This window comes from Paraburkholderia sp. RL17-373-BIF-A (genome assembly GCF_046030175.1).
GTDB lineage: Bacteria > Pseudomonadota > Gammaproteobacteria > Burkholderiales > Burkholderiaceae > Paraburkholderia.
In genome coordinates this window covers 1-114,688 of the sequence record NZ_JARESO010000009.1, presented here as the reverse complement: position 1 = coordinate 114,688, position 114,688 = coordinate 1, and the positions used below count along the sequence as shown (strand labels likewise).

The 114,688-nt window shown below is 62.4% G+C and carries 102 protein-coding genes and 2 tRNA genes; 54 read left to right on the top strand and 50 right to left on the bottom strand.

The features are described from left to right. Positions 1-23 precede the first annotated feature (23 nt). The 3 genes from eat to eutC are packed head-to-tail and all read left to right on the top strand — an operon-like array spanning position 24 to position 3,659. Positions 24-1,427 carry an ethanolamine permease gene (gene eat / locus P0D80_RS13720; RefSeq protein WP_132376443.1) on the top strand — a complete coding sequence of 468 codons (1,404 nt, stop codon included), beginning with the start codon at positions 24-26 and terminating at the stop codon, positions 1,425-1,427. A gap of 43 nt (positions 1,428-1,470) precedes the next feature. Then, a complete protein-coding gene (locus P0D80_RS13715) occupies positions 1,471-2,865 on the top strand; it encodes an ethanolamine ammonia-lyase subunit EutB (protein ID WP_132376442.1) in 1,395 nt (464 codons plus the stop codon). Next, positions 2,862-3,659, top strand: coding sequence for an ethanolamine ammonia-lyase subunit EutC (eutC, locus tag P0D80_RS13710; protein ID WP_408284508.1), 798 nt, complete (start codon positions 2,862-2,864; stop codon positions 3,657-3,659). Before P0D80_RS13715 ends, eutC begins: the two co-directional genes overlap by 4 nt. Positions 3,660-3,663: 4 nt before the next feature. Here the strand turns inward: eutC and P0D80_RS13705 are convergent, their stop codons facing one another. Then, positions 3,664-4,059, bottom strand: a complete 396-nt coding sequence (locus P0D80_RS13705) for a DUF779 domain-containing protein (RefSeq protein WP_408176270.1) — start codon at positions 4,057-4,059, stop codon at positions 3,664-3,666. 65 nt (positions 4,060-4,124) lie between these two features. Then, positions 4,125-5,645 carry an aldehyde dehydrogenase gene (gene adh / locus P0D80_RS13700; protein WP_132376439.1) on the bottom strand — a complete coding sequence of 507 codons (1,521 nt, stop codon included), beginning with the start codon at positions 5,643-5,645 and terminating at the stop codon, positions 4,125-4,127. A 334-nt stretch (positions 5,646-5,979) separates the two neighbouring features. Here adh and P0D80_RS13695 point away from each other — a divergent pair, with 334 nt between their 5' ends. Further along, a complete protein-coding gene (locus P0D80_RS13695) occupies positions 5,980-7,035 on the top strand; it encodes a helix-turn-helix domain-containing protein (protein WP_408176268.1) in 1,056 nt (351 codons plus the stop codon). A gap of 124 nt (positions 7,036-7,159) precedes the next feature. On the opposite strand, the gene P0D80_RS13690 is transcribed toward P0D80_RS13695, so the two are convergent. Next, on the bottom strand, positions 7,160-9,523 hold the full coding sequence (locus P0D80_RS13690; RefSeq protein WP_408284505.1) for a heavy metal translocating P-type ATPase: 2,364 nt from the start codon (positions 9,521-9,523) through the stop codon (positions 7,160-7,162). Positions 9,524-9,602: 79 nt separating this feature from the next. On the opposite strand from P0D80_RS13690, the gene cadR reads away from it, so the two are divergent. From cadR to P0D80_RS13660, 6 genes are all read left to right on the top strand, one after another. After that, positions 9,603-10,034, top strand: coding sequence for a Cd(II)/Pb(II)-responsive transcriptional regulator (cadR, locus tag P0D80_RS13685; protein WP_132376438.1), 432 nt, complete (start codon positions 9,603-9,605; stop codon positions 10,032-10,034). A gap of 102 nt (positions 10,035-10,136) precedes the next feature. Next, entirely contained in the window at positions 10,137-10,337 is a 201-nt protein-coding gene (locus P0D80_RS13680) for a hypothetical protein (protein WP_132376437.1), read from the top strand. A gap of 55 nt (positions 10,338-10,392) precedes the next feature. Beyond that, positions 10,393-11,796 carry an ATP-dependent RNA helicase DbpA gene (gene dbpA, locus P0D80_RS13675; RefSeq protein WP_132376436.1) on the top strand — a complete coding sequence of 468 codons (1,404 nt, stop codon included), beginning with the start codon at positions 10,393-10,395 and terminating at the stop codon, positions 11,794-11,796. Positions 11,797-12,097: 301 nt separating this feature from the next. Next, entirely contained in the window at positions 12,098-13,252 is a 1,155-nt protein-coding gene (locus P0D80_RS13670) for a pyridoxal phosphate-dependent aminotransferase (protein WP_408284501.1), read from the top strand. 122 nt (positions 13,253-13,374) lie between these two features. After that, a complete protein-coding gene (locus tag P0D80_RS13665; protein WP_408176264.1) occupies positions 13,375-14,163 on the top strand; it encodes an ABC transporter substrate-binding protein in 789 nt (262 codons plus the stop codon). A 132-nt stretch (positions 14,164-14,295) separates the two neighbouring features. Continuing rightward, on the top strand, positions 14,296-15,141 hold the full coding sequence (locus P0D80_RS13660) for an AraC family transcriptional regulator (protein WP_408176262.1): 846 nt from the start codon (positions 14,296-14,298) through the stop codon (positions 15,139-15,141). 22 nt (positions 15,142-15,163) lie between these two features. Here P0D80_RS13660 and P0D80_RS13655 read toward each other — a convergent pair whose 3' ends face one another. Both P0D80_RS13655 and P0D80_RS13650 read right to left on the bottom strand, forming a co-directional pair. Beyond that, entirely contained in the window at positions 15,164-15,751 is a 588-nt protein-coding gene (locus tag P0D80_RS13655; protein WP_408284496.1) for a LysE family translocator, read from the bottom strand. A 125-nt stretch (positions 15,752-15,876) separates the two neighbouring features. Continuing rightward, positions 15,877-17,742 carry a hypothetical protein gene (locus P0D80_RS13650; RefSeq protein ID WP_408284493.1) on the bottom strand — a complete coding sequence of 622 codons (1,866 nt, stop codon included), beginning with the start codon at positions 17,740-17,742 and terminating at the stop codon, positions 15,877-15,879. A gap of 446 nt (positions 17,743-18,188) precedes the next feature. On the opposite strand from P0D80_RS13650, the gene P0D80_RS13645 reads away from it, so the two are divergent. Then, positions 18,189-18,692 (top strand): hypothetical protein, encoded by a 504-nt coding sequence (locus tag P0D80_RS13645; protein WP_408284490.1) that lies wholly within the window; start codon positions 18,189-18,191, stop codon positions 18,690-18,692. 71 nt (positions 18,693-18,763) lie between these two features. Further along, complete coding sequence (locus P0D80_RS13640) at positions 18,764-19,009, top strand: antitoxin VbhA family protein (RefSeq protein ID WP_408284488.1); 246 nt, start codon at positions 18,764-18,766, stop codon at positions 19,007-19,009. Positions 19,010-19,063: 54 nt separating this feature from the next. On the opposite strand, the gene P0D80_RS13635 is transcribed toward P0D80_RS13640, so the two are convergent. Next, positions 19,064-19,717, bottom strand: a complete 654-nt coding sequence (locus P0D80_RS13635) for a hypothetical protein (RefSeq protein ID WP_408284486.1) — start codon at positions 19,715-19,717, stop codon at positions 19,064-19,066. Positions 19,718-19,878: 161 nt separating this feature from the next. Between P0D80_RS13635 and P0D80_RS13630 the strand changes: the two genes are divergently transcribed. The 10 genes from P0D80_RS13630 (at position 19,879) to P0D80_RS13585 (ending at position 28,211) form a co-directional block, all read left to right on the top strand. Continuing rightward, positions 19,879-20,196: a cellulose synthase gene (locus tag P0D80_RS13630; protein ID WP_408284483.1), complete on the top strand. Its 318-nt coding sequence runs from the start codon at positions 19,879-19,881 to the stop codon at positions 20,194-20,196. Between the two features lie 342 nt (positions 20,197-20,538). Further along, complete coding sequence (locus P0D80_RS13625; protein WP_408284481.1) at positions 20,539-20,772, top strand: hypothetical protein; 234 nt, start codon at positions 20,539-20,541, stop codon at positions 20,770-20,772. A 111-nt stretch (positions 20,773-20,883) separates the two neighbouring features. Then, positions 20,884-22,497 carry a hypothetical protein gene (locus P0D80_RS13620; RefSeq protein WP_408284478.1) on the top strand — a complete coding sequence of 538 codons (1,614 nt, stop codon included), beginning with the start codon at positions 20,884-20,886 and terminating at the stop codon, positions 22,495-22,497. A gap of 8 nt (positions 22,498-22,505) precedes the next feature. Next, complete coding sequence (locus P0D80_RS13615; RefSeq protein ID WP_408284476.1) at positions 22,506-22,832, top strand: DUF2523 domain-containing protein; 327 nt, start codon at positions 22,506-22,508, stop codon at positions 22,830-22,832. Then, positions 22,805-23,926 (top strand): zonular occludens toxin domain-containing protein, encoded by a 1,122-nt coding sequence (locus P0D80_RS13610; protein WP_408284475.1) that lies wholly within the window; start codon positions 22,805-22,807, stop codon positions 23,924-23,926. Before P0D80_RS13615 ends, P0D80_RS13610 begins: the two co-directional genes overlap by 28 nt. Further along, the gene (locus P0D80_RS13605) at positions 23,923-25,269 is read left to right on the top strand and encodes a type II secretion system protein GspD (RefSeq protein WP_408284472.1); all 1,347 of its coding nucleotides are present in this window, start codon (positions 23,923-23,925) and stop codon (positions 25,267-25,269) included. Before P0D80_RS13610 ends, P0D80_RS13605 begins: the two co-directional genes overlap by 4 nt. 453 nt (positions 25,270-25,722) lie before the next feature. Beyond that, complete coding sequence (locus P0D80_RS13600) at positions 25,723-26,061, top strand: hypothetical protein (protein ID WP_408284471.1); 339 nt, start codon at positions 25,723-25,725, stop codon at positions 26,059-26,061. A gap of 70 nt (positions 26,062-26,131) precedes the next feature. After that, positions 26,132-26,911: a rolling circle replication-associated protein gene (locus P0D80_RS13595; protein WP_408284468.1), complete on the top strand. Its 780-nt coding sequence runs from the start codon at positions 26,132-26,134 to the stop codon at positions 26,909-26,911. Positions 26,912-26,920: 9 nt separating this feature from the next. Continuing rightward, positions 26,921-27,130: a DUF4224 domain-containing protein gene (locus tag P0D80_RS13590; protein ID WP_408284466.1), complete on the top strand. Its 210-nt coding sequence runs from the start codon at positions 26,921-26,923 to the stop codon at positions 27,128-27,130. Position 27,131: 1 nt separating this feature from the next. Then, positions 27,132-28,211 (top strand): tyrosine-type recombinase/integrase, encoded by a 1,080-nt coding sequence (locus P0D80_RS13585; protein WP_408284463.1) that lies wholly within the window; start codon positions 27,132-27,134, stop codon positions 28,209-28,211. 124 nt (positions 28,212-28,335) lie between these two features. Here the strand turns inward: P0D80_RS13585 and P0D80_RS13580 are convergent, their stop codons facing one another. The 3 genes from P0D80_RS13580 to P0D80_RS13570 all read right to left on the bottom strand — a co-directional run bounded on the left by P0D80_RS13580 (position 28,336) and on the right by P0D80_RS13570 (position 30,275). Then, on the bottom strand, positions 28,336-28,851 hold the full coding sequence (locus tag P0D80_RS13580) for a hypothetical protein (RefSeq protein WP_408284461.1): 516 nt from the start codon (positions 28,849-28,851) through the stop codon (positions 28,336-28,338). A gap of 1 nt (position 28,852) precedes the next feature. Further along, complete coding sequence (locus tag P0D80_RS13575; RefSeq protein WP_408284460.1) at positions 28,853-29,905, bottom strand: hypothetical protein; 1,053 nt, start codon at positions 29,903-29,905, stop codon at positions 28,853-28,855. A 294-nt stretch (positions 29,906-30,199) separates the two neighbouring features. Next, a tRNA-Lys gene (locus tag P0D80_RS13570) sits at positions 30,200-30,275 on the bottom strand. A gap of 203 nt (positions 30,276-30,478) precedes the next feature. Between P0D80_RS13570 and P0D80_RS13565 the strand changes: the two genes are divergently transcribed. Beyond that, a complete protein-coding gene (locus P0D80_RS13565; protein ID WP_310813407.1) occupies positions 30,479-30,883 on the top strand; it encodes a PaaI family thioesterase in 405 nt (134 codons plus the stop codon). Between the two features lie 36 nt (positions 30,884-30,919). Next, complete coding sequence (locus P0D80_RS13560; protein WP_408176259.1) at positions 30,920-31,798, top strand: patatin-like phospholipase family protein; 879 nt, start codon at positions 30,920-30,922, stop codon at positions 31,796-31,798. Positions 31,799-31,887: 89 nt separating this feature from the next. Here the strand turns inward: P0D80_RS13560 and P0D80_RS13555 are convergent, their stop codons facing one another. Then, entirely contained in the window at positions 31,888-32,901 is a 1,014-nt protein-coding gene (locus P0D80_RS13555; protein ID WP_132376428.1) for a D-2-hydroxyacid dehydrogenase family protein, read from the bottom strand. 377 nt (positions 32,902-33,278) lie between these two features. On the opposite strand from P0D80_RS13555, the gene P0D80_RS13550 reads away from it, so the two are divergent. Next, positions 33,279-35,135 (top strand): phosphoenolpyruvate carboxykinase (GTP), encoded by a 1,857-nt coding sequence (locus tag P0D80_RS13550; protein WP_408284456.1) that lies wholly within the window; start codon positions 33,279-33,281, stop codon positions 35,133-35,135. Positions 35,136-35,477: 342 nt separating this feature from the next. Continuing rightward, positions 35,478-36,581: a transcriptional regulator GvmR gene (gvmR, locus tag P0D80_RS13545; RefSeq protein WP_408176254.1), complete on the top strand. Its 1,104-nt coding sequence runs from the start codon at positions 35,478-35,480 to the stop codon at positions 36,579-36,581. Positions 36,582-36,734: 153 nt separating this feature from the next. Here the strand turns inward: gvmR and P0D80_RS13540 are convergent, their stop codons facing one another. The 3 genes from P0D80_RS13540 to dprA form a co-directional block, all read right to left on the bottom strand. Further along, complete coding sequence (locus P0D80_RS13540) at positions 36,735-39,389, bottom strand: DNA topoisomerase III (RefSeq protein WP_408176253.1); 2,655 nt, start codon at positions 39,387-39,389, stop codon at positions 36,735-36,737. A 249-nt stretch (positions 39,390-39,638) separates the two neighbouring features. Continuing rightward, positions 39,639-40,016, bottom strand: coding sequence for a thioredoxin family protein (locus P0D80_RS13535; RefSeq protein ID WP_132377009.1), 378 nt, complete (start codon positions 40,014-40,016; stop codon positions 39,639-39,641). 89 nt (positions 40,017-40,105) lie between these two features. Next, on the bottom strand, positions 40,106-41,383 hold the full coding sequence (gene dprA / locus P0D80_RS13530; RefSeq protein ID WP_408284448.1) for a DNA-processing protein DprA: 1,278 nt from the start codon (positions 41,381-41,383) through the stop codon (positions 40,106-40,108). 244 nt (positions 41,384-41,627) lie between these two features. On the opposite strand from dprA, the gene def reads away from it, so the two are divergent. The 14 genes from def to P0D80_RS13460 all read left to right on the top strand — a co-directional run bounded on the left by def (position 41,628) and on the right by P0D80_RS13460 (position 54,598). Beyond that, a complete protein-coding gene (gene def / locus P0D80_RS13525; RefSeq protein WP_132376423.1) occupies positions 41,628-42,131 on the top strand; it encodes a peptide deformylase in 504 nt (167 codons plus the stop codon). A 31-nt stretch (positions 42,132-42,162) separates the two neighbouring features. Next, positions 42,163-43,149, top strand: coding sequence for a methionyl-tRNA formyltransferase (gene fmt, locus P0D80_RS13520; RefSeq protein ID WP_408284445.1), 987 nt, complete (start codon positions 42,163-42,165; stop codon positions 43,147-43,149). Positions 43,150-43,263: 114 nt separating this feature from the next. Then, positions 43,264-43,905, top strand: coding sequence for a LysE family translocator (locus P0D80_RS13515; RefSeq protein ID WP_408284442.1), 642 nt, complete (start codon positions 43,264-43,266; stop codon positions 43,903-43,905). Positions 43,906-44,009: 104 nt separating this feature from the next. Then, on the top strand, positions 44,010-44,867 hold the full coding sequence (gene htpX / locus P0D80_RS13510) for a zinc metalloprotease HtpX (RefSeq protein ID WP_132376420.1): 858 nt from the start codon (positions 44,010-44,012) through the stop codon (positions 44,865-44,867). A 416-nt stretch (positions 44,868-45,283) separates the two neighbouring features. Beyond that, positions 45,284-46,723 (top strand): 16S rRNA (cytosine(967)-C(5))-methyltransferase RsmB, encoded by a 1,440-nt coding sequence (gene rsmB, locus P0D80_RS13505; protein ID WP_408284440.1) that lies wholly within the window; start codon positions 45,284-45,286, stop codon positions 46,721-46,723. Further along, a complete protein-coding gene (locus P0D80_RS13500; RefSeq protein WP_408176246.1) occupies positions 46,720-47,319 on the top strand; it encodes a DUF4390 domain-containing protein in 600 nt (199 codons plus the stop codon). The genes rsmB and P0D80_RS13500 overlap by 4 nt, the downstream gene beginning before the upstream one ends. Next, positions 47,309-49,723: a sensor histidine kinase gene (locus P0D80_RS13495; protein WP_408176245.1), complete on the top strand. Its 2,415-nt coding sequence runs from the start codon at positions 47,309-47,311 to the stop codon at positions 49,721-49,723. The genes P0D80_RS13500 and P0D80_RS13495 overlap by 11 nt, the downstream gene beginning before the upstream one ends. Then, on the top strand, positions 49,724-50,413 hold the full coding sequence (gene esaR / locus P0D80_RS13490) for a response regulator transcription factor EsaR (RefSeq protein WP_132376416.1): 690 nt from the start codon (positions 49,724-49,726) through the stop codon (positions 50,411-50,413). A gap of 118 nt (positions 50,414-50,531) precedes the next feature. After that, positions 50,532-50,607, top strand: a tRNA-Phe gene (locus P0D80_RS13485). 389 nt (positions 50,608-50,996) lie between these two features. Continuing rightward, the gene (gene queC, locus P0D80_RS13480; protein ID WP_132376415.1) at positions 50,997-51,731 is read left to right on the top strand and encodes a 7-cyano-7-deazaguanine synthase QueC; all 735 of its coding nucleotides are present in this window, start codon (positions 50,997-50,999) and stop codon (positions 51,729-51,731) included. Between the two features lie 63 nt (positions 51,732-51,794). Next, positions 51,795-52,427, top strand: coding sequence for a 7-carboxy-7-deazaguanine synthase (gene queE / locus P0D80_RS13475; RefSeq protein WP_408284437.1), 633 nt, complete (start codon positions 51,795-51,797; stop codon positions 52,425-52,427). Between the two features lie 9 nt (positions 52,428-52,436). After that, on the top strand, positions 52,437-52,880 hold the full coding sequence (gene queD, locus P0D80_RS13470; RefSeq protein WP_090518804.1) for a 6-carboxytetrahydropterin synthase QueD: 444 nt from the start codon (positions 52,437-52,439) through the stop codon (positions 52,878-52,880). Positions 52,881-53,114: 234 nt separating this feature from the next. Continuing rightward, positions 53,115-53,897, top strand: a complete 783-nt coding sequence (locus tag P0D80_RS13465; RefSeq protein WP_408176242.1) for an HpcH/HpaI aldolase family protein — start codon at positions 53,115-53,117, stop codon at positions 53,895-53,897. Continuing rightward, the gene (locus P0D80_RS13460; RefSeq protein ID WP_408284435.1) at positions 53,894-54,598 is read left to right on the top strand and encodes a tetratricopeptide repeat protein; all 705 of its coding nucleotides are present in this window, start codon (positions 53,894-53,896) and stop codon (positions 54,596-54,598) included. Before P0D80_RS13465 ends, P0D80_RS13460 begins: the two co-directional genes overlap by 4 nt. 109 nt (positions 54,599-54,707) lie before the next feature. On the opposite strand, the gene rodA is transcribed toward P0D80_RS13460, so the two are convergent. The 5 genes from rodA to P0D80_RS13435 form a co-directional block, all read right to left on the bottom strand. Then, positions 54,708-55,856 (bottom strand): rod shape-determining protein RodA, encoded by a 1,149-nt coding sequence (gene rodA / locus P0D80_RS13455; protein WP_132376411.1) that lies wholly within the window; start codon positions 55,854-55,856, stop codon positions 54,708-54,710. 10 nt (positions 55,857-55,866) lie between these two features. After that, a complete protein-coding gene (mrdA, locus tag P0D80_RS13450; protein ID WP_408284431.1) occupies positions 55,867-58,176 on the bottom strand; it encodes a penicillin-binding protein 2 in 2,310 nt (769 codons plus the stop codon). A 141-nt stretch (positions 58,177-58,317) separates the two neighbouring features. After that, positions 58,318-58,830: a rod shape-determining protein MreD gene (gene mreD / locus P0D80_RS13445; protein WP_132376409.1), complete on the bottom strand. Its 513-nt coding sequence runs from the start codon at positions 58,828-58,830 to the stop codon at positions 58,318-58,320. Further along, entirely contained in the window at positions 58,827-59,939 is a 1,113-nt protein-coding gene (gene mreC, locus P0D80_RS13440; protein WP_408176241.1) for a rod shape-determining protein MreC, read from the bottom strand. Before mreC ends, mreD begins: the two co-directional genes overlap by 4 nt. Positions 59,940-60,092: 153 nt before the next feature. Continuing rightward, a complete protein-coding gene (locus P0D80_RS13435; RefSeq protein WP_004189550.1) occupies positions 60,093-61,136 on the bottom strand; it encodes a rod shape-determining protein in 1,044 nt (347 codons plus the stop codon). Between the two features lie 379 nt (positions 61,137-61,515). Between P0D80_RS13435 and gatC the strand changes: the two genes are divergently transcribed. The 5 genes from gatC (at position 61,516) to P0D80_RS13410 (ending at position 66,775) form a co-directional block, all read left to right on the top strand. After that, positions 61,516-61,815 carry an Asp-tRNA(Asn)/Glu-tRNA(Gln) amidotransferase subunit GatC gene (gene gatC, locus P0D80_RS13430; RefSeq protein ID WP_132376407.1) on the top strand — a complete coding sequence of 100 codons (300 nt, stop codon included), beginning with the start codon at positions 61,516-61,518 and terminating at the stop codon, positions 61,813-61,815. 192 nt (positions 61,816-62,007) lie between these two features. Then, the gene (gene gatA / locus P0D80_RS13425; protein ID WP_408176240.1) at positions 62,008-63,495 is read left to right on the top strand and encodes an Asp-tRNA(Asn)/Glu-tRNA(Gln) amidotransferase subunit GatA; all 1,488 of its coding nucleotides are present in this window, start codon (positions 62,008-62,010) and stop codon (positions 63,493-63,495) included. Positions 63,496-63,500: 5 nt separating this feature from the next. Next, the gene (gene gatB / locus P0D80_RS13420; RefSeq protein ID WP_408284427.1) at positions 63,501-64,976 is read left to right on the top strand and encodes an Asp-tRNA(Asn)/Glu-tRNA(Gln) amidotransferase subunit GatB; all 1,476 of its coding nucleotides are present in this window, start codon (positions 63,501-63,503) and stop codon (positions 64,974-64,976) included. A 133-nt stretch (positions 64,977-65,109) separates the two neighbouring features. Then, positions 65,110-65,949 carry a PPK2 family polyphosphate kinase gene (locus tag P0D80_RS13415; RefSeq protein WP_408284424.1) on the top strand — a complete coding sequence of 280 codons (840 nt, stop codon included), beginning with the start codon at positions 65,110-65,112 and terminating at the stop codon, positions 65,947-65,949. A gap of 46 nt (positions 65,950-65,995) precedes the next feature. Further along, the gene (locus tag P0D80_RS13410; RefSeq protein WP_012431400.1) at positions 65,996-66,775 is read left to right on the top strand and encodes an exodeoxyribonuclease III; all 780 of its coding nucleotides are present in this window, start codon (positions 65,996-65,998) and stop codon (positions 66,773-66,775) included. Between the two features lie 90 nt (positions 66,776-66,865). Here the strand turns inward: P0D80_RS13410 and P0D80_RS13405 are convergent, their stop codons facing one another. The 7 genes from P0D80_RS13405 to argB all read right to left on the bottom strand — a co-directional run bounded on the left by P0D80_RS13405 (position 66,866) and on the right by argB (position 74,201). After that, positions 66,866-68,170 carry a M48 family metallopeptidase gene (locus tag P0D80_RS13405; RefSeq protein ID WP_408284422.1) on the bottom strand — a complete coding sequence of 435 codons (1,305 nt, stop codon included), beginning with the start codon at positions 68,168-68,170 and terminating at the stop codon, positions 66,866-66,868. Next, positions 68,167-69,561 (bottom strand): AmpG family muropeptide MFS transporter, encoded by a 1,395-nt coding sequence (locus P0D80_RS13400; RefSeq protein WP_132376402.1) that lies wholly within the window; start codon positions 69,559-69,561, stop codon positions 68,167-68,169. Before P0D80_RS13400 ends, P0D80_RS13405 begins: the two co-directional genes overlap by 4 nt. Positions 69,562-69,575: 14 nt before the next feature. Next, positions 69,576-70,184: a methionine biosynthesis protein MetW gene (gene metW / locus P0D80_RS13395; RefSeq protein ID WP_132376401.1), complete on the bottom strand. Its 609-nt coding sequence runs from the start codon at positions 70,182-70,184 to the stop codon at positions 69,576-69,578. Beyond that, positions 70,181-71,326: a homoserine O-succinyltransferase MetX gene (gene metX / locus P0D80_RS13390; protein WP_408176233.1), complete on the bottom strand. Its 1,146-nt coding sequence runs from the start codon at positions 71,324-71,326 to the stop codon at positions 70,181-70,183. Before metX ends, metW begins: the two co-directional genes overlap by 4 nt. A gap of 309 nt (positions 71,327-71,635) precedes the next feature. Then, positions 71,636-72,307: a nucleoid occlusion factor SlmA gene (gene slmA, locus P0D80_RS13385; protein WP_408284419.1), complete on the bottom strand. Its 672-nt coding sequence runs from the start codon at positions 72,305-72,307 to the stop codon at positions 71,636-71,638. After that, on the bottom strand, positions 72,274-73,077 hold the full coding sequence (locus tag P0D80_RS13380) for a pyrimidine 5'-nucleotidase (RefSeq protein ID WP_408284416.1): 804 nt from the start codon (positions 73,075-73,077) through the stop codon (positions 72,274-72,276). Before P0D80_RS13380 ends, slmA begins: the two co-directional genes overlap by 34 nt. A 224-nt stretch (positions 73,078-73,301) precedes the next feature. Continuing rightward, a complete protein-coding gene (gene argB / locus P0D80_RS13375; protein ID WP_007179687.1) occupies positions 73,302-74,201 on the bottom strand; it encodes an acetylglutamate kinase in 900 nt (299 codons plus the stop codon). A 266-nt stretch (positions 74,202-74,467) separates the two neighbouring features. Between argB and P0D80_RS13370 the strand changes: the two genes are divergently transcribed. Continuing rightward, positions 74,468-74,686: a cysteine-rich CWC family protein gene (locus tag P0D80_RS13370; protein WP_408176229.1), complete on the top strand. Its 219-nt coding sequence runs from the start codon at positions 74,468-74,470 to the stop codon at positions 74,684-74,686. A gap of 244 nt (positions 74,687-74,930) precedes the next feature. Here P0D80_RS13370 and P0D80_RS13365 read toward each other — a convergent pair whose 3' ends face one another. Then, positions 74,931-76,565: a tetratricopeptide repeat protein gene (locus P0D80_RS13365; protein ID WP_408284413.1), complete on the bottom strand. Its 1,635-nt coding sequence runs from the start codon at positions 76,563-76,565 to the stop codon at positions 74,931-74,933. 127 nt (positions 76,566-76,692) lie between these two features. On the opposite strand from P0D80_RS13365, the gene P0D80_RS13360 reads away from it, so the two are divergent. Together P0D80_RS13360 and P0D80_RS13355 are read left to right on the top strand one after the other, a co-directional pair. Next, positions 76,693-78,003, top strand: a complete 1,311-nt coding sequence (locus tag P0D80_RS13360; protein ID WP_408284410.1) for an ATP-binding protein — start codon at positions 76,693-76,695, stop codon at positions 78,001-78,003. Next, positions 78,000-78,542: a response regulator transcription factor gene (locus tag P0D80_RS13355; protein ID WP_012431409.1), complete on the top strand. Its 543-nt coding sequence runs from the start codon at positions 78,000-78,002 to the stop codon at positions 78,540-78,542. Before P0D80_RS13360 ends, P0D80_RS13355 begins: the two co-directional genes overlap by 4 nt. 140 nt (positions 78,543-78,682) lie before the next feature. On the opposite strand, the gene hslU is transcribed toward P0D80_RS13355, so the two are convergent. From hslU to P0D80_RS13310, 9 genes are all read right to left on the bottom strand, one after another. Continuing rightward, positions 78,683-80,029 carry an ATP-dependent protease ATPase subunit HslU gene (gene hslU, locus P0D80_RS13350; protein ID WP_132376394.1) on the bottom strand — a complete coding sequence of 449 codons (1,347 nt, stop codon included), beginning with the start codon at positions 80,027-80,029 and terminating at the stop codon, positions 78,683-78,685. Positions 80,030-80,038: 9 nt separating this feature from the next. After that, positions 80,039-80,575, bottom strand: coding sequence for an ATP-dependent protease subunit HslV (gene hslV, locus P0D80_RS13345; RefSeq protein WP_132376393.1), 537 nt, complete (start codon positions 80,573-80,575; stop codon positions 80,039-80,041). 416 nt (positions 80,576-80,991) lie between these two features. After that, positions 80,992-81,411 carry an RNA polymerase-binding protein DksA gene (dksA, locus tag P0D80_RS13340; protein WP_012431412.1) on the bottom strand — a complete coding sequence of 140 codons (420 nt, stop codon included), beginning with the start codon at positions 81,409-81,411 and terminating at the stop codon, positions 80,992-80,994. Positions 81,412-82,101: 690 nt separating this feature from the next. Next, complete coding sequence (locus P0D80_RS13335) at positions 82,102-83,190, bottom strand: CobW family GTP-binding protein (protein WP_132376392.1); 1,089 nt, start codon at positions 83,188-83,190, stop codon at positions 82,102-82,104. A gap of 202 nt (positions 83,191-83,392) precedes the next feature. Next, positions 83,393-84,595: a class I SAM-dependent rRNA methyltransferase gene (locus tag P0D80_RS13330; protein ID WP_408284407.1), complete on the bottom strand. Its 1,203-nt coding sequence runs from the start codon at positions 84,593-84,595 to the stop codon at positions 83,393-83,395. Between the two features lie 89 nt (positions 84,596-84,684). Beyond that, positions 84,685-85,608: a tyrosine recombinase XerC gene (gene xerC, locus P0D80_RS13325; protein ID WP_132376390.1), complete on the bottom strand. Its 924-nt coding sequence runs from the start codon at positions 85,606-85,608 to the stop codon at positions 84,685-84,687. A 40-nt stretch (positions 85,609-85,648) separates the two neighbouring features. Next, positions 85,649-86,371 (bottom strand): DUF484 family protein, encoded by a 723-nt coding sequence (locus P0D80_RS13320; RefSeq protein WP_132376389.1) that lies wholly within the window; start codon positions 86,369-86,371, stop codon positions 85,649-85,651. 57 nt (positions 86,372-86,428) lie between these two features. Beyond that, complete coding sequence (gene dapF / locus P0D80_RS13315) at positions 86,429-87,316, bottom strand: diaminopimelate epimerase (protein WP_408284404.1); 888 nt, start codon at positions 87,314-87,316, stop codon at positions 86,429-86,431. A 94-nt stretch (positions 87,317-87,410) separates the two neighbouring features. Further along, complete coding sequence (locus P0D80_RS13310) at positions 87,411-88,295, bottom strand: lipid A biosynthesis lauroyl acyltransferase (RefSeq protein ID WP_408284401.1); 885 nt, start codon at positions 88,293-88,295, stop codon at positions 87,411-87,413. 277 nt (positions 88,296-88,572) lie between these two features. Between P0D80_RS13310 and metK the strand changes: the two genes are divergently transcribed. Beyond that, positions 88,573-89,763 carry a methionine adenosyltransferase gene (metK, locus tag P0D80_RS13305; protein WP_408284398.1) on the top strand — a complete coding sequence of 397 codons (1,191 nt, stop codon included), beginning with the start codon at positions 88,573-88,575 and terminating at the stop codon, positions 89,761-89,763. A gap of 179 nt (positions 89,764-89,942) precedes the next feature. Here the strand turns inward: metK and P0D80_RS13300 are convergent, their stop codons facing one another. Further along, on the bottom strand, positions 89,943-90,308 hold the full coding sequence (locus tag P0D80_RS13300) for a hypothetical protein (protein ID WP_132376385.1): 366 nt from the start codon (positions 90,306-90,308) through the stop codon (positions 89,943-89,945). Positions 90,309-90,768: 460 nt separating this feature from the next. Here P0D80_RS13300 and P0D80_RS13295 point away from each other — a divergent pair, with 460 nt between their 5' ends. After that, on the top strand, positions 90,769-91,530 hold the full coding sequence (locus P0D80_RS13295; RefSeq protein WP_408284396.1) for a phytanoyl-CoA dioxygenase family protein: 762 nt from the start codon (positions 90,769-90,771) through the stop codon (positions 91,528-91,530). 74 nt (positions 91,531-91,604) lie between these two features. Here P0D80_RS13295 and P0D80_RS13290 read toward each other — a convergent pair whose 3' ends face one another. After that, positions 91,605-91,811 (bottom strand): DUF3185 family protein, encoded by a 207-nt coding sequence (locus P0D80_RS13290; RefSeq protein WP_132376382.1) that lies wholly within the window; start codon positions 91,809-91,811, stop codon positions 91,605-91,607. A gap of 217 nt (positions 91,812-92,028) precedes the next feature. On the opposite strand from P0D80_RS13290, the gene mgrA reads away from it, so the two are divergent. After that, positions 92,029-93,072 (top strand): L-glyceraldehyde 3-phosphate reductase, encoded by a 1,044-nt coding sequence (gene mgrA, locus P0D80_RS13285; RefSeq protein ID WP_408176215.1) that lies wholly within the window; start codon positions 92,029-92,031, stop codon positions 93,070-93,072. Between the two features lie 65 nt (positions 93,073-93,137). On the opposite strand, the gene P0D80_RS13280 is transcribed toward mgrA, so the two are convergent. From P0D80_RS13280 to P0D80_RS13260, 5 genes are all read right to left on the bottom strand, one after another. After that, entirely contained in the window at positions 93,138-93,323 is a 186-nt protein-coding gene (locus tag P0D80_RS13280) for a hypothetical protein (protein ID WP_007179669.1), read from the bottom strand. 272 nt (positions 93,324-93,595) lie between these two features. Then, positions 93,596-94,876 (bottom strand): MFS transporter, encoded by a 1,281-nt coding sequence (locus P0D80_RS13275; RefSeq protein WP_408284392.1) that lies wholly within the window; start codon positions 94,874-94,876, stop codon positions 93,596-93,598. 151 nt (positions 94,877-95,027) lie between these two features. Further along, positions 95,028-96,557 carry an efflux transporter outer membrane subunit gene (locus P0D80_RS13270; protein ID WP_408284389.1) on the bottom strand — a complete coding sequence of 510 codons (1,530 nt, stop codon included), beginning with the start codon at positions 96,555-96,557 and terminating at the stop codon, positions 95,028-95,030. Next, entirely contained in the window at positions 96,554-98,017 is a 1,464-nt protein-coding gene (locus P0D80_RS13265; protein WP_408284386.1) for an efflux RND transporter periplasmic adaptor subunit, read from the bottom strand. The genes P0D80_RS13270 and P0D80_RS13265 overlap by 4 nt, the downstream gene beginning before the upstream one ends. An 88-nt stretch (positions 98,018-98,105) precedes the next feature. Beyond that, positions 98,106-101,288 (bottom strand): efflux RND transporter permease subunit, encoded by a 3,183-nt coding sequence (locus tag P0D80_RS13260; RefSeq protein WP_408284380.1) that lies wholly within the window; start codon positions 101,286-101,288, stop codon positions 98,106-98,108. A gap of 427 nt (positions 101,289-101,715) precedes the next feature. Here P0D80_RS13260 and P0D80_RS13255 point away from each other — a divergent pair, with 427 nt between their 5' ends. Together P0D80_RS13255 and P0D80_RS13250 are read left to right on the top strand one after the other, a co-directional pair. Continuing rightward, on the top strand, positions 101,716-101,928 hold the full coding sequence (locus P0D80_RS13255; RefSeq protein ID WP_042327325.1) for a hypothetical protein: 213 nt from the start codon (positions 101,716-101,718) through the stop codon (positions 101,926-101,928). A 104-nt stretch (positions 101,929-102,032) separates the two neighbouring features. After that, positions 102,033-103,061 carry a serine/threonine protein kinase gene (locus tag P0D80_RS13250; protein WP_408284378.1) on the top strand — a complete coding sequence of 343 codons (1,029 nt, stop codon included), beginning with the start codon at positions 102,033-102,035 and terminating at the stop codon, positions 103,059-103,061. 47 nt (positions 103,062-103,108) lie between these two features. Here the strand turns inward: P0D80_RS13250 and P0D80_RS13245 are convergent, their stop codons facing one another. After that, positions 103,109-105,010: a DUF3857 domain-containing transglutaminase family protein gene (locus P0D80_RS13245; protein ID WP_408284376.1), complete on the bottom strand. Its 1,902-nt coding sequence runs from the start codon at positions 105,008-105,010 to the stop codon at positions 103,109-103,111. 331 nt (positions 105,011-105,341) lie between these two features. Between P0D80_RS13245 and P0D80_RS13240 the strand changes: the two genes are divergently transcribed. Beyond that, entirely contained in the window at positions 105,342-106,082 is a 741-nt protein-coding gene (locus P0D80_RS13240; protein WP_408284373.1) for a PepSY-associated TM helix domain-containing protein, read from the top strand. Between the two features lie 64 nt (positions 106,083-106,146). Here P0D80_RS13240 and P0D80_RS13235 read toward each other — a convergent pair whose 3' ends face one another. The 7 genes from P0D80_RS13235 to P0D80_RS13205 form a co-directional block, all read right to left on the bottom strand. Beyond that, complete coding sequence (locus tag P0D80_RS13235; RefSeq protein WP_408176202.1) at positions 106,147-107,169, bottom strand: XdhC family protein; 1,023 nt, start codon at positions 107,167-107,169, stop codon at positions 106,147-106,149. Next, positions 107,142-107,738, bottom strand: a complete 597-nt coding sequence (locus P0D80_RS13230) for an SRPBCC family protein (RefSeq protein ID WP_132376371.1) — start codon at positions 107,736-107,738, stop codon at positions 107,142-107,144. The genes P0D80_RS13235 and P0D80_RS13230 overlap by 28 nt, the downstream gene beginning before the upstream one ends. Then, positions 107,729-109,042, bottom strand: a complete 1,314-nt coding sequence (locus tag P0D80_RS13225) for a vWA domain-containing protein (protein WP_408284370.1) — start codon at positions 109,040-109,042, stop codon at positions 107,729-107,731. The genes P0D80_RS13230 and P0D80_RS13225 overlap by 10 nt, the downstream gene beginning before the upstream one ends. Positions 109,043-109,047: 5 nt before the next feature. Next, on the bottom strand, positions 109,048-109,935 hold the full coding sequence (locus tag P0D80_RS13220) for an AAA family ATPase (protein WP_408284367.1): 888 nt from the start codon (positions 109,933-109,935) through the stop codon (positions 109,048-109,050). A gap of 129 nt (positions 109,936-110,064) precedes the next feature. Further along, positions 110,065-110,862: an FAD binding domain-containing protein gene (locus tag P0D80_RS13215; RefSeq protein ID WP_132376369.1), complete on the bottom strand. Its 798-nt coding sequence runs from the start codon at positions 110,860-110,862 to the stop codon at positions 110,065-110,067. A gap of 22 nt (positions 110,863-110,884) precedes the next feature. After that, positions 110,885-113,266: a xanthine dehydrogenase family protein molybdopterin-binding subunit gene (locus tag P0D80_RS13210; protein ID WP_408176199.1), complete on the bottom strand. Its 2,382-nt coding sequence runs from the start codon at positions 113,264-113,266 to the stop codon at positions 110,885-110,887. A 10-nt stretch (positions 113,267-113,276) separates the two neighbouring features. Further along, positions 113,277-113,795, bottom strand: coding sequence for a (2Fe-2S)-binding protein (locus P0D80_RS13205; RefSeq protein ID WP_408176198.1), 519 nt, complete (start codon positions 113,793-113,795; stop codon positions 113,277-113,279). Positions 113,796-114,688 lie beyond the last annotated feature (893 nt).

Sequence of the window (114,688 nt, the reverse complement as noted above, 5' to 3'; positions counted from 1 at the left end):
GCGGCACCATCAGGGAGCTCCCGATGAAATCAGAGTCCAAGAATCAGCACGTCGGCAAAGTCACGCATCACGAGTTGAAGCAGACGCTCGGCACGTGGCAACTGTGGGGCATCGCGGTCGGTCTCGTCATTTCCGGCGAGTATTTCGGCTGGAGTTATGGGTGGGCGAGCGCCGGCACGCTCGGCTTCGTCATCACGGCGATTTTCATTGCCGCGATGTATACGACGTTCATTTTCAGTTTCACGGAACTCACCACCTCGATTCCGCACGCGGGCGGCCCGTTCGCCTACGCTCGCCACGCGTTCGGCCCAACCGGCGGTTATCTGGCCGGCGCGGCAACGCTTGTCGAATTCGTGTTTGCACCGCCGGCCATTGCGCTCGCGATCGGTGCGTACCTGCACGTGCAGTTTCCGGGTCTCGAACCGAAACACGCGGCGATGGGCGCGTATCTCATCTTTATGGCGCTGAATATCGTCGGTGTGCAGATTGCCGCGGCGTTCGAGTTGTGTGTGACGCTGCTCGCGATTTTCGAACTGCTGGTTTTCATGGGCGTCGTGTCGCCGGGTTTTCAGTGGTCGAACTTCACCAAAGGCGGCTGGTCCGGTGCCGACACCTTCAGCATGGGCTCGTTTCACGGGATGTTCGCGGCAATTCCGTTCGCAATCTGGTTTTTCCTCGCGATCGAAGGCGTGGCCATGGCCGCCGAAGAAGCCAAAAACCCGAAGCGCTCGATTCCGATTGCCTACGTCGCAGGCATTCTGACGCTGGTGGTGCTCGCCATTGGCGTGATGGTGTTTGCCGGCGCGGCAGGCGACTGGACCAAGCTGTCGAACATCAACGATCCGCTGCCGCAGGCGATGAAATTCATCGTCGGCGAACATAGCGGCTGGATGCATATGCTGGTGTGGCTGGGTCTCTTCGGACTCGTCGCGTCGTTTCACGGCATCATCCTCGGCTATTCGCGGCAAATCTTCGCGCTGGCGCGCGCCGGCTATCTGCCGGAGTGGCTCTCGAAGGTGCACCCGCGCTTCAAGACGCCGCATCGCGCGATCATTGCGGGCGGCGTGGTCGGCATCGCGGCGATCTACAGCGACGAGCTGATCCAGTTCGGCGGCCAGACGCTGACGGCGAACATCGTGACGATGTCCGTATTTGGGGCTATCGTGATGTATATCATCAGCATGTTGTCGCTGTTCAAGCTGCGCCGCACCGAGCCGAACATGGAGCGACCGTTCCGCGCGCCGCTGTTTCCGGTCTTTCCGGCGTTCGCGCTGGTGGCCGCGGTCATCTGTCTGGCGACGATGGTCTACTTCAATTTTCTGGTGGCGATCGTGTTCGCAATCTTTCTCGCGCTGGGCTACGTCTACTTCCTGATGACGCGCCATCAACGCGAAGCCGCGCCGGCGGACGCCTTGCTCGAGGAATGACGGATCGAGCCGCTGCGCGAGCAGCGGCGATGGAGTCGTAAAGATGAGCTACACCGAGACGATCGGCAGCCGCACGTATCGCTTTGCCGATCTGAAAACCCTGATGGCGAAGGCCAGCCCGCAACGCTCCGGCGACCAGCTCGCGGGCGTGGCGGCAGCGAGTGAGGAAGAACGCGTCGCGGCCAAGATGGCGCTCGCGCAAGTGCCGCTGCGCACCTTCCTCAACGAAGCGCTGATTCCCTATGAAAGCGACGAAGTCACGCGTCTCGTGATCGACGATCATTCGCCGCAGGCATTCGCTGAGATATCTCACCTCACAGTCGGTGACTTTCGCAACTGGCTGTTGAGCAGCACGACCGATGCCGACGCGCTCACGCGTATCACCGCGGGCCTCACGCCGGAGATGGTCGCCGCGGTGTCCAAACTGATGCGCAATCAGGATCTGATCGCGGCGGCGCGCAAACGTCCGGTGATCACGCGCTTTCGCAACACGGTCGGTTTACCGGGGCACATGTCGGTGCGTTTGCAACCGAATCATCCGACCGACGACGTCAAAGGCATCGCCGCCTCGATGCTCGACGGCCTGATGTACGGTTGCGGCGACGCGATGATCGGCATCAACCCGGCCAGCGACAATCTCGCCGCGATCACCAAGTTGTTGCTGATGATCGACGACTTCCGCCAACGCTATCAGGTGCCGACGCAATCGTGCGTGCTGACCCACGTCACCAATACGATTGCCGCAATTGAAAAAGGTGCGCCGGTCGATCTGGTGTTTCAGTCGATTGCGGGCACGGAGAAAGCGAACGCGGGCTTCGGCATTTCGCTCGCGCTGCTGCAAGAAGCGTATGAAGCGGGACTCTCGTTAAAGCGTGGTACGGTCGGCAATAACCTGATGTACTTCGAAACCGGCCAGGGCAGCGCGTTGTCGGCGGATGCGCATTTCGGCGTGGACCAGCAGACGTGCGAAGTGCGCGCCTACGCAGTTGCACGCAAGTTCAATCCGTTCCTGGTGAACACGGTGGTCGGCTTCATCGGGCCGGAGTATCTGTACGACGGTAAGCAGATCACACGCGCCGGTCTCGAAGATCACTTCTGCGGCAAACTGCTCGGTGTGCCGATGGGTTGCGACATCTGCTACACGAACCATGCCGAAGCCGATCAGGACGACATGGACAACCTGCTCACGCTGCTCGGCGTGGCGGGCATCAACTTCATCATGGGCATTCCCGGCGCCGACGACGTCATGCTCAACTATCAAAGCACGTCCTTCCATGACGCGCTTTACGTGCGGGATGTACTCGGTTTGCGCCGCGCGCCGGAATTCGAAGAATGGCTGGAGTCGATGCAGATCACCGACGCCCGCGGCGCGTTGCTCAGCGCATCGACGCAACAACCCTTGCTGGAAGGGGCGCGCGACTGGATGGGCATCGCATGAGCGACTTCCTCGAAAAGAATCCGTGGAACGCGCTGCGGCAGTTCACCAACGCGCGCATCGCGTTGGGCCGCGCGGGCAATAGCTTGCCGACCGCGCCGCTGCTCGCGTTCAACCTGTCGCACGCGCAGGCGCGCGACGCTGTGCATCATCCGCTGGACACGGACGTGTTGCACGAGCAATTGCGCGCGCAAAACTTCAAGACGCTCGACGTACATAGCGCCGCGCCGGATCGCGAGCACTATTTGCGGCGTCCCGATCTTGGGCGTCGTTTATCGGAAGAGAGTCGCGTGGCGCTGGCAGCGGTTCCGAACGATTCGCCGGAAGTGGTCTTCGTGATCGGCGATGGTCTTTCGGCGTTCGCCGCATCGAAGCAATCGATCCCGCTGCTGCAAGCCGTCGTTCCCCGTCTCGCGGATTGGAAGATCGGCCCGGTCGTGGTCGCGCGTCAGGCGCGCGTCGCGTTGGGTGACGAGATTGGCGAGTTGCTGAATGCGAAACTGGTGGTGATGCTGATCGGTGAGCGGCCGGGTTTGAGTTCGCCCGATAGCCTCGGAATTTATCTTACGTACGCGCCGAAAGTGGGCTGTAGCGACGCGCAACGCAACTGTATTTCGAATGTGCGTCCCGAAGGACTCGACTATCCGTTAGCCGCGCACAAGCTGCACTATCTGCTGACGCATGCAAGGCTTCTGGGTCTGACCGGCGTCGGCCTGAAAGACGACAGCGATGCGCTGCTGGCAGGTACACCATCGGCACCCGCCGTCAGCGACGATTCAAACTTGAGCGGAACGTAAACGATCAGGCATCGACACGCTCGACCGGATGCGTTTCCAGCCACGCATTCTCTTCATCCTCGAAAAGACGGGAGCGCGTCAAGAACCGCAATCCGCTGGGCCGCTCCAAAGAAAACATTCCGCCATTTCCCGGCACAGCGTCGATGATCAACTGCGTGTGTTGCCAGTACTCGAACTGCGATTCGCTCATGTAGAACGGCACGCTCGCAATCGTGCCGAGTTTGACATCGGACGAGCCGACCATGAACTCACCCTGAGGAAACATCATTGGTGCGCTGCCGTCGCAGCATCCACCGGATTGATGGAACAGCACCTCGCCATGCTCGGCGCGCAACTTGTCGATCAACTCGACAGCGGCAGGCGTTGCGATCACGCGGGCGACTTCTTTCTCATCGGCCATCACATGCCCTCGCAGAAAAAAGAGCGAGCCGCGCAATGCGGCCCGCTCGAACACGAACGCGACGCTTAGAAGAAACCGAGCGGCTTGTCGCTATAGCTGACCAGCAGGTTCTTGGTCTGCTGATAGTGGTCGAGCATCATCTTGTGATTTTCACGCCCGATGCCCGACTGCTTGTAGCCGCCGAACGCCGCATGTGCCGGATAAGCGTGATAGCAGTTGGTCCACACGCGGCCTGCCTGAATCTGCCGGCCGAAGCGATAGGCGCGCGTGCCGTCGCGCGTCCACACGCCGGCGCCGAGACCGTAGAGCGTGTCGTTGGCGATTTCGAGCGCTTCTTCTTCGGTTTTGAACGTCGTGACCGATACCACCGGTCCGAAGATCTCTTCCTGGAAGATGCGCATCTTGTTGTGGCCGCGGAACACGGTCGGCTTCACGTAATAGCCTTTGCTCAATTCACCGTCGAGCGCATTGCGTTCGCCGCCGATCAGACATTCGGCGCCTTCCTGCTTGCCGAGGTCGACATACGAGAGGATTTTTTCCAGCTGTTCCTGCGAGGCCTGCGCGCCGATCATCGTCTTGGTGTCGAGCGGATGCCCTTGCGTAATCGCCGCGACCCGTTTTAGCGCACGTTCCATGAAGCGGTCGTAGATCTTTTCATCGATCAATACACGCGACGGACACGTGCACACTTCGCCCTGATTGAGCGCGAACATCGTGAAGCCTTCGAGCGCCTTGTCGAAATAGCTGTCGTCGGCGTTCATCACGTCGTCGAAGAAGATGTTCGGGCTCTTGCCGCCGAGTTCGAGCGTGACAGGAATGATGTTCTGGCTCGCGTACTGCATGATCAGACGACCAGTCGTGGTCTCGCCGGTAAACGCGATCTTGGCGATGCGCTTGCTGGAAGCGAGCGGCTTGCCGGCTTCGAGGCCGAAACCGTTCACCACGTTCAGCACGCCTGCGGGCAGCAAGTCCTGAATCAGTTCGGCGAGCACGAGAATCGAAGCGGGCGTTTGCTCGGCCGGCTTGAGCACCACACAGTTGCCGGCGGCGAGTGCTGGCGCGAGCTTCCATACGGCCATCAGGATCGGGAAATTCCACGGAATGATCTGGCCGACCACGCCGAGCGGCTCATGGAAATGATACGCAACGGTGTCGTGGTCGATCTCGGAGATCGAGCCTTCCTGCGCGCGCACGGCGCCGGCAAAATAGCGGAAGTGATCGATAGCGAGCGGAATGTCGGCGGCCATGGTTTCGCGCAAAGGCTTGCCGTTGTCGATCGTCTCGGCCACGGCGAGACGTTGCAGGTTCGCTTCCATCCGGTCGGCAATGCGGTTCAGGATGTTCGCGCGATCGCCGACGGAGGTTTTTCCCCACGCTGCTTTCGCACGATGCGCGGCGTCGAGTGCGAGTTCGATGTCGGCTTCGCGCGAACGCGGAATCGACGTAAACGCTTCGCCGGTGATCGGCGACACGTTATCGAAGTACTCGCCGCCCGCAGGCTTCACCCATTCGCCGCCGATAAAATTCGCATACTGCTTCTTGTACGGGAATTCGGTGGTCAGAAATTGCATCTCTGCGTGATTCATCTGTGTGCTCCTCACATGTTTGAATGGGCTATATTCGGCTCGATATATCGCTTGGCCGCGTGAGGCTAGAGCCAGAAGTGTGCCAATGCACCGCGCTGGTGACCCTTGCACGCGTAGCAGGCACTCGCGCACGGCATGGGGCGTCGCGCTGTTCAACCAGCGTAAGCTGAGCGTTTCGTTTCTGAGCAGTGTGTGCAGCGCTGTTCACCAATTGAACACAGGGTTTGATGTCTGCCGATGCAAAGGCGTGAGCAGGCATCAGATCCGTTCGGCATGGGAATTGCCTTCTCCTTGCCTTCGATCCTCCTCGATATTCCGTTTGGGCAGATCCGGTATGACGATTGACACTCTCAGCGACACCCTGTCCAGTCCGACGCTCACGCCGCAGCCGAGCTTCCGCGTGCAGACCTGCGTCGCGCACGATGCCGACGAGCAGGCGCGCAATCTCCATGGCTGGAGCCAGACCTACGACCAACTGACGGCAGGGAGTTTTGTCGGCGGCTTGACGGAGTTGTGCCTCGACCACATGCAGGTGTTCGTCGAAACGACCAGCCACACGTTGCGGCAAACCTGCGAAGTGCAGAAGGACGCGTACTGGTTCGGCATTCCGACGTGCCCGGCGGGTTCGGGGCGCATCGACGCGCAGGTGATTGCCGGCGATGCGCTCGCGTTTCGTCCGGGCGGCATCGAATTTGAACTGCTGACGTCGGCGGGTTATGAGATTTTTGGCGTAGTGGTCAAAGGAGAAGTGCTGCGCCGTTACGCGGCGGAAGTGGAGCGCGTCGGTCTGGCCGATCATGTGCCAAACACGCAAGTCGTGCCGATCGGCATGGCTCGCAAGCAGCAGTTGTGTGCCACGCTGCGCCAATTGCTCGACGATGGCGCGGCGCGCGGCACGCCGCTGTCTTCGGTCGCGCGCAACAATCTGCAGGCGTCGGTGCTGGCTTTGCTCTTCGACGTCGGCGCGTTGCCAGCCTCGGAGCCGGTTGCGATGCCGGCGCGTCCGCGCCGTCAGTCGATCGTGTCGGAAGCGCGCGACTATGTGCTGGCCAATCGCGAGCGGGCGGTGAGCGTGCCGGAGCTGTGCGAGCAACTGCATGTGAGCCGGCGCACGCTGCAATACTGCTTTCAGGACGTGCTGGGCATGGCGCCCGCCACGTATCTGCGCGCAATTCGCCTGAATGGGGCGCGGCGCGATCTGTCGAACGCGTCGCGTGAATCACGATCGGTGCAGGATGTTGCGGCGGCGTGGGGCTTCTGGCATCTGAGCCAGTTCGCAACCGATTACCGGAAGCTGTTCGGCATGCGGCCTTCGGATACGTTGAAGGCGGCAATCGGCGCTCGCGTGGACATGGGCAGCGCGGTTAACGCCGTTGCGTTGGCGCACTAGTCTGACCGGACTTTCTCAACCACAGGCGCGGGTCATCTTCGCTGCTTCAAACCTGTGTCGCAGTTCCGCACTGCCGGCAGAACTTCGCGTCTCCCTTCGTCAAACCACAACACCTGCCACGCCGTCACTGGCGCAACAACCGCAGCCCGTTCGCGACCACCAGCAGACTCGCGCCCACATCGGCGAACACGGCCATCCACATCGTGCCGAGACCGGTCACGGCCAGCACGAGGAAGACGCTCTTGATGCCGAGCGCGAGCGTGATGTTCTGCACCAGCACCGAATGCGTCGCCTTTGACAGGCGAATGAACGACGGAATCTTGCGCAGGTCGTCGTCCATCAACGCGACGTCGGCGGTTTCGATTGCCGTGTCGGTGCCCATCGCGCCCATCGCGAAGCCGATGTTGGCGCGCGCCAGCGCGGGCGCGTCGTTGATGCCGTCGCCGACCATGCCGACCGTCGCGCCGTCGTTCGACCATTGCGCGACCGCGTTCAGCTTGTCTTCCGGCAGCTGATTGCCACGCGCTTCGTCGATACCGACCTGCTGCGCAATTGCGGCGGCGGTGTGCGGGTTGTCGCCGGTGAGCATGGCCGTGCTCACGCCGAGCCGCTGCAATTCGGCGATGGCGGCGCGGCTCGTCTCCTTCACCGTATCGGCGACCGCGAATAGGGCGAGCACGCGTTCGGCGTCCACCAGCATCACGACGGTCTTGCCCTGGCTTTCGAGCGCGTCCAGCCGCACCTCGAGCGACGCGGAACAGCGCCCGAGTTCTTCGACGAGCCGGTGATTGCCGAGCCAGTACGGCGCGCCGTCGATCTCGCCGCGCACGCCGCGTCCCGTGAGTGCCTCGAAGGCGTCGACGGTGACGTTGGCCAGGCCGTCGGCCTTCGCCGCCGCCGCGAGTGCCATCGATACGGGATGATCGGAGCGCCCCGCGAGGCTCGCCGCCAACGTGCGGCAACGCACGGCGTCGATCTCGGCGAGTATTTCGAACTCGGTTTGCACGGGCTTGCCGTGAGTGATCGTGCCGGTTTTGTCGAGCGCGAGCCGGGTCAGTTTGCGGCCCTGCTCGAGATAAGCGCCTCCCTTGATCAGAATGCCTTTGCGGGCCGCCGCGGCAAGACCGCTGACGATGGTCACCGGCGTCGAGATGACGAGCGCGCACGGGCACGCGATCACCAGCATCACCAGCGCCTTGTAGACCCACGCCTGCCACGACCCGTCGAACAGCAGCGGCGGCACGACGGCCACGGCGAGCGCGATGGCGAACACGATCGGCGTATACACGCGCGCGAACTGATCGACGAAACGCTGGGTCGGCGCTTTGGTGCCCTGCGCTTCCTCGACTGCGTGGATGATGCGCGCGAGTGTCGTGTTGCTGGCCGCGGCGGTGACGCGATAGTCGAACGAGCCGGTCTGGTTGATCGTGCCGGCGAATACCGCGTCGCCGACCGCCTTGTCGACCGGCAGGCTTTCGCCGGTGATCGGCGCTTGGTCCACACTCGAGCGGCCCGTTACGATCTCGCCGTCGAGCGCGATCCGCTCGCCCGGTTTCACGCGAACCACGGCGCCGAGCGCGATCGCCTTGAGGTCCATTGACCGCCAGCTGCCGTCGGGCTGCTGCACGCTCGCCTGTTCGGGCGTAAGTTGCATCAAACCCTGGATCGCATTGCGGGCACGGTCGAGCGATTTCGCCTCGATCAGTTCGGCGATGGTGAAGAGCACCATCACCATCGCGGCTTCCGGCCATTGGCGCAGGATCAGCGCGCCGGTCACGGCGATGCTCATCAGCGCGTTGATGTTCAGATTGCCGTTGCGGATGGCGAGCCAGCCCTTCTTGTACGTCGTGAGGCCGCAGGAGAGGATGGCGAGGATCGCGAGACCCGCCGGCAGCCAGGCAGGCGCGCCGAGCCAGCCAGCGGCCTCTGAGCCTGCGGCAGCCATACCGGCGAGCGCCAGCGGCCACCACGGCTTGGGCGGCGCGTGCGGCACGGGCGTGGGCGCGGCGTCCGGGCCGGCGTCCGCGAGTTCGGGCGTGAAGTCGAGCGAACGCAGCGCGGCGAGGATCGAGTCGAGCGCCTCCGGCGCGTGGACGATCGTCAAGACGCGCTGCATCAGGTTGAAGTCCATGCTGCGCACGTGCGGCATGCGGCTGAATTTCTTGCGGATCAGCGCTTCTTCGGTCGGGCAATCCATCTGCATGATGCGGATGGCGGTGCGCACGTTGCTGCCGATGGCTTCGGAAGGCGCCAGCGGGATCGACGCAGCTACGGTTGCGGGTGTGCCTGTTCCGCAGCACGCCGAGCCTGCATCACCGTGGGCGTGCGCGTGGCTGTGGCCCCGGCCGTCATGAGCATGGTCGTGATCATGCGCATCGTGACTATGACCGCAGCTCGCGTCGTGGGCATGGGCATGCCCTTCGTGCCCGTCCGCATGGACTTTCACCCGTTCGAGGCGGTCGGCATCGGCGTGGTCGGTTTGAGGCATGGTGGCTTCCTGGTTCGATTTGTGGTCTAGTAAACACCCTGAAGCCACTACAAGGTCAAGGCCGCCATCCGGAGGGTCCATGAAAATCGGCGAATTGGCGAAAATCGCCCATTGCACGACCGAAACCATCCGTTTCTACGAAAAAGAGGGCTTGTTGCCCGAAGCGGAGCGCACCGAGGCCAATTATCGCAGTTACACGGCGAAGCACGTCGAACGGCTGCGTTTCATCCGTAATTGCCGCGCGCTCGACATGACCCACGACGAAATCCGTGCGCTGCTGCGTCTAACCGACGCACCGGCGGACGGCTGCGGCGGCATCAATGCCTTGATCGACGAGCACATTGCGCACGTCGACACGCGCATCGACGAACTGAAGCAGTTGAAAGCGCAATTGACCACCTTGCGCGAGCAATGCCACGGCGAACAGGCCGTGGAAGACTGCGGCATCGTGCAGGGTCTCACCGACATGGATGTGAGCGCGCCGCGTGCGCGGCATACGCATCTGGGTTGACGTGCTCTAGCCGTCGCCAGCTTGGCAGCAACCGTCCCATTCACGGCCGGGCCGTTCGTGCGGCTCGCCGGATAAGCAATCGAATCCAGTTGGAGAATCAACGTGTTTACCTGTAGAAACCAGTCCTGCCAGGCGCAGTGGGAGCAATCGGACGTCGTCATCAAGAACGAAGGACAGGGCCTCCTGTTCCGTTGCCCGATGTGTGGCGCGCGCAATTATGTCGAGCGTTTTGACGGCGACGATGGCTCGGTGCTGTACGAGCAGATGGAAGGCCGTCCTGACACCGGCCCCATAGCCGAATAAGTCTCTTGCCCTTTGCCGCCTTAGCCGCTTTATCCGATTGCGAGCCATCACCCTTATGAACAGTCCCACTACCGCCGGCGCGCCGTTCAGCCAGCTAGCGCTGCCGCCCGCAACGCTCGCCAACCTGACGCAGCTCGGCTACGTCGAGATGACGCCGATTCAGGCCGCGAGTTTGCCGATCGCGCTCGCCGGCCACGATCTGATTGCCCAGGCGAAAACCGGCAGCGGCAAGACCGCGGCGTTTTCGCTGGCGCTGCTGGCGCGCCTCGACGTGCGCAACTTCGCCGTGCAGGCGATGGTGCTCTGCCCCACGCGCGAACTCGCCGACCAGGTCACGCAGGAAATCCGCCGTCTCGCGCGCGCCGAAGAAAACATCAAGGTGCTGACGCTGTGCGGCGGCACGCCGATGCGTCCGCAAACTGCGAGTCTCGAACACGGTGCGCACATCGTGGTCGGCACGCCGGGCCGCATCATGGATCACCTCGAGCGCGGCAGCCTGCCGCTGCAGTCGCTCAACACGCTGGTGCTCGACGAAGCGGACCGCATGCTCGACATGGGTTTCTTCGACGATATCGCCACCGTCGTGAAGCAATGCCCGAAAGAACGTCAGACCCTGCTGTTTTCGGCGACGTATCCCGAAGGCATCGTCAAACTGAGCCAGCAGTTCCTGCGCAATCCGAAGGAAGTGAAGCTCGCCGAGCGGCACGACAACACCAAGATTCGTCAGCGCTTCTATGAAGTGACCGAAGACGGACGGCTGCATGCCGTCGGTCTGCTCCTGAACCACTATCGTCCGGTGAGTACGCTGGCGTTCTGCAACACCAAGCAGCAATGCCGCGATCTGCTCGACGTGCTGCGCGCACAGGGTTTCCATGCGCTCGCGCTGCATGGCGAACTCGACCAGCGTGAACGCGATCAGGTGCTGATCCAATTCGCCAACCGCAGCTGCTCGGTGCTGGTGGCCACCGACGTCGCCGCGCGCGGTCTCGACATCGCGCAACTCGAAGCCGTGATCAACGTCGACGTGACGCCGGATCCGGAAGTGCACGTCCACCGGATCGGCCGCACGGGCCGCGCCGATCAGGACGGCTGGGCGCTGAGTCTGGCAAGCATGAACGAGATGGGCCGTGTCGGCAGTCTCGAACAGGCGCAAAAGCGCGAGGTCGAATGGCACAAGCTGTCCGAACTCACGGCGGCGAGCAATGAGCGACTGTTGCCGCCCATGGAAACGCTGCAGATTCTCGGCGGCCGCAAGGAAAAGATCCGTCCCGGTGACGTGCTCGGCGCGCTGACCGGCGAGGCGGGTTTCGCCGGCTCGCAGATCGGCAAGATCAACGTGACGGAAATGTCCACTTATGTGGCGGTGGAGCGCAGTGTCGCGCGTGAAGCGTTGCGCAAGCTCAGCGCCGGCAAGGTGAAGGGCAAGAAGGTCAAAGTTCGCCTGATGGACGAGGCCTGAGAGACGGCAAGGTCGGTCACGAGCGCCCGCTCGTGACCGGTCGCATCACATTACGTCATACCTCAGCAGTTTTCCGCGTTCTTTACGCAACCTCGTTTCTTCCCCGAAAGTGCCGATCTGACCGGCTTTGCCCGTGGCGGCGCGCCTTCGCGTGAGCCATGACGTAAATGCATGCCGCGCATGACAAAGTTTCGATTGTGACGGTTCTTTGGCTGATGCCTAATCACCAAACCGGAAGGGACCGCCGCGCAGCTGGCCGTTCCATGAATCCGCTGCCGGATGGAGAAAGGGAGAAAGCCTTATGCAGAGCGCCACGCAAGCCCGCTCGAAGTTGCCTGACGTAGGCACGACGATTTTTACCGTGATCGGCCAGCTGGCCGCTCAGCACGATGCGCTGAATCTGTCGCAAGGCGCGCCGAATTTCGCGCCGGACGCCAAACTGATCGATGGCGTCGCTCAAGCCATGCGCGCCGGTCATAATCAGTACGCGCCGATGGCCGGCATCGCCGCCTTGCGCGAAGCGCTCGCCGACAAGGTCGCCACGCTGTACGGCGTGCGCTACGACCCGGCCAGCGAAGTCACCGTGATCGCTAGCGCGAGCGAAGGGCTGTATTCGACGATCAGCGCGCTGGTGCATCCCGGCGACGAGGTGATCTACTTCGAGCCCTCATTCGACAGCTACGGTCCGATCGTGCGGCTGCAAGGCGCCACGCCCGTTGCCATCAAGCTGTCCTTGAGCGACTTCCGCGTGAACTGGGACGAGGTCGCTGCCGCGATCACGCCGAAGACCCGCATGATCATCATCAACACCCCGCACAATCCGACTGCGACCGTGTTCAGCGAAGCCGACGTCGAGCGCCTGAGGGCCATTACGCGCAACACCGATATCGTGATTCTCGCCGATGAGGTGTACGAGCACGTGGTGTTCGACGGCGCAAAGCATCAAAGCATGGCGTGTCATTCCGAACTCGCGGAACGCAGCGTGATCGTCTCGTCGTTCGGCAAGTCGTATCACGTAACCGGCTGGCGCGTCGGCTATTGCCTCGCGCCCGCAGCGTTGATGGACGAGATTCGCAAAGTCCATCAGTTCATGGTGTTTTCCGCCGATACGCCGATGCAATACGCGTTCGTCGACGCATTGGCCAATCGCGAAAGCTATCTCGGCTTGTCCGCGTTCTATCAGAAGAAGCGCGATCTGCTCACGGAGGCACTGCGCGATTCGCGCTTCGAGTTGTTGCCGAGCGAAGGCAGCTTCTTCATGCTCGCGCGTTTTCGTGGTTTCTCCGAAGAAAGCGACAGCGATTTCGTGCTGCGGTTGATTCGCGATGCACGGGTTGCGACCATTCCGCTGTCGGCGTTTTATACCGATGGTACGGACTCCGGCTTGATCCGCCTGAGCTTCTCGAAGGATGATGCGACCTTGATCGAAGGCGCGCGGCGTCTGTGCGAGATCTGATCGGATAGGCAACGGCAACACGCGACGGCTGCATTTTTGAACGCAGTATGATCGTCGCGCGGGCACGCATCAGCGCGCCGCGGGACGGCGTGACAACAAATTCGAAGGGACAGGGATCTGCTATGAAATTGCTCAAGCCTCTTTTGGCGCTGGCCTGTGCATTCGCGTCGCTCGCGGCGTCGTCGGGTGCAAACGCTGCCGATACGTTGCGTTTCGGCCTCGAAGCGCAATATCCGCCGTTCGAATCGAAAGGCCCGAACGGTGAGTTGCAGGGTCTGGATATCGACGTCGGCAACGCGGTTTGCGTCGCCGCGAAGATGACGTGCAAATGGGTCGAGACCTCGTTCGACGGGCTGATTCCCGCGCTGCAAGGCCGCAAGTTCGACGCGATCAATTCGGCGATGAACGCGACCGAACAACGCCGTCAGGCGATCGATTTCACCACCGTCGTGTATCGCGTGCCGACGCAGTTGATCGCCAAACGCGACAGCGGTCTGCTGCCGACGCCGGCCTCGCTGAAGGGCAAGCGCGTGGGTGTATTGCAGGCGTCGATTCAGGAAACCTTCGCGAAGACGCATTGGGAATCGGCGGGCGTGAGCGTCGTGCCGTATCAGGACCAGAACCAGGTTTATACGGATCTCGTGGCGGGCCGTCTCGACGCGACGCTCGTGCTGGCGCCGGCCGGCCAGACAGGTTTTCTATCGAAGCCGAGCGGCAGTGGTTACGCCTTCGTGGGTGAACCGGTACGCGACGACAAGATCCTCGGCAGCGGCATTGCATACGGGATTCGCAAGGGTGATACGGCGCTGCGCGACCGCCTGAATGCGGCGATCGCGAAGGTGCAGGCCGATGGCACGGTGAAGACGCTGGCCACGAAATATCTTGGCAATATCGACGTGACGGCGAAGTAATTTGTCGCGCGTGTCCGCACGCGCCGCGATATCCAAGTTGCTCGTGAGTCTGCTTGTTGATGGTGCGTTTGACGGCTACGATACGTAGGCCTTGCTGCGGCGAGGTCTACGCAACCATCGGAGAACGCGCGGATGAACGAGATCACGGAGGCGGCACTTCGAGCGAAAAGCGCTTCTGCGCCGCGGTTCTGGCGCGATGATGCGTTGCCGTTTATCGAGGTGCGCTCCATTGAAGACGGTCGCGACGTCTGCTACGCCAAACACTCGCACGAAACGTTTTCGATCGGCGCCGTCACGGGTGGACGTAGCGAGTATCTGAACCGCCACGCGCGTGAATGGATCGGCGCAGGCGCAGTCGTCATGATGAACCCCGACGACGTGCATGCGTGCAATCCCGTTGCTGACGAGCGCTGGTCATATCGCATGATGCATGTCGACGTGGCATGGCTCACGGGCCTGCAACACGAGTTGGGTTTCGGCGAGAACCACGCGTTTCGCGCGTTTTCGCAGACCATGTCCACGGACGCGGAATTGTTCGACGGATTAAACCGGCTGCATGCGATTCTCGTCGACAATGACGTCGACACGCTGCGCAAGCAAAGCGCGGCCATCACCTTTTTCTCCGAAGTACAAAACAAGCTGAATCCGGCGGTCTTGCCGGATCACGACGCGAGCCGCCAGCTCACGCGCGCAGCCGAATTCATCGCTGAAAACTGCACGCGGTCGCTGAAGCTGGAGGATATTTGCGAGGCGGCCGATCTGTCCGCGTCGCATCTGATTCGCGCTTTCAAGCAACGCTACGGCATGACGCCGCACGCTTACCTGATCAACCGGCGTATTCAGTACAGCCGCGCGCAACTCAGGCGCGGGCGCGTGATCGCGGATGTTGCGCTCGACGCCGGTTTTGCCGACCAGGCGCATTTGCAGAGGATCTTCAAGCGACTGGTCGCGGCGACGCCGGGGCAGTATCGCAGTTGAATCCGTGGGCTGCGCGGCGTCCTCACGCTACAAGCAGATAAAGCGCACTCGCCGCGAGCAATGCTGCCATCACACGATTGAAAAACCTCACGCGCCCCGCTTGCTGCAAGTATTTGCGCAGGAACGTGCCGGCATACGCCCAACTGGCGATCGACACGTAACAGATCACGAAGTACACGACGGTGAATTGCCAGACGAGCCTGCCGTCGCCGTCGGCTGCATAGGCGCCCATGCCGGCCAGCGACGCGAGCCAGGCTTTCGGATTGAGCCATTGCATCGCCGCGCCATAAGCGAACGACGGTCCACGAGCCGGTTTGTCCGCGCCGAGTTGGCCGTCGTCGACGGCGAGTTTGTAGGCCATATAGAGCAGGAAGCCCACGCCCGCCCATTTGACGACGATGATCAGGTTGGGGAAGTGGGCGAGCAGTTCATGCAGTCCCAGGCCGATCAGCAGAAGCAGGACGGTGAAACCGACGGTCGCGCCGGTGACATGTCGCATGCTCGCGACAAGCCCGTGCTGGGCGCCGGCGCTGAGCGCGACGATGTTCACCGGGCCCGGAGAAATCGAGCTGGCCAGCGCAAAGGCGGCCATGGAGAGTAAAGCGGTCATCGGATGCCTCGATACGGATGCGCGCAGGATTTGCGACGGTCAACGGTATCGGGCGAAGGGGCGTGGTGTATTGAAGGAAATTGCTATGGCGGGCCCGTATCGTTGCGATTCCGGGCCTCGTCGCCTTAGCGATGGGTGATGCGGCACCACTGATAAGGGAAGACGCCTTGGCCGACATAGGCTCTGTAAGTGGTGCAGGAGCCGGCGTCGATGGCGAAACCATGCCGCTCTAACGCGGGTCGCGCCTGTTCGATCAATTGGGCATTCTCGCCGGCCACATCGCGCACATCATCCTGCCGGATGTCGAGCCGGCACACGCGCTTGTCGGTAGCGTTGGGCGTCCATCGCAGGCTCGCGTGAAGGTGCAGGCGATCAAGCGCAGCTTGCATCGCGTTGCAGCCCTTCACGCCTTCCGTTAGGCCGAGAGCGTCTGCGATCTGATCCATCTTCGCTACGTTGTCGACGCGCCAGTTGTAGCGGCCTTCGATGATCGCGTATGTAGGACCAGCGCGAGAACGCACGATGTCCGCTATGTGCTGATCGAACTGAGGAGAGAACGGAAAGCTGCCGTCGATCTGCGTGAACGCGACCGACGCGGGAAAGAACTGCACGATCCAACCCCAAGGCGGATTCCCGCCGACGATAACCGCCGTCGTGTTCTGCGGACTGTCGAGCGCGGGCACGTCGGCACGGTAGCCCGCCCTTGCCCAGTGTTCGTGCCCCCATGTCTCGACACCGCCGGCCACGACAGCCAACGTCGTGACACTAAGCAACCATGCGGCCGCCCGCCGCGCGGTCAGATACGGCAAGAGCCGATTGAGCAGCAGATACGCGACGAGCGGAGTCAGCGTTTCGATCGGAACGACGTAGCGGTAGATGCTGAAAACGATCATCCACAGGAAGTAGCCCAACGCCACGAAGGTGATGACGTAGACCGCTCGCAGATTCAATCGGCGCGATGGGACCCGTCTGCGCACCAGTTCCGCGAACCGGGTAGCGGCAAGCATCCAGAACAGCACGTACACGATCGGCCAGATGATCTGATGCAGGCGCGCTTGTCCGACGCGCTTCGAATCGAGCGCAAATATGAACGGCCAAAGAACGTATTCGAGCGCGCTTTTCGGCAGCCACGATTGGTCTGCGACGCCGCTTGGCGGAGTGAGCGGATTGGGGAAGATCGAGCTGAACTGCGGAAAGAACGGGTTGCCGAACGTGTGCCACATCACGGCCATCCAGTAACCGCTCGCAGCAAGCAAGCCGGCGAGCGCGCCAACACCGAACAGGAACGCGGCGCGCACGCGTGCGAACGGACTTTCCGGTAACAGCAGCAGCCCTGCGCACAGGGCGAGAGCAAACGGCGCATTGGTCAGCTTGAGTCCCATGCCCAGGCCGACGATGAGCCCCGCGCCGACCAGAGCCGCGGCGGCCGCAGCCGACCACGTCGTCAACCTGTCCCACAGATGCAGGATGAGCAACAGTGAGGCGAGCACGAATAGCGTGGTCGTGTCGTCGCCCATGGAATTGCCCAAACCGGAGAGAAAGTTCGCCGTCAGGATGCCCGCCGCGGCAAGCAGCAAAGGCGTGCGGTTCGCATCTTCGGGCGCGAGCTCCGGCAGCGTTCGCCGGATGATCGACAGCAGCAGCACGAAATTGAGGCCGTGCAGCGCGCCCATGATGAAGCCCGCCAGCAGCGCGGGAAAAGCCCGATTCAACGCGTAGTAGAAGACATCGAGCATCGGATTGAAGTAGGTCTGCATACCGGCCGCCGCGAAGTCGGTATGCAGCTTGTCGTTCAGGAACGCGAAGCCGTTGTACTGGTGGTAGTTGAAGCCGTCCCAATTGCGGTCCTGGCCGAGAAAAAGCGACCACAGGCCGAATAGGATCGGCACCCACACGCGCGCGGCGGCTGTCAGGCGAGGGTCGTTGAGATTCCATGACAAAGCCCGCCGCCAGAGTGAGCGGGAGCGGGCAGGACGGTCGGTTGTGTTCATGTTTTTATCGTTGCTTGAGAAGCCAAAGCGCTGCGCCGATCGAGTTGATGGCGATGCCAGCCGACACGATATCGGAAGCCGGCTGCGTAAGGGGCGGCCTAAACAGTGCCTGCTTGGCGCCCAGAACGCAAAAAGCCCGGTCACAAGGACCGGGCTTTTTGCTTTGAATCTTTGGTGGGGCGTGAGTGACTCGAACACTCGACCTACGGATTAAGAGTCCGGGTCAATAGCCTGTAAGATCAAGATACTAGTACCGATTTCTGCACCGCAAAACTCGGCCCAAGTGACAGAAGAATGTCTTGATGAGCGCGGCGGTGGCGAGTTTTGCGGAGCAAGTTTTTGCTGGGTGACGCAGCCTAAAGGTTCACGGCTGGAGGCCGATAAGTGACTAGCCGATCTGTTTGTGCGGTGATTGCTTAAAAGTCAACTTGGCTAAGGACCTGAAAATGAACTTGAATTTGATTGTGGGTGGTGCGTTGTTGGCAGTTTCAGGCGCCGCCTCATGCGCAACTATTGCTGAGGGCGTATCGGCGCAGTTTGTTTCGCAAGACGGAGCGATCGCCCTGAGCGTTCGCAATACGCGTGCTGATGCTCCGGTTCGCATTGGTCGGGTTTCGCTGTTGTTGCCGCAGCACGCGGGGGAGAAGACGAGTGACGTTGCCTATCAAACCGTTTTCGATGTCGACGTCGCGCCGGGCAAGTCGGCGGTTGTTCGGCTGTTGCCGGTCTCGCAGCTGGTGACTTCGATGCAGGGTCACGGGGATGCGCCGGCTAAAGGCTACGCGCAGGTTTTCGTGGACAACGCGCCTGGCAACTGTGATGCATGCGCTGGGTTGAAGTCATATGCATACGATTCGGTCGGATTTGGGGCACAAACGGTCGTTGGTCTCAACGGAAATCAAACGACTGCGACCACGTTGTTTGGTGGTTATCTTGTTTTTGTGAAGTAATAGAGCGAGGCCGAGCCCCTTCTATTAGCGGGGTTTCGCCTATAGGCTATGAGGCCTCGCAGGAGGGTTGAATGAACGGTGATGTCTTGCACCCTGGTCCGACGGGGAGCGCTAACGGTTCTGCGGGTCCAGCTGAGGAGAGGGCGGGAGAAGATCGTCTTCGAAGGGAGAGGGCCGTAACTTTCGCGCGTGCGTCGGTCGAGCTGGAGGGGTTTTCTATTGGAGCCGAGGCTGAGCAAGATGCTGCCCTATTCATTAGCGGCGAGATTGACCTGGGCGAATTCATAAGGCGTGGCAAGGCACGGGCTGCGTTTTAGCTTGGTCGCGAGTTTGCTAAGTTCGGACGCGGCTTCCGCCGCGTCCGCCCACGTTTATCCAATCGTCATAGCTCTTCGCTTGCGTAGCGCGCTGACTGTCTTGGCGATCTGCGTCGAGCGTTCTTTCTGTTCCTGTTGATTCTTCATATGCTGTTGTGCGCGCAGCTCTTCTTCAGCGCGTGCGAACGCAACTTTCCATTGTTTGCTGACCGGCCGATCCAGTTCGGAAAGGTCGACGAGATCCGTTGGTTTGTTATGGCGGGTGGTCTTCAATAGCCCCTTTTCCCGCATATAGTCTTCTACCTGTTGTTGCCATGTGAATTCCTCCAGCGCGGAGAGGTCGAGTGTCGCGTGGCTGTGCCTTTTCAGTTTGGTTGCTTCGATCTGATATTGAAAATATTCGGTCGCGACCTTTCTTTCGACGCTCTCATCTTCCATCAAGCGTGGTCCGGCTTCCGGCGGCGCCACGTGTCCACTGTCGGGATCTGTAATTCCGGTGACCAGCCAAAATGCGTATTGCGGCCACTGTCGTGACAGGGCCTCGAGCATCTGCGCAGACGGATAGGTGTTACGCGTCCAAAAAGTCCGCCAAGTGCCTGCGGAAATCCCGCCAATCTGCTCCAAATCCTTAAAGCGTCGCGACGGCGGCACTGCATGTTCTATCAGTGCCCGCGTTCGTGCCTGAATGTCCAAATTGTCAGTTGACATGAAGCCTCTCGGGTCGGTATATTCATTTGGCGCGTGTCAAATGACGCGCGTAGAGTCGGTTCAAATGACACTATACGTTAGCGAGCGTCAGTTGAAGCGATTCTACAACCGAGTTCCGTGATTGCCGCTACTTGCGGTTCCTTGTCGCCCTAGGAGGCTGTATGTCTAAGCAAAAGCTCACAATCATCGCAATCAATGTCCGTACCGGTACGTCGCAGAAGACTGGTCGCGCGTACACGCTTCACGAAGCTCAATGCATTCTTGAGCAGTCGAAAGAAGGCGTCTCGAATGTGGTGGTCGGTGTCATCAATCTTCCAGACGCTCTGGCTAAGGAAGCATCGCCTGGGGATTTCCTCGCGGAATTCGCGCTAGAGCAGGGATACGGGCAAGACGCGGGGCGGCTTGTTCCCCGCATCACGTCGTTGGTTCCGCACGGTAACCTCCGAGCTCAGCCTAAAGCAGACGCAAAGGCGGCGTAGTTGCCATGTCTGCAGGCGTCGTAGCGAACGTCGTCGTCTGTTATCCCGTTTCATCGACGGAGCAAGCGACTAGCGTTGATCAGCAGGTGTGTCCTGCAACGAATGGGCAGACCTTCCGACTTCAAATTCAACAGGCTTACGTACTTGCACCTGAAAGTGCGGGGTACATCGACTCGATAGCTCAGCCGTTTGACTACACGGCGGCGGCTGGGTTTTGGGGGTTGGCATTCACCACCATCATTTCTCTTTGGTTGGTGAGCCATGGCGCAGGCGCGATAGTTAATTTCTTAAGACGCGCCTGATTTCGTTCGCGGGTGAGACCGCTTTAAAAGGCAATCCAATATGAAAGCAAAACTGCAACAACTCAAGAAGGTCGCGGTGCGTTCGGCGCTGATGGGCGTTGGTGCTGCCGCTACGCAGGCGCACGCTGCGGGCACGGACTTTTCGACGCTGACGAGCGGTATCGACTTCTCGACGGTCACGACCGGCATTCTGGCGGTTGCGGCCACGCTCATCACGGTCTATGTCGCCATCAAGGGCGCGAAGATTCTGATGGGCATGGTGCGCGGGGGCTAAGCGGCTCGCCGGGGCGTTGCGTGCGGGGGCTGCGGCCCCCGTTTTGGTTTACGGAGGGCGTGTGGACGCGAATAGCGCTTGGTATCTCGTGATGTTCATTTTCGGCATGGTGTGCGCGTGGTCCGTGATTGTCGGTTTCAAGGAGTCGTGATGCGGATCAGGAATGCGGTCTTGTTTGTTGCGTTGAGCTGTGTGCTCGGCGTGCAGGTCGCTCATGCGCAGGCGTTGCTTGCGCCGGTCGAGAACCTTGTGATCAATCGGGCGGAGGCGGCCATCATCACGCGCGTGGCGATAGCGCGAGGATTCGCGGCCAATGATCCGCGTATTGCTGCGACCTTGACCGGCATGGGTCAAGTCTCGACGGCGTTGAATGTCGTTTCGACGGGGGCTGCTGTGGGGCTTGGATTCGCTGGTGCGCCGGTGTGGCTGACGATTGCTGCAGGTGTGGGAATTCTGGCTGCGGGGTCGGCGTTGTATGCAGGTGGCGTGTCGCTTTCGCGGTCGGCCGATGGCAAGACGATTACTGCCAGTCAACCCGCGCCGGCGCTGCCGATCTATACGGGCACGCCGTATCAGGCGACGCCTCCGGCTGCGGGCAACATGCAGTTGCCGGTGAATTACGGCGCGACGGCGTTGGGCATGCAGGCGTATCGCACGAGCTCGTGTCTGTCCACGGATGCAACGTGTGCCAATTTGCCTTCGCTGCCCGATCTGACAACTAGCGGCCTGAATTTCGTGCGCAATTTTGGCTCCACGGCGCTGGTCGCTGGGACGTTGGCCGCGGTGCAGTCCTACGATCTGTATGAGCAGCAGTACAACTGTAATGGCGGGAGTACGGCTGGGCCGTCGATGATTAGTTCCTGTTCCGCTGTTAGAAGTGTGACTGTAGCGTTTGTTCCTAACGCCGACGGCACGTCACAGACTTTAATGGAGACGCGGTCGATAACACACATGGAGTATGACTCTGCGACCGGAAATTACGATACGCCGGTGACGCTGACGGGGAGTCAGCCCGTGACGTGGTGGTCGGTCGGTCCGGGGATGACGCCGGTAACTGGCACTGACCTGTCGCAGATTTACCCGAAGCTTTCCGCGGCGTCACTTAAGCAGCCCGTTGATCCGATGACGTTGGCTCAGCTTGCTAACCAGACGTGGCAGCAGGCCGCTAACCAACCCGGGTATCAGGGCCTGCCCTATTCGGTAACGCAGCCTATCGGATACGGTGACGTGCAGCCGTGGGCTTCCGCGAATCCTTCTTCTATGCCTAATGTTGGAGACCTGTTCACGCCAGCGAGCGATCCGGGTACATCGACGGTGTCGATTGATCCTGTGGTGCAGCCGGGGCAGACGTCCAGTACGAATCCGGCGAGTAGTACAACGGCGACAGGTAACGATGTGAACGTGGTGAACACGCCGAATGTGAACGTGGTGAACAAGGTGTCGGTTGATCTCGGTTTAGATCCCGGCGTGGGTTCCCCGTCGCTTGAAGCGACACCGACTATTTCGATGATTCTTACGCCTCTGGTGAACCTGCTGCCCGATCTGAAGCACTGGGCTGTGCCAGCTCACGGCGCGGCGTGTCCGGAGCCGTCGTTCTCGGTGCTGGGGCATTCGTTCACGCTGACGGCGCAGTGCGACCTTGCCGAGTCCAACCGTACGGCCATCTACTCCGCGTTCGCTGCCGTGTTCACGATCGCGGCGCTGTTCATTGTGTTGCGCGCTTAAGAGGCATCATGTTTGCGATTCTCGTCTCTGCGGCCAATGTCGCGCTTGGCTTTCTGCTGCGCTCGGTGGTCGCGAAGTTCTTCCTGTATTTCGCGCTGTATTTCTTCGTTACTGAGGCGGTGTCGTTCCTGCAGTCGTCCGGCGTGCTTCCTTCTGCCGCTTCGCTGGCCGGGGCGTTTGGTGCGATCGGCAACGACGTTTGGTATTTCCTCGACCTCTGTGCGTTCAGCTACGGCAGCGCCGCTGCTGGTGTCGGCCTATGTGACGCGTTTCATCATCCGGCGACTGCCGATCATTGGGTGACGCGATGGCGATCAATGCGTATTGCGGCGTGATGGGCTCGGGCAAGTCGTATGAGGTCGTGCAGGGTCCGCTGCTCGACGCGATTGCCAGCGGGCGGCGGGTCGTGACGAACGTGGACGGCATCAACGAGGAGCGGATCCACGAGTTTTTGATCGGCAAGGGGCGCGGCGACGGCTCGCATTTCGGCGCGGTGGTGCACGTGCGTACCGACGACATCAACGAGCCTGCATTTTTTCCAATTGAGCATGAGTCGGCGGAAGGGGCGACCGTGACGCCGGGGTTTGTTCGGCCGGGCGATTTGCTGGTGGTCGATGAGGCGTGGAAGCTGTGGGCATCGGACAAGAAAATTTCCGGCGAGCATATGGCGTTCTTTCGCATGCACCGACATTTCACGCACGCCGAGACCGGCGTGGCTTGCGACGTGGTGCTGATGGTGCAGGACATTGGCGACCTGCACCGCAAGGTCAAGCCGGTCGTGGAGCTGTCGTTCCGGATGCACAAGCTCAAGTCTCTGGGGCTGTCGTCCGGTTACCGCGTCGAGCAGTACGAGGGCTGGAAGCAGAACGGCAAGACGCGAGTCGGCACCTACGTGCGCAAGTACAGCAAGGAGATTTTCCCGCTGTACAAGAGCTATGCGGGTGTCGGCGGCAAGGAGGCCGTGGTCGACAAGCGGCAGAACATCTTGCGCAACAAGCGTTTGTGGCTGATCGCGACGTTGCTGGTGGTGATGCCGGTGGTGTCGGTGCGGTTCCTGTGGTCGTTCTTTCATCGGCCCGCGCATGGCACCACGGCGGCGGCTGCGGCACCTCAGGCGGCTTCGTCGGCTGCGCCGGGTGCAGTGGGGGCGGCGGTGGTTTCCGGGGGCGTTGGGGGCGGTTCTAAGCCGTCGTTTTCGGAAAATTGGCGCATCGTTGGGAGCTACAGTGGTCCGGGCCGTGCGTGGGTGGTGGTGGCCGATAGCGCGGGGCGGTTGCGTATGGAAAGCCCGTCGATGTTCCAGAACACTGGCGTGGTGCGGGTTGGCACGATCGACGGCGAGCCGGTTTCGACCTTCTCCGGCGCGAAGCCTGCGGTCGGTGGCGGCGGTGGGGCGGCTGGTGCCGGTCTTGGTACGGTGGCGAAATGAGGCGGCTTGCGGTTGTGCTGGTGCTCGCGGCCGGCGTCGCGATGGGGGCTGAGCCTGCGCCGGTGTCGATGCCACCGATCCCGCCGTTGCCGTCCGTCGTTGGTATGCCGAGCGGTATTGGTCCGGGTCCGCTGGCTGCGCCGCCGATGGTGCCGTTGAAGATGGGCAATGCAAAATCGGTCGATCTGCGCTTCGTCAACGTCGCGCAGGTGATCGACCTGGTGTATGCGGACATGCTCCAGTCGCAGTACGTGATTGCGCCGGAGGTGCTGGCCGACACGCGCACGGTGTCCTTCCGCTTCGACCGTGCCAAGGGCGACATCCGCGACTTGCTGGGGGAATTTCTGTCGTCGCTGGGGTTCGGCGTGGTGACGAAGAAGGGCGTCGATTACGTGTTCAAGCGCAAGGACGACGACAAGGCTGAGCCGGACAAGCAGGCGTTCGTGTATACACCCAGGTATCGGACCGCTGATTATCTGGCGCGGTTGGTGCAACCGCTGTTTAACGGTCAGTTCACGATGAACCGTACCGTGCCTGCTGGGGCGGGGTCCCGTGCGCGTGCCGATGCGCCGCCTACTTCGGCGGCGGCGGTGGTCGATCAGTCGTCGGACACGATGGTGTTTCTCGGGTCGGCCAAGGAGATTTCGATGCTCAAGTCGGTTCTGCCGCAGGTGGACACGAAGACGGGCGAGGTGGCGATCCGGGCGTGGGTGTATGAGGTGTCGACGGAGGACGACCGGACGACGGGTTTCCAGCTCGCGGCGAGCATTCTGGGCGGGAGGCTAGGGATCTCGCTTGGCGCTGGCACGGTGGACGATAACGCGAACGCTCTGCGCCTGCATACGGGTTTCCTTGACGCTGCGATTGCAGCGCTCGACTCGGACAGCCGCTTTCACGTCGTCACGTCGCCCAACCTGAGGGTGGCATCCGGCAAGCATGGGCGGCTCAACGTCGGTCAGTCGGTGCCGGTGATCGACTCGGTGTCGTATCCGAACTCGAGCGCGGCCCCGGTGCAGTCGGTGACATACCAAGATGCCGGGGTGATTTTCGACGTGCAGCCGACCGTCAAGGAAGACGTGATCGACACCGATGTGACGGTCGAGATTTCAGACTTCCAGAAGACCAGCACGGGCGTGAATAACTCGCCGACGAAGAACACGCGCAAGTCGGAGACCAGCATGACGCTGCGCGACGGTGAGGTGGTGGTGATGGGTGGTTTGAGTCAGGGCAAGGATTCGTTGGTGACGAGTGGAATTCGATGGTTGCCGTCGTTTATGGATGGAGTCTTAAAGGGCGCCACCAGGTCGGACATTGTGTTGGTGTTGCAGGTTCAGAAGATCTGATAGAGAGCGACCGCTGGCGCCGGGGTCAAGGCTCGCGAGAGCGACCCGAAGGGCTTGGCCTTGACGTCGGCTACACCACCCAACGCTCAGTCATGGGCCGAACCGTCCACAGGACGGCTCGGCCCATGACGACCGCAAAGCGGATTGCATGGAGGTCTGAATGTACCTGACGAAGCGATTAAGGAGTGGGCGCCGGATACGGGTAATGGTCGGGCGCGTGCCGGCTCGGCTGTCGCACTCGGGTGGGCTTTTGCTGTTCACGCCACGACTGGCACGTGCGATGGGTTTTGGGAGCCGAGTGCGCATTGGTCTTTCGGCGTCCGGCGAGGTATGGGTAGCCGGTTGGAGGGAGTCGCGGGCGCGCGGCCGACTGCCCGCAGCGGGAGCGAGGACAGCCGGGCGCGCGAAGCGCGCCTAGATTTATATCAGGGACACTTAACGTACGGGGTTGATATGGGTCTGGAAATGGATGGCGATATTGAGGCGTTGTTCCGGCAATTCAGCACTGTTGCACACGCTCGCCGCTGCGTGTCAGTTGCGACGCTGAGCGTTGATTCGGAGGTGGTAGGCGCGGTTGAGTTCGAAGATTGCGTGCGGCGATTTCTTTCTCGCGTTGGTTTCGATGTCAAACGGGAAGCGTTCACGGTTTGTGCACAGTCGAGTGGAGAGCGGTTCGTGTGGGTCGCGCTGACGGGAGTGCCTCGCAAACGATGGGTGAGCGAAGTTCGTCAGTGGCTACCGCTGGAAAATAACTATCGTGTCGCCGAGTTCGGGCTTCCGTTGGGAATTTGAGACGTAAAAAAAGCCTCGACCGCTGCAACGGTTCGAGGCTTGTACAACAGCATTACAAGGGCTATTTGCAATGCACGAAGAAATTGTAGGCGATTTTTCGGCCTTTCGGCGCGAATGGATAGTGCGTGGTCGGAATTTCGGTGATGGACAAGTCGAAGTCACGGCCACCCGATCTGATCGTTACATGGGGGCGCAACGACTGAGCACCCTGCCGCGGGCAAAACGTGGTGAGTCCGAAAACACCGAGGACAATTTGATGGATGCAGCGCGTCGCGCGAAACAGCAGGTTCGCCTCCGCTGTAAAGCAATTGCCGCTGATCGGATGATCACGTTGACGTATCGGGAGAACATGATCGACAAAGCGCGGTTGAAGAAGGATTTTGACGCGCTGCGTCGTCGGCTCGGGAGGGTTCAAGACTTTCAATATGTTGCAGTAGCAGAACGTCAGAAGCGTGGCGCTTGGCATCTTCATGTAGCGGTGAATGGTCGTCAAAACTATCGCGTGCTTCGATCAATTTGGCGAAGCATCGTAGGCGAGAACAACGGGAATATCGACGTTCGCAATCCCTTTCGTGAAAGAGGACTGCGTCACAAGCTTGCCGCATATCTAGCTAAGTACATTACAAAGGATTTCGCAGAACATGCCTTGAATGAAAAGCGCTACTGGACCAGTCGAGGGGTAAGTGTGCCGGACCTGCACCCAATTGCGCATCTGCTTCACAACGATCCGGTCGGGGCCATCAAGCAGGCGTTCGACGCGGCGCTCAAAGTAGGAGCAACCCTTGAGCGCTGCCAGACATATTGGAACGAAGAGCTCGGATGTTTTTGGCTGTCAACGCGTGAAAACTGAGATCGTCAAATGTTTCTTTCCACACAAGAATTAGTACAACTTACGGGCAGAAAGGTGAAGAAAAAACAGATTGAGGCATTGCGTCGTATGGGGCTGCCGTTTTTTGTGAACGCTTTGGGGCGTCCCGTCGTGGCGCGGGCGGCGGTTGAGGGTAGCAGGCAGGGTACCAGCGAGCGAGTGGTGCGCGCTTCATGGCAACCGCGTGTCGTGGCGAATTGATATGGGGCGGCGTCCTTGGAAGAACGCAAATTTGCCGCCGGGTATGCGCGCGAGGAAGCAGCGGAGCGGTGTTGTTTACTACTACGCCGACGTAGGCGGCACACCACGACGCGAGGTGCCTCTGGGGTCAGATTTTGTGGAGGCTGTCCGGAAGTGGGGTGATCTGGAAGCGCAGACACATAATCGACACGTGGAGTTGGTTACATTCCGCTATGTCGCGGAGCGTTATGTTCGTCAAGTGTTACCGACAAAGGCCCGGCGTACGCAGCGGGACAATTTGACAGAACTTGAGAGCCTTTATAAGTTTTTTGATGATCCGCCGGCACAACTTAGCGAGATTAGACCGGTGCACGTAAAGCAATATCTCGCGTGGCGTGCGGAGGTGGCAAGGCAGTGGTTTGTGGAGCGCGGTAGAGCGGTACCTTTGCGCCCAGGGCACGTTCGTGCAAATCGCGAAATTGCCTTGTTTTCACATATCTTCAACTTTGCCCGTGAACATGGCATTACCGATGCCGTGAATCCGTGTGTTGGCGTGAAGCGGAATAAGGAAACGGGTCGATCTGTCTATGTTGAGGATGATCTGTTCAGACGTGTTTGGGACGCGGCAGACCAGCCAACGCGTGATGCGATGGATCTGGCGTATCTCACAGGTCAACGACCAGCGGATACGCTGAAGTTTGCGGAGAGTGACATTAGAGGCGGTGAGCTTTGGGTAGAACAGGGTAAGCGTGGTAAAAGGCTTCGAATCTCAGTGATAGGTGAGCTGGCAAAGGTAATCGAGCGAATTCGTAAGCGTAAGGCGACCTGTGGTTCGGGGACTGATGCGTTAGTTGTCAATGAAAGCGGCGGGCGTCTTATGCGCGATGCCCTTAGATTCAGATTCGACCGGGCGCGGGTCGCGGCTGGCGTACAAAAGGACTTGTTTCAGTTTCGTGATCTGCGGGCTAAAGCCGGGACCGATAAGACAGAATCGACCGGAGACATTCGAGCTGCGCAGAGGCAGTTGGGTCACAGGTCGCTGAACATGACCGAGCATTACGTTCGTGAGCGCAAAGGGGACAAGGTTGAGCCGACGCGCTGAAGCTTAGATATTTTCACGCATGCACTGACGCCGAATCCATGATTTGGGCTCACCGTAGCGGGCTGCGGTGATATTGACTGGCGAAAAAGCATAATGCTCGTTTCGCCAGCCGGGGCTCATTGCGTTAAATTTCACTGTCCATCTGCCGGTCTTCTCGCTTTTTGTGCAAGTCGTTTATAAACATGATATTTGCGACTACAACAGAAAATATTGACTCTACCTGTATCCAAGACATCAAAGTAATCCCAGCTAACGCAGTGGCCTTGAAGATTGGCGCATGGACGGTATAAAACTGTGTATGAGAAAAAATTACTTTTGCCAGGTAAAGCGACAGCACAAATATAATAGTGAGCCCGGATTTCAGTACGCTTGCCACTATCTGCTCGAGACGTTTCGTCTCGGAAAGAGTCTCAGAGAAATCGGCGACCTTGACCGTTTCTTGATCGACAATTCTCTTCAGGGCATTTGGATACAAGAACGCAATCCAAATGCCCATAATGGTAAAAACCATTCCCGCAGCGGCCAACAAGGAGTCGGTGTAATTTTTAAGATCGGATAAACTATACGAAACGTTAAAATAAAGATAGGTGCATTCAAACACGACTAAAAGCACTGCGTAAATCAGTAGCCTCATCGTCATGTTAGGTTCCGGTCCTCGTCGTTGCCACGATGGCATGCCCCCCAATCTGTGGCGCTAGAAAGTTGGTCCGTTTCTTTGCAATGGCCTCGCACAAATCAACCGCCGTTACAATCTGATCCTTCGGGATATCGTAGGCGATGGAATTAGTCAGTCTGTATCGATCGACCCAAATTGTTTTATTATCTGAAGTGAGAAATCCGACGTTATCCCATTCCGCTGGGCTTCGATTTTCGCGGGCGTAACCTTCGATGATTTTTTTGACTTCGGCTGCGGTGGGGCGTGCTTGTGCCTTTATTTCGATTTCGCGAGTCTTGGAGTTGGGGGCCGGTTTGAGGTGAGGAAAAGTGTTGAACAATTTAACCCACATCGCGCGTTCATCAGCTGTCTTGAGCGTGATCGTTTCTCGCTTAATAACATGAGTGATATTGGATGCCAACGCCGTCATCGCGGCATTTGCAGTATTCTCAGTCTTGAGCGACACGTCGAACAGATATCGGTATCGGAAATCACCGCCTACCGTGCCGTCAGCAAAGGAGAGACGAGTCTGGCCACTGGCAGTGTATTCTTTTTTCTTATTGCCGTGATCAACGCGATTTGTGACCGCCTCGGTGATCCAGTCCTGGAACAGCTGGGAGTCACACACTGAGTTTTCAAACTTAATTGAAACAACCAACTCTTCCGACGGAACAATCCAGTAGTACATCGGATGCCCCCAGATCACCTTCTTGCCCTTGAACTTGGCATCTTGCGTAACAACATTGCCTTCGCCGGTTTTTGCATCCTCGGGAGCGCCAAGGAGATTTCCGCTGCCCGAGGATTCAGACTTCCATAGAACAACCAGAATGTCGCCGGTGATTTCGGAAGTGTAGATGTCTTTGCAATAGCACTTCGGCTTACCGGATCGTGCATTTGCGTTCCACGGCAGCGTATCGCTAAGCGGTTTGCCCCGAACCCAGTTGGTGATCGCCTCGAAAGTTTCCGCGAGGTCGAGGCCTTGGGGCTTCGGGGATGTCTGACGGTACAGCCCGCACTTGTTCACGGTGAAGTAGTTCATGTGGCCCGTAATGATCATATCTGCCTTCGTTTGGTATCGTTCGTCGGAGGTCGGCTAATTTTGAGATAGAAATCTCGTGTGAAGAATAACCGACGAATGCACTTTTTCCGAGAACTGTCCGCGGTTGCGGTGCAACGGAACGATTGAGCGAAGAGCACGACTGGTCAGTCGCAGGAGGGGGTGTGTAGTCTGATCGCCGCTGTCTCGCGACGCCGCAAAGAAAGCTTTGCGGAGCAACCGCTTATTTGCGGTGCAAGAAAAAAGGCTTAGCGTGCGCTAAGCCTTTGAATTCTTTGGTGGGGCGTGAGTGACTCGAACACTCGACCTACGGATTAAGAGTCCGCTGCTCTACCAACTGAGCTAACGCCCCCAACAGAAGCGAAATTATGCAGTAACTTTTTTGGCTTGCCAAGTCCCTTTAGCAGATTTCTTAAAAATATTTGCATCCGCGGCCCCGAGGCATTCCTCGACGGACGCGTTGTCGTGAAAAAGGCGCTGCCTGCATCGTGCCGGTATCATGTCGCGGACACCTTGCCGCACGAAGCCTCGCGCGGCTTTCGACCGGGGATTGCCATGGATGACAAAGAGATTATCGAGTTGCTCGACCGCATCCTCGCACCATGGGTCCGTGCGCTCACGCTGACGCCGGTCAAGGTCGATGAGGAGGGCGCCACGCTGCGTCTGCCGTTCTCGGGCGGGCTGCGTCATGCGGGCGGTGTGATCTGCGGCCAGGTATTCATGGCCGCGGCGGACACGGCCATGATCGTCGCCATTTCAGCCGCGCTCGGCGGTTTCAAACCGATGACCACCGTCTCGCTCAACATCAATTTCATGCGCGCGGTGCGCAAGGGCGACGTGCTGATCACCGCCCGCGTGTTGCGCATGGGCCGCAATCTGGTGTTCGGCGAAGTCGAATTATTCGACGAATCCGGCAACATGGCCGTCCACGCCACCACCACCTACGCACTGCTCGACTAAAACCGGCCAAAGAGCCGCATTAGAGGGAAAACCAGGATGTTCGATCAGGTCGTATTCGCCGGCGGTGGCAATCGCTGCTGGTGGCAGGCGGGTTTCTGGGACGTGATCCAGCCGGAATTGCGGATCCGGCCGCGCGTCATCACCGGCATTTCGGCCGGCGCCGCCACCGCGTGCATGCTCTACACGCGCGATTCCGACTGGGTCATGCGCTATTACGAAGACGCGCTGCGCCACAACACCCGCAACGCCTACTGGGGCAATTTGCTGCGCGGCGAGTCGGTGTTTCCGCATTACCGCATCTACCGTCAGGCGCTGCTCGACATCTACGGCGAGAAGTTTTCGACGCTCGCCGACGCGCCGGAAATCCGCATCGGCGTATCGCATCTGCCGCGCTGGCTCGGCGCGCGTAGCGCGGTTGCCGCTGGCTTGATCGCGTACAACATCGAAAAATACGTGCGCAAGACGCTGCATCCGACGCTCGGTCAGACGCTCGGCTTTCACCCGGAATTCGTGCGCGCGCAGGATTGCGCGAGCGTCGAGGATCTGGCGGATCTGATCCTGCAATCATCGAGTACGCCGCCTTTCACGCCGGTTCTGCGGCGCAACGGCCGGCCGGTGCTGGATGGCGGAATGGTCGATAACGTGCCGGTCGGCGCGCTCGATGCCGAGGCGCCGGGCAACGTGCTGGTGATGGTCACGCGCCTCTATCCGCGGCCGCAGATGTTCGTCGTGCCGCACGGCGTACAGCAACGGCTCTATGTGCAGCCGTCGCGCAAAGTGCCGATTTCGAGTTGGGATTACACGAGCCCTTCGCAGATGGTGCACGCGTACAACCTCGGCCGCGCCGATGGCGAGACTTTCCTGGAACGCATGCCCGATCTGCTTGAAGCCGGCGCGCACGAAGCAGCGCGATGAGTTGAGTGGCGGCGGCGCGGATCCAAACGGCGACAACTGCGCCGCACGAATCCGCTCGGCGCTCCGCGCGCCGCGAAGCCCTGGCGTTTTTAACGCCGGCGGCCGCCCTGCAAGGCTTCCGGATTTGCCACACTAGCCGTTTCGCCAGCGTCGAAAGCGAGGATGTTCTTGAATGCCGCGGTGAAGTACTGCTCGTAGCTTTCGCGTTCCACATAGCCGATGTGCGGCGTGCAGATCACGTTTTCCATGCGCAACAGGCTGTAGCCCTGCAGAATCGGCTCGCTTTCGTAGACGTCGATCGCGACCATGCCCGGGCGGTTGTGCGACAGCGCATTCACCAGCGCGTTCTCGTCGAGCAGTTCGGCCCGGCTCGTGTTCACGAGCAGCGCGGTCGGCTTCATCCGCATCAGGTCTTCCTGTTTGACGATGCCGCGCGTGTCGTCGTGCATGCGCAAGTGCAGCGACAGCACGTCGCTCTGCTCGAACAGTGCCTCGCGGCTCTCGGCCACACCGAAACCATCTGCGCGAGCGGCTTCGCGCGAATGCTCGCGGCCCCAGATCAGGACGTTCATGCCGAACGCCTTGCCATAACCGGCCACCAGCCGGCCGATCTTGCCGTAACCCCAGATCCCCAGCGTCTGGCCACGCAATACCTGACCCAAGCCGAAGTTCGGCGGCAGCGCCGATGTCTTCAAGCCGGACTGCTGCCAGGCTCCTTGCTTAAGGTTTGCTACGTATTGCGGAATCCGCCGTTGGGCAGCCATGATGAGAGCCCACGTCAACTCGGCAGGCGCGAACGGTGAGCCGGTGCCTTCCAGCACGGCAATGCCGCGCTCGGTACACGCGTTCAGATCGATGTGGCTCGAGACCTTGCCGGTCTGGCTGATCATGCGCAAACGCGGCAATTTATCGAGGAGTTGTGAGCTGATGCGGGTGCGTTCGCGAATCAGGACGAGGGCGTCGACTTCGGAAAGACGGCTTGCCAACTGGCCGAGACCGCGGACGGTGTTGTTGAAAACCTTGACCTCATGGTCGGCCAGCAATTGAAAGCAGTCGAGCTTGCGAACGGCGTCCTGGTAATCGTCGAGGATGGCAATCTTCATGGTATGTGTCTTGCGACGCACCTTGGCGGTGCGGAACGGAGTGTTATGCTGACTGTCCCACCATGTGACCTAGGTCACATGCCGGTCTGGCTGAATGCCTTACCGTAGTAGCTACCGCACAGAATGGCAGCGCCACGGCAAGGCGGATTGACATCGTTTTTAACAGTTTGTTGCGTGTTGAGGCAAGCCGCTTTACAGACGGTTGCAGAAGCCCGTCGGCTGGCGTCTCCGCTCAACAGGCTGTGTAGCCCGGAACGACCTGCACAATTGTGCGTCGGGTAGCAGGAACCTGGCGTGAAGAATTGAATGCCTCTCGCATGCAGCGTCTCTGGGCTTGTACCGTTTTTCTATTGCTTTTTCAAAACGGAGACAAGTCGATGAACCACCCCTCATTCGAAGGACAGCCCACTATCGAGGCGCCCGCGTGGGTCAAACACCGAAAGCTGCTCGACTGGGTCCAGCGCGTTGCCGCGAAGACCAAGCCGGACAGGATCGTCTGGTGCGACGGTTCGCAGGAGGAATACGACCGGCTTTGCGCGCAGATGGTCGAAGCCGGCACGCTCAAGAAACTCAATCCCGCGAAACGTCCCAATTCTTATCTCGCATGGTCCGATCCGTCCGATGTGGCGCGCGTCGAAGACCGCACCTTCATCTGTTCGCAGCGTCGCGAAGACGCGGGTCCCACCAATAACTGGATCGCTCCGGCCGAAATGCGCTCGACGCTCGACGGCCTGTTCGAAGGCGCGATGCGCGGCCGCACCATGTACGTGGTGCCGTTTTCGATGGGCCCGCTCGGTTCACCGATCGCGCATATCGGCGTCGAATTGAGCGACAGCCCGTACGTGGTCACCAACATGCGCATCATGACGCGCATGGGCCGCAAGGTTTACGACGTGCTCGGCGAAGACGGCGAGTTCGTGCCGTGCGTCCATTCGGTCGGCGCGCCGCTCGCGGCCGGCGCGAAAGACGTGCCGTGGCCGTGCAACGAAACCAAATACATCGTCCACTTCCCTGAATCGCGGGAAATCTGGAGCTACGGCTCGGGGTACGGCGGCAATGCGCTGCTGGGCAAAAAGTGCTTCGCGCTGCGCATCGCGTCGACCATGGGCCGCGACGAAGGCTGGCTCGCCGAGCACATGCTGATTCTCGGCGTGACCTCGCCGGAAGGGCGCAAGCATCATGTCGCGGCGGCGTTTCCGTCGGCGTGCGGCAAGACCAACTTCGCAATGCTGATCCCGCCGGAAGGCCTGAACGGCTGGAAAATCTCCACGATCGGCGACGATATCGCGTGGATCAAACCGGGCAAGGACGGGCGCCTGTACGCGATCAACCCGGAAGCCGGCTACTTCGGCGTGGCGCCGGGCACTAGCGAAAAGACCAACTTCAACGCGATGGCCACGTTGAAGGAAAACGTGATCTTCACAAACGTCGCGCTCACCGACGACGGCGACGTCTGGTGGGAAGGCATGACCGACGAAGCGCCCGCGCACCTGATCGACTGGCAAGGCAAGGACTGGACGCCGGCCGGCGCGAAGGAAAGCGGCCGCAAGGCGGCGCACCCGAACGCGCGCTTTACGGCGCCGGCCTCGCAATGCCCGTCCATCGACCCCGACTGGGAAAATCCGGCGGGCGTCGCGATCGACGCGTTCATCTTCGGCGGGCGCCGCTCCACCACCGTGCCGCTCGTCACCGAGGCGCGCAACTGGGTGGAAGGCGTCTACATGGCGGCGACCATGGGTTCCGAAACGACTGCCGCCGCGGCCGGCCAGCAGGGCGTGGTGCGCCGCGATCCGTTCGCGATGCTGCCGTTCTGCGGCTACAACATGAGCGACTATTTCGGTCACTGGCTGAAGACCGGCAAGCGTCTGGAGGAACTGAACGCGAAGCTGCCGAAAATCTTCTGCGTCAACTGGTTCCGCAAAGGCGCGGACGGCAAATTCGTCTGGCCGGGCTTCGGCGAGAACATGCGGGTGTTGAGCTGGATGGTCGGCCGGATCGAAGGCTCAGCTCAAGGTGAGGAACATGCTTTCGGCGTGTCGCCGCACTACGAGGACATCGACTGGAGCGGGCTGAATTTCAGCCGCGAGCAGTTCGAGCAGGTCATTTCCGTCGACGACGCAGCCTGGCGCGCAGAACTCGCGCTCCACGCCGAGCTGTTTGACACATTGCAGCAAGGCCTGCCGCCGGCGCTAACGGAGGCCAAACGCGCGCTCGAAGGGAAACTCGCCGCGTGATCAGGTGAGTATTCACTTCGCACGAAAACCGCCTTCGGGCGGTTTTTTCTTTGCGGTCCACCGTCGCACTGCGATTTTTTCTGATTTCGCAATGCCGGAGCGGCCGTTGCGTCTGTTCGAACAAAAATGACAGTTCAAGCTGCACTGCAGCAGATTGTTTTGCTTCAAGGAACAATCGATGGTCACGCCCCACATTGGTGAACACAGTCGCACAAATATCGACAATATTTCCGCTTTCGCGGGCAACTTCTGCACGATTTCGCGAGTCGTAGGAGAATTCCAAGTTCGCTTCACTGGTTTTCACTAATTGTCAGGAAGCAGCAACACGGCAGGAGTTGTCTTATGGATCATTTGCAGTCGATGCGAGTTTTCGTCAGAGTGGCGGATCTCGGCAGTTTTGCCCGCGCTGCGAGCGCGATGGATATTTCCAACGCAGTTGCCACCCGTCACGTTGCCGACCTCGAAGGCCGTCTAGGTACGCGGCTGCTCAATCGCACCACCCGCAGCTTGTCTCTGACCGAATCAGGCCAGGTTTATCTCGAGCGCGCGCGCCAGATTCTCGACGAACTGGAAGACGTCGAGCAGATGGTGGTCGCGCGCAATCACGAGCCCGTCGGCACGTTGCGGATCGTCGCACCGGTGGTGTTCGGGCTGCACAATCTGGCACCCGTGCTCCAGACGTACGCGGAGCGCTATCCGAAAGTCATCCCCGACGTCACGCTGGTCGACCGCCAGGTCGATCTGGTCGAAGAAGGCTTCGACGTGGGCGTGGTGATCGCGCGGCAAATGCGCAGCGCGAGCATTGTCACGCGGCGTCTCACCACGGGTTGCATGACGGTGTGCGCCACGCCGGCGTATCTGGAGAAGCACGGCATGCCCACGCGTCCGGAGCATCTGCTCGAGCATCCGTGCCTGAGCCTGCCCTCCGAATATTGGGGCGACGAGCGCGTGTTCACCGGGCCGGAAGGCGAAGTGCGCGTGCGTCCGTCGAACGTGATCGTTGCGAACAACACGGAAATGCTGCGTCAGTTTGCGCTGCTCGGCATGGGCATTGCGATTCTGCCGAGCTATCTGATCGGCCGTGACATGACGCGCGGCAGGCTCGTACGCCTGCTCGGCGATTACCGGTTGCCGCAGGTCGAGATCAACATCGCGTATCCGAGCCGCCGTCACTTGCCGGCGAAAGTGCGCACGTTCATCGACCATCTGGTCGAGCATTTCAGCCAGACGCCGAACAGCCTGCTGGGTGAACAGTGGATCAAGGAGGACGGCCTCGGCCGGGCCGCCACGACGACGGCGCTCGATTCCGCGGAATCCATGCCGCCGGAAGCATTTGACGGCGCTGAGCCGCTCTCACGCCTGCTGGACAGCGAGTTATCGCCGCTGCCGAAGACGCTGGCCAAGACGACGCCTCGTACACGGCCCACGGCTTTGTCGCCGCTGTAAGTATTGGATCGATCAAGCCGGGAAAGCCGCCGCTAGGCGCTTGCCGGCGGACAAACAAAAAGGCGCGGTCACGTTATGTGATCGCGCCTTTTTTCATGGCAAGTCCAGATGAAGCAAGCCGGAAGAGAATCTTCTTCCGGCAGCCGGTTCGAATTACGAGCCGGTTTTACGCGCCACCGCCTTCTTGGCAGGGGCTTTCTTGGCCGCCGGTGCTTTTTTCGCTGCGGCCTTTTTGGCTGCTGGCGCGGCCTTTACCGCCACCGGCGTTTCACCGTCCTCGGATTCCGATTCCGACGCTGCGTTGGCCGCCGCCTTGGCCGCCGCGGTCTTCGCGGCAGTCTTTGCCGACGGCTCCTTCTTCTCGAACTCGAAGCCGATCTTGCCGTCGTTCTGCTTGACGAGGAAGGCCTTGAAGTTACGGCCGGTACGCGACGACTTGAAGTTCGTCAGCAGATCCGTGCGGCCTTCTTCGAGCAGCTTGGCCATCTGTTCGCGGGCGATTTCCTGCTGCAGGATCACCTTGCCAGAGCGGAAATCGCAAGTCTTCGGATTGGCGACCGAGTTCTCGCAGACGTAGCTCATGCCGTGCTCGAACACGCGGCCCTTGCACTTCGGGCACGCGCCCACCGGTTGCTGATCGGAGAAGTCAGGCGGTTCGCCGTCTTCGCCGCCCGCATCCTGGCCGAAGTCGAATTCGAGTTTGTAGTTCTTAATTTCGTCGTCGAGCGAGAGTTTCAAGATCGCCGAGAACGGTCGGCCCATCTTGCTGCGGAAGCCCGACAGCGGCCCGATCGTCTTGTTCTGCAGCAGCTCTTCGACTTCCGGGATTTCGAACTGACGTCCACCCGGAATTTTCGAGATCGAGAACTCGCATTTCGAGCAGGCGAAGCGCCGGTAGTTTTCCTTCACCTGACCGCCGCAATTCGGACATGGCGTCTGCAACGTCGCGTAATCACCCGGGATCGTGTCGGAATCGTACTCTTTCGCGCGCTTGACGATGGTCTGCGTCATGCGGGCGATTTCCTGCATGAACGCGTCACGTGGCAGGTTGCCACGTTCCATTTGCGACAGCTTATATTCCCACTCGCCGGTCAATTCCGGCGCCGTCAGTTCCTTCACACCGAGGCCGCGCAAGAGCGTCATGAGCTGGAAAGCCTTGGCGGTCGGAATCAGATCGCGGCCTTCGCGAATCAGATATTTTTCACCCAGCAACCCTTCGATGATCGCCGCACGCGTGGCCGGCGTGCCGAGCCCCTTGGCCGCCATCGCTTCGCGCAGTTCGTCGTCTTCGACGAGCTTGCCCGCGCCTTCCATGGCCGACAGCAAGGTGGCTTCGTTGTAGCGTGCGGGCGGTTTCGTCACCAGTTGCTGGGCGGCGATCTTGTCCGTCTTGACCTTCTCGTCTTTTTGCACCGGCACGAGGTTGGCGTCTTCGCCGCTGATCTCGCGGCCATAAACCTGCAACCAGCCCGGCTCGACCAGCACCTTGCCTTCGGTCTTGAAGTGATGCCCGACCACTTCCGTGATGCGTGTCGTCACCTTGAATTCGGCAGCCGGGAAAAACACCGCGAGGAAGCGCTTCACGACGAGGTCGTAGAGCTTTTGTTCCGGTTCGGACAGATTCTTCGGTGCTTGCAGCGTCGGGATGATTGCAAAGTGGTCGCTGATCTTCGAGTTATCGAAGATGCGCTTGTTCGGCTTCACCCAGCCCTTGTCGAGCACCTGCTTGGCGAACGGCAGATAGTTGTTGCTCTCCTTGAGCATGCCGAGCGTCTCTTTGACCGTATCCATATAGTCTTCCGGCAGCGCGCGCGCGTCGGTACGGGGATAGGTCAGCACCTTGTGCTTTTCGTACAGCGCCTGGGCGAGGCCCAAAGTGTTCTTCGCCGAGAAGCCGAAGCGGCCGTTGGCCTCGCGCTGCAAGCTGGTCAGGTCGAACAGGGCCGGCGAGAGCTGCGTGGACGGCTTCGATTCCTCGGTCACCGTGCCGATCTGGCCACGGCAGGCGGCGACGATCGTCTCAGCCGCGGGCAGCGCCCACAGACGCGAATCGCGTTTTTCCGGATCGAACTCGTCGCGCTTGAATTTCGGATCGAACCAGCGGCCTTCGTAGAAGCCGGCCGAGCAGACGAACTCCGCTTTCACTTCCCAATAATCGCGCGGCACGAAGCGGCGAATCTTCTCTTCGCGCTCGACCACGATCGACAGCGTCGGCGTTTGCACCCGCCCGACCGTAGTCAGGAAAAAGCCGCCGCCCTTGCTGTTGAACGCGGTCATTGCGCGCGTGCCGTTGATGCCGACCAGCCAGTCCGCTTCCGAGCGGCAGCGCGCCGCATCCGCGAGCGGCTGCATCTCTTCGTCGCTGCGCAGACGGGCGAAGCCGTCGCGGATTGCGCCCGCCGTCATGGATTGCAGCCACAGGCGCTGCACCGGCTGCTTGGCTTTCGCGTGCTGCGCGATCAGTCGGAAGATCAGTTCGCCCTCGCGCCCCGCGTCACATGCGTTGATCAGGCGGTCGACATCTTTGCGCTTGAGCAGCTTGGTCAGCACCTTCAGGCGCGACTCGCTTTTGGCGATCGGGTTGAGATCGAAGTGCGGCGGAATGACGGGCAGATTGGCGAAACTCCACTTGCCGCGTTTGACTTCATAGTCTTCGGGCGCGGCAATTTCCAGCAGATGGCCGACTGCCGAGGAAAGGACGTAGTCGTCGCTCTCGTAGTATTCGTCATGCTTGGTAAAGCCGCCCAAAGCGCGCGCGATGTCGTTCGCGACGGAAGGCTTTTCGGCGATGATCAGTGCTTTGGACATGACTCGATGTGAGGTTGGTAGATCAGGGTTGATGGCCGTGAGTGCGCTTCTGTTAGCGCGACCCTCGTTTGCGACCTTTGCGACCCATTAACGACCGCTTTATAGCACACGGCGCGAGACCGGCGTGTCAAGTGCGATAAAAGCGCGAAATCATAATTGCGTGCTCAGGCATCAGGCAAGCTGCGACAAACACCTTGTGCACCGCTCGCAACGCCCGGGCCGCTGGGCTCGCAAACCGGCGAGCCTGAATCAGGCGACAGCCAGCGCGGGCCGCAGTTTCGGCGCGCCGCTGACGCCGGGCACGGCCGTCAAATCAGACAACATCCGTTCCACAATCGCCGCCTGCGGCAAAACGGTGCCGAAGAATCGTGTCGTTACCGAGTCTTCGATCAGGATGGTCGGAAAATTCTCCACATCCAGATCCTCGAAACGGTCCGCATGGGTCTCTATATCGATCCATGCGAAACAGATTTCCGGGTGCCGGTCGGCCAGCTTGTCGAAAGCGTCTCGATACTCCCGGCAGGTTCCGCACCATTCCGCGCACAGGCAGGCAACGAACAGCGTCTCGGATTCGTTGACGCGCTCGGCGATCCGGTCTTGGTCGGTGTCGAGGTTTAGCGCGGGCATGGTGGTTCCTTGCGTACTTTTGTCAGGTGCTTTGGCGCGAATGTAGCATGGCCGATCCCGAATGGTGGTCAACTCTGATCAATGCGAGGTCAGCCGTGGCTCGTCCGCATGAAGCGGCCGCCGGGCAGCACGCTCACCTGGCCGGCGAGTTCGAGTTGCAGCAAGGTGGTTTGCAGTGCCGCGTCCTCCATCTCGGTGCGGGTGGCGAGAATTTCAAGCGTGGTGGGCGAATGACCGAGCGCGGCGAGGAGGCGCTGTGCTTCCGGGGCGACCGGTGGGCAAGGCGGCGCGGCGACCGGCGTCGCAGAACCTGCCGCTGCTGCTTCGGTCGGAGATGGTTCTGCCGTCTGTGCTCCAGCCGACTTGGGCTCGCCTGCTACCGTCCCGCTGACCGCTGATGTATTCGGTGAATCGACACCGCCCCAAAGAACGGCATGCGCCGACCCCGACGCCACCCGCGGCGCTGCCCGCCGCGCAAAGCCCAGCTCCTCCAGCACTTCATCCGGCGTTTCCACCAGCTTCGCGCCCTGCTTGATGATTCGATGACACCCGCGCGAGAGCGGTGCGTGAATCGAGCCGGGCAGCGCGAAGATATCGCGTCCCATCTCATTGGCGAGCCGCGCCGTGATCAGCGAACCGGAGCGCATCGCCGCTTCGACGATCACCACGCCGCTGACGAGCCCGGCGATCAGACGGCTACGCTGCGGGAAATTGGCGGCGCGCGCGGGCGTGCCGAGCGGCCATTCGGAGAGAATCGCGCCCTGTACCGCGATCTGGCGCGCCAGCGCGTGATGCGCCGCCGGATACACGAGGTCCGCGCCGGTACCGATCACGGCGACGGTGCCGCCGACGCCCTCTAACCCGCCCCGATGCGCGGCGCCGTCGATGCCGAGCGCGAGCCCCGAGACGACGGTGACACCGGCCACCGACAGTTCGCGCGCGAACCGCTCCGCGTCTTCGACGCCTTGCGGTGTAGCGCTGCGGCTTCCCACGAGGGCGACTGCTCGCGTATGCAACAGTTTCAACCGGCCCTTTATATATAGCAGCGGTGGCGGATCGGGCATGGTCAGCAGCGCCGGCGGGTAAGCGGGGTCGTCGAGCGTCACGACCTGATTACCGGGTTGCTCGCGCCACGCGATCACCGCGTCCAGCTGGGCCTCGAATCCGGGGCCCGTCGGCGCCAGCGCCGCGCGTGCCGCGGCTTCACCAGCAATCTCGGCGAGCGCCTCGGGCGTTTGATCGAAAATCGCTTTCGGCAATCCAAACGCGCCCAGCAGTAGGCGCAGCGCAGCCGGTTTTAGCCCCGGCGCGAGTGCAAGCCGCAGCCATGCGGCGAGTTCAATTTCGGTTGCGGGCAAGGTGTGCATTACGTGTCGATCCTCGTGCAGGGCCAGCGGGCAGGCGGGCGCCATGCTAAAATTTTCATCATCCGAAATAACTGCGGCGCCGCGCCCACCCGCGCGGGCTCGTCGTTTGGCGCACGAGGCGCGTTGAATCGAACCGGTTCGACACCATCTATCCTGTGCGTAACGCGACGGGCTCACAACCTGGCCGAAAGGCCAACGCGGGCCTTCCCAAGGTCAGCGGCGCCCGAAAATCACACTCGAGATCATGGCTTTACTGAATATCCTCAACTACCCGGACAAACGGCTGCACAAGATCGCGAAGCCGGTCGCGGAGGTCAACGACCGCATCCGCCGCCTCGTCAAGGACATGGCCGAAACCATGTACGGCGCGCCCGGCGTCGGCCTGGCCGCGACCCAGGTGGACGTGCACGAGCGCGTGATCGTGATCGACGTGTCGGACGACCACAACGAACTGCTCGCCTTCATCAACCCCGAAATTATCTGGTCGAGCGACGAAAGGAAGCTGTCGGAAGAGGGCTGTCTCTCGGTGCCGGGCATTTACGACAATGTCGAGCGCGCCGAAAAAGTGCGCGTGCGGGCGCTCAACGAGAAGGGCGAAACCTTCGAGATGGACTGTGAAGGCCTGCTCGCGGTGTGCATCCAGCACGAAATGGATCACCTGATGGGCCGCGTTTTCGTCGAGTACCTGTCGTCGCTGAAGCAGACGCGCATCAAGAGCAAGATGAAGAAGCTCGCCCACGCAATGTAATTCGCGTTCACCTCGCCTACCACTCCCGTTCATGAGTCATTCGTTGCGCGTTATCTTTGCCGGTACGCCGGAGTTCGCCGCGGCCGCGCTGGCCGCGATTCACAGCGCCGGTTTTCCGGTGCCGCTCGTGCTGACCCAGCCGGATCGGCCCGCCGGACGCGGAATGAAATTGCAGGCGAGTCCGGTCAAGCGCTATGCGCAGGAGCATGGTTTGACCGTCGCCCAGCCGCCTTCGCTGCGCCGCGCCGGCAAATATCCAGCCGAAGCCGCCGCCGCGATCGATCAATTGCGCGCCACGCCGCACGACGTCATGGTGGTGGCCGCTTACGGCCTGATCCTGCCGCAGGAAGTGCTCGATATTGCGCCGCTTGGCTGCATCAACATTCACGCATCGTTGTTGCCGCGCTGGCGCGGCGCAGCGCCGATTCATCGCGCGATCGAAGCGGGCGACGCCGAAACCGGCATTACGCTGATGCAGATGGATGTCGGCCTCGACACCGGCGCGATGATCTCCGAAGCGCGCACCGCGATTTCCGTCGACGACACGACGGCCACCTTGCACGACCGTCTCGCGCAAGACGGCGCGAAGCTGATCGTCGAGGCGCTGATCGAACTCGAGCGCACAGGCAAACTGGCGGCGACCCCGCAGCCCGCGGACGGCGTGACCTACGCGGAAAAGATCGGCAAGCAGGAAGCCGCGCTCGACTGGCGCCGCCCGGCGGCCGTGCTCGCGCGCCAGGTGCGCGCGTTCGACCCGTTCCCTGGCGGTGTCGGCACGCTTGAAGACGGCACGTCGATCAAGCTCTGGGCTGCGGTTCCCAGCGACGCGCAAGCCAGGAGCGCACCGGGCACGATCACCGACATCTCTCCCGACGGCGTGGTCGTAGCCTGCGGCGAAGGTGCGCTGCGTCTCACGCAATTGCAGAAACCCGGCGGCAAACGCCTGCCGGTGCGCGAATTCCTGGCCGGCTCGACGCTGGCTGTGGGGCAGCGCTTTCAACTTCCCGAAGCAAAGTAACACCGTCGCGCACGACCTGAACATCGTCCATTCGGACGATGTTCAAGACCCCGCTGGACAGGCCTGCCGCGCGTTAGAATCCTCCATGCAATAGCCCGGATTTCGAGGATTTCCATGTTCGGCATCACCCATTTCGAGTTTTTCGTCGCCGCGGTCTTTCTCCTGAACGTGACGCCCGGTCCCGATACGGCTTATATCGTCGGGCGCAGTGTCGCTCAAGGCCGTGGCGCGGGTCTCATGTCGGCGCTTGGCATTTCCGCCGGCTGCTGCGTTCACTCGCTCGCCTGCGCGTTCGGCTTGACCGCGCTGCTGGCCGCGTTGGCCACCGCATTCACGGTCATCAAGTTCGTCGGCGCTATTTATCTGATGTATCTCGGCGTGCGCCTGCTCTTCGCCAAGCCAGCCGCCAACCAGGCTGCGGGCGAAGCGCGCGCGGCCGGCGCGCCCAAATCGCTGCACCAGCTTTTCCTGCAAGGCTTCTGGACCAACGTGCTGAACCCCAAGGTGGTACTGTTTTTCGTGTCGTTCTTCCCGCAGTTCGTGACGACCGGCAGCGACCACAAAGCGCTTGCCTTCCTCACGCTCGGAGCGGTGTTCGTCGTGATGAGCATGCTCTGGAACAGTTTTGTCGCGTGGATCGCGGGCAGTGTGACGCGGCGCTTTTCGGGCCGGCCGTCGGTGAAGAAGTGGCTGGATCGCGGTGTCGGCAGCGCTTTCGTCGGCCTGGGCCTCAAGCTCGCCACCGCATCAAGATGATTGAATTTTCCCTGCGCGCCCATATCTAACATTTCGCTTACAATCGAGCGCCGCGATCACGCGGTGCAGATTTGAACCCCGCGTTAGGGCAAGGAGTTGCAGACATGTTCAATTGGGTCAAAACCGCGATGTTGATGGCCGCGATCACGGCCCTTTTCATCGTGATCGGCGGGATGATCGGCGGGTCGCGCGGCATGACGATCGCGCTCGTGATCGCCCTTGGGATGAATTTCTTTTCGTACTGGTTCTCCGACAAGATGGTCTTGCGCATGTACAACGCGCAGGAAGTCGACGAAACCAGTGCGCCGCAGTTCTATCGCATGGTGCGCGAGCTCTCCACGCGCGCCGGACTGCCCATGCCGCGCGTCTACCTGATCAATGAAGACGCGCCGAACGCGTTCGCCACAGGCCGCAATCCGGAGCATGCGGCGGTCGCTGCCACAACCGGCATTCTGCGCGTGCTGTCCGAGCGCGAAATGCGCGGGGTCATGGCGCACGAACTCGCGCACGTGAAGCATCGCGACATTCTGATCTCGACCGTTTCGGCCACCATGGCCGGCGCCATTTCCGCGCTGGCGAACTTCGCGATGTTCTTCGGCAGCCGCGACGAAAACGGCCGTTCCACGAACCCGATCGCGGGCATCGCCGTAGCGCTGCTGGCGCCGATCGCCGGTGCGTTGATCCAGATGGCGATTTCGCGGGCACGTGAATTCGAAGCGGATCGTGCCGGCGCGCAGATTTCCGGCGACCCGCAAGCGCTCGCTTCGGCGCTCGACAAGATCCATCGTTACGCGAGCGGGATTCCGTTCCCCACGGCCGAGCAGCATCCGGCCACCGCGCAAATGATGATCATGAATCCGCTGTCGGGCGGCGGCATCGCGAATCTGTTCTCCACGCACCCGGCCACCGAAGAGCGCATCGCGCGTTTGATGGAAATGGCGCGTACGGGGCGCTTCGAATAACGCCGCGCGGCACTCGCGCGGTGTGAGGAAGGGCGAGTCGGCTGACTCGCCTTTTTTATTCCGGCGCGACGGAGCGTGAGCTAGTGATGGCGCTGCGGATCACGTGAACATCATTCCCGTCACCGGCGTCTGAAGGTCCGCACCGGATCTTTGACCCTGCGCTTCAAATGCCGGTCTTCCCGCCTGCCGTGGATTTGCAATCGCTACGCTTATGGACTGCCCGCGGGCCGGTGCGTCGCGCCATCCCAAGTTCGCACCAAATCGCAGAACCCGCCCTCCAGCCCCACACTTTCCCGTTCGTCGCAGATCCGCGGTCGGCTCGCTCATAGACCGCCCGCCGGCCCGCTCCCCGCGCCACGCTACAATGTGTGCTGATTGTGTCGCGCGCTCCCGCGCGGCCCGCTTTAGCCTTCTTCATGACCACAAAGCCTTCTTCGCGTACTGCTTCCTCATCGGCTCGTCCGCGCGAATCACGTTTGTCGATGCTGCATCTCGCGCCCGAATCGCTCGGTTTCGCGCTCGACTGCGCGGGCCAGGCGGTCGGAGCCGTGCGTCTCGGCGCAGCCTTGCCGGCCGCGCTGCAATCCGTCTTCGTGTCCGCGCCCGAGGGCAGCGCCGCCGCCGCGCGTGGCGCGGTGCAGGACATCGCGTACCGCACCATGCGGCGTCTCGCGACCGCCGAGTGGCTGATCGCGAAGCTGGTGAAAAAGGCGCCTCCGCCGCACGTCGGCCATGTGCTCGCCTGCTCGCTGGCCCTGCTCGTCGACGACGAAGCAAACGCTGCCTACGCGCCGTTCACGGTGGTCGATCAGGCGGTGAACGCGATCGGCGCACGTCGTGAATTCGCCTTTGCGAAGGGCCTCGTCAACGCCGTCCTGCGCAATTTTCTGCGCGAGCGCGAAACGCTTTTGAACGCCGCACAGGCCGATGAAGTGGCGCGCTGGAACTACCCGGCATGGTGGATCGACGCGGTCAAACGCGCATGGCCCGACGCATGGCAGTCGGTGCTCGCCGCCGGCAACACGCAAGGCCCGCTGACGCTGCGGGTGAACGCGCGTCATTCGACAGTCGACGCCTATCTGCAAGTGCTGCAAAACCATCACATTGCCGCGAGCAAGGCCGGCGACTACGCCGTCAAGCTCGTCACGCCGATGCCGGTCGACCGCATTCCGGGTTTCAACGACGGCGTCGTCTCGGTGCAGGACGCCGGCGCGCAACTCGCCGCACAATTGCTCGGCGTGCGCGACGGCATGCGCGTGCTCGACGCCTGCGCGGCGCCCGGCGGCAAGACGGGCCATCTGCTCGAACTCGCCAAACTACAGCTCGTCGCGCTCGAAAGCGATGCGTCGCGCGCGCGCCGTATCGGTGAAAATCTGCAGCGCCTCAAGCTCGAAGCGGAAGTGCGGATCGGCGACGCGGGCGCACCGGCGAAATGGCACGACGACATCGACCAGCCGTTCGACCGCATTCTGGCCGACGTGCCGTGCTCGGCGTCGGGCATCGTGCGGCGCCATCCGGATATCCGCTGGCTGCGCCGCGCGTCGGACATTCCCGCGCTGGTCGCCGAGCAGCGCCGCATTCTCGACGCCCTGTGGCCGCTCGTGAAGCCAGGCGGCGAGTTGCTCTACGTTACGTGTTCGATCTTTCCGGAAGAAGGCGAGTTGCAGGCGCAGTGGTTTGGAAACAAGTATCAGGATGCGGTACGATTGGACGCGCCGGGGCAACTGTTGCCTTCAGTCGCTCGCGCGCCCGCCGACACATCGGCCGGTTCTCATGCCGGACAACCCGCTGAAGACAGCGCCGGCGCGAACTCAGACCACGACGGATTTTTCTACGCGCGCTTTCAGAAACGGTGACCATCAAACGCTTCTTCCCGCTTCGGCTCGCTGCCGTGCTCTGGATCGCGCTGGCCGTATGGCTGGCGGCGCCGGGCGTGGCGCACGCTGACTCGATCGCGGTCCAGCGTGCGTCGCTGCAATCCGACAACACCGGCTGGAATCTCGACGCGCGTTTCGACTTCGATCTGAACAGCAACCTCGAAGACGCGGTCAATAAAGGCATTCCGCTTTATTTCACGACCGACTTCGAACTGAGCCGGCCGCGCTGGTACTGGTTCGACGAGCAGCCGGTGAGTGTGTCGCAAAGCATTCGCCTGTCGTTCCAGCCGCTCACGCGCGAATATCGCGTGTCGAGCGTGTCGTCCGGCGGTTTACAGCTCGGCTTCACTACGCTCAAGGATGCGCTCGCAGTGATCAAGCACATCACGTCGTGGCACGTGATCGACCGGAGTGAGGTGCGTGTCGGCGAGACTTATAACGCGTCGGTGCGTATGCAACTCGACATCGCGCTGATGCCCAAGCCGTTCCAGATCGACGCGGTGAACAACCGCGACTGGAACCTCGCGTCCGAATGGAAGCGCTTTACCTTCACGGTGACCGAACGTGCTAAATAAAGTGCGCTCCGCTACCAGTGTCAGCAGCATCGTCGTGCGCGTGCTGGTGTCGACGGTCGCCGTCACGGCCGTGTTGCTGCTCGTGCTGCTGGCCGCGGCCAGCGCGAACACCGAATTCTTCGACCGCTATTACCAGTGGCTCTACGCGGCCAACCTCGTGGTCGCGATGATCTTTTTGCTGGTGGTGGCGACGCTCGTCATCATCATCATCGCGCGGCTGAGGAAGGGTAAGTTCGGCACGCGGTTGTTGGCCAAACTTGCGTTCTTCATGGCGCTGGTCGGCGTGGTGCCCGGCGGGATCATCTACGTCGTGTCGTATCAGTTCGTGTCGCGCAGTATCGAGTCGTGGTTCGATGTGAACGTCGAAACAGCGCTCACGTCCGGTTTGAATCTCGGGCGCGGCATGCTCGACGCGTCACTGTCCGATCTGCAGACCAAGGGCCGGCTGATGTCGGAACAGTTGGCGAGCGCGGATGCCGCCGGCACCACGCTTACGCTGCTGCGTCTGCGCGATCAGTTCGGCGTGCAGGATGCGACGATCGTCGAACCCACGCGCAGCATGTCCGGTGCGACGCCCGAAATGCACGTGGTCGCGCAGGCATCGGGCAACTACGCGACGCTTGTGCCGAACGATTTGCCCACGCCGCTGATGATCGATCAGGCGCGCGGCCGCGGCTATGCGGCGATCGAAGGCGAAGTGGACGGCGATCCTCACGCGCATGGCAGCAAGGGCGTGTTGCGCCTGCGCGTGGTGCAACGTATCCCTGATGCGAATGCCTCGCTGCTGCAGCCCACCGAACGCTTCCTGCAACTCACGCAGCCGGTGTCGCCCACGCTCGCGCGTAATGCCGACGCGGTGCAGCGCGCCTATCGCGAGTACCAGGAGAAGGCGCTCGGCCGCACGGGTCTGCGCAAGATGTATATCGGCACGCTGACGCTCGCGCTGTTCCTCGCCACCTTCATCGCAATGATGCTGGCGCTTGCGCTCGGCAACCAGCTCGCGCGGCCGTTGTTCCTGCTGGCGCAAGGCACCAAGGAAATCACCGAAGGCGATTACACGCCGAAGCGCGAAATCAAATCGCGCGACGAACTGGGCTTTCTCACGCAGTCGTTCAACGCGATGACGCGGCAGTTGTCCGAAGCGCGCGCGGCGGTCGAGAACAATCGCATTGCGCTCGAACATTCGAAGGCGTATCTGGAAAGCATTCTCGCGAACCTGACCGCCGGCGTGTTCGTGTTCGACCGCCAGTTCAGGCTGACCACAGCGAATCGCGGTGCCGAGCGGATATTCCGTCAGCCGTTCCAGGCGGTGATGGGTTCGGCGCTGGATCAGATCGGCGTGCTGAGCGAATTCGGCGGTATGGTCCGTAAAGCGTTTGCCGATCGCGAAGCCGCGAGCGGCGATGGTCACGACGATCGCGGCCACTGGCAGCAGCAGTTCTCGGTGCAGGTGCCGGGCGAAACCGAGCCGCTCACCTTGCTCGTGCGCGGCGCGCGGCTCGTCTCCGCGACGGACCGCGACGCGGAAGACATGCAGACCTCCGGCTACGTCGTGGTGTTCGACGATATCTCGGACGTGATCTCCGCGCAGCGTTCGATCGCGTGGGGTGAAGTCGCGCGGCGGCTCGCACACGAGATCAAGAATCCGCTCACGCCGATCCAGCTCTCGGCCGAACGTTTGCAGATGAAGCTCGCCGACAAGCTGTCGCCATCCGATGCCGACGTGTTGAAGCGCGGCGCGACCACGATCGTGAACCAGGTCGCCGCGATGAAGCAGATGGTCGACAACTTCCGCGACTACGCGCGTACGCCGCCAGCGGTGCTCGCGCATTTGCAACTGAACGATCTGGTCAGCGAAGTGCTCACGCTGTACGGTATCGAAGAGGGCAAGGGCGCTATTCAAGTGGAGCTCGCTGCGTTGCCGGCGATCCGTGGCGACGCGACGCAATTGCGTCAGGTGATTCACAACCTGCTGCAGAACGCGCAGGATGCGGTTGCGGACCTCGAGCATCCACATGTGTTGCTCGAGACGAGGACAGTAGAATACGGAGACCCCGACGCGGAAGGCAAAGTACACGTCGCGGTACGTCTGACGGTGTCGGATAACGGAGCGGGCTTTCCCGCGCGTATCCTCACACGTGCATTCGAGCCTTACGTGACGACCAAGGCCAAAGGTACGGGCCTGGGTCTTGCGATGGTCAAGAAGATCGTCGATGAACATGGCGCGCGCATCGACATCCGCAATCGTATGAAAGCGGGCGATGTCATCGAGGGCGCGCAGATTTCGATTCTCTTCCTTCAACTGGCAGACGATGCCGCGGCACCCGGAACAGGGCCGCGTCCGGCGCACGGCGGTGCGTCGCAGGGAAAGACAAAAGCAACAGTGCAGACAAAGGCAGCGTAAATGGCAACCATCCTGGTGGTAGATGATGAAATGGGCATCCGGGAATTGCTCTCGGAGATCCTGAGCGACGAAGGGCATGTCGTGGAGGCCGCGGAAAACGCGCAGGAAGCGCGCGAGTTCCGTTTGCGCCAGGCGCCTGACCTGGTGCTGCTCGACATCTGGATGCCCGACACCGACGGCGTGACCTTGCTCAAGGAATGGGCCGCGCAAGGGCAGCTGACCATGCCGGTAATCATGATGTCCGGGCACGCGACCATCGACACGGCGGTCGAAGCAACCAAGATCGGCGCACTCAATTTCCTCGAGAAGCCGATTGCGCTGCAGAAGCTGCTGAAGGCCGTCGAGCAGGGGCTCGCGCGCGGAACTGCGGTGGGTGCGCCCGGCGGCGCGGCAGCCAAGCCGGTGTTGCCGGTGAGTGCCTCGGCCGTGGCTTCGGCGGCGGCCTTGCCGATGCTCTCGACCGATGGCATGGGCAGCGGCGCGCTGGCTGCGCAAACGGCCTCGATCTCGTTCGACATCCCGCTGCGCGACGCACGCGATGCGTTCGAGCGCGCGTACTTCGAATATCACCTCGCGCGTGAGAACGGCAGCATGACGCGCGTGGCGGAGAAGACCGGGCTGGAGCGCACGCACTTGTATCGCAAGCTCAAGCAACTCGGCGTCGATCTCGGCAAAAACAAAGGCGAGTGAAGGTGAGTACCAAGCGGAAGTGAAGCCGGCGTTCCGCGCGCGGTTGTCACTTCCGCAGATTTTTTCGACGAGGGGCTTGCCCTGCTGCTGACCCTTTGATATTATTTCGTTCTTCGTTGGCCCGGTAGCTCAGTTGGTAGAGCAGCGGATTGAAAATCCGCGTGTCGATGGTTCGATTCCGTCCCAGGCCACCAGGATTCAGCCCCAGGAAATCGCAAGATTCCTGGGGCTTTTCCTTTTTGTGCCCCTATTGTGACGGGCGTGACGGGCATCCGTTGCTTCGGTTTTCGCGCGCCACGCGGCAGGGCGCGCTCGGCGGTATTCGGCGTCGCGTGATAAAATCGCGCCAGTTCAAGGACTTGCACGTGAGTGCGTCGCCTGAGTGCCGCGCGGCAACGCCGCCACCAGCACCGAACCCTTCGCCCGACGATTAACGGTATAAGCGCCCAGCGACTCTGCATGCGGAAGGCGCGGCCTATACTGCTTTGGGCCGGCAGCAGTGCCGGCACGCGTCGCGCCGCGTTGCTTGCATGGCGCACCTCGCGCAGCGCGACGTGGCACTCTTCATTCACGGAGTTTCACGGTGATCCGCAACGACGCTAAACGTAGCGCTCTGGTGCTGTTTTCCGGCGGCCAGGATTCCGCCACGTGCCTCGCCTGGGCGCTCGAACGTTATGAAACGGTTGAGACGCTGGGCTTCGATTACGGTCAGCGGCACCGCGTCGAACTGGAATGCCGCGAGGGGTTTCGCAACGCCGTCGCGCGCGCATTCCCCGCGTGGGCCGACCGCCTCGGCGACGACCATATGATCGATCTGTCGGTGCTCGGCGCGATCAGCGATACCGCCATGACGCGTGAGATCGAGATCGAAGCCACGGCCAACGGTTTGCCGAATACGTTCGTGCCGGGCCGCAATCTGATGTTCATGACCATCGCGGCGGCAATTGCATATCGGCGTGGTTTGCAGGTGCTGGTCGGCGGCATGTGCGAGACGGATTTCTCGGGCTATCCAGATTGCCGCGACGACACGATGAAGGCGTTGCAGGTAGCGTTGAACCTCGGCATGGACACGCGCATCCTGCTCGAGACACCGTTGATGTGGCTCGACAAAGCCGACACGTGGCGCCTTGCGCACGAGCTCGGCGGCGACGAACTGGTCGAGCTGGTGCGCGTCGAGACGCATACTTGCTATGTCGGCGAACGCGCCGAATTGCATGCATGGGGCTTCGGTTGTGGCGAGTGCCCGGCGTGCCGCTTGCGCAAGCGCGGCTACGAAGCGTATCTCTCGGGTGAGAAGGTCACCGAGGCGCCGGTCTGATGACGCTCGGCGCAGCAGCGCAACTCAGGCAATAATTTTCAGGAACACAGGGCAGAAAGCAGCATGACTTACGCGGTCAAGGAAATCTTCTACACGTTGCAGGGCGAGGGCGCGAATGCCGGGCGTCCGGCTGTCTTCTGCCGGTTCGCCGGCTGCAACCTGTGGTCGGGCCGCGAAGAAGATCGTGCCGAGGCGGTGTGCCGCTTCTGCGATACCGATTTCGTCGGCACCGACGGCGAGAACGGCGGAAAGTACCGCACGGCTGACGATCTGGTGCAGATGATCGCGTCGCAATGGCCGGCAGGCGAGGGCGAGCGTTTCGTGGTGTGCACGGGCGGCGAGCCGATGCTGCAGATCGACCCGCCGTTGGTCGACACGCTGCATGCCGCCGGCTTCGAAATCGCCATCGAAACCAACGGCTCGCTGCCGGTGCTCGAAACGATCGACTGGATCTGTGTGAGCCCGAAGGCCGACGCGCCGCTCGTTGTGACCAAGGGCAACGAATTGAAGGTCGTGATTCCGCAGGACAACCAGCGTTTGTCCGAGTATGCGAAGCTCGACTTCGAGTATTTCCTCGTCCAGCCCATGGACGGTCCGTCGCGCGACATCAACACCAAGCTCGCGATCGACTGGTGCAAACGCCATCCGCAATGGCGCCTGTCGATGCAGACCCACAAGTATCTGAACATTCCCTGATTTGCCGTGCTGACGATTACACGAAAACTCGAATTCGACGCGGGTCACCGCATTCCTGATCACCGCAGCCAGTGCCGTAATCTGCACGGTCATCGCTATGTGCTCGAAATCACGCTGCAAGGCGATCTGGTCGACACCGAAGGCGCGCCCGATCGCGGCATGGTGATGGACTTCGCCGACGTGAAGTCGCTCGCCGTCGAGCATCTCGTCGACAAGTGGGACCATGCGTTTCTCGTCTATGAAGGCGACACGCAGGTGCGCGGTTTCCTGGAAACGATGGCCGGCCACAAGACGGTCGTGCTCGATCGCATTCCTACCGTCGAAAATCTTGCCGCTGTCGCGTTCGACATTCTCGCGAATGTCTACGACGCGCACTACGGCGTGAATCTGCGTCTGCACAAGCTGCGCCTGTACGAGACGCCGAATTGCTGGGCCGACGTGGTCCGCGACTAAACCCGGCGGCGCCTCGTCCCCCGAAGGAAGACTCCGCGGGGGAACGCCAACCCCCGCGTTATTGTCACGGTATGATCGCTCCGACAACCACACGGAGCGAGACATGCCGGTCACCGCATTGCGTCGCAGCAAGCAGCCGGGCCGCCACGGCCCGCGCGCTCATCTGGCCCACGAGGCCAGCATGCTTACCCGCAGTTCAGGCGAAGCGCCGCTTCATCGTCACGGAGCGCGGCGATGAGCACCTTCACCAATCCCCTCAAGTTACGCCTTAAAGAAACCGATCCGCTGTTCGGGCTATGGCTCTCGCTCGGCAGCGACGCCGCCGCCGAAGCGCTCGCGCACGCCGGTTACGACTGGCTGCTGATCGACATGGAGCACTCGCCGAACGATAGCGGCGACGTCGCCTCGCAATTGCGCGCGATCGCTGCCGCGCATCTGCCGAGCGAGCCGGTGGTGCGCGTGCCGTCCAGCGAGGCGTGGCTCGTCAAGCGCGTGCTGGATGCCGGCGCGCGCACGCTGATGTTCCCGAATATCGAATCCGCGGACGAGGCGGCACGTGCCGTGCGTCTCACGCAATATCCGACCGCCGGAGCGCTCGATGGTGAGCGCGGCGTCGCCGGCGCGGTGCGAGCCGCGGGGTACGGCATGCGGCGCGACTACGTGCAGACGGCCAACGCGCAGATCGCGACCATCGTGCAGATCGAGTCGGCGCGCGGCTTGCAGGAGGTGGAAAAGATCGCGGCGACGCCGGGCGTCGATTGCCTGTTCGTCGGACCGGCCGACCTCGCCGCGAGCCTCGGTCATCTCGGCGATTCGAAGCACGCCGACGTGCAGGCCGCGATGGCGCGCATCGTCAGCGCCGCGGACAAGGCGGGCATTGCCGCCGGTATTTTTGCCATGGACGTCGCGGGTGCCAAGCAGCATCGCGATGCCGGTTTTCGTTTCATCGCTCTGGCCGCGGACGTCATGTGGATGTTGCGCGCGACTCGCCAGGCGCTGCAGGAGGTGAGGTCATGAAGGGGATGGTGCAGTGCGTCGTGGTGCGTCTGGCAGTCACAGCGGCATTGATGGCGAATGTGGTGGCCTATGCGCAAGACAGCCGCGTTGCGAAGTCGAACGATCCGGAGACGCAAACCGCGGTCGCCGACTACAACGCCGGCAATCTGGGCGCGGCGCTTGCCGAGTTCCGCAAGGCCGCCGAGCGCGGCAGCCGGCTCGCCGAGTTCAACTACGCGATGATGCTGCTCAACGGCGAAGGCGCGCCCGCGAATATCGATGAAGGCAAGAAATGGCTGCGTAAGGCCGCCGACGCCAACATGTCGCATGCGCAATACGTGTACGGCAAGATGTACGACGATGGCGAGTTCGTCGGGCGCGATCCGGTCGAGGCGCACCGCTGGTTCCTGAAGGCGGCGCAGCAAGGGCACGTGCAGGCGGAGTTGGCGCTGGCGAATCAGTTCCTCGATGGACGCGGCACCGAGCGCGACAACAAGCAGGCGTTCGTCTGGTACAAGAAAGCGGCGGAGGGCGGCGACATGACCGCGCAATACGTAGCGGGTTCGTTCTACGAGCGAGGCGGCGACGGCGTGGAGAAGAATCTCAACGTGGCGCGCGCTTACTACGCGGCCGCGGCGGCGCAGGGCGATCCGGCGGCGCGGCTCAAGTATCAGCAACTCAGCGCGCAGTTGCGGGATCAGAAGGAAGTGAAGCCGCAGTAAACCCGAGGCGGTTGATTACGCCGCTGAATACAAAAAGGGGCGCTCCGTGTGTGAAGAGCGCCCCTTTTGCTTGTGGTGTTGTCGATGCCGTGCGCGCGGCTTCGCGGCGCTAACTCTGCATCAACCGTTTCTGCCGCGCGACGCTCATGATCAGGCCGATGGCCACCCCCAACGTCGTCAGTGCGGTGCCGCCGTAACTCATGAACGGCAACGGCACGCCGACCACCGGCAAGATGCCGCTCACCATGCCGATATTCACGAACGCGTAGGTGAAGAACGCCATCGTCAACGAGCCGGCCAGCAAGCGTCCAAACAGCGTCGCGCCATTCGCCGCGATATACAGCCCGCGCGCGATCAGCAGCATGTATAGCGTAAGCAATACGATGCCGCCCGCCAGGCCGAACTCTTCGGAGAACACCGCGAAAATGAAGTCGGTGTGCTTCTCGGGGATGAACTCCAGATGCGCCTGCGTGCCCTTCAGCCAGCCTTTGCCAAGCGGACCACCGGAGCCGATCGCGATGACCGCCTGGATCGTGTGGAAGCCTTTGCCGAGCGGATCGGAGGTCGGATCGAGCAGCGTGCAGATGCGGTGCTTCTGGTAGTCGTGCATCAACGGCCATTGCACTTGCGGCTGACAGATCTTGTCCTGAAACGCCGCGATCGAAGCCACCGCGATCACGCCTGCAATCAGCACCGGCACGATCAACTTGAAACTCAGGCCCGCGAAGTAAATCACGAAGAGGCCGGCCGCGAACACCAGCACGGCGGTACCGAGGTCGGGCTGCTTGGCGATCAGGCCGACCGGCACGGCGAGGATCAACAGACCGACCAGAAAGTCGTACCAGCGCATCACGCCTTCGCGCCGCTGGTAGTACCACGCGAGCATCAGCGGAGTGGCGATCTTCAGGATTTCCGACGGCTGGATCACCACGCCGACATTGATCCAACGCTTCGCGCCCTTGCGCGTGAGGCCGAATAGCGCCACCGCGACCAGCAGCGCGATCCCGAATGTATAGAGTGGAACCGCGAAGCGCATCAGCGTGGTGGGTGGCACATTGGCGAGTGCCCACATCAGCACGAACGTCAGCATGATGTTGCGCAACTGGTCTTCCACGCGGCCGGGAACATCGAGACTCGCGCTGTACAGCGTGACGATGCCGACGCACAACAGCAGGAACACGATCAGTGCGAGCGGACGGTCGAAGCCCGCGAACATCCGCTTGATGCGGTCGAGCCAGGCGCGCTTGTCGAATTGCATGCCTTTCTCCTTACTCGTCGATGCCGCCGGAAACCGGCTGGCGTGGCGACGTGGCCTGAATGCCGTCATCGCGCGACGGAGCGGCGGCAGTCGGCGCCGGCGCGCTGGCCGGACGGGGTTTGTGCGGGACGCCGGATTTACCCGACGCTGGATTCTTTGCGGCGGTGGACGTCGATGCGGCCATGGGCGCCGACGCAGCAGCCGGCGCGGAGGCAAGCGCTGACGCGGATGCAGCTTTCGCGGCCGCCGCAGCGGAGGCCGCTGCTGCCGCCGAAGCCGCGCCGGGAATCGGCAGGGCCGTGAAGCCCGCCGCGACCTTGACCGGCTGAACTCCGTCTTGCGGCGGCAACGGTGCGCCGCCGACTTCGGGCGCGGACGCATCTTCGGTCGCCGACGCCGCTGCCTCGATGGCCGCCGCCTGAGCGCCCGGCTTGTTCTTGCCGACGAGATAGTAATCGAGCACCTTGCGCGCGATCGGGCCCGCCGATTCCGCACCCCAGCCGCCGTTTTCGACGATCAGCGCGAGCGCGATTTTCGGTTGCTCGGCCGGTGCGAACGCGATGAAGAGCGCGTGGTCGCGCAAATGCTCGGCGATCGCGTGGCCTTTGTAGTTCGCGCCCTGCAGCGAATAGACCTGCGCCGTCCCCGTCTTGCCGGCGGCCTGGTATTGCGCGCCGATGAACAGCTTCGACGCCGTGCCGTTGGTCACGACGCCTTCCATCGCGCGCTTGATGATGTCGATGTCCGATTGCTTCACCGCGATCTTGTCGCTCGGGTCGCGCACGACCGGCCGGGTGTCTTTCGTGATCGGATTTTCGATGTCGCGCACGAGGTGCGGCTTCATCACGACGCCGTTGTTCGCGAGCGTGGCCGTTGCGTGAGCGAGCTGGAGAATGGTGAACGAGTTGTAGCCCTGGCCGATGCCCAGACTGATCGTTTCGCCTTCATACCAGCGCTGCTGTTCGGGCTTGTGGTACGCCTTGCGCTTCCATTCCGTGGAAGGCAGGATGCCGCGCGCCTCGCCCGAAATGTCGATGCCGGTGATCTGGCCGAAGCCCCACGGCTTCATGAAGTTGGCGATATTGTTGACGCCGAGATCGTGCGCGAGCATGTAGAAATACGTGTCGTTCGACACCACGATCGCGCGGTTCATGTCGACCCAGCCCTGGCCCGAGCGCACGTCGTTGCGGAACGTGTGGCCACCGAAGGTGTACGAACCCGGATCCTGAAAGCCCCAGCCCGGCGTGCGCTTATGCAGCGTGAGCGCGGCGAGCGCCATGAACGGCTTGTAGGTCGAGCCCGGCGGATAGGTGCCGTGCAGCGGCCGGTTGAGCAGCGGGTGATCGGGCGAATTGTTGAGATCGTCCCAGGTCTGCTGGTCGATGCCGTCGACGAACGAATTCGGATCGAAGCTCGGCGCGGACACGAATGCGAGCACGTCGCCCGTGGATGGTTCGATTGCAACCAGCGCGCCGCGGCGGCCCGCGAAGGCCTGCTCGGCGACCTGCTGCAGCCCGATATCCAATGACAGCACGAGGTTGTTCCCAGGCGTTGCCTGAGTGCGCGACAACGTGCGCACCGGACGGCCGCCGGCGGTCACTTCCACTTCCTCGAAACCGGTCTGGCCGTGCAACTCGGTCTCATAGCTCTGCTCGACGCCGATCTTGCCGATGTAATCGGTGCCCTTGTAGTTGTTCGCGTCCAGACGCGGATCATAGTGGTCCGGATCGCTGTCGTTCTGGTCGCTGGCGTCGTCGATACGATCCTGGTCGCGCTGCGAAATCCGGCCGATGTAGCCGATCACGTGCGCCGCGGTCGGGCCGAGCGGATATTGGCGGAACAGGCGCGCGCGCACTTCCACGCCGGGAAAACGGAAACGCTGCGCGGTGAAACGCGCGACTTCGTCGTCGGTCAGGCGGGTGCGGATCGGCAGGCTCTCGAAGTTCTTCGAGTCTTCCTGCAGTTTCTTGAAGCGGCGGCGGTCGCGTGCGTCGATCGAGACGACCGTGGCCAGGTTGTCGATCACGTTTTCGAGCGAGTCGTTCAGTTTCGAGGGCGTCAGTTCAAGCGTGTAGGCCGAGTAGTTCTTGGCCAGCACGACGCCGTTACGATCGGTGATGATGCCGCGGTTCGGCACGATCGGCGCGACGGAGATGCGGTTTTCATCGGCTTGCAGCGAGTATTTGCTGTAGTGCCAGACCTGCAGGAACAGGAAGCGGAAGCCGATCAGCCCGAAGCAGACGAACACGAACAGGCCCGCCGCCGCGACGCGCAGGCGGAACTTCGAGAGCTGTTGCTGAGTGTCCTTGAATTCGGTCATGCGATTCTGCAAAAGGCCGGGTGACGGCCATCATGAGTGTGCGCCTTTTCCGGCCGGAACCGGAAGGCATGAACAGCGATGCGCGTCGAGCGGGCCGGCAAAGTGGGTTCCATCAGAACGGCCGGCGGGCTCGATGCGGGATCAAATTGGCCGGGTATCGTCCGGATCGGCCGGGCGGCGCTGCGGCATCAGCAGCAGCACGCTGGTGACCGGCCACAGCGCGGCTTCGACGAAGCCGTCGATCAGATAACCCCAACCCGGAAACGCCGCGCCCGTCAACAGACGGATCACGAACGGCACCAGTTGCGCGACGACTAGCAGCGGCATGACCGCGAAGGTCTGCACGCCGAGCGACATCCACAGCACGCGACGGTGGATCGTGATCGCGCCGTACGACAACAACGTGTACGCCAGCGCGTGTTCTCCGAGCAGGCTGGCGTTATGCACGTCCATCAGCAAACCGAGCGAAAACGCGATGCCCATGCCGACTTTGCGCGGCTGGTGCACGTTCCAGAACAGCAGCACGAGCGCGACGAAGTCCGGCACGCCGAGGAGGCGTCCCCACGGCATCAGGTTCAGCAGGAACGCCGCGGCGAGGCTGAACGAGATGAAGTAGGGATTGACCGGCTGCAGAATGTATTGCGGACGGTTCATGGCTGGGCCCCTGGCTTGGCTGGCGGCTTCGCGTTCTTCTCAGCGGCCGGTTTCTTTTCGGGGGCGGGCTTTTTCTCCGCGGCGGCCGGTTTGGCCGGCGCTTTTTCGACGGGCTTGGCGGCTGCAGGTTTCTCGGCGGCGGCGGGTTTTTCACCTGCTTTTGCCGGAGACTTGTCCGCCGCAGCTTTGCCGTCTGCCGGTTTGCCGCCCTTTTTCGCTTTGGCGTCTTTCGCGGCCGTGGCTGCGTCGGGCTCTTCGGCCGGACGCGGCGGCACATTGTTCACGTAATGCAGCACCAGCAACTGGCGTGCGCCGCGCACCGGCGCGATCGGCAGGCAGATCACGCGCGCGAACGCCGTGTCGGCTTGTTTGTCGACTCGCACCACCTTGGCGACCGGCAGACCCGGCGGATACACGCCGTCGAGTCCGCTGGTGACGAGTTCGTCGCCGGTTTGAATGTCGGCGCTGATCGGCACGAAGCGCAGATCGAGCGTGTCGCCCTTCGGCGTGCCGTAAATCACGCTGCGCAAGCCGGTGCGCACGATCTGTACAGGCACCGCCTGATCCTTGTCCGTGAGCAGCGTCACCTCGGCTTGCAGCGGGAACACGCGCGTCACTTGCCCGATCACGCCGTCTTCATTGACGACCGGCGAACCGTTCTGGATGCCTTGCTGCGCACCGCGGCCGATCACGACCTTCTGCGTAAACGGATCGCGCGTGTCGTACTGGATCTCGGCGGGCAGCGATTCCGTGGTGGAGCGTTGCGACAACTGCAGCAACGCACGCAGATGAGCGTTCTCGGCAGCCAGTTCGGCGGCCGTATTGGCTTGCTGCGAAAGCTGCAGATCTTTGGTGCGCAGTTTGTCGTTTTCGCTGCGCAGGGTGGCGCTGGTCACGGCCAGGTCGGCGGCGCCCACGAACATGTCGCGCGGCACGAGCGCCGCGCGTTGCAACGGATAAAGACCCGCGCCGAGCACGCCACGCACGATTTCGAGCGTTTTGAAGCGTGCGTCGGAGATCAGCAGGGCGAGCGCCAGCACGACGAAAAACACGAGTCGTGCGAGGGCGGACGGTCCTTGCTTGAACAGGGGCGGCGGACTGTATTCCATGGTCGGCGCCGGGGGCGTGAGCGGTTGGGTGAGACGGCGGCGCGCGAGGGACGCGCGTTCAGCACGCGGAGGCTGGTAGGCCCAGCCAACGGCAAACCGGCCCGCAAGGGGCCGTTTGCCTGATCCGCGCTACTGACATGGAGACGGGCTCGCTTACTCGTACGAGAAGATGCTGCCCAGCTTGTCCATGCGTTCGAGCGCCATGCCCGAGCCGCGCACAACGCAGGTCAGCGGGTCTTCGGCGACGAGCACCGGCAGGCCGGTTTCTTCGGCGAGCAGGCGGTCCAGATCGCGCAGCAGTGCGCCACCGCCTGTGAGCATCATGCCGCGCTCGGCGATGTCCGCACCCAGTTCCGGCGGAGTCTGTTCAAGCGCGATCTTCACCGACGACACGATCTGGTTCAGCGGATCGGTGAGGGCTTCGAGAATTTCGTTGCTGGAGATGGTGAAGCTGCGCGGTATGCCTTCCGACAGATTGCGGCCCTTCACTTCCATTTCCTTGACTTCGGAACCCGGGAAGGCGGAACCGATTTCTTTCTTGATGGCTTCGGCGGTTTGCTCGCCGATCAGCATGCCGTAGTTGCGGCGGATGTAGTTGACGATGGCTTCGTCGAACTTGTCACCGCCCACGCGCACGGAGCCCTTGTACACGATGCCGCCGAGCGAGATCACGCCGACTTCGGTCGTGCCGCCGCCGATGTCGACGACCATCGAGCCGGTGGCTTCCGACACCGGCAGGCCGGCGCCGATCGCAGCGGCCATGGGTTCTTCAATGAGGTACACCTGCGAAGCGCCCGCACCGTGCGCGGCTTCCTTGATGGCGCGGCGTTCGACCTGGGTCGAACCGCACGGCACGCAAATGATGATGCGCGGCGACGGCGAGAACATGCGCGATTCGTGAGCAGTTTTGATGAACTGCTTGATCATCTGCTCGGTGACGGTGAAGTCGGCGATCACGCCGTCTTTCATGGGGCGGATCGCCTCGATGTTGCCCGGCACCTTGCCGAGCATCTGCTTGGCTTCCTTGCCGACTGCCTGGATGGTTTTCTTACCGTTGGGACCGCCTTCCTGGCGGATCGAGACCACCGACGGTTCATCAAGTACGATGCCCTTGCCACGCATGTAAATGAGCGTGTTGGCCGTACCGAGGTCAATGGCCAGATCGTTGGAGAAGTAGCTGCGCAAAAAACCGAACATTCAAAATCCTGTCTCGCTGGAAGCCGGGCCTCGCAATGGTTGCGCAGGGCGGCAGCGGAAAAAATAACAGCTTCAACCGGGCGGAAGCGGCGCCACAGGAACTTGAAGCTGCGAGGGAGTCTACCGGAGGCCGGTGCAAAGCCAGGTCAGAAAAATCCGAACTATCTTTGGGAATTGTTCAGAAAGGCCTTGGTAAGTCGGTCCGGGTTTGGGTCGAACGCGTAATGATACCTTATAATTTTGGATGTTTTGAAGGAAACGGACGGCACTTTTTGCCTCCGCTGGCCCCTTTTTCGAGGTCTTCCTCCAGCGTCGTAACCCGCTGTCGCAGCGTTGTTTTTCCGTGCTGCGGCAGTCCACCACATTTTCCGGTGACTGCATGGCTCTGACCCTGACCGATGTAAAACGCATCGCGCATCTTGCGCGGCTCGAACTGGCCGACGCCGACGCTGAGCACACGCTTGTCCAGCTCAACGATTTTTTCGGCCTCGTCGAGCAGATGCAGGCGGTCGATACCACCGGCATCGCGCCGCTTGCCCATCCGATCGAGCAGATCGAAGACGTCGCGCTGCGTCTGCGTGACGACGCGGTGACCGAAACGGTCGAACGCGAAGCTTTCCAGCGCCCGGCGCCGGCTGTGCAGGAAGGCTTGTACCTCGTGCCGAAGGTGATCGAGTAAAACCCGCGCATCGAGCCGGGCGCGGCGCGCGAGCCAGCCTTCCGGCGATGTGCCACCAGCGGCATCTCGCCTCGTGGCTCCGGCGCTTGCATGACCGTCGTCTCCGGCTTCCTCGGCTCGGCTTGCCGGCGGGCAGCCGAACGCCTCCACGGCAGCGTGACTACGCTGCCGCGCTCTTCAGGATAAAACGCAATGCATGAAAAAAGTCTGACCGAACTGCGCGCCGCACTGACGGCCAAGGAATGCTCCGCAGTCGAACTGGCGCAGCTCTATTTGAAGCGGATTGACGCGGCCAACAGCCTGAACGCATTCATCCAGGTCGATCCCGAGCTGACGCTCGCGCAGGCGAAAGCCGCGGACGCGCTGCTGCATACCGGCCACGCCGGCCCGCTGGTCGGCCTGCCGATCGCGCATAAGGACGTGTTCGTCACCAAGGGCTGGCGCTCCACCGCCGGCTCGAAAATGCTGTCGAACTACGAGAGCCCGTTCGACGCGACCGTGGTCGCGCGTCTGCAGAAGGCCGGCATGGTGTGCGTGGGCAAGACCAATATGGACGAGTTCGCGATGGGCTCGTCCAACGAGAATTCGTACTTTGGTCCCGTGCAGAATCCGTGGGATGTTAAGGCTGTGCCGGGTGGTTCGTCGGGCGGGTCGGCTGCGGCCGTCGCCGCGCGCCTCGCGCCTGCCGCAACCGGCACGGATACCGGCGGCTCGATCCGGCAGCCGGCGTCGTTCTCCGGCATCACCGGCATCAAGCCGACGTACGGCCGCGTGTCGCGTTACGGCATGATCGCGTTTGCCTCGTCGCTAGATCAGGGCGGTCCGATGGCGCAAAGCGCCGCCGATTGCGCCACGCTGCTCAACGCCATGGCCGGTTTCGACGAACGCGATTCGACCAGCCTCGTGCGCGACGACGAAGACTACACGCGTTACCTCGGCAAGTCGTGGAAAGAAGACAGCGCCGGCAAGCCGCTCGCCGGCTTGCGCATCGGGCTGCCGAAAGAGTATTTCGGCGCCGGTCTTGCCGACGACGTGCGCGCCTCGATCGACGCCGCGCTGAAGCAATACGAAGCGCTCGGCGCCACGCTGGTCGAAGTCTCGTTGCCGAAAACGGAGTTGTCGATTCCGGTGTACTACGTGATTGCGCCGGCTGAGGCTTCGTCGAACCTGTCGCGTTTCGATGGCGTGCGCTTCGGTCATCGCGCGGCGGAGTATCGCGATCTGCTCGACATGTACAAGAAGTCGCGCGCCGAAGGTTTCGGTCCGGAAGTGAAGCGCCGCATTCTGGTCGGCGCGTACGTGCTGTCGCACGGCTATTACGACGCGTACTACCTGCAGGCGCAGAAGATCCGCCGCATCATCGCGCAGGACTTCCAGGAAGCGTTCAAGCAGTGCGACGTGATCATGGGCCCGGTCGCGCCAACGGTTGCGTGGGACCTCGGCGCGAAGGGCGACGATCCGGTGCAGATGTATCTGGCCGACATCTACACGTTGTCGGTGAGCCTCGCCGGTTTGCCGGGCATGAGCGTGCCGTGCGGTTTCGGCGCGGGCGCGAATGCGCAGCGTCCGGTGGGTTTGCAGATCATCGGCAACTATTTCAATGAAGCCCGGATGCTGCAGGTGGCCGACGCGTTCCAGCGTGCGACCGACTGGCACCGCAAAGCACCGGCAGGAGTGTGAGCACCATGGCCAAGCAATGGGAAGTCGTGATCGGTCTGGAGACCCACACGCAACTGTCGACTCAATCGAAGATTTTTTCCGGTACCGCGACGCAATTCGGCGCCGCGCCGAACACGCAAGCCAGCCCGGTCGATCTGGCCTTGCCGGGCACGTTGCCGGTGATGAACCGCGGCGCTGTGGAGCGCGCGATCCAGTTCGGCCTCGCGATCGGCGCGACGGTGGCGCCGCGCAGCATCTTCGCGCGCAAGAATTATTTCTACCCCGATCTGCCGAAGGGCTATCAGATCAGCCAGTACGAAATTCCCGTCGTGCAGGGCGGCCAGGTGACGATTCAGGTTCCGGCCAATGAAAAGGCGGGCAAGGAAGCGTACGAGAAGGTCGTCAACCTCACGCGCGCCCACCTCGAAGAAGACGCGGGCAAGTCGCTGCACGAAGACTTCGCGGGCATGACCGGCATCGATCTGAATCGCGCCGGGACGCCGTTGCTCGAAATCGTCACCGAGCCGGAAATGCGCAGCGCGGCGGAAGCGGTCGCCTACGCCAAGACGCTGCACACGCTCGTGACGTGGCTCGGCATCTGCGACGGCAACATGCAAGAAGGCTCGTTCCGTTGCGACGCCAACGTGTCGGTGCGTCCGGTCGGTCAGGCCGAATTCGGCACGCGCGCCGAGATCAAGAACCTGAACTCGTTCCGCTTCCTCGAAGAAGCGATCCAGTACGAAGTGCGCCGTCAGATCGAACTGATCGAAGACGGCGGCACGGTGGTGCAGGAAACGCGTCTTTACGATCCGGACAAGCGCGAAACGCGTTCCATGCGCAGCAAGGAAGACGCGCACGATTACCGCTATTTCCCCGATCCCGATCTGATGCCGCTCGTGATCGACGCGGCGTGGGTCGAGCGCGTGAAGAGCGAGATGCCGGAACTGCCGGTGGCGATTCAACAGCGCTTCGTGTCGCAATACGGTTTGACGCCGTACGACGCCAACGTGCTGACATCGAGCAAAGCCATGGCCGCGTACTACGAAGCGGTGGTGAGCAAAGTCGGGCCGGCCAACGCCAAGGCCGCGGCTAACTGGTTGATGGGCGAAGTGTCGTCGCAACTGAATCGCGAAGGTCTCGACTTCGCTGAGAGCCCGGTGTCGTCCACGCAACTCGCGTTGCTGCTGCAACGTATCGCTGACGGCACGATCTCCAACAAGATCGCCAAGGAAATTTTCCTCGCGATCTGGGAAGAGAAGGCCACCGACGCAGCCGCCGCCGATCGCATCATCGAAGCGAAGGGGCTGAAGCAGATTTCGGATACCGGCGCGCTCGAAGCGATCATCGACGAAGTGCTTGCCGCGAACCAGAAGTCGGTAGAAGAATTCCGCGCCGGCAAGGAAAAGGCGTTCAACGCGCTGATCGGCCAGGCAATGAAAGCGACCAAGGGCAAGGCCAATCCGGCGCAGGTGAACGAACTGCTGAAGAAGAAGCTGTCCTGAGTTGAAGCTGAACTAGAGAAGCACGGCTGAGGCGTCACGCTTCAGCCACCGCGGGCTGTTGCCGGAAACGAAAGTGGGGCAACGGCCCGTTTCATTTGCGGGTCTTTTTAAACGCAGATCACGGAGTGTGTGGATGGCCAAGCAACCCGAACTCGACGATTTCCGCGTGCCGTATTTCGACGACGGCAAGAAAAAAAGCAAGTTCTCGCTGAGCGACTTCGACCCGGCCGCCAAGCCATTTTCGAGCGGTTCGAAAGACATCGACAGGGCGCGTCTGTCGGAGATCGGCGCGAAGCTCGACACCTTGCAGGAATGCTTGCACGCGCAGCAGACGCGCCGCGTATTGCTGGTGCTGCAGGGCATGGACACGAGCGGCAAGGACGGCACGATCCGCGCGGTGTTTCACGAAGTCGATCCGCTCGGCTTGCGCATCGTGCCGTTCAAGGCGCCGACGCCCGTTGAACTCGCGCACGACTTTCTTTGGCGCGTGCATTCGCAAGCGCCGGCCGCCGGCGAACTGACGATCTTCAATCGCAGTCACTACGAAGATCTGCTGGTGCCCACCGTGCTCGGCACTCTGGACGCGCAAGCGTTCGTGCAACGCTGCTGCCACATCCGCCAGTTCGAAGAGTTGCTGGCGTATAGCGGCACGGCCATCGTCAAATGCATGCTGCACATTTCGAAAGACGAGCAGCGTACGCGGCTGCAGGCGCGCATCGACGATCCGAGCAAACACTGGAAATTCGACGTCGCCGATCTCGAAGCGCGCAAGCAGTGGGACAAATATCAGGCGGTATATCAGGACGCGCTGGCCGCGACTTCGACGGAGTACGCGCCGTGGTATGTGATCCCGGCCGACTCGAAGACGCATCGTAGTGTGATGGTCGCGGAGTTGCTGTTGCGCACGTTCGAAGCGCTCAAGCTCGAATATCCGCCTGCCAAAGAATCGCTGAAGGGCGTCAAGGTCGAGTGACCGTGCCCTTTCGCTTCATCAACGAATCGAACATAAAAGGAACGACATGTTGCGTGTGATTACCGCGAACCTGAACGGCATCCGCTCAGCGGCGAAGAAAGGCTTTTTCGACTGGTTCGGCGAACAGAAGGCCGACGTGCTGTGCGTGCAGGAAATCAAATGCTCGCAGGACGACATGACGCCGGAATTCATGGCCCCGCACAATTTCACCGGCTATTTCCAGCACGCCGTGAAGAAGGGTTATAGCGGCGCGGGCGTGTACACGCGTCACGAGCCGGACGAAGTGGTGATCGGTTTCGGCAGCGAGGAGTTCGACCCGGAAGGACGCTATGTCGAACTGCGTTTCGGCAAGCTGTCGGTGATTTCGGTGTATGTGCCGTCGGGTTCGAGCGGCGACGAACGCCAGCAGGCCAAATACCGTTTCATGGACGAGTTCATGCCGCATCTCGCGGAACTGTCTCAGGAGCGTGAAGTGATCGTGTGCGGCGACGTCAACATCGTCCACAAGGAAATCGACATCAAGAACTGGAAGAGCAACCAGAAGAACTCAGGTTGCCTGCCGGAAGAGCGCGCATGGCTCACCAAACTGTTCGATGAAGTGGGTTACGTCGACGTGTTCCGCACGCTCGACCAGCGGCCCGAACAGTACACGTGGTGGAGCAATCGCGGTCAGGCGTATGCGAAGAACGTCGGGTGGCGGATCGATTATCAGATCGCGACGCCGGGTATCGCAAGCAAGGCGAAACGCACCGACGTGTTCCGCGATATCAAGTTCAGCGACCACGCGCCGCTGACGGTGGATTACGACCACAAGGTCAAGAAGTAAGCACAACTCGCGGCGTGGCAGGCGATGCTGAAATCAACGCCGAATTTGTCTCGTCAGAGAAGATCCGCGGGCGCATTCGGCCCGCGCAATTCAATCGCGGACCAGTTTGCGGCGCGGAAGGCCCATGCCGGCGTAGTCCGGCAGCGCGTCCACCGTTTTGCCAATCGCTTTGGCGTACAGCGGCAGCATGTCGGGCAAGCGCTTAATGATGTCCTGACGGCGCGCCGGCGTGTAGGGATGCACGTAGATGAAGCCCTGATCGCGGTTGCTGCGCGTGGCCTGCGCCAGCTTGTCCCAGAGCGTGACCGCCGCGCGAGGATCGAAGCCGGCGCGCGACGCAATATCGCTGCCGATCACGTCGGCTTCGGTCTCGTCGGTATTCTCGTACTTCATTTCCAGCAGGCGCGAACCGATGCCGAGCGGGGCCGCGCCCAGATCGGCGAGCCCGAACAGCTGCGGGATCGTGCCGGACGAGTCGAGCTGGCTCGCCTGCAGTTGGCCGAGCCGCTCGCGCGCATGCTCCCGCAGCGCGTGCGCGATCTCATGGCCGATCAGCATGCCGAGCTCGTTGTCGTTCAGACGCGCGCGATCCAGCAGGCCGCCGTAGACGACGATCTTGCCGCCCGGCAGACAGTACATGCGGATATCGGGCGAGCGCACCACTGCCACATCCCACTTCCAGTTCTTGGCCCGCTCGTTCCATTTCAGCGAGTACGGAATCATCTTGTCGACGGTCGACCGCACGCGCGTGACGTGCGCGTCGGTGTCGCCGTACAGACGGTTCGCGTGTTCGGCGCCGTAGGCGATCTGTTCGAACTCTTCGGCGGCTTGCGCCTCGAGCATCGGCGATGGGATCAGGTTGCGGAACACCAGGTAGCCGCCGTAACGTAGCTGCGTGTTCGGGCTGTACGATGCGGACGCCGGCGTGGGCATTGACGGGAGCGCAGGCGCCTTGGCGGCCGCGGGCGGCAAAGCTGTCGCAGCGGGCGTTCTGGCCGTGACCGGGGCCGGCGGCGGCTGCGTCGATTGAGGTGACGAGGGCGATGCAGGCGGCGAGGGCGGCGTCGCAGCAGCGGGCGCGCTGCCGGCACCCGGCGCGCTGGTGGCGCTATTCGCGCCTTGTGCCGCCGACGTCGCGCTTTCCGGGCTCGCGGCAGTCGCTGCGGACTTCGCCGTTGGCGCGGCCGTCGTGGCCGGTGCGGCCGCCGGAGCCGCTGCGGGTGCGCTGGTAGCGGCTGCCGGCGCGGCCGCTGCGTAGGCGCTCGATGGCGTGGTCAACGCCAGGCCCACCCAGCCGAGCGCCCATACTGCGTGCGGTACGACGCGGCTGGCTTTGAGCGCAGGACGCCGGGATGTAGTCGAGCGCAGCGCGCCCTTCGAAAGAAGCGCCTTCACGACCGCGTCCTCCACGGCGCGATGCGCAGCAGAAGCAACATGCCGGGCAACCCCAGCGCGGTGCAGACGATGAAGTAATCGAACCAGCCGATCTGCGCGACCACGTAGCCGCTCGCCGCCGAAGCCAGCGTGCGCGGCACCGAAGCGAGGCTCGTGAAGAGTGCGAACTGAGTGGCCGTATAGCGCGGATCGGTGGTGCTGGCGATATAGGCGGTGAACGCCGCCATCGTCAGACCGGTGGCAAAGGTTTCCAAGCCGTAGACGAGCGCCAGCGCGACTGAACGCGGCTCGAGCTGCACGGCCCAATCGACGCCCACCAGTGCGAGCAGCTTCGTCGTGCCCTCGCTCAGCCAGACGGCGATGTCGTAGATCGCCACGAGACCGGGCGAAGCCGGTCCGAGATGCGCGAGCCACGCGAAGCCGAGCGTCGACACCATCTGCAGGACGCCGAAGATCCACAGCCCGCGGCCGATGCCGATTTTCATCAGCCAGATCCCACCGACGATCCCGCCCGCCAGACTCGCGCCGAACGCGGTGGTCTTCGCGATCACGCCGATCTGCGTGCGCGAAAAGCCGATGTCGAGAAAGAACGAGGTGGACAGCGTGGTCGCCATCGTGTCGCCGAGCTTGTACAGAAAGATAAAACCGAGCACGAACAGCGCGCCGCGCCAGCCGTCGCGCTGAATGAATTCCTTGAACGGCTGCACGATCGCATCGCGCAGGTTCTTGGGCGGCGTGCCGTGGACCGCGGGTTCGCGCACCACCAGTGTCATCACCATGCCGGGCAACATGAACGCGGCCGTCACGATGAAAACGGTGGTCCACGGCAAATGATCGGACAGAATCAACGCGAGCGAGCCCGGCACCAATGCCGCGATCTTGTACGCGTTCACATGCACCGCGTTGCCGAGCCCTTGCTGCGTGTCGCTCAGCAGCTCGCGCCGGTAGGCGTCGATCACGATGTCCTGACTTGCGCCAAAAAACGCGACCAGCGCCGTCAATGCCGCCACCGTCCAGATCGAATCTTTAGGTGACACGAATCCCAAGGTGGCGATGGCGCCGGCCACCAGAATCTGCGTGACCAGCATCCAGCCGCGTCGCCTGCCCGGACGCCAGCCCGGAAAACGCGGGACGTAGCGGTCCATCAGCGGCGCCCAGATGAATTTCCAGGTGTACGGGAACTGGATCAGCGCAAAGAGGCCGATTTCCTTCAGATTGACGCCTTCGGAGCGTAACCACGCCTGCACCAGATAGACGAGCGTGAACAGCGGCAATCCCGACGTAAAGCCGAGAAAGACGCAGATCAGCATGCGCGTATTCAGGAACGCGCGCCAGCCGGGATGTTCTTCGTGAGCGGTAAGTGCAGGCGCCTCGTGCGGCGGGTTCGACATGTGGATAACTTGCGTTAGCTTTTCTTGACGCGATAGACCGCAAGACTACCACGCCAGTTCACGCCCCACCGCACCACCTGCCCGTCGTGCAGCACCACGCGGTCGAGAATCTCGATGCCGACTTCCGGCGCCAGCGCCTCGAAATCCTCGATCGTGAGCACCCGCACGTTCGGCGTGTTGTGCCACTGATAAGGTAGCGACTTCGACACCGGCATGCGGCCCTGCAGCACCGAGAGCCGATGCGCCCAGTAGCCGAAGTTCGGGAACGACACAATGCATTCCTTGCCGACCCGCACGGTCTCGCGCAGGATCGCGGCCGTCTGATGAATGGTTTGCAGCGTCTGCGACAGAATCGCGAAATCGAAGCTGGCGTCTTCGAACAGGCGCAGGCCGTCTTCCAGATTCTGCTGGATTACGTTGACGCCGTTTTGCGTCGACGCCAGCACGCCGGCGTCGTTGATTTCGATGCCGTAGCCCTGCACGTCCAGTTCCTCGGTCAGGAGCGAGAGCAGCGAGCCGTCGCCGCAGCCCAGATCCAGCACCGTGGCGCGCGGTTCGACCCAGCGGGCGATCGCGCGGAAGTCCGGGCGCAGCGCCAGGTAATCGAGTGCTCGCTGGTTCATGCGTTCACCTCGTTTGCAATACGTTCGTAGTAGGCGCGCATCAGGTTGTGATAGCGCGCGTCGTCGAGCAGGAAGGCGTCGTGGCCGTGCGGTGCGTCGATTTCCGCGTAGGTGACCGTGCGCTTGTGGTCGAGCAGCGCCTTCACCAGTTCGCGCGAGCGGGCCGGCGCGAAACGCCAGTCGGTCGAGAAGCTGGCGATCAGGTATTTCGCCGTCGTGTGCGCGACCGCGGCCGTCAGATCGCCTTCGAAGGCCTTGGCGGGATCGAAGTAATCGAGCGCGCGGGTGATCAGCAGGTACGTGTTCGCATCGAAGTAGTCAGCGAATTTGTCGCCCTGGTAACGCAGGTATGACTCCACCTCGAACTCGACGTCGAAGTTGAAGTTGTACGCGTCCAGCGCGCCTTCCGCGCGGCGCAGCGAGCGGCCGAATTTCTCGGCCATGTCGTCGTCCGACAGATACGTGATGTGGCCGATCATGCGCGCGACGCGCAAGCCGCGCTTCGGCTTCACGTTATGCGCGTAGTAGTTGCCGCCGTGAAAATCCGGGTCCGACAGGATCGCCGAGCGCGCGACCTCGTTGAACGCGATATTCTGCGCCGACAGCTTGGGCGTGGACGCAACCACGATGCAATGACCGACGCGCTCCGGATACATCATGCTCCACGCGAGCGCCTGCATGCCGCCGAGGCTGCCGCCCATCACCGCGGCGAAGCGCGTGATGCCGAACTGATCGGCGACGCGCGCCTGGGCGTTGACCCAGTCTTCCACTGTCACGACGGGGAACGTCGCGCCGTACGGATGGCCGGTGGCCGGGTCGATACTCATCGGCCCAGTCGAGCCGAAGCACGATCCCAGGTTGTTCACGCCGATCACGAAGAACTTGTCGGTGTCGAGCGGTTTGCCCGGCCCGACCATGTTGTCCCACCAGCCGATGTCATTGGGATTGTCGGCGTACACGCCTGCCACATGGTGCGAGGCGTTGAGCGCGTGGCACACCAGCACCGCGTTGCTATGCGCGGCGTTGAGCGTGCCGTAGGTCTCGACCATCAGGTCGTAACCGGCGAGCGAGCTGCCGTTCTGCAACTGCAGCGGCTCGGTGAAATGCATTTTTTGGGGAGCGACGATACCGATCGATTCCATTCATTCCGCCATTTATCAAAACAGGGCGGCTAAACGGCGTCGGCAAAAGCACGGAGGAACGACTGTGTGCGCGGCTGACGACCTCTTTAGCCGCATTTATAGTGAACTGTCGGAAATGTTCCCGGCAGTTCGCGCGCCCGCAATCGAGTCAGCAAATCGGCGCGTATATGGTTTTCAAGCAGGTGTTCAGGTGTTGCGGACAGCGGTCCCGCATGCATCGGGGTGCCGCAGTCAGGCGCAAAGTATAGCGGAAATTTTCATGCGGCAACGTCGCGGGCGCAGAGCATGGCGCGGCGCATGCCACGCGGACTACTGAAGAATCAGGAGCAGTTGCGCGTCGGCGTGTTCGGCGGGCGGCCGCGCAAAGCCGCTGCGCACATAGCGGTGCCAGCGGCCGATGATGTAGCTCAGCAGCAGGCTCGCCCGGATCGCGGGATCGTAGCCGGCGGGCAGTGGGACGGCGCTTTCAGCCGTGTTCGCCTCCATCTGCGCGAGGCGCAGACATTGTTTCAACGACGCCTCGACGCGCTCGAGCATCTGATTGACGCGCTCGGTGAGCCGTTCATGCTCGCCGACCAGCGCCTCGCACGTCAGCACGCGCGTCATGCCGGGATTCTTCGCGGGGAAGTTGAGCAGCATCAGCGCGATCGAGCGCGCCTGCAGCACGCCGTTGCTTTCCTTGTCGGCGATCTGGTTGATCAGCCCGAAGATAGTCTGCTCGATGAACTCGATGAGCCCTTCGAACATTTGCGCCTTGCTGGCGAAATGACGGTACAGCGCGGCTTCCGATACGCCCAGCCGCGCGGCGAGCGCCGCAGTGGTGATCTTTTCGCTCTTGGGCGCCTCCAGCATCGCGGCGAGCGTCTGGAGGATGTGCACGCGGCGCTCGCCCGGCTTCAGGCGCTGCGCGCGCGGCGCGGCGAGCGTGGGGGTCGGTTCGTGTTCGGCTAAGACTTCGTCAGGCTTGTCGATCGGCTGCATGGCTGTCGTCCCGTCTGCTGTCTTTTCAATCGAACCGAGCGGGTGCTCAGTCGTAGCGATTTTAACGAACGAATGCTCCGGTCGACATAGTGCGGCCGGCCGGTGCCCGGCAGGCGCGTCGGCACGCCGTCCGCGTGCGGCTTGCGCGGCAGATGGCCGGTGATCCACACGGTGCGGATGCCGAGCCGCCGGTAGTTCTTCAGATGCGAGCGCGTGTCTTCGACGAGGATCGCGTCCTTCAGCGAAACGTGCGCGTCGCGCATGGCCTTGCGCAGCATCGCGTGGTCGGGCTTGGCGCGCCAGCGGCGGCGATCGCGCATGTGCTCGATGGCGATTACCTGTTCGAACAGACGCTCGATCCGCAGTTCGGCGAGCACCGCGCGCGCATAGGCTTCGGGCGCGTTGGTCAGCACGATCTTGCGACCCGGCAGGGCAGCCACGAGGCGTGCGACGCCGCGTTCATGGCGGATCATCGAGCCGAGATCCGGGAAGGTGTGCACGACCTTCAGGAAGTCGTTCGCATCGAGCGGATGGTGGCGCGTCAGGCCCAGCAGCGTTGCGCCATACCGTTGCGTGTAGCCGGTGCGCAGCCGGTTGGCTTCGTCGATGTCCACTTGCAGCGCGTCGATGATGTACTGCGTCATCCCTTGATTGATTGCCGGAAAGATCGCGTGCGATGCGTGATGCAGCGTGTTATCGAGATCGAACAGCCAGACCGGACGGCCTCCTGCGATGTGCGGTCGGCGGCGTCGGGAAGTGGGAGTGCGCATGATGGAGGGCGCCGTTCAGGCGCGGACAGTTGCCTCACGCGGCGAACGCGAACGGTTCACGGTGCGGCTGATGAAAAAAGAGGGGAGAGCGGGTAGGCGCGCCATGGCTGCGCGTTGTGAGCCGCCGAAGACGCTGTGCGCGCCGTACGACTGGCCGACGCAAAGGCACGGCACACAGGGCGCGCCGAGTTGACGTGCCGCGTGTGCCGGGTTTGAGGCAGGAATCAATGCGAACGGATCATCGTGCCGAACGGCTGTTCGGTGAGAATTTCCAGCAGCACCGAGTGCTCGATACGGCCGTCGATGATGTGCACCGAACGCACGCCGCTCTTGGCCGCGTCCAGCGCCGACGAGATTTTCGGCAGCATGCCGCCGGAGATCGTGCCGTCGGCGAACAGGCCGTCGATTTCGCGCGCCGACAGATCGGTCAGCAGATTGCCTTCCTTATCCATCACGCCGGGGATGTTGGTCATCATCACGAGCTTTTCGGCGTTCAGCACGACCGCCAGCTTGCCCGCGACCAGATCCGCGTTGATGTTGTACGACAGGCCGTCTTCGCCGAAGCCGATCGGCGAGATCACCGGAATGAACGCGTCGTCTTGCAGCGCCTTCACGACCGCCGGGTTGATCGCCTCGACTTCGCCCACCTGGCCGATATCGACGTACTGGCCCGGATTGTCGCGATCCGGCATCAGCATCTTGCGTGCGTGGATCAGGCCGCCGTCCTTGCCCGTCAGGCCGACCGCGTGGCCGCCGAAATGGTTGATCAGCGTGACGATGTCCTGCTGCACTTCGCCGCCGAGCACCCATTCGACGACTTCCATCGTCTCTTCATCGGTGACGCGCATGCCCTGGATGAACGTGCCCTGTTTGCCGATCTTCTTCAGCGCCTGGTCGATTTGCGGACCGCCGCCGTGCACGATGACCGGATTGATGCCGACCAGCTTGAGCAGGATCACGTCGCGCGCGAAGCCTTGCTTGAGCCGCTCTTCGGTCATGGCGTTGCCGCCGTATTTGATCACCACGGTCTTACCGTGATACTGACGAATGTAGGGAAGCGCCTCGGCCAGGATTTCAGCCTTCAGGGTGGGCGCGATCTGCGAAAGGTCGGGAAGCTCGGACATGGCGGCAGGCTCAGGCACGGGACAGTTAAAACAGGGCGAATTGTACAGGACTGGCGCGCTGCAACAGGGTTTTCGATAGTTGCGCGGGCGGCGGGCATTACCGGGTTTGCGCGCCGCGCAATGACATGTCACGGACACCAACCGGACGAGGAAGCGTACCGCGCTTTGGAGGCACCCGTGAACTAGCCGAACGGACGACTCACGACGGTTCGCCAGTCGTGGCATCATTTCCTGATCCAGGCTGAAGCGAGGGTATCCGGCCCGTCATGAAACCGTCCGTTTCCCGCTCTGAAAGCAGCGCGCGCTGCCCGCGCTGCGGCAACGCGTTCGATTGCGCCATGCATGGGCAACCCTTTGACTGCTGGTGCCGTGAGATGCCGCCGTTGCCGGCGGATCGGCTCGATTCGAGCGGGCGCTGTCTGTGTCCGGAGTGTCTTGCGGCGGAGATTGCGCGGGTGGCTCAGGGGCGGCCGCGCGGTGCGTGATCGGCGTTGCGGCCGACGGAAGCCGCGCTGTTTGAGAGCAGTATCAGGGGCTTATGGGGACTCCGCCGGCTTACGGAGGCGTCACGATGGCTCCGCCGGCCTACTCGGGCGGCATCGGCTTACGGTAGCGCATAGGCCTACGCGAGCATCGCCGGCTTGGCGAGCGCCTTAGACCCGCGCGGACGCCCCACCGGCCATGAAAGCGCCGGCCACGAGCGCCACCAGCCACGAAAGCGTCACTGGCTCAAGCCGCACGGCGGTGCTGGGCCGCAAGCGCGCTCAAATCACGCGCGACGGCTTCCAGCGCCGGCTCCCACCGACCGAATTGCGGCTGCCGATACAGCGTGGCGCTTGGATACCACGGGCTGTCGCCGCGGTCGAGCAACCAGACCCAGTGGGGGTTGACGTCGAGCAACACCCAGGTGCGCTGGCCGATTGCACCGCTAAGATGCGCCGCAGAGGTGCAAACCGTAATGACAAGATCGAGCGCGCCCACAAACGCGGCGGTGTCGTCGAAGGTGGCGAATTCGGCGGTGTAGTCGGTCATCGGCAAGCCGGCCGTGCGCGCTGCCACCACGTCCGCGCCGGCGCCCGGTTGCAATGAATAGAACGCCATGTCCTGCATGCCGCCGAAGTAAGCCGCATAGCGTTCCCAGCCGACACGCCGGAACGGATTGCGTTGATGGCCGTGGCTGCCCGTCCATGTCAGTCCGACTTTGAGCCGTGATTCGCCGGCAAGCCGCTTTTGCCACGACTTGGCGGCTGCCGGGTCCGCTCGCAAATAGGGTGCCGCCGGAATCGTTTCCTCGTGCGTGTCGAATATTAGCGGCAGGCTCAGCAACGGAATCTCGTAGTCGAACGCGGGTAGCGATTCGACACCGCCGCCGGCCGAAAACTCGTCTGCATGACCGCCCAGGCTGCGCGAAAGCAGCGCGCCCATCTGCGGAAACGAATTCCAGATGAGACGGCCGCCTTCGCGATGGACGCGCTCGGCCAGCATCGAGATATAGCGGCAGAACTGCAGGAGGTCGCCCATGCCTTGTTCGCCCCACACGAGCAGCGTCTTGCCCGCGAGCGGTTCGCCACGCCAAAGCGGCGCCGGCATCACAGGACGGTTGCCGCCCAATTCCGAAGAGCCGTCCCAGCGTGCCTCGTGCGATGCCCAGCCGTGCGCGTAGTCGCCACGCACGAGTTGCAGCATGGAGAGATTGGAGTGCATGGAGGCGTCGTTGGGGGCCAGCGCGCAAGCGGTTTGGGCGGCTTGCATCGCGTCGTCCCAGCGTTGCGCCTCACGCAGCGTCAGCGCATAGTTGTTGTGCGCCAGCGGGCTATGCGGTGCGCATTGCACGGCCTTTGCGCCGGCTTCGAGCGCGCGCGGCAGATCCATATTCGTGCGGTAAGCGTGCGTGAGATTGGTCCAGCCGTTGCCATCGTGAGGCTCATCGCGGACGGCGCTTTCCAGAAGCGCGATCTGTTCGTTCAGGTCGCCGCCGGTAAACGTCAGTGCCGCGGCGAGATTGTTGCGTAGGCGCGGCAATCGCGGATCGATTGCGAGTGCATGACGGTACGGGGCAATGGCCTCGTGATGCCGATTCGCCATCTGCAGCGTGTGGCCGAGACGAAAGTGCGCAAGCGCGTTGTGCGGATCGAGTTGAGCAATAATGGCGGCGAGTTCGACTGCGTCGCCGGAACGGTGTTGTTCGAGTAGCCTGGCGATGAGCGAATCGAGCGACGCATAGTCGAGCGGATGAATTCGCGCCGCGGCGTCGAGGCATTCAGCTTCGGCCTGTGCCGTGCCGTTTTGCCGAGCTGCGGCGGCTTGTCGCAGAACAGTCAGGAAAGCTGAGGAGGCATCGGCCTCGTCGGAAGTAGGTAGCATGGATGGGTTGCACGATGGAGGAATCGAAGAAAAGATCGTCCCCGTTAGGCGCTATCGCAAAAATTCCATGTTACCGGCGCGAAGCCGCGAGGTAAGTCGGACTAGTCCGAACAGGTAAATTAAAGTCATGCATCGAATAACCAACACCGGCCGCGTCAATCTCGGACATCTGTTCTGGCTACGCTGTCTCGCGATCATTGGCCAGTTGATGACGATCGCGTTCGTGCAGATCTTCATCGGTGTGCACCTGCCGTTGCCTGCCATGCTGCTCGTGATCGCGCTCGAAGTGATCTTCAACGGGATTACATGGTGGCGCGTCTCGCAGCAGCGGCCCGAATCCAACATGGAATTGTTCGGCCAGATCTGGGTCGATCTGGGCGCGTTGTCCGCATTGTTGTTTCTCTCCGGCGGCACCACTAATCCCTTCGTTTCGCTCTACCTGCCATCGCTCGCGATTGCCGCTGCCGTGTTGCCGTGGCATCTGATGGCATGGCTCGCGGCGTTCGCCGTGGCCTGCTACGCGGTCCTCGGTTTCGATTCCGTGCCGCTGAATCTCGACAATCCCGCGAACCTGTTCGACTACTACCGCGCGGGCATGTGGGTGAACTTCATGGTCAGCGTCGGCCTCATTGCATGGTTCGTTGCGCGCATGTCGCGAGCATTGCGGCTACGTGACGCAGCGCTCGGAGACGCGCAGCAGCGCTTGCTTCACGACGAACGCGCGGTCGCTCTGGGTGTGCAGGCCGCTACCGTTGCGCACGAAATCGGTACGCCGTTGTCTACAATTGCCATGTTGTCCGAAGAATTGCGAGATGCAGCGCGTTCCGATAAGGGACTTGCGGCTTATAGCGCCGATCTCGAACTGCTCGAACAACAAATGACATTGTGTACGTCGGCGCTTGCGCGCTTGCGCAGCCGGGCGTCGACAACCACCAACCGGCAGCAGGTCGGCGAGTGGCTCGAATCGTTCGGCGAGCAGTGGCGCTTGCGTCATCCGCATGTGAAATTCGAGCGGATCGGCGTGCCGCCGGAAGATGTCAGTCTTGACGATACGGTGGCCGTGAGCCAGATTCTCACGATTTTGCTCGACAACGCCGCGCGTGCAAGCCGCGATCACGTGACGCTGTCCTGCACACTGGCGTCACGCGGCGACCAGATCGTATTCGAAGTATGTGATGCGGGCCCGGGCATTCCGGCCACGTTGCGTGGCTCGCTCGGCGCGGTGCCGGTCGAGAGTACGCAAGGTGGACACGGCGTGGGCCTCTATCTGGCTTTTTCGGCGGCGGCGCGTCTGAAGGGATCGATCGAACTGACCGATGTCAGCACGATCAAGCCGCGTGGTACGCGCGCGGTCCTGAAGCTGCCGCTCGCCGGGCGCAAATTTTCTGGCAAAGGCCGTCAAGGCGCTGCGCCATCCAACACGGAGAAACAGGCATGAGCGATATGAATTTTCTGGTGATCGACGACGATGAGGTGTTCTCCGGCATCCTCGCACGCGGTCTCACCCGGCGCGGTTACACGGTGAGCGAAGCGCACAACGCTGATGAGGCGATCAAGCTGGCGAATCAGCAGAAGTTCAGCCAGATCACGGTGGATCTGCATCTCGGCAACGACTCCGGTCTGACGCTCGTCGCGCCCTTGCGCGATTTGCAGCCCGACGCGCGCATGCTGGTGCTGACCGGCTATGCGAGCATCGCCACCGCGGTGCAGGCAGTGAAAGACGGTGCCGATAATTACCTGGCTAAGCCTGCCAACGTCGAGACGATTCTGTCGGCGCTGCAAAGTGAGGCGAGCGCACTGCAAGCAGAAGAGGCGATCGAGCATCCCACGCCGTTGTCGGTGGCGCGGCTGGAGTGGGAGCATATTCAACGCGTGCTCGCCGAGCACGGCGGCAATATTTCCGCTACCGCGCGCGCGTTGAACATGCATCGACGCACGCTGCAACGCAAGCTGGCGAAGCGGCCGGTCAAGCAGTAAGCGCGGACTTTTAGTTCCGCTTGTCGTAAGCAAATAAAAACGGGCTGCCTTATCAAAAGGCAGCCCGTTTTTTATACGCATCACATCTGTTTTGCCTCAAGCAGGGAACACAACAGCTCGAGGCAATCTCAGCATCGACTTCACAGCACGTAGCGCGAGAGATCCTCGTCTTCCGCGACTTCGTTCAGCGCGCGATCGACATAGGCCGCGTCGATCTGCACCGTCCTGCCCGAGTGATTACCGGCCGCAAACGAGACTTCCTCAAGCAGCTTTTCGATCACCGTGTAGAGACGCCGTGCACCGATGTTCTCGGTCTTCTCGTTCACCGAGTACGCGATCTCGGCGAGGCGGCGAATGCCGTCGTCCGCGAATTCGAGGTGCACGTCTTCGGTGGCGAGCAGTGCCTGATATTGCTTGACGAGGCTCGCGTCCGTGGACACCAGGATCGATTCGAAGTCGTTCACCGAGAGCGAGTCCAGTTCGACGCGAATCGGAAAGCGGCCCTGCAGTTCGGGAATCAGATCGCTCGGCTTGGCCAGGTGGAATGCACCGCTCGCGATGAACAGAATGTGATCGGTCTTCACCATGCCGTACTTGGTGTTGATCGTGGTGCCTTCGACCAGCGGCAACAGATCGCGCTGCACGCCCTGCCGCGAGACTTCGCCGCCGCCGGCTTCGTTGCGCGAGGCGATCTTGTCGATCTCGTCGAGAAACACAATGCCGTTCTGCTCGACGTTCTGTACCGCCTTGGTTTTCACCTCTTCGTCGTTCAACATCTTGCCGGCTTCTTCGTCGGTGAGGACTTTCAGCGCTTCCTTCACCTTCATCTTGCGGCGCGTTTTCTTGCCGCCGCCGATGTTCGCGAACATCGAACGGATCTGCTCGGTCATGTCTTCCATGCCCGGCGGCCCCATGATGTCCATGCCGACTTGCGGCTGTTCCACGTCGAGCTCGATTTCCTTGTCGTCGAGCAGGCCTTCGCGCAGGCGCTTGCGGAATGTCTGGCGCGTGGTGCTGCCTTCGTCGACGGTATCAGCCGCGCTCGAGCTTGCGCCGAAGCCGACCGGGCGCGCGCTCGGCAGCAGAATGTCGAGAATGCGGTCTTCGGCCTGATCTTCGGCCTTGGTCCGCACTTTGCGCATTTCCGTTTCGCGCGTCTGCTTGACCGAGATTTCGATCAGGTCGCGCACGATGCTGTCCACGTCACGGCCCACATAGCCGACTTCGGTGAACTTGGTCGCTTCGATCTTGATGAACGGCGCGTCGGCCAGTTTCGCCAGACGCCGCGCGATTTCGGTCTTGCCGACGCCGGTCGGTCCGATCATCAGAATGTTCTTCGGCGTGATTTCCTGACGCAGCGGATCTTCAACCTGCTGACGGCGCCAGCGATTGCGCAGCGCCACGGCCACCGCTTTTTTCGCGCGGCCTTGGCCAATGATGTGTTTGTCGAGTTCCGAGACGATCTCGGCAGGGGTCATGGTGCTCATCGTGGGTCCTTACTCGATCGTCTCGATAACGCGGTTATGGTTCGTGTAGATGCACATGTCGCCGGCAATCTCCAGCGACTTCTCCACGATTTCACGGGGCGACAGGTCAGTGTTGTCGGAGAGCGCTTTCGCGGCGGCTTGCGCATAGGCGCCGCCCGAGCCGATCGCGCAGATGCCGCCTTCCGGATCGAGCACGTCGCCGTTGCCGGTGATGACCAGCGTGGTGGTGGCGTCCGCGGCGATCAGCATGGCCTCGAGACGGCGCAGCATGCGGTCGGTGCGCCAGTCTTTGGCGAGTTCGACGGCGGCGCGCGTGAGGTTGCCTTGATGTTTTTCCAGCTTCGCTTCGAAGCGGTCGAGCAGCGAGAAGGCGTCGGCTGTGCCGCCGGCGAAGCCGACCAGCACCTTGCCGTTATAGATGCGCCGGACTTTCTTCGCACCGCCTTTCATGACGATGTTGCCTAGCGTCACTTGGCCGTCGCCGCCGAGCGCGACCTTATCGCCGCGGCGCACGGAGACGATCGTCGTGCCGTGAAATTGCTCCATATGCGTTCCTCTTTGCAAAACGGGTAGGACGCGGCAGCGCACTGCGCTACCGCATGAATCCTGAAAGCGGACGGCGCGCGACGCTAACAAACGAACCGGCCGGCGCGCGCTCGTGCAGCGCATGCCCGATTTATTTTAGGGCGTGCGCGGTCATATCAAGAGCCGGCAAATGGCATAAGACAAAAAACACGCGAATTGGTGCGAGGAGCGGACGACGCGCGCAAGAGTGGGCACCGCGTGCAAGGGAAGAGACAGAAAGACAGCCGCAGCGGACGTTCGCCGGGAAGCCGCGTAAAGCCAGCGTCAAGGCGGCGCGAAAGAAAGCATCACACAAAAGAAAAAGGCGCACGGCTCACCGTGCGCCTCTCGACGAAGCAGCGTTTCAGGGCGCGGAGCCGAAGCCGCGCCGCAAGCCTTCAGTCGCCGAACAGCTTCTGGCGCAGTTCGCGGCGCTCCTGCGCTTCGAGCGACAGGGTGGCCGTGGGCCGTGCGAGCAAACGCGGGATGCCGATCGGCTCACCGGTTTCTTCGCACCAGCCGTAGTCGCCCGAATCGATGCGCGCGATCGACTGCTGCACCTTCTTCAGCAGCTTGCGCTCGCGGTCGCGCGTGCGCAGTTCGAGCGCATGCTCTTCCTCGATCGTCGCGCGGTCGGCCGGGTCCGGCACGATTACCGTTTCGCGCAGGTTTTCGGTCGTCTGGCCGGCATTGCGGAGAATGTCCGCCTGCAGCTGTTCGAGCTTGTTCTTGAAGAAGGCGAGCTGATCCTCATTCATGTAATCCTTGTCGCTCATCTTCAGGATTTCGGCTTCGGTCAAGAGTCGTTTCGTCGTCATCTGGCTTACTTCTTCAATGTGAGGCAAAACTCTTACATAGTGCCCGCACTTTCGTATTGCCCGCAAATGCGCCTCGAGGACGCGGAGCGCCAAGGCGGGCACGGACGATGGACTGTCGTGACGCCGAAGCGCTTGGCGCCCACACGCCGGGCGTCGCAACGCTAATGCGGGGCCGAACTCCTCTGGAAACCGATTCTCAGATGCTCCTGAGGCATTGCTTGCCGACAGCGCGCCTTTTCAGGCGCTGCCAGCCGGCATTGTCGGCGTATCGTCCGGATAAGATTTTCCGGCGCCTTTCAGGCCCGGCGCGGAATACGCGCTGACGGGGCAATTCGTTGTCATTCTCCAGTGGGCACGTATTGTAACTGAATCACAATCTAGCACCGCAAGTGGTGAAAATCCCCGTGCGGCACCCCGATATCCCGAAAATATAACGCGCGCACGATCAAAAAGCGATGGTCGTGCACGCTTTAATACAGCAGGGTTTTCACGTGCTTTTCACACGCGCGACTTTTCAGTCAGCTTTCGACTGCCGGCGGGCGGATTCAGCAGATGATTTGGCGGCCGCGCGCTTTACGAATACACCCATTTTGGGCCTGGCAGCACGGTGCATGCCGCGCCGCGCGGCGCCGAGCGAACCGTCGCTCCGACTGAATGACAAGCCCCGGACAAGCCGGGGCGCCACGCATATCACGCGAGGCAGGCGTCCAGACCGTCGGTGATCAGGTCTTGCGGCAGTTCGATGCCGATAAACACCATCTTGTTGGTCTTTTTCTCGATCGGCTGCCATTTCGCGGCCAGATCGCTGCCCATCATCTGATGCACGCCCTGAAATACCACCTTGCGGTCGACGCCCTTCATATACAGCACGCCCTTGTAACGCAGCAGGCGCTCGCCGTAAATCTGCAGAATGCCACCGAGAAAGTCTTCCAGCTTGTTCGGATCGAACGGCCGGTCGTTGCGGTAGACGAACGACTTGATCTTGTCGTCGTGGTGCGCATGGTGGTGATGCGCGTGATCGTGGCCTTCGTGATCGCACTGCCCGTGGTCGTGATCGCAGTCGGCGTGATCGTCGTGAGTGTGGCCGTGCTCGTCATGAGCGTGAGCGTGGCTGTGCGCATGTTCGTCTTCGACGAGGAAGTCCGGATCGATCTCGAGCTTCGAATTCAGGTTGAAGCCGCGCAGGTCGAAGATTTCCTTGATGTCCGCTTCGCCGAAATTGACGACCTTGATCGCCGCCCTCGGGTTCATGTGCAGCAGACGGTGGCGCAGATCGGCCAGTTGCTTTTCATCGACCAGATCGGACTTGGTAATGAACAGACGGTCGGCGAAGCCGACCTGGCGCTGCACGACTTCGTGCTCATCCAGCTGGTGGTTCGCGTGCTTGGCGTCGACCAGCGTGATGATCGCGTCCAGCAGGAATTCGTTGGCGATCTGGTCATCCATGAAGAACGTCTGCGCAACGGGGCCCGGATTGGCGAGGCCCGTGGTTTCGATCACGACGCGGTCGAAATCCAGTTTGCCGGACTGTTTCTGCGCCGCCAGATCGCCCAGCACGCGCGACAGGTCGCCGCGAATCGTGCAGCAGATGCAGCCGTTGCTCATCTGGATGATCTGCTCGCCCGTGTCTTGTACGAGGATTTCGTTGTCGATGTTCTCTTCGCCGAACTCGTTCTCGATCACGGCGATCTTCATGCCGTGCTTTTCATTCAGGATGCGCTTGAGCAGGGTGGTTTTGCCGCTGCCGAGAAAGCCGGTCAGGATGGTGACTGGAATCATATTGGTCGCCTGTATTGTCGTGAAACGGTGCGTAATCGGGTGAATAGCGAATGCGTAGGCCGGGCGCGCAGCCGGGTGGCGCGCTGCCCTGTCCAGGCGGTTATTGAAACATATCTGCCGAGCCGGCGTTGGCGAGCCCCTGTTCGAGCCCGCTTTCACCGATGCCGGTGGCGCCGGAAATATCCCCCAAAACTATGGGCGATCAGGCGATTTGCAACAGCAGGCCCTTCAGGTATTCGCCTTCCGGGAACGCGGTGAGCAACGGGTGATCCACGCCGGCGCCCAGTCGCTTGAGAATCCGGGCGTCCACGCGCGCGTCGGCGGCCGCGCCGGAGACGATTTTCTGGAACAGTTCGGCGTCGATCGCGCCGGAGCACGAATAGGTGAAGAGCAGGCCGCCCGGGCGCAGCAGCTTCAGCCCGGTCAGGTTGATGTCCTTGTAAGCGCGCGACGCGCGGTCCACATGTTCACGCGACGGCGCGAATTTCGGCGGATCGAGCACGATCAGGTCAAAGCGCTCGCCGTCGTCGTAAAGGCGGCGCAGCGTTTTGAACGCGTCGGCGTCGAGCCAGGTGGCGCGTTCGGCGTCGAAACCATTGGCCACCACGTTTTGCTGCGCGATCGCCAGCGCGTCGCCCGACGAATCGATCGACACGACCCGTTTGGCGCCGCCTTTCAACGCTGCGAGCGAGAATCCGCCGGTGTAGCAGAAGCAGTTCAGCACCTCGCGATCCTGCGCGAGCTGTTGCACCAGCAGGCGGTTGTCGCGCTGGTCGACATAAAAGCCGGTCTTGTGGCCGTTGCGCACGTCGACGTGATAACGCACGCCGTTTTCGCTCGCGATCAACGCTTCCGACGGCGCTTCGCCCGCCAGCACGCCCGTGACCTGTTCAAGTCCTTCCTTCTGACGAATCGACACGTCCGAGCGTTCGTAGACATTCGGACAGCCGGTCGCGCCCGTCAGCGCCGCAACGATCGCTTCCTTCCACGCCTCGACGCCCGCCGCCATGAACTGGCAGACCAACTGGCTGCGCTGGCCTTCGTCCTCGGCAACGTAGTGATCGACGATCAAGCCCGGCAGGCCGTCCGCCTCGCCGAAAATCAGCCGGACCGCGCCGGTGTCGTGGACCATCGTCTGACGATGGGCGAGCGCGCGCTGCACGCGCCGCTTGAAGAACGCGTGATCGATCGGCTCGGATTCGTCGAAACTCCACACGCGGGCGCGGATCTGCGAGTGCGGGCTGTAGGCCGCGCGCGCGAGAAAACGGCCGTCGTGCGCGCGCACCAGCACGGTGGCGCCGGGCGCGGGATTGCCGTCGATCCGGTCGATCGCGTTGGCATAGACCCACGGATGGCGGCGCAGCAGCGACTTTTCTTTCGACGGTTTGAGCGTAACGGTATTCATCAGGGTGTCAGAGAGAGCAATGGGCCGCGCGGCTTAGCGCACGCGGCAGGTGAAGCGAAGGCGGAGACTGCACGCCGCGAGTCGCGGAGTCAGTCGCGTTTTTTGGCGCGCGGATGCGCCTGATCGTAGACGTGCGCGAGATGCTGGAAATCGAGCGCGGTGTAGACCTGCGTCGCGGTGATGCTGGCGTGGCCAAGCAGTTCCTGCACGGCGCGCAGATCGCCGCTCGACTGCAGCACGTGCGTGGCGAACGAATGCCGCAGCACGTGCGGATGCACATTGGCGGGAATGCCGGCGACCAGTGCCGCGCGCTTCACGCGCTCACGCACGACGTTCGGCGACAGTCGGTTGCCGCGCACCGACAGGAACAGTGGATGCGGATCGTGCTTCACCATCTGGTCACGGACGGCGAGCCAGGCGCTCAAGGCTTCCAGCGCCTTGCTGCCGACCGGCACGACGCGGCGCCGATTGCCCTTGCCGAGCACTTCGACTTCGGCGGAATCGAGCTTGAGCCAGCCGGCCGAGCGGTAGCCGTCGGCATCGGCGAAACGGGCATCGAGACCGACCAGTTCCGCGAGTCGCAGGCCCGACGAGTAGAACAGTTCGAGCATGGCGTGATCGCGCAAACCTTCGGGCGATGCAGCGGGCGGACTTTCCATCAGGCGCGTAGCGTCGTCGACGGAAAGCGCTTTGGGCAGCGTTTTAGGCTGCTTCGGCGCGCGCACGGTCGCGACCGGATTGGCCGGCAGATCGACCCGGCCGGCGAGCCAGCGGTAAAACGCGCGCCACGCCGACAGCCGGTGACTGATTGAGCGCGCCGTCAGGCCGCCGGCGTGCGCTCGCGAAACGGCGCCGCGAATGTCCACGGCGGTCAGGCTTTCGAGCGGCCTGCCTTTGGCCAACTGCTTGAGTTCTTCGAGTTCGTGGGTGTAGCCGCGCAGCGTATGTGCCGACAGCCGCCGCTCGTGTTCGAGATTCAACAGATAGGCGGCGATCGGGTCGGCGGCGGTCACGATGGGCTTGTTGAGCGGCTGGCGCGGAGCTAGACGCGGCTCAACGCGGCAACAGACGGCTCAGCGCGGCGCTGGCCAGCGCGCCGATCTGCGTCAGGAAATCGGTGGCCATGCCGTCGTGGAAGCGGCGCGCGTCGGCCGAGCCCATCACCAGCAGGCCGAAGGTCGGCGCTTCTTCCTTGCCTTCGGGATCGCGCAGCGCGAGCAGGGCGATCGATTCGGTGGCGTGCGCCGACTCGGACGCCGCGTGGCCGGCCGCGCCCTCGTCGCTCACGGCGGCCACGGACGGCGCCAGCCACTGCGCCGCCTCGAAGCCGGTATTCGCGCCGCAATACGGCGTGGTCAGGCTATTAGCGAAGATGCGCACTTCCTCGCCGACATGGCGCGCGAAGTCGGCCTGAGCATACGGCTCGGCCACATCCCACACGCGCAGCGCGGCTTGCGGCACGTCGAAGATGTCGCGCAAACCGGTGGCGATCGTACGCGGCAACGCATACGGATCGCGCTCAGCCATCACGCGAATGGTCCAGCGGTTGAATTTCGACGCGATGCTGTCGTTCTCGTGGCCGTAGCGCAGGAGTTCGGCGAGACGTCGTTCGAGATGCTTGTTCTTGTCGCGCAGCATCTCCATCTGCCGTTCCTGCAGAGACACCGCGGCTTTGCCGTGTGGATTCGCGAGGCGGATCGTCGCGAGCATTTCCGCGTGTTCGGCGAAAAATTCAGGATTGGCGAGCAGATATTCGGCGACTTCGCGATCGTTCATGGTTTGGGCTAAAGGACTACGGGGCGACGCCTTGAGGCGAAGCATCGGTCAATGAGTTTATGCGGCCTGTGAATCGGCTAATGAGTCGGGCAGTTCGATTTCGCCTTCGAAGACCGTCGCGGCAGGCCCGGCCATCAGCAGCGGCTCGTCTGCTTGCGTGCTGTCCCACGTGATGGTGAGTGTGCCGCCGTGCGTGTGCACGAGCACCGGTGCGTCCAGCAGCCCGCGCCGGATGCCGGCCGCGACGGCCGCGCAGGCGCCCGTTCCGCACGCCAGCGTTTCGCCCGCGCCGCGTTCGTACACGCGCAGCTTGATCTCGCTGCGGCCGACGATCTGCATGAAGCCCGCGTTCACCCGCTGCGGAAAACGCGCATGACGTTCGATCACCGGGCCTTCGACCAGCACGGGGAATGCTTCGACGTCGTCGACCACTTGCACGGCGTGCGGGTTGCCCATCGACACCACCGAAATCCAGCGCGTCGTGCCGCTCACGTCGAGCGGCCAGAGCGTGTCCGCGCCTTCGCGGCGGCCTTCCAGACCTTTGGTGGCGAACGGTACGCGCTCCGGGTCGAACACGGGCGAGCCCATGTCGACCAGCACTTCGCCGTTTTCCTGCATGGTCAGCGTGATGGTGCCCTTTTGCACCTGCACGCGTACGCTGCGTTGATCGGTGAGGCCGCTGTCGCGCACGAACTTGACGAAGCAGCGTGCGCCGTTGCCGCAATGCTCGACCTCGCCGCCGTCGCAATTGAAGATGCGATATCTGAAATCGACGCCGGCCACCGTGGGCTTTTCGACCAGCAGCAACTGGTCGGCGCCGACGCCGAAATGCCGGTCCGCGAGCGCGCGCACCTGCACCGGCGTCAGGTTGACCGGTTGGGTGTAGCCGTCGAGCACGACGAAGTCATTGCCCGCGCCGTGCATTTTGGTGAATTTCAGTTTCATCACGCTATTGTAAGTGACGCGCCCTTGGGTGCGCCCGAACGCCGCGTTATTTCCGCGTCCGGGCGCTTTCTTCGCACACCGCGAAGGCGGCCGTTCAATACACGCTCGGTTCGCCCGGCGGCCGGGTTTTGAAGCGCTTATGCACCCAGTAGTACTGCTCGGGCATCAACGGAATCTGCTCTTCCAGGAAAGCATTCATGCGTCGGGCGTCCGCATCGTCGTCGCCGGTCGGGTAGTTTTCCCACGGCTTGAACACCTTGAGGCGGTAGCCTTTGTAATTCGGCAGCACTTCGCCGATGAACGGCACGACCTGCGCGTGGCCGACCTTGGCCAGACGCCCCACCGCGGTCAGCGTGCAGGTCGGCACGCCGAAGAACGGCACGAAGGTGGAGTTGCGAGCGCCGTAGTCCATATCGGCGCCGAGCATCACCGGCTTGCCGTCGCGGAGCCAGCGCAGCACGATGCGCGCGCTGTCGGCGCGGCTCGCCATGTCCGCGCCGAAGCGCGCCCGCGCGGCTTTGGCGACTTCCTCGAGCTCGGGATTCGACATCGGCTGATACAGCGAGCCGCATTGGCGCTTGAGTGAGTAGTTCAGGAAGATTGCACCGGCTTCGATGCCGACGAAGTGCAGGCCGAGGAGCAGCGTGGGCGGCAGATTCGGGTCGGTCAGATCGATTTCGCTGTCGACCTGGATCAGCTTTTCGAGCTTCTTCGCCGAGCCGAACCACTGCACGCTGCGCTCGAGGTAGCTGCGGATCGCGTGGCGGAAATGCTTCTGCGCGACGTCTTCACGGCGCTTGTCGCTCCATTCGGGGAAGCACAGCTTCAGATTGATATGGACGATGCGTTTGCGCCGGCTCGGGATCTGATACAGCAGCCAGCCGAGTCCGTCACCGAGACGGGCGATGACACCATAAGGTAACAGTGCAAACAGTTTCAGCAGCCCGATCGCGAGTTTGGCGCCATAGCGGCTCAGCATGCCACCCCCTGAAAAGATGCGCGGGGCAAGGCAGGCTTCAGGAAAGCGGAAAAGTTGACGTAATGCCGCACTCTTGGACACTCTGTGACAATCATAAGAAGTCGCTATAATAAGGGCTTCGCCGAGTTAATAGACAACTTGCGGGGCGAAGCCGGTGGCTGCAAACCATGTGATTTGCGCCTCCCGGTAAGGTAATCCGCTAAAGCGTCGCCGCTTCAAGGCTCCCGAAGCTGGCTACGTGAAACTCAACCGTAACCACAAAACAGGAGTCTGCAACGTGGCAAACGACTATCTCTTCACTTCCGAATCCGTCTCCGAAGGCCATCCCGACAAAGTCGCGGATCAGATTTCGGACGCCATTCTCGACGCCATCCTCGCTCAGGACAAATACTCGCGTGTCGCCGCGGAAACGCTGTGCAACACTGGTCTCGTCGTTCTGGCCGGTGAAATCACCACCACCGCGAACGTCGATTACATCCAGGTTGCGCGCAACACGATCAAGCGCATCGGCTACGACAACACCGACTACGGCATCGATTACCGCGGCTGCGCGGTGCTCGTCGCATACGACAAGCAATCGCCGGACATCGCCCAGGGCGTGGACCGCGCGCACGACAACAACCTCGATCAAGGCGCCGGCGACCAGGGCCTGATGTTCGGCTACGCGTGCGAAGAAACGCCTGAACTGATGCCGCTGCCGATCCACCTGTCGCACCGTCTGGTGGAGCGTCAGGCAAATCTGCGCCGTGACGGCCGTTTGCCCTGGCTGCGTCCGGACGCGAAGTCGCAAGTCACCGTGCGTTATGTCGACGGCAAGCCGCATTCGATCGACACCGTGGTGCTGTCCACGCAGCATTCGCCGGACATCGATCTGGGCATGCTGCGCGAAGCCGTGATCGAAGAAGTCATCAAGCCGACGCTGCCGGCCGAGCTCATCAAGGGCGACATCAAGTTCCTGGTGAACCCGACGGGTCGTTTCGTGATCGGTGGTCCGCAAGGCGATTGCGGTTTGACCGGCCGCAAGATCATCGTCGATACGTACGGCGGTGCCGCACCGCACGGCGGCGGCGCGTTCTCGGGCAAGGATCCGTCGAAGGTCGACCGTTCGGCGGCCTACGCCGGCCGTTATGTCGCGAAGAACATCGTGGCCGCGGGCCTCGCTTCGCGCTGCCTGATTCAGGTGTCGTACGCCATCGGCGTCGCCCAGCCGACGTCGGTGATGGTGAACACATTCGGCACGGGCCGCGTGTCGGATGCGACTATCACGCGTCTGGTGCAGGAGCATTTCGACCTGCGTCCGAAGGGCATCATCCAGATGCTCGACCTGCTGCGCCCGATCTACGAGAAGAGCGCGGCCTACGGTCACTTTGGCCGCGAAGAGCCGGAATTCACGTGGGAATCCACGGACAAGGCATTGGCGCTCGCCGAAGCCGCTGGCACGGAACCGGTTGCCGCGCTGGCCGAATAGCGCGAGTTGTCCGTTTCAACAAAAAACCCTGCGGGCGTGAGCCAGCAGGGTTTTTTAATTTGCGGCGGTCGCTTTGCTGCGCAATCGACCCGCGGCTTCACCGGCCGCGATGGGCTTTCGCATCGTCAGCGCGTAGTGCGTGGAACCGCGCGGGTCGAGCAGCGTGTTCTGTACTCGCCTTAACGGCTCGCAAACGCGAACGCGAACCAGCCGGTGCTGCCATTCGTCGACATCCGACGCGGGCGGCGGCTCGTGTTCTGTGGCACGGCGACGGGTGCGCGTTGCGCGGTGAGGCGCAGCGGCGTCGGTTTGCGCAGCAGCGTGCGCAGCGAAAAACGGCGCGAGCTGCCTTGCAGACGCAAGGCGGAGAAGAACGTGTTGAACCAGGTGCGAATGCCGTCGACGGCTTTGGCATCGCGCCATTGTTCGCCCAGCGCGCGGGTGCGGGTGGCGTGATGGCGCAGCGCGCGCACGACATGGCGGCGCGCGGGACGCGCCGCTTTCAGTGCGGCGCGGGTAAGACGGGTGCTCAGGAGAGTATGCATGGCTTCACAAGTAGGCAACGTGTCGCGCGACGGAATGTGCGCCATGAAGAGCACCAAATGTGCCAATGGCGGTGTCGCGATGGACGGCGCGAAAGCCTGGAATTCGACTGAAAAATGCACAGAGTACAGCGGGGTCGGCCTTGGTGGCCTGTGCGCGGCGCGAAAGTGCGGGAGTGACGATCAACATGCAACGCAGGTTACACGCGATTCGTGACGTCATAAAGTCCGTTTTTACCCTGCAAATACGGGTTTTTACGGGGTAGATCGCGATTTGCGGCTACGGGGTCGCGCCCTTTGCGGTCGATTTTTGTGCGTGCTTGCCCGTTTGAAGTGCCATGAAATCGAGCACGGCGCATGAAAGCAGTGCGTAAGCTGCGGTTTTGCGGCGGTGAAACAGCACACTGTGCGATCGCGCCCGTTTTACAATCGGGCATCAGCTTGTCGACAGTAACGGAACACCATGTCACTTCATTCCAAGAAAGAGCAGATTCAGACGTTGCGGGAGCAGGGTTTTGTCGTGGTGCCCGGATTGGTGTCGCCCGAGCGTTGCGATGAATTGAAGCAGATTGCGCAGCGTCAGTTGCAGGAAGCAGCCGCGCCGATCGAGTTCGAAGCGGATCTGCAGTATCCCGGCGCACCGAGCTCCAAACAGGCGCCCGGCGGCCATACGGTGCGGCGGCTGCTGGATGCGTATGGACGTCATCCGAGTTTCGCGCAGTGGGCGACCGCGCCGGAAATTCGCGGCTGGATGGAACTGTATTTCGGCGAGGAGCCGCGTCTGTCACGCGCACACCATAACTGCATGATGACCAAGCATCCGGCGTACGGCAGCTTGACCGGCTGGCATCGCGACGTGCGGTATTGGTCGTTCGAGCGGGACGATCTGGTTTCGGTGTGGCTTGCAGTCGGCGCGGAGACGGTGGATAACGGCGCGCTGTGGCTGGTTCCGAAGTCGCACAGCGCCGCGTTCACCTCCGACCGGTTCGATCAGTCCAAATTCTTCCGCTCCGATCTGGAAGAAAATCAGGAATGGATTCGCACGGCGGTGTCGCCTGAACTGAAGGCCGGCGACGTGGTGTTCTTTCACTGCAATACCCTGCATTCGGCCGGCAAGAACATCAGCGATCAGGTGAAGTTTTCGCTGGTGTACACCTATCACGGCGCGAGCAACGTGCCGTTGCCTGGCACCCGTTCGGCTGCGAAGCCCGAAGTGGCGTTCTAGGTTTTCGATCTCTCGCGGCGGCGCATCGGCTTCACACGCTGAAAATCCGAAGCGCCGCGCGCTCGCGCACGCCGTTAGCGCTTGCGTCCCGACAAAGCCATTCCCGTCAATCCGGCGATCGTGGCCACGACGCCGCCCACGATCAGCATGATCGCCTTGTTGGTCGGTGAACCGGTAAAGACGCGCGAGACGTCGCTACTCACCGAATTGAACGCCTGCCCGCCGAAATACAGCAGCACGACACCGCCGACAATCAACGCGATGGAAATCGCCTTCGTCATCTACCTCTCCCATGAGCTTGAGTCGGGCAAAGTGTAGGGGAGCCGCAGGCGATCGTCCATCCCGCATACTGGGTGTCTGCATGCATCACGTCGATTCGCTACCATAGCGGTCTGGCCGCATCCCCTCCTACAAAAACATAGCAGCACGCCTCCCGCAGCATGCAATTGCCCATGCCCGCACACTGGTCGGGCGCCTTCACCATCAAGGACACTAGCAATGGCTTACGAAGCAGCTTCAGAACGCTATTCGGATATGCAGTACCGCGTCTGCGGCAAGTCGGGTCTCAAACTGCCGGCGCTGTCGCTCGGACTGTGGCACAACTTCGGCGACACCACGCCGATCTCCACGCAGCGCGACATCTTGCGCACGGCCTTCGACCTGGGTATCACGCACTTCGACCTCGCCAACAACTACGGGCCGCCGTACGGCAGCGCCGAAACCAATTTCGGCCGGCTTTTCAAGGACGACTTCAAGCCGTATCGCGATGAGCTGCTGATTTCGTCGAAGGCCGGTTGGGACATGTGGCCGGGTCCGTACGGTCAAGGCGGCGGTTCGCGCAAATACGTGCTCGCGAGTCTCGATCAGAGCCTGCAACGCATGGGCCTCGACTACGTCGATATTTTCTATTCGCATCGTTTCGATGCCGATACGCCGCTCGAAGAAACCGCGGGCGCGTTGGCGAGCGCCGTGCAGCAGGGCAAGGCGCTGTACATCGGGATTTCGTCGTACTCGGCAACCAAAACGCTCGAAATGGCGAAGCTGCTCGCCGGGTACAAGGTGCCGCTGCTGATTCATCAGCCCGCGTACAACATGCTCAATCGCTGGATCGAACACGAGTTGCTGGATACGCTCGAGAAGGTCGGTGCCGGCGCCATCGCGTTCACGCCGCTCGCTCAGGGTCTGCTCACCGGCAAATACCTGAACGGCGTGCCGGAAGACGCGCGCGTCAACAAGCCGGGCGGTGGATCGTTGAAGCAGGAGCATTTGAGCGCGCAAAACATCGAACACGTGCGCAAGCTCAACGACATCGCGCAACGTCGCGGCCAGAGCCTGGCGCAGATGGCGCTCGCCTGGGCGCTGCGCGATCCGCGCGTGACGTCCGTGCTGATCGGCGCAAGCCGTGCGGAGCAGGTGCGCGAGAACGTCGGTGCACTGAAGAATCTCGCGTTCTCGAAGGACGAACTGGCCGAGATCGACCGCTACGCGACCGAAGGTGGCATCAACCTGTGGGAAAAGCCGTCCACGGATCAGGCGATCTGATCCCCGCGCCTTGGTCCTTCACGCCGCAGCAATAGAAAAGCCGCCCACGGGGCGGCTTTTTTCTTTTAGACGAGCGCCGGCAAACCTTCGACCAGCACGACCGCGAACACTACGCCGATCAGCGCGCCAAGCACGCGCAACGCGTTGTGCCGGAATTCCGTCTTGCAGGGAAGCGCACCGACAAACAAAGCCCCGGCCAACGCCATCGGAATGACCAGGATGAAATCGCCGATCGTGAAGTAGGTCGTCATTCTTGTCTCCATATGTATTCCGGCGAAGGCGGCGGCTCGATTTATGGAGTCATGCACCGCCCACGCTCGATTTGAGTATAGGAGACAAGTGAAGTCGATATGACGGCGCTTTGCGGCGCTGCAGCGGCTATTCGCAAGCCGCTGAACCCGGTGCGGCAAGGGCCGCCGCGATTGCCGCGACGCAGCAAATGCGACGCAAAAAATGTCGCGTTCGTTTACGTCGGCCTTACGTTTTAGCGTCATTCAATGCGCGTTGGGTCGTCGCGCGAGCATCAGATGCGAGGTTGCTCACGTCCGCGCAAGCGCATCGTTGCAACCAGTCCGATGATGAGCAGCACGCCCACCAGTCCCGCGACACCGTTCCATCCGAAACCGGCCCACACGTGACCGCCATACGAGCCGACCACGCTGGACCCGATGTAATACGCGAGCAGATACAGGGCGGCGGCCTGACCTTTGGCATCCTTGGCGAGGCGTCCGACCCAACTGCTCGCCACCGAATGTCCGGCGAAGAAGCCGAACGTCACGCACGCGATGCCGGCCGCGATCGCCGCCAACGGCTGCAACATGGTGAGCGCGAGACCGAGCACCATCAACAGCAAGCTGGCGGTGAGCACGCGAGCGCGGCCGAAGTTATCGGCCATGCGCCCCGACCACGGCGAGGCGACCACGCCTGTCAGATACACGACGAAGATCGCGCCGATCTCCGTCTGATTCAATTGATAAGGCGGCGCGAGCAAGCGGTAGCCGATGTAGTTGTACAGCGTGACGAAGCTGCCCATCAGCACGAAGCCGAGCAGAAACAGCAGCGACAGTCCGGGTCGCGTGAATTGCTTGAGCAGGGCAGTGCGGTGATGCGTAAAGCCGAGTCCGCGCCGCGGTACGAAATGGCGTGACGGTGGCAGCAGCGCGCGAAACGCGAGCATCGACAGAATGCCGAGCACGCCGATCGTGCCGATCGCGACACGCCACGAAAACAGATCCGCGACGACGCCGGTGATCACGCGTCCGGCCATCCCGCCGATCGCCGTGCCGCCGACATAGAGTCCCATCGCGAGGCCGAGCCCGTCGGGATGCACTTCTTCCGCGAGATAGGCCATCGCGACGGCGGGCACGCCGCCGAGCGCGAGACCTTCGAGCGTGCGCAGCACGAGCAGTTGGTGCCACTGCGGCGCGATCGACACACCGATGGTCAGCAGCGCGGAAAGGGTGAGCGACAGCGTCATCAGCTTGTGACGGCTCCAGCCTTCCGAAACGAAGCCGGCGACGAACACCGCAAGCGCGAGCGCGGCCGTGGTCAACGAGAGTGACAGGCTGCTTTGTGCCGGCGTCACGTTGAACGCCGTCGAAAAAGACGGCAGCAAGGGCTGCACGCAATAGAGTAGCGAGAACGTCGCGTAACCGGCGAACAGCAACGCGATGCTGGCGCGCCAGTACGCGCGTGTGCCGCGTTCGAGGTATGGGATGTCGGGCACGGCGGAAGCGGTCGAAGAAGCGGTCGAAGCAGGAGCAGTCGAAGTAGCAGTCCGGTGGGAGTCCGGCGGCGGGGTCACGAAAAAATCTCCTCAGGGATGCAAAGGACACAAAGGAGTTAAGGATACGCTGAAAAGAGCGCGCGAGTCAGTGCAGAGCGCGGTTAACCGCCACGACGACGCGATCTGCCGGCGCGTCCTGCGCCCTCTTCGCGGCATCGAAAAACGATGACTACCCGCGCGTCGCGGCATCGCTGGCGGGCGCGGAAGGATGCACGATCTGCTCATCCGTCGGCAGCGCGGACGCGTCCCAGCCACCGCCCAGCGCCTTGATCAACGCGACGCTCGCGGCCATCCGCCGCCGCGCGATCGACACGGCGTCGCGCTCGTTGGTGAGCGCAGTGGTTTGCGCGACCACCACGTCGAGATACGTGATCGCGCCGTTCTTATAGCGATTCGATACGACTGCCAGCGCACGTTGCGCGGCGGTCACCGCATCGTCCTGCGCGGTCGCTTCTTGCTCGAGCACGCGCAAGGCGGCGAGATTGTCCTCGACCTGACCGAAGGCGCTCAGCACGGTCTGCCGGTATTGCGCGACGCTTTCGTCGTAGTGCGCGCGGGCCTGTTCCTTCACGGAAGCGCGTCCGCCGAAGTCGAGCAGCGTGCCCGCGAGCGTCGGCCCCAGCGACCACAACCGGCTCGGCGCCAGCAACCATTGACTGTAGTTGGTGGCTTCGAGGCCGCCCGTCACCGACAAGATGAGGTTCGGAAAAAACGCCGCCGTCGCCACGCCGATCTGCGCGTTCATATCGGCGACGTGCCGTTCCGCCGCCGCAATGTCCGGGCGGCGTTCGAGCAACGCGGACGGCACGCCCGCCGCCGCCACGACCGGCACTGCGGCGAGCGGCGCAACCGGCAACGAAAACGTGGAAGGCGGCTGGCCGATCAGGATCGCGATCGCGTGTTCGAGTTGCGCGCGCTGCACGCCGAGGTCGAGTGCTTGCGCCTGGGTGGTCTTCAGTTGCGTTTGCGCCTGCGCGACATCGGCGTCCGTGGCGATGCCGCCGGCGTAGCGGTGCTGAGTCAGATCGAGGGCTTGCTTGTAGGCTTCGATCGTGTCGTCGAGCAGTTGGCGTTCCTGATCGAGCCCGCGCAGCTCGAAGTAGTCGGTGGCGAGTTCGGCCTGCATCGACAGGAGTACGGCTTGCGCATCGGCGGCGCTGGCCTGCGCTTCGGCTTTCGCGCCTTCGACACTGCGCGACACGCGGCCCCACAGGTCGGGTTCCCATGACGCATCGGCTTGCACGAGGTAGTCGTTCAGCGTGAGGCCGGCGGTCGATTTGTGCAGCACGTTTTCCGACGAACGCGCGCGTGAATAGGCGCCGGTCGCGCTGACGACCGGGAAGAAGCTCGATCGATATTGCGCCACGGTTGCGCGGGCGGCGCGAAAGCGTGCTTCGGCGGCCTGCACGTTCTGGTTCGCGCTCGCGACCTGTTGTTCGAGCGCGGCGAGCGACGGGTCTGCGTAGACGCTCCACCACGCGCCGCGGGTGAGCGTGTCGGCGGGTTGCGCGGGTTTCCAGCCGGTGCCTTCGAGTTCCTTGTAGGTTGCGGTGGTGGTGGCGGACGGCTTCACATAGTCGGGGCCGACGGTGCATGCGGTGAGTGCGCATACGCTTGCTAGCGCCAAAGCGGACGCGCGCAGCGAGACGTGTCGCAGCGGTGGGGCGGCGAAACGGCGACGAGATGCCGGCGCGTTCATGACGATGCCCTCGCGAACAGCAATGAGGCGACGTGCGCAGTCTCGGAGCTTGAGGCTATCGCGCTGGAGGAATCTGCCGCTCCGTCACCGCTCTTCACTGCGCCGGACGCGCTCCCTGCCGCGCCACCACTCGCGACCGCGGCGGATGCGCCCGCCGCCGCTTCGCCCTTTGCCGCTGCGCCAGACGCGCCCGTTCCCCGTTCACCGCTCGCCGCTGCGCCAGACGCGCCCGCTGCCCCTTCACCACCAGCCGCCGCGCCAGAAGCACCCGTTGCCTCACCCGCTTTCGCCGCCACGATCCGCACCGGTGCGCCATCGACGATCGAGTCCTGTGGATTCAGGATCACCTCCTCTTCGCCTTGCAGGCCGGACACGATCGCTACGCGCGTGCCGAAGTCCGTTCCCAACGACACCGGCACGAGCTTCACTTTGTGTTGCGCGTCGACGGTCGCGACCTTCACACCGTCCGGACGGAACAGCAGCGCATTGCCCGGTAACGTGAACGGCGCCGCACCCGTGCCCAACGCGAAGTGCACTTGCGCATACGCACCCGGTAGCAAATCGCCATTGCGGTTATCGACATCGACTTCGACCAGCATCGTGCGTTGTTGCGGATCGACGGCGCCCGCGGTGCGCGCCACGGTGCCCGGATAATGTTTCGCCGGCGTCTCCGTCAGCGTGAGAAACGCGTTCTGCTGCGCGCGAACCTGCTGCGCGTAAGCCTGCGGCACATTCACATAAACGCGCAGCCGATCCGCCTGCGCGACATGAAACAGCTCCTTCGCTGGGCCGCCGGAACTGCCCGCGTCGATCAGCGCACCGACATCGACATTGCGCGCCGTCACGATGCCGTCGAACGGCGCATACACCTTCTGGAACGACTGCGTCTTCTCGAGCCGCGCCACGTTAAAACGCGTGGCGTCGAGCGTGGCTTTCTTCGCGAGCATGTCGCCGACCTTCTCGTCGGTTTCCTGCTTCGAGACGGATTTGCTTTTCAGCATGTCGGTCCAGCGGTCGGCGGTGCTTTTCGCGAGCGCATAGTTGGCGTTGGCGTTCGCGAGATCGGCACGGGCGGCGCGCAGTTGATCGTCGACTTCCGGCGTGTCGATCTCCGCGAGCAACTGCCCGTTTTTCACATGCGCGCCGATGTCGGCGTACCACTTCTTCAGATAGCCGTTCGTGCGCGCGTAAATCGGCGTATCGAGAAAAGCCTGCACATTGCCGGGCAGCACGAGATCGAGTCCGACCGTCGACTTCTGCGGCCGCACGACTTCGACGCTCGTCTGGCTCGCATGCTCGGCATCGCGTTCGAGCTCCGCGTGTGCATCGTGGCGCGACCAGATACCTTGTGCCGCAAGCGCGATGACGGCTACGGCAACCGCGATGCCGATCCAGCGCGCACGTTTTGCCTTTGCCGGATCGTGCGCAGTGCCGGAACCGTCTGGACGTTGTCCTTCCATCAAACTTCCCCTGTCAAGATGCATGGGCAGTCGAAGCTGCCTCTTGTGCTGCCTGCTGTTTCCGGCACGATAACCAAAGCGCTCTGCATCACGGCTTGCCCACCACGTGTTCAGCCGCGCGCAAGCGACTTGCCGCGAGTCGCCGGTAGATCATCGAAAACACCACCGGCACGAAAATCAACGTGGCCAGCGTGCCGATCGTCAGGCCGCCGATCACCGCGCGCCCGAGCGGCGCATTCTGCTCGCCGCCTTCGCCGAGACCGATCGCCATCGGCACCATGCCGATCACCATCGCGAGCGCCGTCATCAGCACCGGACGAAAACGCGTGAAGCCCGCTTCGATCGCCGCGCGCGTGGCGTCGCCGTGTTCGAGCAGCTGCTCGCGTGCGAAGCTGATCACGAGAATCGAGTTGGCGGTGGCGATGCCGATACACATGATCGCGCCGGTGAGCGCGGGAATCGACAGCGTGGTATGCGTGAGAAACAGCATCCACACAATGCCCGCGAGCGCGCCCGGCAGTGCGGTGATGATAATGAACGGATCCAGCCACGACTGGAAATTCACCACGATCAGCAGATACACCAGCAGAATCGCGAACACCAAACCCGCGAACAGGCCCGAGAACGAATCGTTCATGGTCTGCACCTGGCCGCGCACTTCGATGGTCGAGCTTTTGGGCAGATCGGCCTTGGCGTCGTCGATGATCTTGCGGATGTCGTCGGACACGCCGCCGAGATCGCGGCCGTCGGCGGTGCCGAAAATATCGATCGTGGTCTGCGCGTTGTAGTGCGTGAGTGTGGCGTTGCCCGCTTCGCGCCTCATGCTGGCGAGCGAGCCGAGAATATTGCTGCGGCCATTCGCGTTCAGCGGAATGTTGGCGAGCGATTGCAACGAGTCGATCGTGTATTGCGGCGCTTCCGTGATCACGTTGTAGCTCACGCCGTTGCGCGGATTGAGCCAGAACGTCGGCGTGGTTTGCTGGCTGCCGGACAGCGTGATCAGCAGATTGCTCGCGATGTCGCGTTGCGAGAAGCCGGCTTGCTGCGCACGCGTGCGATCCACGTCGATAAAGATGCGCGGCAAATCCGCGGGCTGCTGGATGCGCGCATCGACGAGACCGGGCACCGTGCGCAGACGGTTCAGCAAGTTCGCGGCGAACACGCGATTGCCGGCCACGTCACGGCCGACGATCTGAATATCGATCGGCGACGGCATGCCGAAGTTGAGCGTTTGACTGACGATATCCGCGGGCAGGAAGGCGAACTGTACGCCTGGAAATTCGTCGGTGAGCGTGCGCCGCAGCGTGCGCACGTAGTCGGCGCTCGGATGGTGATCGGGATTGAGCGTGATCAGCACGTCCGCATCCGAGGTGCCGATCGTCCCGGTGTTGCTGTACGAGAGGTTGATGCCCGAGACCGGCAAGCCGATGTTGTCGATAATCGAATGCAGCTCACCGGGCGGTATCAACTGACGGATCCGCGTATCCACACGATCGGTCACTACCGCCGTTTCCTCCACTCGCATGCCGGTTTTCGCGCGCAGATGCAGCGCGATCGTGCCGGCGTCGACTGCTGGGAAAAAATCGCGGCCGAGAAACGGCATCAGCAGCATCGACGCGCCACAGCAGACCAGAAACAGCGTCACGAACAGACCGGGCCGCGCGACGCGCGCTTCGAGAAACGCGCGATAGCGGTCGCGCAAACGCGAGAAGCCGCCTTCGAATGCGTAGTGCACGCGCATGAACGGATTGCGTGTTTGCGCCGGCGCGTGATGCAGATCCGCCGGCTTATGGTGATAACGCAGCAGGTATTTCGCGAGCGTCGGCACGAGCGTTCGCGAGAAGAAGTAGGACGCCAGCATCGCGAACACCACCGCTTCGGCGAGCGGGATGAACAGATAGTGCGCGACGCCCGTCAGCAGAAACATCGGCACGAAGACGATGCAGATGGACAAGGTCGACACCAGCGTCGGAATGGCAATCTGATGCGCGCCGTCGAGAATCGCCTGCTCGAGCGTCTTGCCTTGTTCGAGTTGATGGCTGATGTTTTCGATCGCCACGGTCGCGTCGTCCACCAGAATGCCGACCGCGAGCGCGAGCCCGCCGAGCGTCATGATGTTGATGGTTTCGCCGAGCAGGGAGAGCGCGATGATCGACGTGATCATCGACAGCGGAATCGACACGGCGATGATCAGCGTGGCGCGCCAGTTGCCGAGAAACAGCAGAATCATCAGACCGGTCAGGCATGCCGCGATCAGCGCCTCGCGCAGCACGCCTTGCACGGAAGCACGCACGAACAGCGACTGGTCGGCGACGGGGTCGATATTCAGCGAGGCAGGCACGAGATTGCGCAGCGTCGGCATCATCTTCTTGATGCGGTCGACGATTTCGAGCGTGGATGTGTTGCCGCTCTTGTTGATGGTGAGGAGCGCCGCGCGCTGGCCATTCACGCGCACGATATTGGTCTGCGGCTGGAAACCGTCGCGCACATGAGCGACGTCGCGGATATAGACGGTGCCGTTGGCGGTGGATTTGATCGGAATATTGTTCAGGCCTGCCAGCGAATCCGGACTGCCGTTCATTTGCACCGAGTATTCGGTCGAGCCGATTTTCGCGGTACCCGAGGGTAGGATCAGATTTTGTGCGGTGACCGCATTGACCACGTCCATCGGCGAAAGATTGCGCTCCTGCAGTTTGCGCGAATCGATATCGACCATGATCTGCCGCTGCTTGCCGCCGTACGGCAGCGGCGCGGACGCGCCGGGCACGGTGGCGAGCTGCGTCTTCAGGAAGTTGTTGCCGAAGTCGAATAGCTCCTGCTCGGTGAGCGAGGCGGACGACAGCGCGAGCCGCAGGATCGGCACCGTCGAGGCGTTGTAGCGCAGGATATTCGGCGGCGTGATGCCGGGCGGCAGCGAGCGCAATTGCGTTTGTGACAGCGCGGTGACCTCGGCGAGCGCTTCATCGATATTGGCGTGCGGCTGGAAAAAAATCTTGACCACCGCGATGCCGTTCAGCGAGGTCGACTCGGTGTGCTCGATATCGTTGACCGCAGTCGAGAGCCCGCGCTCGTAGTTGAGCACGATGCGTTTTTCCATCTCGTCGGCGGGCAGGCCGTTATACGACCAGATCACCGAGAGCACTGGAATGTCGATATTCGGGAAGATGTCGGTGGGCGTGCGCAGGATCGTCAAAGGTCCGACGACCAGCAATAGCAGGGCCAGGACGACGAACGTATACGGGCGCCGCAGCGCGAGACGAACGATCCACATGACTAGTTCTGCCGCTCAAAGCCGCGCAGTGCGGCGCCATCTACATGGCGGACGCGGCGGGCGGGACGCGCGCCGCAGCGGTGCGGGCAGGCCGGCGCGGCGGTCGGATCGAGCAAATGGTCTAGTTGGTGCACGTTTTTGATATCTCACCCCAGCAGGGTTTATGATGGTCTCGTTGCGACGCGTTACGCCCCGAATCATCGGTCCAGCGCGCCGTAATGGGAATAGGGCGAAACAAGGGGTAAAGAGCCTTGAGTTCGCGCTTTCCTCGGCCCCGCAAAACGGGAACAATGACTCGAACCTCTCACGCGTATCACGCGCAGCAGATTGGGTGCGTACGCAACGTTATCGGCGGAGCGACGCTTTTATCATCACCTTGACCGGCGTGAAATCATAAAGCCGGCTATGGGAGAAACGGGGAAACATCATGCAAATCGGTTCCATTGTCCGATCGGTGCATATCGCCGTGCCGCAAGGCGCGCGCGGGATCGTCATGCGCATTCTCGGCGACATGGCCATGGTGGCGTGGTATGCCGGGGAGCCCGGCGCATCGCCGCACCTGAATACTGAACCCTTTTTCCTTGAAGACCTGATCGATACGGGCGAGCAAGTGCGACCGTCTAGCGCGCAGATGCATTGAAGGCAGTTTGAGTCCAAGCCGTGTGCAAGTTGTAAGCCGCGGGTGGTTCCGCGTTGTGAGCCTTCGCCCTCGTCTTTGACGGCGGCGCGGCGCACAATGCGGGCATGAACGACGACATCCTCGATCCACAGGACAGCGCAAACAGCGCTGTGCCTTTCGCCCGGCTCAAGCCGGAAATCGTGCTCGACGCGCTCGACAGCGCGCTCAGCACAGTCGGCGTGCGCACCGACGGCCGCATGCTGCCGCTTAACAGCTACGAGAACCGCGTGTACCAGGTGGGCGTGGAAGACGGCCCGCCCGTGGTCGCAAAGTTCTACCGTCCTGAGCGCTGGAGCGACGCCGCCATCCTTGAAGAACATGCTTTCGTTGCCGATCTCGCCGCGCGCGAGATTCCGGCGGTGCCCGCGCGCGAGCTCGATGGCCGCACGCTGCATACCTTCGATGGCTTCCGCTTTTCCATCTTCGAACGTCGCGGCGGTCGCGCGCCGGATCTCGACCGGCGCGACACGCTCGAATGGCTCGGGCGGTTCATCGGCCGCATCCATGCGGTCGGCCAGACGCAGAACTACGCCGAACGTCCTACGCTCGACATCCACACCTTCGGCTACGAGCCGCGCGATTTTCTGCTCGCGCATCGTTTCGTGCCGGACGACTTGCGCACCGCGTGGGAAACCGTGGTGAACCTCGCGCTCGAAGGCGTGGAGCGTGCGTTCGAACGGGCTGGCGACATCCGTATGCTGCGCATGCATGGCGATTGCCATCCGAGCAATGTGTTGTGGACCGACGCGGGGCCGCATTTCGTCGACTTCGACGACAGCCGCATGGGACCGGCCGTGCAGGATTTGTGGCTGCTGCTGCCGGGCGAACGCGTCGAAGCGTCGCGCGCGTTGGCGGATCTGCTCACCGGCTACGAAGACTTCTGCGACTTCGAGCCGCGCGAACTCTATCTGGTCGAAGCGCTGCGCACGCTGCGGTTGATTCACTATCAGGCGTGGCTTGCGCGCCGCTGGGACGATCCGGCCTTCCCCGCGGCGTTTCCGTGGTTCAACACGCAGCGTTACTGGGAGGATCGCATCCTCGAATTGCGCGAGCAGCTTGGCGCGATGCAGGAAGGGCCGCTCTGGCCCGTTTGAGTGCATCCCGGTTGATGAAGGCATGCACTCTTATCTGACGCGAGCGCTCACGGCGCTTGCGAAGCAACGCTCGACGACTCCACCAGCGTCGATCTGACGATCACTTCCGCACGGACGTCGCGCCCGATTGCTTCGATCGCGGGACGCATCTGCGCGAAGTCGTCGGGCGTGCAGACGTCGCTATCGAAATGCGTGGCGCCATCGCGCGTCATCGTGACGACGTTGCCGAGCGGATCGAACGCGTACTGCGACTGGAAATCGACGAAGCGATCCTGGGTTCGTTTCGCCTCCGGCATGTCGAGCACGCGGAAATTGGCGGGCAACTCGATACGCGCGCGTTCGTGCAACGCCAGGTTGTGGCAGACGAACGGCTGCGTGCGCTGGCGCTCGCCGAGCCAGTAACGCGTATCCGCTTCGAAGCCGCCGGCCAGACTCGTCAACGCCGGAATCGAGGCCGCCGCGCCTGGCACTACGAGACTTTCCAGTGTCCCTTTCATGTTGATGACGAGCGGGCCGTCGGCGACGTCGAGGTCGTTGGTGGTGAGCATAGCGGTGCCACGCAGGTTGGCGCTGCGCAACTCGGCCTGAATCGACTCCTCGCGTTGCGCGGGCGTCTGCGTGCGCAACATCGCGCGCGCCTGTTCGGCCGAGGCGCCGACCGCTTCCAGCCGATACGTGAAACTCGCCGAGCCGTCCGGTTCGACCTTGATCGACAGATCGGTGTTACGCGTCATGAACGCTGTGGCCGGCGTGCGCGAGAGCACACCCTCGCCGACGAGCACGGTCGGCCGGTTCATATCGGACGATGGCAGAAAACCGAATTCGACATTCGACGCGGTCGAGTCCGCGTATTGCTGCAAATCCGGGAGCCACGTGATGATGTGATTGATCACGCCGTAGCCCGGCACGCTCGGCAGCGTGTAGATCGTGCCGTTGCTGATCAACGCCGGCTCGTTGCGCACGCCGGCCGCGTCGAGTAGCGCGCCGTAAAGCGCGACGTGATCCTTGCAATCGCCGTAGCGGTTCGCGAGCACCGCGCTCGCGCTGTGCGGCACCACCGCGCCGCGTCCGACATTGATCGCCACGTAACGCACATTGCGGCGTACCCAGTCGTACAGCGTCTTGGCCTTGTCGCGCGGCGTGCGGTCGTGCGCGGTGAGCTGTTGTGCAAGACGCGTGATGGCGGCGTCACGCGCGCTCGGGTCCGCTGCGGATTCGCGGTAGGTCGCGGCGAACGCGGCGTAGTCGGGGAAGGTCGAGACCATCAACCGGTCGCCATACGACACGTAGGCGACGGAACCACGTTCGAGGCGACTGAAATGAGCCTTGTCGTAGCGATATTCGTAACGCGTGCGGCCGTCGCGTGTCACGGGTTGCAGAGCGGTGAAGCCGCGCGCGTCGGCATAAAGCGGCTTGTCGGCGGGCAGATCGTAGATCAGGCGGAAGTTGTGCGTCGGCGCGAGATCGGGCGGCGTGAAGTCGCTGAATTCGCCCGGCACGATCGGCTGCTTCTGCGTCTTGCGATAGGTGAGGTGCACGCGCGCGCCCGGCTCCACGGCGGGGAACACGATCACCTTTTCCTGGATGTCCTGGAACATCGGCGCGTCGAACGAACGGGCTTCCTGGACGTCGCGGATCTGCTCGGGCTGCACGTCGTGACGCACGCCGTCGGCGGTGGTCGTGTAGGCCTCGAGAATCTGCACGTCCGCCATGTTGCGGTTGAACCAGACGTATTGCTGCGCGACCCGCGCGACGCCGGCTTCGTTGTTCACGTGCAGCGTCATCGAATCGAGCTTCGAGAAGGAGCCGTCGGCGCTGACGGTGAAGGTCTGGGTCTCGCCTTCGTTCGTATAGGGATCGTCCAGTCTGGCCGGGACGCCCGCCACCGCACCGTGGATGCCGGCAAGCCAGCCGAAAGAGGCAAGACAGACCAGGAAAGAGAGGCGCATGGCAGGCTGGTATCCGAACATAACGTTGACGGGATCGTCAGTTAGAGTCGGTTTGCGCCGCGTAGATGTCAAGCGGCTGCCGCGCGTTCGGATTGAGCAAACCGCTTAATTGTGTAATGATAGCCATTCTCATTTGAAAGGCATCGCCAGCTCTCTGTCACATTCTCCTCCTCTGTGACTGCCAGCCAGCCTCTCAGCCGGATGGCCTGGACCGCAAGCCGGGTCGTCCGGCACCTCCGTTTCGAACCCTTCCTTGATCAATGGCGGGTGAACGCGCGCTTTGTCGCCGTGTGCCCGCGATTGATCAACTTGCTGCGCCTGGAGCCCGGATTTGAACGCGCCTGACTCGATCGAGATGAAACCCGCCGCTGGTCACGGCACGCAATACGTTGCCCATAAACTGGAGCGCGGCCATCATCTGATGGACGACGCTGAGCAGGCGGCGCGGCGTCGGCGTTCGCGGCGCGCGAACTTCATCAAGTGGCTGCGCAAGGTGCATGGATGGGTCGGCCTGCGGGGCGCGGTGCTCGGCCTGATGTTCGGCGCGACCGGTTTTCTGCTGAATCACCGCGCCGGTCCGTTGAAGGTGTCGTCGGGCGAGCCGCAGGTCGAGGAAATGCAGATTCCCGCGCCGCAAAAGCCGCTGCATTCGCCGATGGACATGGTGAAGTGGCTCAAGAGCGAATTGAAGATCGACGGCAAGCCGGGCAGGATGAAGCGCGAGCCGGCACATCCGGTGGCGTGGGGCGATCGCAGCACGATGCAGCCGGAGTTCTGGCAAGTCGGCATCACGGGGCCGTCGCAGAACGTGCAGGCCGAGTATTGGGTGGGCAACGGTTTCGTCGCGGTGAAACGCACGCACAACTCGTTTCTCGCGACCATGAACAACCTGCACAAAGGCGTGGGCCTGAGCGTCGGCTGGGTGTTGCTGATCGATACGATTGCCGGCAGCATGATTCTGCTTTCGCTGACCGGTGTGCTGTTGTGGACCGAGTTGAACAAGCGCCGCGTGGTGGGCGCTGTGCTCGTGGGCGGATCGGTGATCGCCGCGGTGGTGTGCGGCTTGATGTAAGGCGCGCTACGCTATCCGGCGCAGCGGCGGCCGGGAAAAGCGCCGTGCGCAGGCTAGCTTCGCTTCAAACGCTGCAAGCCGTCCCGCCGGAAGCCGCGATCTCCCGCGCGGCCTTGGCGCCTTCGACCTGAAGCAAGGTCGGCAGCGAAACGCCGTTCTTGGCCGCCGTCACCTCGGCGAGAATCGACACCGCGATTTCAGGCGGCGTGCGGCTGCCGATATAAATCCCGACCGGTCCATGCAAGCGGGCCAACTCGGTATCGTTCAGATCGAACTCCTTGAGACGTTCGCGCCGCGCCTGATTATTCCTTCGCGAACCCAACGCGCCGACATAAAACGCCGGCGTCTTCAACGCTTCCATCAGCGCGAGATCGTCGAGCTTCGGGTCGTGCGTCAGCGCGATCACCGCGCAGCGCTCGTCGAGTTTCATCTCGATCACGGTGTCGTCGGGCATGGTCCGCACGATCTTCGTGCCGGGAATATTCCATTCCTCGGTGTACTCCTCGCGCGGATCGCACACGGTGACCTGATAATCGAGCCCCACCGCGATATGGCACAGATAGCGCGACAACTGCCCCGCGCCGATCACCAGCATGCGGTAACGCGGACCATGAATCGTCAGCAGACGTTCGCCGTCGAAATGCACGCCGTCGGTTGCCTGCGCGTCTTCGAGCTGCGTCGCGCCCGTCGACATATTCACTTCGCGAGCCACGAGGCGTCCGTTCTCCACCGCGTTGCACAGTTCGGCAATGCCGCTTTGCGGCGTCAGCGGTTCGAGCACCAACTGGATCGTGCCGCCGCACGGCAGCCCGAAGCGATGCGCTTCCTCCGCCGTGATGCCGTACTTGACCGCTTCCGGCCGCGTCTGCTCGATACCGCGTTGCCGCACGCGGTCGATCAGATCGTCTTCGATGCAACCGCCCGATACCGAGCCCACCACGAGTCCATCGTCGCGCACCGCGAGCATCGCGCCCTCGGGACGCGGCGACGAGCCCCACGTCTTCACCACCGTCACCAGTAGCGCGCGATGTCCTTCTTCCAGCCAGCGTGCGCTGGACTTCAGGACTTCGAGATCCACGCTGTCCATGATTTCTTCCTTTTCGTTGCGTCGCCGCCGGACTCGCCGTCCGCGGCCTCATTCGATGCTGTATTGTGCGGCACCGCGTCATCGGCTGCATTCTCACCGGCGTCCGGGGCTGCCGCGCCCTCGCTGTCGCCGCCTACCTGGGCGCCGAAGCGCTTGAAGAATTCGCCTGCGATTTTACGCGCCGCGCCGTCGACGAGCCGCGAGCCGATCTGCGCAAGCTTGCCGCCGACCTGTGCGCTCGCCGTGTAGCTGAGCTTCGTGGCGGCCTCTCCGTCGGCTTCGAGCGAGACGTGCGCGTTGCCTTTGGCGAAACCCGCGGCGCCGCCCTGGCCTTCGAATACGATGCTGTACGAGTTCGGCGCGTCGATGTCGGTGAGTTGCATGCGGCCCTTGAAGCGCGCCTTGACCGGGCCGACTGCGGCGCTCAGCGCCACCACGTAGGCATTTTCGCCGTCCGGGTCGATGCTTTCGCAGCCCGGAATGCAGGCGCGCAAAACCTCAGTGTCGTTCAGCGCGTCCCATGTGCGCTGCTGCGAAACGGGCAGCGTATGCGTTTCAGTCAATTCCATGATGTCGCTCCTGCGGTACCTGTAACGCCGGCACTGCGACGAGGCGCGCGCGAGAGTTGCGCGAGGTCGCGGCCGAACGCCGTCAGGCTGTCTAGATTATGAACTGGACGATGCGCGTCGACATACGGCAGGATCGCCTGCACGCCGCGCGCTTTCGGAGAAAAGCCGCTGAAACGCAGCAGCGGGTTGAGCCAGATGATGCGGTGTGCGAAGCGGTGCAGGCGGGCCATCTCGGTATCGAGCACATCGATCGCCTCGTGATCGAGGCCGTCGGTGACGAGCAGCACCGTGGCCCGCCCGGTCAGCACGCGCCGCGCCCACCGGCGGTTGAATTCGGCGAGCGCGGCGCCGATCCGCGTGCCGCCCGACCAGTCCACCACCTGCTCGGTGAGCGTCGCGATCGCCACATCGGGATCGCGCTCGCGTAGCGCGCGCGTCGCGTTGGTGAGCCGCGTGCCGAACAGAAACACTTGCAAGCGTTCACGCGATTGCAACAGCGCGTGGCAGAAATACAGCACCGCGCGCGAATAGCTGCTCATCGAACCGGAGATGTCGAGCAGCAATACCAGCGGCGGCTTGCGTTCGACCACCGCGCGATACTTCCACACCGTCCAGTCGCCGCCCGCGCGCACCGCGTGCCGGGCGCTCGCGCGCAAGTCCGCATGCGTGCCGTGCGAGGCGGCTTTCAGACGACGCGTCGGTTCGGTGGCGAGCGGCAGACGCTGGCCGCGAATCAGATGACGCAGGGTGCGCCATTCATCGGCGGAAAGGGTGTCGAAATCGCGGTGACGTAACCGCTCTTCCGCACTGAAGGTGACGTGCGCATGCAGTTCGTGTTGCTCGGTTTCCTGCGGCGCTTTGCCATGCGGTGATTTCGGCGCGCGCACGGCCAGTGCATCGGCGAGACGGTTGTTGCGTTTGGGTGGCGGCAGGCCGTCGCGGACTTTCGGCAGAAGCAGCGCGCGCAGTTTGCCTTCCCAATCGGGATCGCGCCAGAACAAATCGAACGCGGCGTTGAACAGATCGCGCTCGTCGGGCGCCGACACCAGCGACGCGGCGAGGGCGGCGCGCACGTCGTCGCGGCGGCTCAGATCGATCCAGTGCAGCGCGGCGAGCGCATCGACGGCTTGCGCGGGCGACATCGGCAAACCGGCGCCGCGTAGCACGCGCACGAAATGGACGACGTTGCGGGCGAGCGTGGGCGTGTCGTCGAGCGGTGAGGCGGGCTCGCCGGACGCGCTGCCGGGCAAGCCAATGCGATGGCCTGAAGCGTCGTCGTTGCCCGTGTCGATTGAATTCGTCATGCTGGCTATCCAGGCGCGGCGAGACACTGCGCGATTTGCGCGGCATCGATGCGCGCCAGATCGTCCTGATACTTGAGCAGCACGCCAAGCGTGTTGTGCACCGATTGCGGATCGAGCTCCGTCACCGACAATGCCTCCAACGCGCGGCACCAATCGATCGTCTCGGCGATGCCGGGCGCCTTGAACAGATCCATGCCGCGCAGCCGGTGCACGAAATCGACCGCACGCCGCTGCAATTCCGCCGACGTTTGCGGCGCGCGAGCGGCGACGATCTCCAACTCGCGATCGCGCTCCGGATAGCCGATCCATTGATACAGGCACCGGCGCTTCAAGGCGTCGTGCACTTCGCGCGTCCGGTTCGAGGTCATCACGACGAGCGGCGGTTGCACGGCGCGGACCGTGCCATATTCGGGAATCGATACCTGGAAGTCCGAAAGCAGTTCCAGCAGAAACGCCTCGAACGGTTCATCGGCACGGTCGATCTCGTCGATCAGCAACACGCGCCGCGCGCCGGGATGATTTTCGTCCGGCATCAGCGCTTGCAGCAACGGACGCTTCAGCAGGAATTCGCCGCGATACAAGGTGTCGTTATCGGGACGTTCGCCCGCGGCTTCGGCAAGCCGCAGCGCCATGATCTGCCGCGGATAGTCCCATTCGTAGAGCGCGCTGGCCGTGTCGAGACCTTCATAGCATTGCAGGCGCAACATCGAGGTGCCGAGCATGCCCGCTGCGGCCTTGGCGAGTTCCGTCTTGCCGACGCCCGGCTCGCCTTCGACGAACAACGGCCGCTCCATGCGCAGCGCGAGATACAGCGCGGTCGCTAGCTCGCGGCTGGCGAAATAGCTTTGGGCGGCGAGTTGAGCGACGGTGTCGTCGATTGAAGCGGGCTGCATGGTGTTCCTGAATCTGCGCAATGGAGCGACGCCAATGAAGCAAAGCGGCCTTAACGCACATGAGCAAATGCGGCTGGTGTGTCCTGTGCCGAGGCACAAGGCACACCAGCCACGAACGGCAAGGAAAAGCTAAGTGTTCGCCTTCGTCACCGCGCGCGCGGCCAGCACCGGAATCAGGTGCGCGCGGTATTCGGCGCTCGCGTGCATGTCGGTGTTCAGGTCGGCAGCCGACACCGTCACCCCACGTGCTGCCTCGGGCGTGAAGTTCGCCGACAGCGCGCTTTCCAGTTCCGGCACACGAAACACCGACGACGCCGCGCCCGTCACCGCGACGCGCACACCGCCCGCGAACTTCGCGACGAACACGCCGACCAACGCAAAGTGCGAAGCGGGATTGCGGAATTTCTCGTAGGCCGCGCGCTCGGGCACGGGAAACTCCACGGCGACGATTAGCTCATCGGGCGCCAACGCCGTCTCATACATGCCGACGAAGAAGTCGCTCGACGCGATGCGCCGCCGATCCGTGACGATGGTCGCGTCCAACCCCACGGCCGCCGCCGGATAACACGCGGCCGGGTCGTTGTTGGCGAGCGAGCCGCCTATCGTGCCGAGCGCTCGTACCTGACGATCGCCGATGTGCGCGGCGAGATCCGCGAGCCCCGGCGAGACGCGCCGCAGTTCCGCGTGATCCGCCACGTCGGCATGGCACACGGCGGCGCCGATCGTCACCGTTTTTGCGTCGACGGTGATCGCCTTGAGCGCGGGAATGCGCGTCACGTCGATCAGTTGCGACGGCTGGGCGAGCCGCAACCGCATGGTGGGCAAGAGGCTTTGGCCGCCGGCCAGAAACTTGGCGTCGCTGTCGGCGGTGAGAATGGCGGCGGCCGCTTTGGGGTCCGTCGCGCGTTGATACTCGAATGAATACATGTCGAATGCTCCGCTCAGGATCTCAATGGGGTTGCTTGGCAGCGTGAATCGCGGACCACACGCGATGCGGCGTCGCCGGCATTTGCAGGTCGGTCACGCCGAGCGGCGCGAGCGCGTCGAGGATTGCGTTGATCACCGCTGGCGGCGAGCCGATCGCGCCCGCTTCGCCGCAGCCTTTCACGCCGAGCGGATTGTGCGTGCACGGCGTGCCCTTCACGGTTTCGACAGTGAAGTTCGGCAAATCGGACGCATGCGGCATCGCGTAGTCCATGTACGAGCCTGACAGCAGCTGGCCGCTCTCGTTGTCGTACACGCAGCGCTCCAGCATCGCCTGGCCGATGCCCTGCGCGAGCCCGCCATGCACCTGTCCTTCGACGATCATCGGATTGATCACGTTGCCGAAATCGTCGACCGCGGTGAACTGCTGGATCCGGCACACGCCTGTCTCCGGATCGACTTCGATTTCGCAGATGTACGCGCCGGAAGGATAGGTGAAGTTGGTCGGATCGTAGAACGCGCTTTCTTCGAGGCCCGGTTCGAGCACGTCGAGCGGGTAGTTGTGCGGCACGTAGGCGGCGAGCGAGATGTCGGCGAACGCTTTGGTGCGATCGGTGCCCGCGACGCGGAACACGCCGTCCTTGAACTCGATGTCTTCCGCCGCGGCTTCGAGCAGGTGCGCGGCGATCTTTTTCGCCTTGGTTTCGATCTTGTCGAGCGCCTTCATGATCGCCGAGCCGCCGACCGCGATCGAGCGCGAGCCATACGTGCCCATGCCGAATGGAATGCGGCCGGTGTCGCCGTGGACGATCTCGACGCTTTCCAGTGCGATGCCGAGCCTGTCGGCCACCACTTGCGCAAAGGTCGTCTCGTGTCCCTGGCCGTGACTATGCGAGCCCGTGAACACGGTGACCGAGCCGGTGGGATGCACGCGAATCTGGCCGACTTCGAACAGGCCGGCCCGCGCGCCCAACGCACCCGCGATATTCGACGGCGCGAGACCGCACGCCTCGATGTAGCACGAGTAGCCAAGGCCGCGCAGTTTGCCGTTCTTTTCGGATTCCTGTTTGCGCGCCGCGAAGCCTTTGACGTCCGCGAGTTCGAGCGAGCGGGCGAGGATGGTCTCGTAATCGCCGGTGTCGTAGGTGAGGCCGACCGGTGTCGCGTACGGAAACTCGCGGATGAAATTGCGGCGACGAATCTCCGCCGGATCGAGCTTCATGTCGCGCGCGGCGGTTTCCACCAGCCGCTCCACCACGTACGTCGCTTCGGGGCGGCCCGCGCCGCGATAGGCATCGACGGGAACGGTGTTGGTGAAGACCGCTTTCACTTCCGCATAGATCGCGGGTGTGGCGTACTGACCGGCGAGCAGCGTGGCATACAGAATGGTCGGCACGCTCGACGCGAACGTGGACAGATACGCGCCCATGTTGGCGGTCGTGTGGATGCGCATGCCGAGGAACTTGCCGTCCGCGTCCATGGCCAGTTCGGCCTTGGTCACGTGATCGCGGCCGTGCGCGTCCGAGACGAACGCTTCCGAGCGCTCGGCCGTCCACTTGACCGGACGGCGGATTTTCTTCGACGCCCAGGTCAGCGCGACGTCTTCCGCATATAGGAAGATCTTCGATCCGAAGCCGCCGCCGACGTCCGGCGCGATCACGCGCAGTTTCGATTCCGGCAGCGACAGCACGAACGCGGCCATCAGCAGGCGCTCCACGTGCGGATTCTGATTCGCGACGTAGAGCGTGTAGCTCTCGTCCTGCACGGAGTAGCTCGCGTTGACCGCGCGCGGTTCGATTGCGTTCGGGATCAGGCGGTTATTGACGATGTCGAGCGTGGTGACGTGCGCGGCTTTGGCGAAGGCGGCGTCGGTGGCGGCTTTGTCGCCGTGGCCCCAGTTGTAGCAGATGTTGTCCGGCACTTCGTCGTGCACGGCGGGCTGGCCGGCGTCGGCTGCATGCGCGGTGTCGACCACGGCCGGCAGCACGTCGTAATCGACTTCGATCAATTCGGCGGCGTCCTTGGCGGCCTTGATCGAATCGGCGATGACGAGCGCGACCTGATCGCCGACGTGACGCACTTTCGTATGCGCGATGATCGGATGCGGCGGCTCGTTCATCGGCTTGCCGTCGGTGCTGTGAATCAGCCAGCCGCACGGCAGGCCGCCGACGTTGTCAGCGGCCATGTCCGCGCCGGTGAAGATCGCGACCACGCCGGGCGACTGTTTGGCCGCGGCGGTGTCGATGCTGTTGATCTTCGCGTGCGCGTGGGGCGAGCGCAGGAACACCGCGTAGGTTTGCTGGGGCAGGACGATGTCGTCCGTGTACTGGCCGTTGCCGGTCAGGAACCGATAGTCTTCCTTGCGTTCGACGGAAGCGCCAATCAGGTGAGTGTCGGGTGCGTTCATCGTCGGCTCCTCAGGCGGTGGCCGGTGCGTTGGCATTCGTGGCGGCGTTGGCCGTGCCGGCGGACTTCATGCCTTCGGCGCCTTCGAGCACTGCTTTGACGATGTTGTGATAGCCCGTACAGCGGCACAGGTTGCCGTCGAGTTGGGCGCGCACGTCTTCGCCGGTGAGATCCGGTTGGCGCTGGACCAGCGAGACCGCGCTCATCACCATGCCGGGGGTGCAGAAGCCGCATTGCAGGCCGTGGCAGTGTTTGAAGGCCGTCTGCATGGGATGTAATGCGCCGTCTTTCGCGAGCCCTTCGATGGTGGTGATGTCCGCGCCTTCCGCTTGCACCGCGAGGATGTTGCAGGATTTGATCGCGCGTCCGTTCAGGTGGACCGTGCATGCGCCGCATTGGGCTGTGTCGCAGCCGACGTGTGTGCCGGTGAGGCGCAGTTGATCTCGAAGGAACTGGACAAGCAGAGTGCCAGGGTCGATTGAGGCGCTGATGGGCGCGCCGTTCACCGTCAGACTGATGCTGATCGCCATGAAGTTGTCTCCTTATGGGGTGAGACCGGACCTTTTTGCTTGGTCTTTCTTCTGTTGCCTGTTTCGTGGGGTCCGATGCGGGTGCTGCGGGGTTTTTCTTTCTTTATACGGCTGCTGAAAAGTAAAGCACAAATTGGGCTGGGGCGCTATGAGGGGTTTTTTTGCGCGGGGCGCTTTGGGGGTGTTGGCCTTTCCTTGAGTTCATGGTGGTCTGTTGGCGTTGCCCCTGTGCGGGGCGGCACCTACTTTCTTTGCCGCGGCAAAGAAAGTAGGCAAAGAAAGCCGCTTCACACCGCCAGCTTATAAGCGGCTCCCCTGGCTCGGAGGAGGCAGTGGTGCATCTGGAATCCGTGCCCTCGCACATTCGACGTGCGTGACAAGGCAGTCATGCTTCCCGCCTCGCACTGCGTGCTCGCCGGAACGGTCCGCATGAAACCAGCGGATTCGTTTGTGCGCTGCGGGAGCCGTCGGCTTCGCCTCGGCGAGGCGCCGAAATGGCCGTGGTTAAAGAAGCGCTACGGGCGCAAGGGAAGGCCCGTGGTTTCAGACGTGCCGCTGGCGAGACGGCCGGTGGTTTGAGAAGTGCCACCGGCGCAAGAGACGGCCGTGATTCGACGAGTGCTTCTGGCGCGAGAGACGGGTAGCGATTCGACGAGTGTTGCTGGCGCGAAAGACGGGCAGCGTTTTGAGAAGTATCGACCCGCGAGACAACCGCTGTTGGATGAACTACCGCGACGGCGCGCGGAGCGCCGCCGGAAGAATGAGCGCTTTGTCACTGACGGGTAATGTGCGAGAACACGGATTCCAGATGCACCACTACCGCGACTGTGCGGGGGACCCGCTTAAGAATTAGCGGTGTGAAGCCGCTTTCTTTGCCTACTTTCTTTGCGGCG

What these genes read in the sequence shown, in the direction of transcription:
- eat (WP_132376443.1), top strand. Translation starts at nt 24, where the DNA reads ATGAAATCAGAGTCCAAGAATCAGCACGTCGGCAAAGTCACGCATCAC.
- P0D80_RS13715 (WP_132376442.1), top strand. Translation starts at nt 1,471, where the DNA reads ATGAGCTACACCGAGACGATCGGCAGCCGCACGTATCGCTTTGCCGAT.
- eutC (WP_408284508.1), top strand. Translation starts at nt 2,862, where the DNA reads ATGAGCGACTTCCTCGAAAAGAATCCGTGGAACGCGCTGCGGCAGTTC.
- P0D80_RS13705 (WP_408176270.1), bottom strand. Translation starts at nt 4,059, where the DNA reads ATGGCCGATGAGAAAGAAGTCGCCCGCGTGATCGCAACGCCTGCCGCT.
- adh (WP_132376439.1), bottom strand. Translation starts at nt 5,645, where the DNA reads ATGAATCACGCAGAGATGCAATTTCTGACCACCGAATTCCCGTACAAG.
- P0D80_RS13695 (WP_408176268.1), top strand. Translation starts at nt 5,980, where the DNA reads ATGACGATTGACACTCTCAGCGACACCCTGTCCAGTCCGACGCTCACG.
- P0D80_RS13690 (WP_408284505.1), bottom strand. Translation starts at nt 9,523, where the DNA reads ATGCCTCAAACCGACCACGCCGATGCCGACCGCCTCGAACGGGTGAAA.
- cadR (WP_132376438.1), top strand. Translation starts at nt 9,603, where the DNA reads ATGAAAATCGGCGAATTGGCGAAAATCGCCCATTGCACGACCGAAACC.
- dbpA (WP_132376436.1), top strand. Translation starts at nt 10,393, where the DNA reads ATGAACAGTCCCACTACCGCCGGCGCGCCGTTCAGCCAGCTAGCGCTG.
- P0D80_RS13670 (WP_408284501.1), top strand. Translation starts at nt 12,098, where the DNA reads ATGCAGAGCGCCACGCAAGCCCGCTCGAAGTTGCCTGACGTAGGCACG.
- P0D80_RS13665 (WP_408176264.1), top strand. Translation starts at nt 13,375, where the DNA reads ATGAAATTGCTCAAGCCTCTTTTGGCGCTGGCCTGTGCATTCGCGTCG.
- P0D80_RS13660 (WP_408176262.1), top strand. Translation starts at nt 14,296, where the DNA reads ATGAACGAGATCACGGAGGCGGCACTTCGAGCGAAAAGCGCTTCTGCG.
- P0D80_RS13655 (WP_408284496.1), bottom strand. Translation starts at nt 15,751, where the DNA reads ATGACCGCTTTACTCTCCATGGCCGCCTTTGCGCTGGCCAGCTCGATT.
- P0D80_RS13650 (WP_408284493.1), bottom strand. Translation starts at nt 17,742, where the DNA reads ATGAACACAACCGACCGTCCTGCCCGCTCCCGCTCACTCTGGCGGCGG.
- P0D80_RS13645 (WP_408284490.1), top strand. Translation starts at nt 18,189, where the DNA reads ATGAACTTGAATTTGATTGTGGGTGGTGCGTTGTTGGCAGTTTCAGGC.
- P0D80_RS13640 (WP_408284488.1), top strand. Translation starts at nt 18,764, where the DNA reads ATGAACGGTGATGTCTTGCACCCTGGTCCGACGGGGAGCGCTAACGGT.
- P0D80_RS13635 (WP_408284486.1), bottom strand. Translation starts at nt 19,717, where the DNA reads ATGTCAACTGACAATTTGGACATTCAGGCACGAACGCGGGCACTGATA.
- P0D80_RS13630 (WP_408284483.1), top strand. Translation starts at nt 19,879, where the DNA reads ATGTCTAAGCAAAAGCTCACAATCATCGCAATCAATGTCCGTACCGGT.
- P0D80_RS13625 (WP_408284481.1), top strand. Translation starts at nt 20,539, where the DNA reads ATGAAAGCAAAACTGCAACAACTCAAGAAGGTCGCGGTGCGTTCGGCG.
- P0D80_RS13615 (WP_408284476.1), top strand. Translation starts at nt 22,506, where the DNA reads ATGTTTGCGATTCTCGTCTCTGCGGCCAATGTCGCGCTTGGCTTTCTG.
- P0D80_RS13610 (WP_408284475.1), top strand. Translation starts at nt 22,805, where the DNA reads ATGGCGATCAATGCGTATTGCGGCGTGATGGGCTCGGGCAAGTCGTAT.
- P0D80_RS13605 (WP_408284472.1), top strand. Translation starts at nt 23,923, where the DNA reads ATGAGGCGGCTTGCGGTTGTGCTGGTGCTCGCGGCCGGCGTCGCGATG.
- P0D80_RS13600 (WP_408284471.1), top strand. Translation starts at nt 25,723, where the DNA reads ATGGGTCTGGAAATGGATGGCGATATTGAGGCGTTGTTCCGGCAATTC.
- P0D80_RS13595 (WP_408284468.1), top strand. Translation starts at nt 26,132, where the DNA reads ATGCACGAAGAAATTGTAGGCGATTTTTCGGCCTTTCGGCGCGAATGG.
- P0D80_RS13590 (WP_408284466.1), top strand. Translation starts at nt 26,921, where the DNA reads ATGTTTCTTTCCACACAAGAATTAGTACAACTTACGGGCAGAAAGGTG.
- P0D80_RS13585 (WP_408284463.1), top strand. Translation starts at nt 27,132, where the DNA reads ATGGGGCGGCGTCCTTGGAAGAACGCAAATTTGCCGCCGGGTATGCGC.
- P0D80_RS13580 (WP_408284461.1), bottom strand. Translation starts at nt 28,851, where the DNA reads ATGACGATGAGGCTACTGATTTACGCAGTGCTTTTAGTCGTGTTTGAA.
- P0D80_RS13575 (WP_408284460.1), bottom strand. Translation starts at nt 29,905, where the DNA reads ATGAACTACTTCACCGTGAACAAGTGCGGGCTGTACCGTCAGACATCC.
- P0D80_RS13565 (WP_310813407.1), top strand. Translation starts at nt 30,479, where the DNA reads ATGGATGACAAAGAGATTATCGAGTTGCTCGACCGCATCCTCGCACCA.
- P0D80_RS13560 (WP_408176259.1), top strand. Translation starts at nt 30,920, where the DNA reads ATGTTCGATCAGGTCGTATTCGCCGGCGGTGGCAATCGCTGCTGGTGG.
- P0D80_RS13555 (WP_132376428.1), bottom strand. Translation starts at nt 32,901, where the DNA reads ATGAAGATTGCCATCCTCGACGATTACCAGGACGCCGTTCGCAAGCTC.
- P0D80_RS13550 (WP_408284456.1), top strand. Translation starts at nt 33,279, where the DNA reads ATGAACCACCCCTCATTCGAAGGACAGCCCACTATCGAGGCGCCCGCG.
- gvmR (WP_408176254.1), top strand. Translation starts at nt 35,478, where the DNA reads ATGGATCATTTGCAGTCGATGCGAGTTTTCGTCAGAGTGGCGGATCTC.
- P0D80_RS13540 (WP_408176253.1), bottom strand. Translation starts at nt 39,389, where the DNA reads ATGTCCAAAGCACTGATCATCGCCGAAAAGCCTTCCGTCGCGAACGAC.
- P0D80_RS13535 (WP_132377009.1), bottom strand. Translation starts at nt 40,016, where the DNA reads ATGCCCGCGCTAAACCTCGACACCGACCAAGACCGGATCGCCGAGCGC.
- dprA (WP_408284448.1), bottom strand. Translation starts at nt 41,383, where the DNA reads ATGCACACCTTGCCCGCAACCGAAATTGAACTCGCCGCATGGCTGCGG.
- def (WP_132376423.1), top strand. Translation starts at nt 41,628, where the DNA reads ATGGCTTTACTGAATATCCTCAACTACCCGGACAAACGGCTGCACAAG.
- fmt (WP_408284445.1), top strand. Translation starts at nt 42,163, where the DNA reads ATGAGTCATTCGTTGCGCGTTATCTTTGCCGGTACGCCGGAGTTCGCC.
- P0D80_RS13515 (WP_408284442.1), top strand. Translation starts at nt 43,264, where the DNA reads ATGTTCGGCATCACCCATTTCGAGTTTTTCGTCGCCGCGGTCTTTCTC.
- htpX (WP_132376420.1), top strand. Translation starts at nt 44,010, where the DNA reads ATGTTCAATTGGGTCAAAACCGCGATGTTGATGGCCGCGATCACGGCC.
- rsmB (WP_408284440.1), top strand. Translation starts at nt 45,284, where the DNA reads ATGACCACAAAGCCTTCTTCGCGTACTGCTTCCTCATCGGCTCGTCCG.
- esaR (WP_132376416.1), top strand. Translation starts at nt 49,724, where the DNA reads ATGGCAACCATCCTGGTGGTAGATGATGAAATGGGCATCCGGGAATTG.
- queE (WP_408284437.1), top strand. Translation starts at nt 51,795, where the DNA reads ATGACTTACGCGGTCAAGGAAATCTTCTACACGTTGCAGGGCGAGGGC.
- P0D80_RS13465 (WP_408176242.1), top strand. Translation starts at nt 53,115, where the DNA reads ATGAGCACCTTCACCAATCCCCTCAAGTTACGCCTTAAAGAAACCGAT.
- P0D80_RS13460 (WP_408284435.1), top strand. Translation starts at nt 53,894, where the DNA reads ATGAAGGGGATGGTGCAGTGCGTCGTGGTGCGTCTGGCAGTCACAGCG.
- rodA (WP_132376411.1), bottom strand. Translation starts at nt 55,856, where the DNA reads ATGCAATTCGACAAGCGCGCCTGGCTCGACCGCATCAAGCGGATGTTC.
- mrdA (WP_408284431.1), bottom strand. Translation starts at nt 58,176, where the DNA reads ATGACCGAATTCAAGGACACTCAGCAACAGCTCTCGAAGTTCCGCCTG.
- mreD (WP_132376409.1), bottom strand. Translation starts at nt 58,830, where the DNA reads ATGAACCGTCCGCAATACATTCTGCAGCCGGTCAATCCCTACTTCATC.
- mreC (WP_408176241.1), bottom strand. Translation starts at nt 59,939, where the DNA reads ATGGAATACAGTCCGCCGCCCCTGTTCAAGCAAGGACCGTCCGCCCTC.
- P0D80_RS13435 (WP_004189550.1), bottom strand. Translation starts at nt 61,136, where the DNA reads ATGTTCGGTTTTTTGCGCAGCTACTTCTCCAACGATCTGGCCATTGAC.
- gatC (WP_132376407.1), top strand. Translation starts at nt 61,516, where the DNA reads ATGGCTCTGACCCTGACCGATGTAAAACGCATCGCGCATCTTGCGCGG.
- gatA (WP_408176240.1), top strand. Translation starts at nt 62,008, where the DNA reads ATGCATGAAAAAAGTCTGACCGAACTGCGCGCCGCACTGACGGCCAAG.
- gatB (WP_408284427.1), top strand. Translation starts at nt 63,501, where the DNA reads ATGGCCAAGCAATGGGAAGTCGTGATCGGTCTGGAGACCCACACGCAA.
- P0D80_RS13415 (WP_408284424.1), top strand. Translation starts at nt 65,110, where the DNA reads ATGGCCAAGCAACCCGAACTCGACGATTTCCGCGTGCCGTATTTCGAC.
- P0D80_RS13410 (WP_012431400.1), top strand. Translation starts at nt 65,996, where the DNA reads ATGTTGCGTGTGATTACCGCGAACCTGAACGGCATCCGCTCAGCGGCG.
- P0D80_RS13400 (WP_132376402.1), bottom strand. Translation starts at nt 69,561, where the DNA reads ATGTCGAACCCGCCGCACGAGGCGCCTGCACTTACCGCTCACGAAGAA.
- metW (WP_132376401.1), bottom strand. Translation starts at nt 70,184, where the DNA reads ATGAACCAGCGAGCACTCGATTACCTGGCGCTGCGCCCGGACTTCCGC.
- metX (WP_408176233.1), bottom strand. Translation starts at nt 71,326, where the DNA reads ATGGAATCGATCGGTATCGTCGCTCCCCAAAAAATGCATTTCACCGAG.
- slmA (WP_408284419.1), bottom strand. Translation starts at nt 72,307, where the DNA reads ATGCAGCCGATCGACAAGCCTGACGAAGTCTTAGCCGAACACGAACCG.
- P0D80_RS13380 (WP_408284416.1), bottom strand. Translation starts at nt 73,077, where the DNA reads ATGCGCACTCCCACTTCCCGACGCCGCCGACCGCACATCGCAGGAGGC.
- argB (WP_007179687.1), bottom strand. Translation starts at nt 74,201, where the DNA reads ATGTCCGAGCTTCCCGACCTTTCGCAGATCGCGCCCACCCTGAAGGCT.
- P0D80_RS13370 (WP_408176229.1), top strand. Translation starts at nt 74,468, where the DNA reads ATGAAACCGTCCGTTTCCCGCTCTGAAAGCAGCGCGCGCTGCCCGCGC.
- P0D80_RS13365 (WP_408284413.1), bottom strand. Translation starts at nt 76,565, where the DNA reads ATGCTACCTACTTCCGACGAGGCCGATGCCTCCTCAGCTTTCCTGACT.
- P0D80_RS13360 (WP_408284410.1), top strand. Translation starts at nt 76,693, where the DNA reads ATGCATCGAATAACCAACACCGGCCGCGTCAATCTCGGACATCTGTTC.
- P0D80_RS13355 (WP_012431409.1), top strand. Translation starts at nt 78,000, where the DNA reads ATGAGCGATATGAATTTTCTGGTGATCGACGACGATGAGGTGTTCTCC.
- hslU (WP_132376394.1), bottom strand. Translation starts at nt 80,029, where the DNA reads ATGAGCACCATGACCCCTGCCGAGATCGTCTCGGAACTCGACAAACAC.
- hslV (WP_132376393.1), bottom strand. Translation starts at nt 80,575, where the DNA reads ATGGAGCAATTTCACGGCACGACGATCGTCTCCGTGCGCCGCGGCGAT.
- dksA (WP_012431412.1), bottom strand. Translation starts at nt 81,411, where the DNA reads ATGACGACGAAACGACTCTTGACCGAAGCCGAAATCCTGAAGATGAGC.
- P0D80_RS13335 (WP_132376392.1), bottom strand. Translation starts at nt 83,190, where the DNA reads ATGATTCCAGTCACCATCCTGACCGGCTTTCTCGGCAGCGGCAAAACC.
- P0D80_RS13330 (WP_408284407.1), bottom strand. Translation starts at nt 84,595, where the DNA reads ATGAATACCGTTACGCTCAAACCGTCGAAAGAAAAGTCGCTGCTGCGC.
- P0D80_RS13320 (WP_132376389.1), bottom strand. Translation starts at nt 86,371, where the DNA reads ATGAACGATCGCGAAGTCGCCGAATATCTGCTCGCCAATCCTGAATTT.
- dapF (WP_408284404.1), bottom strand. Translation starts at nt 87,316, where the DNA reads ATGAAACTGAAATTCACCAAAATGCACGGCGCGGGCAATGACTTCGTC.
- P0D80_RS13310 (WP_408284401.1), bottom strand. Translation starts at nt 88,295, where the DNA reads ATGCTGAGCCGCTATGGCGCCAAACTCGCGATCGGGCTGCTGAAACTG.
- P0D80_RS13300 (WP_132376385.1), bottom strand. Translation starts at nt 90,308, where the DNA reads ATGCATACTCTCCTGAGCACCCGTCTTACCCGCGCCGCACTGAAAGCG.
- P0D80_RS13295 (WP_408284396.1), top strand. Translation starts at nt 90,769, where the DNA reads ATGTCACTTCATTCCAAGAAAGAGCAGATTCAGACGTTGCGGGAGCAG.
- P0D80_RS13290 (WP_132376382.1), bottom strand. Translation starts at nt 91,811, where the DNA reads ATGACGAAGGCGATTTCCATCGCGTTGATTGTCGGCGGTGTCGTGCTG.
- mgrA (WP_408176215.1), top strand. Translation starts at nt 92,029, where the DNA reads ATGGCTTACGAAGCAGCTTCAGAACGCTATTCGGATATGCAGTACCGC.
- P0D80_RS13280 (WP_007179669.1), bottom strand. Translation starts at nt 93,323, where the DNA reads ATGACGACCTACTTCACGATCGGCGATTTCATCCTGGTCATTCCGATG.
- P0D80_RS13270 (WP_408284389.1), bottom strand. Translation starts at nt 96,557, where the DNA reads ATGAACGCGCCGGCATCTCGTCGCCGTTTCGCCGCCCCACCGCTGCGA.
- P0D80_RS13265 (WP_408284386.1), bottom strand. Translation starts at nt 98,017, where the DNA reads ATGGAAGGACAACGTCCAGACGGTTCCGGCACTGCGCACGATCCGGCA.
- P0D80_RS13260 (WP_408284380.1), bottom strand. Translation starts at nt 101,288, where the DNA reads ATGTGGATCGTTCGTCTCGCGCTGCGGCGCCCGTATACGTTCGTCGTC.
- P0D80_RS13255 (WP_042327325.1), top strand. Translation starts at nt 101,716, where the DNA reads ATGCAAATCGGTTCCATTGTCCGATCGGTGCATATCGCCGTGCCGCAA.
- P0D80_RS13250 (WP_408284378.1), top strand. Translation starts at nt 102,033, where the DNA reads ATGAACGACGACATCCTCGATCCACAGGACAGCGCAAACAGCGCTGTG.
- P0D80_RS13245 (WP_408284376.1), bottom strand. Translation starts at nt 105,010, where the DNA reads ATGCGCCTCTCTTTCCTGGTCTGTCTTGCCTCTTTCGGCTGGCTTGCC.
- P0D80_RS13235 (WP_408176202.1), bottom strand. Translation starts at nt 107,169, where the DNA reads ATGGACAGCGTGGATCTCGAAGTCCTGAAGTCCAGCGCACGCTGGCTG.
- P0D80_RS13230 (WP_132376371.1), bottom strand. Translation starts at nt 107,738, where the DNA reads ATGGAATTGACTGAAACGCATACGCTGCCCGTTTCGCAGCAGCGCACA.
- P0D80_RS13225 (WP_408284370.1), bottom strand. Translation starts at nt 109,042, where the DNA reads ATGACGAATTCAATCGACACGGGCAACGACGACGCTTCAGGCCATCGC.
- P0D80_RS13220 (WP_408284367.1), bottom strand. Translation starts at nt 109,935, where the DNA reads ATGCAGCCCGCTTCAATCGACGACACCGTCGCTCAACTCGCCGCCCAA.
- P0D80_RS13215 (WP_132376369.1), bottom strand. Translation starts at nt 110,862, where the DNA reads ATGTATTCATTCGAGTATCAACGCGCGACGGACCCCAAAGCGGCCGCC.
- P0D80_RS13210 (WP_408176199.1), bottom strand. Translation starts at nt 113,266, where the DNA reads ATGAACGCACCCGACACTCACCTGATTGGCGCTTCCGTCGAACGCAAG.
- P0D80_RS13205 (WP_408176198.1), bottom strand. Translation starts at nt 113,795, where the DNA reads ATGGCGATCAGCATCAGTCTGACGGTGAACGGCGCGCCCATCAGCGCC.